Origin of the sequence: Paenibacillus sp. J22TS3, from assembly GCF_018403205.1 — a bacterium.
Lineage (GTDB): Bacteria > Bacillota > Bacilli > Paenibacillales > Paenibacillaceae > Fontibacillus > Fontibacillus tuaregi.
In genome coordinates this window covers 575061-687852 of the sequence record NZ_BOSF01000003.1, presented here as the reverse complement: position 1 = coordinate 687852, position 112792 = coordinate 575061, and the positions used below count along the sequence as shown (strand labels likewise).

Annotated in this window: 123 protein-coding genes (1 of these 123 running past the window's edge); 85 read left to right on the top strand and 38 right to left on the bottom strand. The window is 45.8% G+C overall.

Going from position 1 to position 112792, the window contains the following annotated elements; genetic code table 11:
• Window positions 1-160 precede the first annotated feature (160 nt).
• The gene (locus KJS63_RS12940) at window positions 161-469 is read right to left on the bottom strand and encodes a winged helix-turn-helix transcriptional regulator (protein ID WP_213619501.1); all 309 of its coding nucleotides are present in this window, start codon (window positions 467-469) and stop codon (window positions 161-163) included.
• 170 nt (window positions 470-639) lie between these two features.
• Here KJS63_RS12940 and KJS63_RS12935 point away from each other — a divergent pair, with 170 nt between their 5' ends.
• Both KJS63_RS12935 and KJS63_RS12930 read left to right on the top strand, forming a co-directional pair.
• Window positions 640-1566 (top strand): alpha/beta hydrolase, encoded by a 927-nt coding sequence (locus KJS63_RS12935; protein WP_213619500.1) that lies wholly within the window; start codon window positions 640-642, stop codon window positions 1564-1566.
• 42 nt (window positions 1567-1608) lie between these two features.
• Window positions 1609-1857, top strand: a complete 249-nt coding sequence (locus KJS63_RS12930) for a hypothetical protein (RefSeq protein ID WP_213619499.1) — start codon at window positions 1609-1611, stop codon at window positions 1855-1857.
• A 337-nt stretch (window positions 1858-2194) separates the two neighbouring features.
• On the opposite strand, the gene KJS63_RS12925 is transcribed toward KJS63_RS12930, so the two are convergent.
• The gene (locus KJS63_RS12925; protein WP_213619498.1) at window positions 2195-2863 is read right to left on the bottom strand and encodes a hypothetical protein; all 669 of its coding nucleotides are present in this window, start codon (window positions 2861-2863) and stop codon (window positions 2195-2197) included.
• 285 nt (window positions 2864-3148) lie between these two features.
• Window positions 3149-3562, bottom strand: coding sequence for a MerR family transcriptional regulator (locus KJS63_RS12920; protein ID WP_213619497.1), 414 nt, complete (start codon window positions 3560-3562; stop codon window positions 3149-3151).
• A 186-nt stretch (window positions 3563-3748) separates the two neighbouring features.
• On the opposite strand from KJS63_RS12920, the gene KJS63_RS12915 reads away from it, so the two are divergent.
• Window positions 3749-4693: an MBL fold metallo-hydrolase gene (locus KJS63_RS12915; RefSeq protein ID WP_213619496.1), complete on the top strand. Its 945-nt coding sequence runs from the start codon at window positions 3749-3751 to the stop codon at window positions 4691-4693.
• Window positions 4694-4792: 99 nt separating this feature from the next.
• Here the strand turns inward: KJS63_RS12915 and KJS63_RS12910 are convergent, their stop codons facing one another.
• Window positions 4793-5257, bottom strand: a complete 465-nt coding sequence (locus KJS63_RS12910) for a VOC family protein (protein WP_068621525.1) — start codon at window positions 5255-5257, stop codon at window positions 4793-4795.
• A 169-nt stretch (window positions 5258-5426) separates the two neighbouring features.
• Here KJS63_RS12910 and KJS63_RS12905 point away from each other — a divergent pair, with 169 nt between their 5' ends.
• The 5 genes from KJS63_RS12905 (at window position 5427) to KJS63_RS12885 (ending at window position 8802) form a co-directional block, all read left to right on the top strand.
• Window positions 5427-5861, top strand: a complete 435-nt coding sequence (locus KJS63_RS12905; protein ID WP_082927162.1) for an Lrp/AsnC family transcriptional regulator — start codon at window positions 5427-5429, stop codon at window positions 5859-5861.
• A 379-nt stretch (window positions 5862-6240) separates the two neighbouring features.
• On the top strand, window positions 6241-6915 hold the full coding sequence (locus KJS63_RS12900; protein WP_213619495.1) for a Crp/Fnr family transcriptional regulator: 675 nt from the start codon (window positions 6241-6243) through the stop codon (window positions 6913-6915).
• Window positions 6916-6988: 73 nt separating this feature from the next.
• Window positions 6989-7198 (top strand): YgaP family membrane protein, encoded by a 210-nt coding sequence (locus tag KJS63_RS12895; RefSeq protein ID WP_010499741.1) that lies wholly within the window; start codon window positions 6989-6991, stop codon window positions 7196-7198.
• A complete protein-coding gene (locus tag KJS63_RS12890) occupies window positions 7195-7584 on the top strand; it encodes a carboxymuconolactone decarboxylase family protein (RefSeq protein ID WP_213619494.1) in 390 nt (129 codons plus the stop codon). Before KJS63_RS12895 ends, KJS63_RS12890 begins: the two co-directional genes overlap by 4 nt.
• Before the next feature lie 225 nt (window positions 7585-7809).
• Window positions 7810-8802: a helix-turn-helix transcriptional regulator gene (locus KJS63_RS12885; protein ID WP_213619493.1), complete on the top strand. Its 993-nt coding sequence runs from the start codon at window positions 7810-7812 to the stop codon at window positions 8800-8802.
• A 413-nt stretch (window positions 8803-9215) separates the two neighbouring features.
• On the opposite strand, the gene KJS63_RS12880 is transcribed toward KJS63_RS12885, so the two are convergent.
• Window positions 9216-9809: a TetR/AcrR family transcriptional regulator gene (locus KJS63_RS12880; protein WP_213619492.1), complete on the bottom strand. Its 594-nt coding sequence runs from the start codon at window positions 9807-9809 to the stop codon at window positions 9216-9218.
• 184 nt (window positions 9810-9993) lie between these two features.
• Here KJS63_RS12880 and KJS63_RS12875 point away from each other — a divergent pair, with 184 nt between their 5' ends.
• Window positions 9994-10860: an SDR family oxidoreductase gene (locus KJS63_RS12875; RefSeq protein ID WP_213619491.1), complete on the top strand. Its 867-nt coding sequence runs from the start codon at window positions 9994-9996 to the stop codon at window positions 10858-10860.
• A gap of 158 nt (window positions 10861-11018) precedes the next feature.
• Here the strand turns inward: KJS63_RS12875 and KJS63_RS12870 are convergent, their stop codons facing one another.
• A complete protein-coding gene (locus tag KJS63_RS12870) occupies window positions 11019-12467 on the bottom strand; it encodes a serine hydrolase domain-containing protein (protein WP_213619490.1) in 1449 nt (482 codons plus the stop codon).
• A gap of 811 nt (window positions 12468-13278) precedes the next feature.
• On the opposite strand from KJS63_RS12870, the gene pyrH reads away from it, so the two are divergent.
• The gene (gene pyrH, locus KJS63_RS12865; RefSeq protein ID WP_213619489.1) at window positions 13279-14016 is read left to right on the top strand and encodes a UMP kinase; all 738 of its coding nucleotides are present in this window, start codon (window positions 13279-13281) and stop codon (window positions 14014-14016) included.
• A gap of 197 nt (window positions 14017-14213) precedes the next feature.
• Here pyrH and KJS63_RS12860 read toward each other — a convergent pair whose 3' ends face one another.
• Together KJS63_RS12860 and KJS63_RS12855 are read right to left on the bottom strand one after the other, a co-directional pair.
• Window positions 14214-15086, bottom strand: a complete 873-nt coding sequence (locus KJS63_RS12860; protein WP_213619488.1) for an SDR family oxidoreductase — start codon at window positions 15084-15086, stop codon at window positions 14214-14216.
• A gap of 96 nt (window positions 15087-15182) precedes the next feature.
• Window positions 15183-16049 carry a helix-turn-helix transcriptional regulator gene (locus tag KJS63_RS12855; protein WP_244862592.1) on the bottom strand — a complete coding sequence of 289 codons (867 nt, stop codon included), beginning with the start codon at window positions 16047-16049 and terminating at the stop codon, window positions 15183-15185.
• A gap of 348 nt (window positions 16050-16397) precedes the next feature.
• Between KJS63_RS12855 and KJS63_RS12850 the strand changes: the two genes are divergently transcribed.
• On the top strand, window positions 16398-17552 hold the full coding sequence (locus KJS63_RS12850; RefSeq protein ID WP_213619486.1) for a phosphodiester glycosidase family protein: 1155 nt from the start codon (window positions 16398-16400) through the stop codon (window positions 17550-17552).
• Between the two features lie 396 nt (window positions 17553-17948).
• Here the strand turns inward: KJS63_RS12850 and KJS63_RS12845 are convergent, their stop codons facing one another.
• The 3 genes from KJS63_RS12845 to KJS63_RS12835 all read right to left on the bottom strand — a co-directional run bounded on the left by KJS63_RS12845 (window position 17949) and on the right by KJS63_RS12835 (window position 19811).
• Window positions 17949-18491, bottom strand: a complete 543-nt coding sequence (locus KJS63_RS12845; RefSeq protein WP_213619485.1) for a hypothetical protein — start codon at window positions 18489-18491, stop codon at window positions 17949-17951.
• Between the two features lie 100 nt (window positions 18492-18591).
• On the bottom strand, window positions 18592-19014 hold the full coding sequence (locus KJS63_RS12840; RefSeq protein ID WP_213619484.1) for a DUF4259 domain-containing protein: 423 nt from the start codon (window positions 19012-19014) through the stop codon (window positions 18592-18594).
• A 113-nt stretch (window positions 19015-19127) separates the two neighbouring features.
• The gene (locus KJS63_RS12835) at window positions 19128-19811 is read right to left on the bottom strand and encodes a DUF4386 domain-containing protein (protein WP_213619483.1); all 684 of its coding nucleotides are present in this window, start codon (window positions 19809-19811) and stop codon (window positions 19128-19130) included.
• A 208-nt stretch (window positions 19812-20019) separates the two neighbouring features.
• Between KJS63_RS12835 and KJS63_RS12830 the strand changes: the two genes are divergently transcribed.
• From KJS63_RS12830 to KJS63_RS12820, 3 genes are all read left to right on the top strand, one after another.
• Window positions 20020-20370, top strand: coding sequence for a hypothetical protein (locus KJS63_RS12830; RefSeq protein ID WP_213619482.1), 351 nt, complete (start codon window positions 20020-20022; stop codon window positions 20368-20370).
• 72 nt (window positions 20371-20442) lie between these two features.
• Window positions 20443-21018: a TetR/AcrR family transcriptional regulator gene (locus tag KJS63_RS12825; protein ID WP_213619481.1), complete on the top strand. Its 576-nt coding sequence runs from the start codon at window positions 20443-20445 to the stop codon at window positions 21016-21018.
• Between the two features lie 68 nt (window positions 21019-21086).
• On the top strand, window positions 21087-22304 hold the full coding sequence (locus tag KJS63_RS12820) for an MFS transporter (protein WP_213619480.1): 1218 nt from the start codon (window positions 21087-21089) through the stop codon (window positions 22302-22304).
• Window positions 22305-22395: 91 nt separating this feature from the next.
• Here the strand turns inward: KJS63_RS12820 and KJS63_RS12815 are convergent, their stop codons facing one another.
• Window positions 22396-23289 carry a LysR family transcriptional regulator gene (locus tag KJS63_RS12815; protein ID WP_213619479.1) on the bottom strand — a complete coding sequence of 298 codons (894 nt, stop codon included), beginning with the start codon at window positions 23287-23289 and terminating at the stop codon, window positions 22396-22398.
• Window positions 23290-23433: 144 nt separating this feature from the next.
• Between KJS63_RS12815 and KJS63_RS12810 the strand changes: the two genes are divergently transcribed.
• The gene (locus tag KJS63_RS12810) at window positions 23434-24450 is read left to right on the top strand and encodes an alpha/beta fold hydrolase (RefSeq protein WP_213619478.1); all 1017 of its coding nucleotides are present in this window, start codon (window positions 23434-23436) and stop codon (window positions 24448-24450) included.
• Window positions 24451-24685: 235 nt separating this feature from the next.
• Here the strand turns inward: KJS63_RS12810 and KJS63_RS12805 are convergent, their stop codons facing one another.
• Window positions 24686-25336: an SDR family NAD(P)-dependent oxidoreductase gene (locus KJS63_RS12805; RefSeq protein WP_213619477.1), complete on the bottom strand. Its 651-nt coding sequence runs from the start codon at window positions 25334-25336 to the stop codon at window positions 24686-24688.
• 207 nt (window positions 25337-25543) lie between these two features.
• Here KJS63_RS12805 and KJS63_RS12800 point away from each other — a divergent pair, with 207 nt between their 5' ends.
• The 4 genes from KJS63_RS12800 to KJS63_RS12785 all read left to right on the top strand — a co-directional run bounded on the left by KJS63_RS12800 (window position 25544) and on the right by KJS63_RS12785 (window position 28124).
• A complete protein-coding gene (locus KJS63_RS12800) occupies window positions 25544-26443 on the top strand; it encodes an AraC family transcriptional regulator (RefSeq protein ID WP_213619476.1) in 900 nt (299 codons plus the stop codon).
• 88 nt (window positions 26444-26531) lie between these two features.
• Window positions 26532-27098 (top strand): hypothetical protein, encoded by a 567-nt coding sequence (locus KJS63_RS12795; RefSeq protein WP_213619475.1) that lies wholly within the window; start codon window positions 26532-26534, stop codon window positions 27096-27098.
• A gap of 409 nt (window positions 27099-27507) precedes the next feature.
• A complete protein-coding gene (locus KJS63_RS12790; protein ID WP_068621482.1) occupies window positions 27508-27711 on the top strand; it encodes a helix-turn-helix transcriptional regulator in 204 nt (67 codons plus the stop codon).
• Window positions 27708-28124, top strand: coding sequence for a DUF2178 domain-containing protein (locus KJS63_RS12785; RefSeq protein WP_213619474.1), 417 nt, complete (start codon window positions 27708-27710; stop codon window positions 28122-28124). Before KJS63_RS12790 ends, KJS63_RS12785 begins: the two co-directional genes overlap by 4 nt.
• A 191-nt stretch (window positions 28125-28315) precedes the next feature.
• Here the strand turns inward: KJS63_RS12785 and KJS63_RS12780 are convergent, their stop codons facing one another.
• From KJS63_RS12780 to KJS63_RS12760, 5 genes are read right to left on the bottom strand one after another with little or no spacing between them, the layout of a single operon-like run.
• Entirely contained in the window at window positions 28316-28612 is a 297-nt protein-coding gene (locus KJS63_RS12780; protein WP_213619473.1) for a spore coat protein, read from the bottom strand.
• Window positions 28613-28626: 14 nt separating this feature from the next.
• Window positions 28627-28827, bottom strand: coding sequence for a hypothetical protein (locus KJS63_RS12775; RefSeq protein WP_213619472.1), 201 nt, complete (start codon window positions 28825-28827; stop codon window positions 28627-28629).
• 25 nt (window positions 28828-28852) lie between these two features.
• Complete coding sequence (locus KJS63_RS12770) at window positions 28853-29989, bottom strand: zinc-dependent alcohol dehydrogenase (protein ID WP_213619471.1); 1137 nt, start codon at window positions 29987-29989, stop codon at window positions 28853-28855.
• Complete coding sequence (locus KJS63_RS12765) at window positions 29986-30372, bottom strand: spore coat protein (RefSeq protein ID WP_149033260.1); 387 nt, start codon at window positions 30370-30372, stop codon at window positions 29986-29988. The genes KJS63_RS12770 and KJS63_RS12765 overlap by 4 nt, the downstream gene beginning before the upstream one ends.
• Before the next feature lie 12 nt (window positions 30373-30384).
• Window positions 30385-30627 carry a spore gernimation protein GerQ gene (locus tag KJS63_RS12760; RefSeq protein ID WP_213619470.1) on the bottom strand — a complete coding sequence of 81 codons (243 nt, stop codon included), beginning with the start codon at window positions 30625-30627 and terminating at the stop codon, window positions 30385-30387.
• Between the two features lie 182 nt (window positions 30628-30809).
• Here KJS63_RS12760 and KJS63_RS12755 point away from each other — a divergent pair, with 182 nt between their 5' ends.
• Complete coding sequence (locus tag KJS63_RS12755; RefSeq protein WP_213619469.1) at window positions 30810-31091, top strand: hypothetical protein; 282 nt, start codon at window positions 30810-30812, stop codon at window positions 31089-31091.
• Between the two features lie 277 nt (window positions 31092-31368).
• Here the strand turns inward: KJS63_RS12755 and KJS63_RS12750 are convergent, their stop codons facing one another.
• The gene (locus KJS63_RS12750; RefSeq protein WP_213619468.1) at window positions 31369-32019 is read right to left on the bottom strand and encodes a nitroreductase family protein; all 651 of its coding nucleotides are present in this window, start codon (window positions 32017-32019) and stop codon (window positions 31369-31371) included.
• 115 nt (window positions 32020-32134) lie between these two features.
• On the opposite strand from KJS63_RS12750, the gene KJS63_RS12745 reads away from it, so the two are divergent.
• The 4 genes from KJS63_RS12745 to KJS63_RS12730 all read left to right on the top strand — a co-directional run bounded on the left by KJS63_RS12745 (window position 32135) and on the right by KJS63_RS12730 (window position 34821).
• Window positions 32135-32500: a helix-turn-helix domain-containing protein gene (locus tag KJS63_RS12745; protein WP_244862591.1), complete on the top strand. Its 366-nt coding sequence runs from the start codon at window positions 32135-32137 to the stop codon at window positions 32498-32500.
• Window positions 32501-32526: 26 nt separating this feature from the next.
• Window positions 32527-33426 (top strand): DUF4261 domain-containing protein, encoded by a 900-nt coding sequence (locus KJS63_RS12740; RefSeq protein WP_244862590.1) that lies wholly within the window; start codon window positions 32527-32529, stop codon window positions 33424-33426.
• Window positions 33427-33489: 63 nt separating this feature from the next.
• Window positions 33490-33942 (top strand): MarR family winged helix-turn-helix transcriptional regulator, encoded by a 453-nt coding sequence (locus KJS63_RS12735; protein ID WP_213619467.1) that lies wholly within the window; start codon window positions 33490-33492, stop codon window positions 33940-33942.
• A gap of 195 nt (window positions 33943-34137) precedes the next feature.
• Window positions 34138-34821 (top strand): DUF4241 domain-containing protein, encoded by a 684-nt coding sequence (locus tag KJS63_RS12730; RefSeq protein ID WP_244862589.1) that lies wholly within the window; start codon window positions 34138-34140, stop codon window positions 34819-34821.
• Between the two features lie 155 nt (window positions 34822-34976).
• On the opposite strand, the gene KJS63_RS12725 is transcribed toward KJS63_RS12730, so the two are convergent.
• The 3 genes from KJS63_RS12725 to KJS63_RS12715 form a co-directional block, all read right to left on the bottom strand.
• A complete protein-coding gene (locus KJS63_RS12725) occupies window positions 34977-35873 on the bottom strand; it encodes a CPBP family intramembrane glutamic endopeptidase (protein ID WP_213619466.1) in 897 nt (298 codons plus the stop codon).
• A gap of 150 nt (window positions 35874-36023) precedes the next feature.
• Complete coding sequence (locus tag KJS63_RS12720; RefSeq protein ID WP_213619465.1) at window positions 36024-36668, bottom strand: response regulator; 645 nt, start codon at window positions 36666-36668, stop codon at window positions 36024-36026.
• Entirely contained in the window at window positions 36655-37650 is a 996-nt protein-coding gene (locus KJS63_RS12715; protein WP_244862588.1) for a sensor histidine kinase, read from the bottom strand. Before KJS63_RS12715 ends, KJS63_RS12720 begins: the two co-directional genes overlap by 14 nt.
• A gap of 312 nt (window positions 37651-37962) precedes the next feature.
• On the opposite strand from KJS63_RS12715, the gene KJS63_RS12710 reads away from it, so the two are divergent.
• The 4 genes from KJS63_RS12710 to KJS63_RS12695 all read left to right on the top strand — a co-directional run bounded on the left by KJS63_RS12710 (window position 37963) and on the right by KJS63_RS12695 (window position 40304).
• Window positions 37963-38430: a DinB family protein gene (locus tag KJS63_RS12710; protein WP_213619463.1), complete on the top strand. Its 468-nt coding sequence runs from the start codon at window positions 37963-37965 to the stop codon at window positions 38428-38430.
• Window positions 38431-38458: 28 nt separating this feature from the next.
• Window positions 38459-39646, top strand: a complete 1188-nt coding sequence (locus KJS63_RS12705; RefSeq protein WP_213619462.1) for a winged helix-turn-helix domain-containing protein — start codon at window positions 38459-38461, stop codon at window positions 39644-39646.
• Window positions 39647-39735: 89 nt separating this feature from the next.
• Window positions 39736-40167 (top strand): Imm26 family immunity protein, encoded by a 432-nt coding sequence (locus KJS63_RS12700; protein ID WP_213619461.1) that lies wholly within the window; start codon window positions 39736-39738, stop codon window positions 40165-40167.
• The gene (locus KJS63_RS12695; protein ID WP_213619460.1) at window positions 40164-40304 is read left to right on the top strand and encodes a hypothetical protein; all 141 of its coding nucleotides are present in this window, start codon (window positions 40164-40166) and stop codon (window positions 40302-40304) included. The genes KJS63_RS12700 and KJS63_RS12695 overlap by 4 nt, the downstream gene beginning before the upstream one ends.
• A gap of 205 nt (window positions 40305-40509) precedes the next feature.
• On the opposite strand, the gene KJS63_RS12690 is transcribed toward KJS63_RS12695, so the two are convergent.
• On the bottom strand, window positions 40510-41361 hold the full coding sequence (locus KJS63_RS12690; protein WP_213619459.1) for an aldo/keto reductase: 852 nt from the start codon (window positions 41359-41361) through the stop codon (window positions 40510-40512).
• Between the two features lie 177 nt (window positions 41362-41538).
• On the opposite strand from KJS63_RS12690, the gene KJS63_RS12685 reads away from it, so the two are divergent.
• Window positions 41539-41994 (top strand): MerR family transcriptional regulator, encoded by a 456-nt coding sequence (locus KJS63_RS12685; protein ID WP_068621446.1) that lies wholly within the window; start codon window positions 41539-41541, stop codon window positions 41992-41994.
• 99 nt (window positions 41995-42093) lie between these two features.
• A complete protein-coding gene (locus KJS63_RS12680) occupies window positions 42094-42708 on the top strand; it encodes a TetR/AcrR family transcriptional regulator (protein WP_213619458.1) in 615 nt (204 codons plus the stop codon).
• Between the two features lie 64 nt (window positions 42709-42772).
• Here the strand turns inward: KJS63_RS12680 and KJS63_RS12675 are convergent, their stop codons facing one another.
• From KJS63_RS12675 to KJS63_RS12665, 3 genes are all read right to left on the bottom strand, one after another.
• Window positions 42773-43663 carry an NmrA family NAD(P)-binding protein gene (locus KJS63_RS12675; protein WP_213619457.1) on the bottom strand — a complete coding sequence of 297 codons (891 nt, stop codon included), beginning with the start codon at window positions 43661-43663 and terminating at the stop codon, window positions 42773-42775.
• Between the two features lie 45 nt (window positions 43664-43708).
• A complete protein-coding gene (locus KJS63_RS12670) occupies window positions 43709-44101 on the bottom strand; it encodes a nuclear transport factor 2 family protein (RefSeq protein WP_213619456.1) in 393 nt (130 codons plus the stop codon).
• Between the two features lie 298 nt (window positions 44102-44399).
• Window positions 44400-45242, bottom strand: a complete 843-nt coding sequence (locus tag KJS63_RS12665; protein WP_213619455.1) for an SDR family oxidoreductase — start codon at window positions 45240-45242, stop codon at window positions 44400-44402.
• Between the two features lie 134 nt (window positions 45243-45376).
• On the opposite strand from KJS63_RS12665, the gene KJS63_RS12660 reads away from it, so the two are divergent.
• The 3 genes from KJS63_RS12660 (at window position 45377) to KJS63_RS12650 (ending at window position 47429) form a co-directional block, all read left to right on the top strand.
• Entirely contained in the window at window positions 45377-45958 is a 582-nt protein-coding gene (locus KJS63_RS12660; protein ID WP_244862587.1) for a TetR family transcriptional regulator, read from the top strand.
• Between the two features lie 364 nt (window positions 45959-46322).
• Entirely contained in the window at window positions 46323-46853 is a 531-nt protein-coding gene (locus KJS63_RS12655) for a hypothetical protein (protein WP_213619454.1), read from the top strand.
• 66 nt (window positions 46854-46919) lie between these two features.
• Entirely contained in the window at window positions 46920-47429 is a 510-nt protein-coding gene (locus tag KJS63_RS12650) for a GNAT family N-acetyltransferase (RefSeq protein WP_213619453.1), read from the top strand.
• A gap of 154 nt (window positions 47430-47583) precedes the next feature.
• On the opposite strand, the gene KJS63_RS26575 is transcribed toward KJS63_RS12650, so the two are convergent.
• Complete coding sequence (locus KJS63_RS26575) at window positions 47584-47775, bottom strand: ATP-binding protein DrrA1-3 family domain-containing protein (RefSeq protein WP_213619598.1); 192 nt, start codon at window positions 47773-47775, stop codon at window positions 47584-47586.
• 212 nt (window positions 47776-47987) lie between these two features.
• Here KJS63_RS26575 and KJS63_RS12640 point away from each other — a divergent pair, with 212 nt between their 5' ends.
• The 9 genes from KJS63_RS12640 to KJS63_RS12600 all read left to right on the top strand — a co-directional run bounded on the left by KJS63_RS12640 (window position 47988) and on the right by KJS63_RS12600 (window position 58236).
• Entirely contained in the window at window positions 47988-48146 is a 159-nt protein-coding gene (locus tag KJS63_RS12640) for a hypothetical protein (RefSeq protein ID WP_213619452.1), read from the top strand.
• On the top strand, window positions 48139-48795 hold the full coding sequence (locus tag KJS63_RS12635; RefSeq protein WP_213619451.1) for a response regulator transcription factor: 657 nt from the start codon (window positions 48139-48141) through the stop codon (window positions 48793-48795). Before KJS63_RS12640 ends, KJS63_RS12635 begins: the two co-directional genes overlap by 8 nt.
• 4 nt (window positions 48796-48799) lie before the next feature.
• On the top strand, window positions 48800-50239 hold the full coding sequence (locus tag KJS63_RS12630; RefSeq protein WP_213619450.1) for a sensor histidine kinase: 1440 nt from the start codon (window positions 48800-48802) through the stop codon (window positions 50237-50239).
• Complete coding sequence (locus KJS63_RS12625; RefSeq protein WP_213619449.1) at window positions 50236-50994, top strand: hypothetical protein; 759 nt, start codon at window positions 50236-50238, stop codon at window positions 50992-50994. Before KJS63_RS12630 ends, KJS63_RS12625 begins: the two co-directional genes overlap by 4 nt.
• A gap of 226 nt (window positions 50995-51220) precedes the next feature.
• Window positions 51221-52591, top strand: a complete 1371-nt coding sequence (locus KJS63_RS12620; RefSeq protein WP_213619448.1) for an ABC transporter substrate-binding protein — start codon at window positions 51221-51223, stop codon at window positions 52589-52591.
• A gap of 130 nt (window positions 52592-52721) precedes the next feature.
• A complete protein-coding gene (locus KJS63_RS12615) occupies window positions 52722-53615 on the top strand; it encodes a carbohydrate ABC transporter permease (RefSeq protein WP_213619447.1) in 894 nt (297 codons plus the stop codon).
• Between the two features lie 9 nt (window positions 53616-53624).
• Window positions 53625-54503, top strand: a complete 879-nt coding sequence (locus KJS63_RS12610) for a carbohydrate ABC transporter permease (RefSeq protein WP_213619446.1) — start codon at window positions 53625-53627, stop codon at window positions 54501-54503.
• A 20-nt stretch (window positions 54504-54523) separates the two neighbouring features.
• The gene (locus tag KJS63_RS12605; RefSeq protein ID WP_213619445.1) at window positions 54524-55663 is read left to right on the top strand and encodes an efflux RND transporter periplasmic adaptor subunit; all 1140 of its coding nucleotides are present in this window, start codon (window positions 54524-54526) and stop codon (window positions 55661-55663) included.
• A 518-nt stretch (window positions 55664-56181) separates the two neighbouring features.
• Complete coding sequence (locus KJS63_RS12600) at window positions 56182-58236, top strand: serine hydrolase domain-containing protein (protein WP_213619444.1); 2055 nt, start codon at window positions 56182-56184, stop codon at window positions 58234-58236.
• 181 nt (window positions 58237-58417) lie between these two features.
• Here the strand turns inward: KJS63_RS12600 and KJS63_RS12595 are convergent, their stop codons facing one another.
• Window positions 58418-60454 carry a serine hydrolase domain-containing protein gene (locus tag KJS63_RS12595; protein ID WP_213619443.1) on the bottom strand — a complete coding sequence of 679 codons (2037 nt, stop codon included), beginning with the start codon at window positions 60452-60454 and terminating at the stop codon, window positions 58418-58420.
• A gap of 407 nt (window positions 60455-60861) precedes the next feature.
• On the opposite strand from KJS63_RS12595, the gene KJS63_RS12590 reads away from it, so the two are divergent.
• Window positions 60862-61494: a hypothetical protein gene (locus tag KJS63_RS12590; protein WP_213619442.1), complete on the top strand. Its 633-nt coding sequence runs from the start codon at window positions 60862-60864 to the stop codon at window positions 61492-61494.
• A 212-nt stretch (window positions 61495-61706) separates the two neighbouring features.
• Here the strand turns inward: KJS63_RS12590 and KJS63_RS12585 are convergent, their stop codons facing one another.
• The gene (locus tag KJS63_RS12585; protein ID WP_213619441.1) at window positions 61707-63695 is read right to left on the bottom strand and encodes a serine hydrolase domain-containing protein; all 1989 of its coding nucleotides are present in this window, start codon (window positions 63693-63695) and stop codon (window positions 61707-61709) included.
• A 257-nt stretch (window positions 63696-63952) separates the two neighbouring features.
• Here KJS63_RS12585 and KJS63_RS12580 point away from each other — a divergent pair, with 257 nt between their 5' ends.
• On the top strand, window positions 63953-64480 hold the full coding sequence (locus KJS63_RS12580) for a DedA family protein (RefSeq protein WP_213619597.1): 528 nt from the start codon (window positions 63953-63955) through the stop codon (window positions 64478-64480).
• Between the two features lie 211 nt (window positions 64481-64691).
• Here KJS63_RS12580 and KJS63_RS12575 read toward each other — a convergent pair whose 3' ends face one another.
• Window positions 64692-65453: a SagB/ThcOx family dehydrogenase gene (locus KJS63_RS12575; RefSeq protein ID WP_213619440.1), complete on the bottom strand. Its 762-nt coding sequence runs from the start codon at window positions 65451-65453 to the stop codon at window positions 64692-64694.
• Between the two features lie 173 nt (window positions 65454-65626).
• On the opposite strand from KJS63_RS12575, the gene KJS63_RS12570 reads away from it, so the two are divergent.
• The 4 genes from KJS63_RS12570 (at window position 65627) to KJS63_RS12555 (ending at window position 69745) form a co-directional block, all read left to right on the top strand.
• Window positions 65627-66304, top strand: coding sequence for a response regulator transcription factor (locus KJS63_RS12570; protein WP_213619439.1), 678 nt, complete (start codon window positions 65627-65629; stop codon window positions 66302-66304).
• Window positions 66301-67668 (top strand): HAMP domain-containing sensor histidine kinase, encoded by a 1368-nt coding sequence (locus tag KJS63_RS12565; RefSeq protein WP_213619438.1) that lies wholly within the window; start codon window positions 66301-66303, stop codon window positions 67666-67668. Before KJS63_RS12570 ends, KJS63_RS12565 begins: the two co-directional genes overlap by 4 nt.
• A 76-nt stretch (window positions 67669-67744) precedes the next feature.
• The gene (locus tag KJS63_RS12560; RefSeq protein ID WP_213619437.1) at window positions 67745-69463 is read left to right on the top strand and encodes a S41 family peptidase; all 1719 of its coding nucleotides are present in this window, start codon (window positions 67745-67747) and stop codon (window positions 69461-69463) included.
• Window positions 69464-69577: 114 nt separating this feature from the next.
• Window positions 69578-69745, top strand: coding sequence for a hypothetical protein (locus tag KJS63_RS12555; RefSeq protein WP_213619436.1), 168 nt, complete (start codon window positions 69578-69580; stop codon window positions 69743-69745).
• A 50-nt stretch (window positions 69746-69795) separates the two neighbouring features.
• On the opposite strand, the gene KJS63_RS12550 is transcribed toward KJS63_RS12555, so the two are convergent.
• Window positions 69796-70635 carry an Rpn family recombination-promoting nuclease/putative transposase gene (locus KJS63_RS12550; RefSeq protein ID WP_213619435.1) on the bottom strand — a complete coding sequence of 280 codons (840 nt, stop codon included), beginning with the start codon at window positions 70633-70635 and terminating at the stop codon, window positions 69796-69798.
• Between the two features lie 225 nt (window positions 70636-70860).
• A complete protein-coding gene (locus KJS63_RS12545) occupies window positions 70861-71430 on the bottom strand; it encodes a DUF4062 domain-containing protein (RefSeq protein WP_213619434.1) in 570 nt (189 codons plus the stop codon).
• Between the two features lie 193 nt (window positions 71431-71623).
• Between KJS63_RS12545 and KJS63_RS12540 the strand changes: the two genes are divergently transcribed.
• From KJS63_RS12540 to KJS63_RS12455, 18 genes are all read left to right on the top strand, one after another.
• Window positions 71624-72832, top strand: a complete 1209-nt coding sequence (locus KJS63_RS12540) for a hypothetical protein (RefSeq protein ID WP_213619433.1) — start codon at window positions 71624-71626, stop codon at window positions 72830-72832.
• Between the two features lie 57 nt (window positions 72833-72889).
• Window positions 72890-73969 carry an ankyrin repeat domain-containing protein gene (locus KJS63_RS12535; protein WP_213619432.1) on the top strand — a complete coding sequence of 360 codons (1080 nt, stop codon included), beginning with the start codon at window positions 72890-72892 and terminating at the stop codon, window positions 73967-73969.
• Window position 73970: 1 nt separating this feature from the next.
• The gene (locus KJS63_RS12530; RefSeq protein WP_213619431.1) at window positions 73971-74612 is read left to right on the top strand and encodes a hypothetical protein; all 642 of its coding nucleotides are present in this window, start codon (window positions 73971-73973) and stop codon (window positions 74610-74612) included.
• A 60-nt stretch (window positions 74613-74672) separates the two neighbouring features.
• Window positions 74673-75608 (top strand): LytTR family transcriptional regulator DNA-binding domain-containing protein, encoded by a 936-nt coding sequence (locus tag KJS63_RS12525; protein ID WP_213619430.1) that lies wholly within the window; start codon window positions 74673-74675, stop codon window positions 75606-75608.
• Between the two features lie 178 nt (window positions 75609-75786).
• Window positions 75787-76632, top strand: coding sequence for an ABC transporter ATP-binding protein (locus tag KJS63_RS12520; protein ID WP_213619429.1), 846 nt, complete (start codon window positions 75787-75789; stop codon window positions 76630-76632).
• Entirely contained in the window at window positions 76629-77339 is a 711-nt protein-coding gene (locus KJS63_RS12515) for an ABC transporter permease (protein ID WP_213619428.1), read from the top strand. Before KJS63_RS12520 ends, KJS63_RS12515 begins: the two co-directional genes overlap by 4 nt.
• A 451-nt stretch (window positions 77340-77790) precedes the next feature.
• Window positions 77791-79164 carry an amino acid permease gene (locus KJS63_RS12510; RefSeq protein WP_213619427.1) on the top strand — a complete coding sequence of 458 codons (1374 nt, stop codon included), beginning with the start codon at window positions 77791-77793 and terminating at the stop codon, window positions 79162-79164.
• Between the two features lie 365 nt (window positions 79165-79529).
• A complete protein-coding gene (locus tag KJS63_RS12505; RefSeq protein ID WP_213619426.1) occupies window positions 79530-80525 on the top strand; it encodes an SIS domain-containing protein in 996 nt (331 codons plus the stop codon).
• A gap of 149 nt (window positions 80526-80674) precedes the next feature.
• The gene (frlD, locus tag KJS63_RS12500; RefSeq protein WP_213619425.1) at window positions 80675-81502 is read left to right on the top strand and encodes a fructoselysine 6-kinase; all 828 of its coding nucleotides are present in this window, start codon (window positions 80675-80677) and stop codon (window positions 81500-81502) included.
• Window positions 81499-82317: a fructoselysine 3-epimerase gene (frlC, locus tag KJS63_RS12495; RefSeq protein ID WP_068621382.1), complete on the top strand. Its 819-nt coding sequence runs from the start codon at window positions 81499-81501 to the stop codon at window positions 82315-82317. Before frlD ends, frlC begins: the two co-directional genes overlap by 4 nt.
• Window positions 82318-82349: 32 nt before the next feature.
• Window positions 82350-83201, top strand: a complete 852-nt coding sequence (locus KJS63_RS12490) for an amidohydrolase family protein (RefSeq protein ID WP_213619424.1) — start codon at window positions 82350-82352, stop codon at window positions 83199-83201.
• Window positions 83202-83218: 17 nt separating this feature from the next.
• Window positions 83219-83644 (top strand): secondary thiamine-phosphate synthase enzyme YjbQ, encoded by a 426-nt coding sequence (locus KJS63_RS12485; RefSeq protein ID WP_068621378.1) that lies wholly within the window; start codon window positions 83219-83221, stop codon window positions 83642-83644.
• 96 nt (window positions 83645-83740) lie between these two features.
• Window positions 83741-84466, top strand: coding sequence for a GntR family transcriptional regulator (locus tag KJS63_RS12480; protein WP_213619423.1), 726 nt, complete (start codon window positions 83741-83743; stop codon window positions 84464-84466).
• A 106-nt stretch (window positions 84467-84572) separates the two neighbouring features.
• Complete coding sequence (locus KJS63_RS12475; RefSeq protein WP_244862586.1) at window positions 84573-85295, top strand: GntR family transcriptional regulator; 723 nt, start codon at window positions 84573-84575, stop codon at window positions 85293-85295.
• 148 nt (window positions 85296-85443) lie between these two features.
• Window positions 85444-86400 carry a quinone oxidoreductase family protein gene (locus KJS63_RS12470; RefSeq protein WP_213619422.1) on the top strand — a complete coding sequence of 319 codons (957 nt, stop codon included), beginning with the start codon at window positions 85444-85446 and terminating at the stop codon, window positions 86398-86400.
• A gap of 3 nt (window positions 86401-86403) precedes the next feature.
• Window positions 86404-86841 carry a MarR family winged helix-turn-helix transcriptional regulator gene (locus KJS63_RS12465; RefSeq protein WP_244862585.1) on the top strand — a complete coding sequence of 146 codons (438 nt, stop codon included), beginning with the start codon at window positions 86404-86406 and terminating at the stop codon, window positions 86839-86841.
• A 219-nt stretch (window positions 86842-87060) separates the two neighbouring features.
• Complete coding sequence (locus KJS63_RS12460; protein WP_213619421.1) at window positions 87061-87858, top strand: hypothetical protein; 798 nt, start codon at window positions 87061-87063, stop codon at window positions 87856-87858.
• 275 nt (window positions 87859-88133) lie between these two features.
• Window positions 88134-88556, top strand: a complete 423-nt coding sequence (locus KJS63_RS12455) for a tetratricopeptide repeat protein (protein ID WP_213619420.1) — start codon at window positions 88134-88136, stop codon at window positions 88554-88556.
• 170 nt (window positions 88557-88726) lie between these two features.
• On the opposite strand, the gene KJS63_RS12450 is transcribed toward KJS63_RS12455, so the two are convergent.
• Window positions 88727-90202 carry an MFS transporter gene (locus KJS63_RS12450; RefSeq protein ID WP_213619419.1) on the bottom strand — a complete coding sequence of 492 codons (1476 nt, stop codon included), beginning with the start codon at window positions 90200-90202 and terminating at the stop codon, window positions 88727-88729.
• Window positions 90203-90358: 156 nt separating this feature from the next.
• Between KJS63_RS12450 and KJS63_RS12445 the strand changes: the two genes are divergently transcribed.
• Window positions 90359-90943, top strand: coding sequence for a TetR/AcrR family transcriptional regulator (locus KJS63_RS12445; protein WP_213619418.1), 585 nt, complete (start codon window positions 90359-90361; stop codon window positions 90941-90943).
• Between the two features lie 174 nt (window positions 90944-91117).
• Here the strand turns inward: KJS63_RS12445 and KJS63_RS12440 are convergent, their stop codons facing one another.
• Window positions 91118-91543, bottom strand: coding sequence for an exosporium protein C (locus KJS63_RS12440; protein ID WP_213619417.1), 426 nt, complete (start codon window positions 91541-91543; stop codon window positions 91118-91120).
• Between the two features lie 159 nt (window positions 91544-91702).
• On the opposite strand from KJS63_RS12440, the gene KJS63_RS12435 reads away from it, so the two are divergent.
• On the top strand, window positions 91703-92608 hold the full coding sequence (locus KJS63_RS12435; protein ID WP_213619416.1) for a helix-turn-helix domain-containing protein: 906 nt from the start codon (window positions 91703-91705) through the stop codon (window positions 92606-92608).
• 100 nt (window positions 92609-92708) lie between these two features.
• Here the strand turns inward: KJS63_RS12435 and KJS63_RS12430 are convergent, their stop codons facing one another.
• On the bottom strand, window positions 92709-93449 hold the full coding sequence (locus KJS63_RS12430) for a class I SAM-dependent methyltransferase (protein ID WP_213619415.1): 741 nt from the start codon (window positions 93447-93449) through the stop codon (window positions 92709-92711).
• 269 nt (window positions 93450-93718) lie between these two features.
• On the opposite strand from KJS63_RS12430, the gene KJS63_RS12425 reads away from it, so the two are divergent.
• The 3 genes from KJS63_RS12425 (at window position 93719) to KJS63_RS12415 (ending at window position 96307) form a co-directional block, all read left to right on the top strand.
• On the top strand, window positions 93719-94486 hold the full coding sequence (locus KJS63_RS12425; RefSeq protein WP_213619414.1) for a GNAT family N-acetyltransferase: 768 nt from the start codon (window positions 93719-93721) through the stop codon (window positions 94484-94486).
• A gap of 48 nt (window positions 94487-94534) precedes the next feature.
• Window positions 94535-95425 (top strand): Vgb family protein, encoded by an 891-nt coding sequence (locus KJS63_RS12420; RefSeq protein ID WP_213619413.1) that lies wholly within the window; start codon window positions 94535-94537, stop codon window positions 95423-95425.
• Window positions 95426-95605: 180 nt separating this feature from the next.
• A complete protein-coding gene (locus tag KJS63_RS12415; RefSeq protein ID WP_213619412.1) occupies window positions 95606-96307 on the top strand; it encodes an aspartate/glutamate racemase family protein in 702 nt (233 codons plus the stop codon).
• A 147-nt stretch (window positions 96308-96454) separates the two neighbouring features.
• Here KJS63_RS12415 and KJS63_RS12410 read toward each other — a convergent pair whose 3' ends face one another.
• Window positions 96455-97807 (bottom strand): MATE family efflux transporter, encoded by a 1353-nt coding sequence (locus KJS63_RS12410; RefSeq protein WP_213619411.1) that lies wholly within the window; start codon window positions 97805-97807, stop codon window positions 96455-96457.
• A 135-nt stretch (window positions 97808-97942) separates the two neighbouring features.
• On the opposite strand from KJS63_RS12410, the gene KJS63_RS12405 reads away from it, so the two are divergent.
• Window positions 97943-98629 carry a TetR/AcrR family transcriptional regulator gene (locus KJS63_RS12405; RefSeq protein WP_213619594.1) on the top strand — a complete coding sequence of 229 codons (687 nt, stop codon included), beginning with the start codon at window positions 97943-97945 and terminating at the stop codon, window positions 98627-98629.
• 224 nt (window positions 98630-98853) lie between these two features.
• Here the strand turns inward: KJS63_RS12405 and KJS63_RS12400 are convergent, their stop codons facing one another.
• Entirely contained in the window at window positions 98854-100035 is a 1182-nt protein-coding gene (locus KJS63_RS12400) for an MFS transporter (protein ID WP_213619593.1), read from the bottom strand.
• A gap of 204 nt (window positions 100036-100239) precedes the next feature.
• Here KJS63_RS12400 and KJS63_RS12395 point away from each other — a divergent pair, with 204 nt between their 5' ends.
• Window positions 100240-100683, top strand: a complete 444-nt coding sequence (locus tag KJS63_RS12395) for an Rrf2 family transcriptional regulator (RefSeq protein ID WP_213619410.1) — start codon at window positions 100240-100242, stop codon at window positions 100681-100683.
• Window positions 100684-100852: 169 nt separating this feature from the next.
• Complete coding sequence (locus tag KJS63_RS12390) at window positions 100853-101485, top strand: type 1 glutamine amidotransferase family protein (RefSeq protein WP_213619409.1); 633 nt, start codon at window positions 100853-100855, stop codon at window positions 101483-101485.
• 162 nt (window positions 101486-101647) lie between these two features.
• On the opposite strand, the gene KJS63_RS12385 is transcribed toward KJS63_RS12390, so the two are convergent.
• A complete protein-coding gene (locus KJS63_RS12385; RefSeq protein WP_213619408.1) occupies window positions 101648-102517 on the bottom strand; it encodes a helix-turn-helix transcriptional regulator in 870 nt (289 codons plus the stop codon).
• A gap of 95 nt (window positions 102518-102612) precedes the next feature.
• On the opposite strand from KJS63_RS12385, the gene KJS63_RS12380 reads away from it, so the two are divergent.
• The 11 genes from KJS63_RS12380 to KJS63_RS12330 form a co-directional block, all read left to right on the top strand.
• Entirely contained in the window at window positions 102613-103320 is a 708-nt protein-coding gene (locus KJS63_RS12380) for a DUF4386 domain-containing protein (RefSeq protein ID WP_213619407.1), read from the top strand.
• A gap of 459 nt (window positions 103321-103779) precedes the next feature.
• Window positions 103780-105159 (top strand): FAD-dependent oxidoreductase, encoded by a 1380-nt coding sequence (locus KJS63_RS12375; RefSeq protein ID WP_213619406.1) that lies wholly within the window; start codon window positions 103780-103782, stop codon window positions 105157-105159.
• An 85-nt stretch (window positions 105160-105244) separates the two neighbouring features.
• Window positions 105245-105823, top strand: a complete 579-nt coding sequence (locus KJS63_RS12370) for a TetR/AcrR family transcriptional regulator (RefSeq protein WP_213619405.1) — start codon at window positions 105245-105247, stop codon at window positions 105821-105823.
• Window positions 105824-105897: 74 nt separating this feature from the next.
• Window positions 105898-106458, top strand: a complete 561-nt coding sequence (locus KJS63_RS12365) for an NAD(P)H-dependent oxidoreductase (protein WP_213619404.1) — start codon at window positions 105898-105900, stop codon at window positions 106456-106458.
• 31 nt (window positions 106459-106489) lie between these two features.
• A complete protein-coding gene (locus KJS63_RS12360; RefSeq protein WP_213619403.1) occupies window positions 106490-107203 on the top strand; it encodes an SDR family oxidoreductase in 714 nt (237 codons plus the stop codon).
• A 69-nt stretch (window positions 107204-107272) separates the two neighbouring features.
• Complete coding sequence (locus KJS63_RS12355) at window positions 107273-108304, top strand: zinc-binding alcohol dehydrogenase family protein (protein ID WP_213619402.1); 1032 nt, start codon at window positions 107273-107275, stop codon at window positions 108302-108304.
• 344 nt (window positions 108305-108648) lie between these two features.
• Window positions 108649-109056 (top strand): hypothetical protein, encoded by a 408-nt coding sequence (locus KJS63_RS12350; RefSeq protein WP_068621337.1) that lies wholly within the window; start codon window positions 108649-108651, stop codon window positions 109054-109056.
• Between the two features lie 326 nt (window positions 109057-109382).
• Complete coding sequence (locus KJS63_RS12345) at window positions 109383-109919, top strand: nucleotidyltransferase domain-containing protein (protein ID WP_213619401.1); 537 nt, start codon at window positions 109383-109385, stop codon at window positions 109917-109919.
• Window positions 109920-110358: 439 nt separating this feature from the next.
• A complete protein-coding gene (locus tag KJS63_RS12340) occupies window positions 110359-111348 on the top strand; it encodes a LacI family DNA-binding transcriptional regulator (protein WP_068621333.1) in 990 nt (329 codons plus the stop codon).
• Between the two features lie 20 nt (window positions 111349-111368).
• A complete protein-coding gene (locus KJS63_RS12335) occupies window positions 111369-112352 on the top strand; it encodes an N-acetylglucosamine kinase (protein WP_213619400.1) in 984 nt (327 codons plus the stop codon).
• A gap of 44 nt (window positions 112353-112396) precedes the next feature.
• A protein-coding gene (locus KJS63_RS12330) for a 6-phospho-beta-glucosidase (RefSeq protein WP_213619399.1) crosses the window boundary here: on the top strand, window positions 112397-112792 show its start. It continues 903 nt past the right edge of the window; the window shows 396 of its 1299 coding nt (coding positions 1-396); it begins with the start codon at window positions 112397-112399; its stop codon lies beyond the right edge, outside the window.

The window sequence follows — 112792 nt, the reverse complement described above, 5'->3', positions numbered from 1 at the left end:
TTCGGTTGCTAGAAAGCAAGAAGGGCGAGGCTTTTTCAGGTAAAGACACCGTATCTCCCCAGTCGTAAGCTCCCGTCGCTAGATGGGGGCTGATCGAATTTAAAGTACGGACACAACATCAGCTGTTACTGAATGGCATTACCAAAGCTCCACTAATTAATCAACCATTACGTTCAAGATGAGCTGACCCCCACTGTGCCATCGATTGCATAACAGGGATAAAGGTCTTGCCGTAGTCACTGAGTGAGTACTCGACTTTCGGTGGAACTACGGGATAGACCGTTCTTACGATCAAGTTATCACTTTCCAACTCTCGTAGTTGTTCCGTTAACATCTTGCGGGTAATGGGTGAAATTGCACGTAGGAGTTCGTTAAACCGCATGGTACCTCGTGCCAGACGCCAAAGAATAACAATCTTCCACTTGCCCCCGATCACGGACAGTGTTGCCTCCACAGGACATCCACTCATGTACAACACATCCTATCCTTACAGTTTCGAATTGGGTACTATGTCACGAAAAAGTGCGTACTTATGTGTTCCATACTTAGTAAGTATACTACATCAAGAAAGGTGTAGTTACTGTCACCTGTAATTCATTAAAGCCAGATTAATCATGACACAATAGGGAGGAGATTCTTATGCCGCTCGATTCTCAGGTTCAAATGGTATTAGAAAAAATGAAGCAGTTGGGTGTTCCGCCTCTGCATACTTTATCCGTGGAGGATGCGAGAAAAATCAATTTAAACGGGATGGCTGCACAGCCGGAAGAAGTTTGGAGGATTGAAAATCAAAAAATCCCGGGTCCTAGCGACTGCATTCCGGTTCGGATTTATACTCCTCGAAGGGAAGCACCTTTGCCGGTTATCGTTTATTATCATGGTGGAGGTTGGGTGGTTGGGAATCTTGATGCAGCTGACGTGTTGTGCCGAAGGCTGGCTAATGGTGTGAACAGTATTGTGGTCTCTGTAGATTACCGTTTGGCACCGGAGCATAAATTCCCCGCTGCAACTGAGGATTCCCACGCAGCAGTGGTGTGGGTTGCAGAACATGCCGCTGCTCTTGGTGCGGATCCGAATCGGATTGCGGTTGGTGGAGATAGCGCAGGTGGAAACCTTGCCGCGGTTGTGTCATTAATGGCTCGGGACAGAGGCTTCCCATCCGTCAAGTTTCAGCTGTTGGTCAATCCGGTTACCCATTACTCGTTCGATACGGATTCATATAGAGAAAATGCAGAAGGATACGGTCTAACAACGAACACCATGCGATGGTTTTGGAACCACTACTTGGCGAAAGAACAGGATGGACTGAACCCATACGCTTCACCGTTATTGTCTCCCAGTCTTAGTGGTCTGCCGCCAGCACTCGTTCTCACTGCCGAATTTGATCCTTTGCGTGATGATGGGGAAGCTTACGCTGAGAAATTGAAAGCAGCCGGGGTTCCAGTAGAAGCGAAGCGCTATGCTGGCATGGTCCATGGCTTCATCCTCCAAACAGGCGCATATGAACAAGGAAGAAATGCTGAGGAGCATGCGATAAGCGCACTGCGGAAGGTTCTACATGCTTAGTAGGAGATGAGGAATCCGAGCTGGTAAAGAAGGTTCTTACTAATGAAAGAAGCAGTTGTGGAATTGAATCATGGAGGATCAGAAAGAAGGTATTCCCTTATAGCGGCAATACTTTTCTGGTGCGGTTTAGTGGTTATATCCAGCCTATATATCACTATGTGCATAGTTAGCGAGAACTTAGGTTGGAACTATGTGTTCTATCTCCTCGGAGCGCTTTATCTAATCACCGCAATATTAGCAGTTTGGACACTTACTGGAACGATGGTTGATGAAGCGAACAGACTCTGCTAACTTAGCGTCTGTCACCGTAACGAAATCGTACCTTCTCGGTAAGGACTCTCATAGGGGCAACCATTTTTGGATGCCCTGAATAATTTCGCTTTATCAATGTTACGGTGAACCGTATCATAAGTAGGGCGAAAACTGCTGTTTCCTTGCCTCGAGATCTTTAATAAACGTCTGTTTGAGGCATTATGCGTTACGAATGACTATTGTCAAAAAACAATTGTTTCAAAGCCTGCTGAATTTGGCGAATGATCCAGTCGCTTCAGATTCTTCAGCAAGTGAGAAGTGATTGCATTCAGGATCGGCATGAGCCGTGGATTGCGCTAGCCGGTATCCTTTCATTTTATAGTGGTAGTGAAATGTTGCGCTCGGTCATAAAAGGGATTAAATTACGAAATGCTATTGTGCTTGCAGCCTGTCCATCCCGTTGATATGCATTATAATCGTTCTTGAAGGTTTTCTGCATTTCCTCCGGTAAGTGGCGGATGTATCGATGCGCGCATTCACGTATTTGTTCAGGTGAGCCGAAATCAACCACTAGGTCTAGAACGTCAAGCACATAGAATTCCAAAATTGGATTCGCCTGCGGCAAAAACCATCCAGTCTGGATGACCTCCTCAAGGATCTCCTCAAGATTAGTCTCATACTTGTCCATCAATGGAACGACCCTATTTTGAATCAACGTGATTATTTCTGCCAGTTCCCGCTCTCGGGTGGCTTCTTTGGCCAAATTCCATACCTTGCCTTTGTCCCGGAAGCTGCTCAAGCTGATCTCCCAGTATACTTTTCCGCTGTGCGTATTTATGATTCGGCAATTGGTATTAAACTCCAAATAAATGCCGGCTATATTGGAAGAGTGACTTAAAAAACGTATCTCAGCTGTAAAGGAACCGATTGGTTTAATCATCTTTCTTCTGGATTTATAGTATTTGAAACCGCATGGCGCGCAGGCCGCGGCAATCTTGGAACAACATTCCCGAAAAATATCCTTGCCAGTTGGATAGTCTGTCATATCGCTTCATCTCCATATTTCTTATTTAGTTTAATCTAAAAAGGTATAACTACACGACCATGTTCATTTGTCTCCAAGCCTTACAAGATTTTGATAAAAATACACATAAGGTAAGGTATAATCTTAAGGTCATATGTATTTAAATTACTGTATTCCAAAAAACTGGAGACAAATCATTTGAAATGCTCCATGTGTACGGCATTGGTTTTATTTTCACCACAAATGATTCGTTGTCTGATTTTCTACAATAGGCCCCTACAGTGTTCACGTCGGATCAAGACGTTATTATCTAGTATCTACTGTGACATCTTTCGTAAGTTCTCGGTATAGGGCAAGTTTCTCTTCGGTGAGAGAAATAGTATCATCAATTTCTTGCCGTCTAGATTCCAATTCCATCAGGTGCATCTCAAGGATTTCAATCCGTCTTTCTAAGGTAGGTGTATAATTGGAAAGATCCTCTCCTTGTTGAATTTTATCCACCACACAGCCCTCATGAGTAAATTCTGTAATTTGCTCAAGCGATAAGCCCAATTTTTTTAGTTTATTTAGACATTGAATGTATAGAACCTCGCTTTCCTTGTAGACACGTGCCCCTCCATTTTTACGCTGGGGTTCATGAAGCACCCCAATTTTCTCATAATAACGTATGGTATAAGGAGTTAATCCCGTTTTTTCCGACACTTGACTGATCGTAAGCATCCGATTTCTGCCCCTCCTTTTTATATTCTAGTATTGAAAACTATTATACTGCTTGCAGTTAACTCAAAGTCAATTTTTACAAGCATCCCTAATTACTCCTTATTAAACCCCTTGACTTCTAGTTAGCTCTAACTTGTAAGTTAAAGTTACTAACGGAAATACAGGAAACACTAAAGGGGTACTAAAATGGACAATGAATATTTCACAATTCAACAAGCGTCGGAAGGGATCTGGGGTGCTATTTCGGTTCCAGGCAGTGGTTCTCTGGGGAATGCGGCCATTATTGATCTGGGAGATAAAACAGTTGTAGTGGATACAACCAACCTTCCGCAATCCGGTGCTTTGTTACGTCATACTGCTGAACAATTAACAAACAAACCGGTTAAATATGTAGTCAATACACATTTTCATGGAGATCATGTCAACGGAAACCAGGAATTTATGAATAGCGAATTTATATCTACCGTTTGGACAAGAGATTTGCTGGCTGATATGGGAAAAGTGAATATTGATCTCATGCAACAAAACATTCAAAAGTTAATAATTAGCCTAAATCATGTACGTTCACAGCAAGGAGATCCCCACATGCTAATCGAAATCGACTATGATCTTTCCGTACAGCGAGCCCTGTATAATGCCATTCCTTCCCTTTGCAGGGTGATACCTACGATAACTTTTGAAGATAAGCTCGTTATTCAAGGATCAAAGCGAACAATAGAAGTTTTATCTTACGGAGGCGGTCATTCTTTAAGTGATGCTGTAGTATACGTTCCGGAAGAGCAAACTTTGATCGCCGGTGATTTAATATCGACGAAGACAATTCCAGTTATGCCATATGGTAATCCATACGCTTGGATTCGCATTCTTAAACGCATCCAAAAAGATCGTAAGGTCAATACTATCGTTCCGGGACATGGGGATGTGTCTAACTCGGATCGTATCACAGATGTCATACGCTTTTTGGAGGAAATGATCGCTTATGTTTCTAAAGCTGTGGCAAGCGGAAAATCGGAGTCTTACTGGTTGGAACAAGGAGTATTAAAAGGCTATGAGGATTGGCATCTGCCCCAGTATTTCAGATGGAACTTTCGCTGGCTCTTTAACAGTATGCTTGTTCAAAATAACAGATAAGACAACAAGTCAGGATATATCCTTATGTCCATTTCGCTCTATAAATAAAACGGTGAACCGTATCACACCACAAGTAACGGCAAGTTTTCGTTATAAAGCTTAATTTGCAGGGGTCTTGGTAGACATATCAAAATCAACCTCTTCAATAAATTCGATAACTTCTCCGTTGGGACTGTGAATGACAGCATTCTTGACTACAAGCGGGGGTTCGCCAAGTGAAAGGTAATCCGGTTCTATAAAAGCCTTTGCTCCATGAGCAAGGGCTTTTTGATACATTTCATCCACATTATTCACGTAGAAGGCTAAATGTAATAACGCTCCGTAAGTTATATCTTCTTCAGACGATGCTTTCTTCCCTTGAGCAGGGATGACAGCGTCGTTATCAAAGATCTCAATACAGGTTCTTTGGTCAGGTGAAACTAGCATGGAGGCTTCTTTGATTTGAAAGGATGGCAGAGACCAATGATGACCAACCTTGAATCCTAGAACTTCAATATAAAATGTAATAGTAGCTTTATAGTTTTTGGCTTGGATCGCCACATGTGAAAGGCCGTTTATGCTCATTCTTGATTTCTCCTTGTGTATATTTTGAATGTTGTTTATAGTATACAGCTACTAACTTGTTGAATTACATGTGTTATATGAGGATATAATGATAGGATGGTTATTAAATATAAGCTATTTTAATGGATATGGCTTAATTTTTAAAATTCAATTCAAGGGACTGATGGGTATGGATCATCTAATCGATGATATGGATAAAAAGATCTTGCAACTGCTTCAACACAATGCACGAATATCTATCTCTCAAATCAGTAAAGAAGTCAGTATGTCCCAACCTTCAGTTAAAGAGAGGATTTTGAAGCTTGAAGACAAGAAGATAATTTCCGGGTATTCCACAGAATTAAATTTAAGGAATCTGAATCGGGGCATGACTACGTTTATACTAGTCAAAACAGAACATTGCCAGATGATCGTTGATTTTTGTGAAATGGCTAGGGAAGTAACGGATTTATATCGAATAAGCGGAGAATACAATTATCTTATCAAGGTACAAACGGCATCGATTGAGGAACTTGCCGAATTTCAAGATTCCCTTTTAAAGCTGGGTCCCTCCAAGTCTCATATCAGTTTGAAAAATATATTGGAACACAGAGTTTTGCTCTAAATCTGCCAAATTTATTCTGGAATGATAGCTTATCAAACTTGCCGTAATAGTTAGCGCGCTGAACCGTATCACAAGTGACGCAAAATTCCTGGTAGGAGGGCTTAAAACGGTATTGCACCGTATTTATACTTTTGATCAATAAAGGGGGATTGATTTTAGCTTATCAAGTTGAGAGAGTTTACAGAAGTTCCGGAAATGAATTATCGGGCATTTCGATTGGGTCTTCTTAACAGGGTGGAATAATTGAAGCGTAAGCCAGAACTGAACGACCCTTCTGACAGTGTACGCCCAGCATCGGCATAATCTTTAGGGTGAGAGTTCTGAACGAGGGTAGCACTCACCTACTGTTAGTCACCTTGAAAATACGGAGGTATCTGTTATGCATCCTACCATTAAAAATAAAGCATCTATAATGTTCCCCTGCTTGGCCTCTATTCCTGACTCGTATTGGATGCAGTGCGAGATTAGAACCGTCTCGCCAAGTACGTCCCCCTCCATCCGCGAGGGTCATATGTTTCAGCATGCAGCTTTTGTTCTGTGCGGCACGGTTCGCATCTTTAAGGTTAATGAACAGGGCAGAGAAATTACCCTTTATCGCGTGCAGGATGGCCAAAACTGTGTTCTCATGATGGCCAGTATTTTAGGGGATACCCCATATGAAGCATCTGTGGAGATCGAGGCGGAAACGGTGCTTTTACTCGTACCGATCCCACTTTTCAAGAAGTGGATTGAAATCTGCCAACCGCTGAAGCAATTTATTTTTGGCCAAATGGTTGAGCGAATTACGTCCGTCATGACCCTGCTCGACAATGTTGCATTCCGGCCGATAACGCATCGAATTGCTCAGTTCCTGCTAAGATGCACCGACGAGAATCACGCGACACTCCGCATTACGCACGAACAAGTTGCGATTGAACTCGGTACCGCCAGGGAAGTCGTCAGCCGCGCTCTGAAAGTGTTAACGGATAACCGTCTAATTTCCCAGGGTAGAGGATACATAGAAGTCTTGGACCGGGACGGGCTGTCCCAAGTTCTTCAGGACGGGGTCTTGTGACTTAGTCACGGAACACGCTGCAGGATGCTGCTAAGATGGGTTCAAATCCAAACTTCTATTGAGGTGATATGAGATGAGAAATCTTGGTGGTTTAGATCGATCCTTGCGGGTCTTGCTCGGTATCGGTATGCTTGTTGTTTTCTTTCAAGTTGATTCCAACTGGCGGTATGTCGGTTTGCTGGGCGTGTTCCCCTTACTGACAGCTGCTTTAGGGACTTGCATTATCTACAGGTGGCTGGGCATCAGCACTTACCGCGGCAGCAAGGGGGCGCAGCACAAATGAACTACTATGATAGCAATAACTTGAAAAAGATTCCTGACCTTATTCGTCTTGCGCCGGAAGCCACCCAATCGTACTTAAACTTCGAGCATCAAGTGTATGAGGAGCTTAAGGCAATACCCTTACGGACGAAAGAACTTATTGCGGTGGCCGTCGCTCATATAACGGGCTGCCCTTACTGCATTGACACGCACGTCAAAAAGTTTCAGTCCCTTGGCGGAACACGTGAGGAGATATTCGAAGCGGTTCTTGTCGCAACTTGCACACGTGCGGGTGCCGTGCTGAGTCATGCGACCCATTCCTTGGTTGCCTATGAAGAAGGCATGTCTCAGGAGCAGCAAACGTCAACAGAGGTGCAGCCGAAGCACACACCGAAGTGCTTCTGCTAAGGAACAGGGCATCCCCACAAGGATGTCCTCTTTTTTTGCCGGTAACTGCGTTACGGCGAACCGTATCATAAGTGACGGCGAAAAATATGTTTGGGAATGCACGAGAACCATTGTAGTTAGACAAATTAGAGTGATTTGAATTCATTACTTAGGTTCCTTTCCCCAATACTTTATTGTGCAACCACTAAAATCAGTCTCATTTCATAAGTAAAGAGGGTGTTCCCGGTGGCAAAATGGGACAACATGCTATCCATGATTTGGATGATGCGATCCGGAAGGAAGCTCACTGCTGCGCAGATCGCAGACAATTTGGAGATTAGTGTCCGCACCGTGTACCGGTATGTCGACGCATTATGTGCTAGCGGCGTGCCGGTCGTCGCGGAATCAGGCCATGACGGCGGCATTCGCATTCTAGGAAGTTTCCAGGAAACGCCACTATTCTTCAACTCTGTAGAGCTGAAGGCGCTTGTGGACGCGTATAAGTTTGCGCAAGGCGCTGGCTATCCGTATACGGAGGAGCTGGAAAGCGCGCTTACGAAGGTGGAGAACGGGCTGCACAATGAGCAGCGCGATGATCTGTCCCGCCAGACGGGAGGCTTGGATGTGATTTCTCCGGCGCGTCCACCTTCCGTTGTTCCGTTGCTCAGGGATCTAGAGCAGGCGGTTAATGACGGGCGGACGGTGCGTATAGTTTATCGCAAAGCGAATGCGGAACAGGCCGATGAACGTGAAGTTGATCCGTACGGACTCGCTTACGACCGAAACGAAGGGTACGCTGTCGGGTTCTGTCATCGGTCGCAGGCTTTGCGGACGTTCCGCGTAGACCGCATCGCTCGGCTGGAGCCGACCGAAGCACGGTTCGAAAAGCCGGAGAGCTTCTCCACGTCGGTCTATTTCCGAGACCAATCCGAACGGGAACGGGAGGCGAAGGGGCCGCTGACAGTCATCCGCATCGAGGGAGAGCCCGATACGCTGAATGCGGTTTGCAACCACTGGCATATGCGTCACTATTTGACGGAACGAACCGATCGGGAGGCGCGGTTTCTGCTCGATGTCCCGACGATGAACAAGCACCTTCCGAAGTATCTGTTGACGTTTGGAACAGCCATTCACATTCACGAGCCGCTGGCGCTGAAGCGTCGGGTTCAGGAGATGGTCATCGGCTATCGCACAACATTACGGAACCGATTAAACTTCACTGACGATAACTGTCAGTGAAGTTTTTTATTATTAAGATATAGAACACAAATCACGAAGGAGGAAACCAAACCTATGTCAACTATTACAATGAAGCATATAACCCCGGAAGGTTTATTCAGATCAGAAGCATTTAGTCAAGCGATTACCGTAACAGGAAGGGCAAAAACAATTTAAGAAGAGCGCTAAGATTGAATTGAGCTTGGACGGGAATATAGCCTAATGCCGAACCATATCAAGTGAAAGGGGCTTCCCTAATATACACAAGCAGCTGCGATCTGCGCTGAAACGGCGACTGGTGTTGGTGGAGCAGATTTATCGGGGAGAACCGTACCATAAGTGACGACGAAATTATAGGAGGAGGCTTATGCGGAATAGGCCTTCTAGGTGTGACTACGCAGATAGCAGGAGATTGCGGCCATTCACGTTCAAGCTCATCCGGTTGCTTGTCCCCAAAAAGCGCCCAAGTTAACCGTTACAACCTCGATAATCTCTTCTACCATCGACTCCAGCGTGCGGGCCTGAACTTCCCTGCTCCACTGCAGGGCCGACCCAAATATGCCCCAACTGACCACAAGAGCCGTAGCTTCCGGCTTTTTTTGCGGGCCGCTCTGTTTAGGCCCTGATTTTAGCCATTGGAGCAGGAGACGATACAATTCCTTTTGCATGGCGTTCTCCAATAGCGGCTCAAACTGCTTGTCTCCCGGAGTGAGGTACTGTCGAAAACGTACAAGAAATTGAAAGACGGTCTGAACAAGGACATACAGATTGTCCGGACTGTAGGCAGCATCATCCGGCAGTCTTTTTTTGAGAATGAGTTGAAACTTCTCCGTCATCCAATATGCGAGAAAAGCGAATTTTTCTTCAAAATGGGCATAGAAGGTTGCGCGGTTGACGGCCGCTCGATTCGCAATGTCGTGAACGGAAATGGAATAGAGGTTTTTCTTCTCGTCGAGCAGATCATTAAAGGCTTGAATAAACAACTGGCGGGTTCTCTTTACACGAGGGTCGCTTGGATTTACTGGCATGCTAAACCACACTTTCTTCGGATTTCAAAAACAAACAAAACGGCGATTGTGTCGGGAACGCAACGAAACCGGCCTTTTGCTGATTGTTTGATCGGGCTCAACCCTTTATCTTTACTTATGCGATATATGGTTACATAAATCCGTATAGTTAGCAAACATTTTACAGAGAAAGGGTGAGAGTAGCATGCTTATCGTGACTGGAGCGAATGGGAAGTTAGGCAGGGGCGTGGTTGAGCAGTTGCTTAAGCGCATCCCGGCTGAGCAGATTGGTGTCAGTGTTCGGGATGTGAGCCAGGCGCAGGATTTAAAGGAGCGCGGCGTGCGTGTTCGTCATGGCGATTTCGCCCAGGCGGAGAGCTTGCTGAATGCTTTTGAAGGCGCGTCGCAGGTTCTTCTTGTTTCAACTGGTATTTTGGGAGATGCGGGGATCCGTCAGCACCAAACCGCGATTGACACAGCAAAGAAATCCGGCGCCACCCGGGTGCTGTACACGAGTCATATGGGTTCTTCTTCGACGTCGTATTTTCCGCCTATGGTTCACCATGCAGCGACAGAGGATTTGCTTAAAGAGTCGGGTATGCGCCACACGTCTCTTCGCAACGGTTTTTACGCCTCCTCATTGGTTGGATTAATAGGCGATGCCATCAAAACAGGCGAGTTGATTGTTCCCGAGGACGGTCCGATTGCCTGGACAACGCACTCGGATTTGGCCCAAGCTACTGCAGTGATCTTAACCGAGAAGAACTGGGATGGTCCATCTCCGAATCTAACGGCCTCTGAAGCGATTGACATGGAGCGGGTTGCGGCGATGGTATCAGATATCGTCGGCCGGCCTATCTATCGAAAGGTTGTAACGGACGAAGCATATCGGGTGTATCTGACTGCACAAGGTTTTCCGGAAGCGCGCATTGCAATCACCTTGGGTTTATTCCGTGCCAGCCGCAACGGGGACTTTGCGCCAACGAGTAACGCTTTAGCTGACCTGATCGGCCGACCTCCGTTGATGCTAAGGGACTTTTTAAAAGAGTCTTTACCTGTAGATGGGTTGTGAATGCTGTTTCCGGTTTATTCTTGCAAAGAAAGGGCCATTCTGCAAAGGATGGCCCTAAAGCTTGCCGTTATATACAGCGTGGTGAATCTTATCATATAGTAGAGCGAAAAATAGGGGTGCCTGGCTCGTTTTTTCAATAAGGAGAACGAATGAAATGCTTACTTTCGGAGCGAGGCATTATATCGGTGAGTGTATACAAACCATGTAAAGCTTGCTGTTAATAATGCCGACGAAATTAAAGCTGTAAGAACACTATATGTTTGCCAAATAAGTATCGTTGACCAATCTAATGCACAGCACATTATACACTGGACAATCGTAGCAATCAGCAAAGTAGAGGTTACGATTATTCGCTTTTTTGTCATTGGCTGCCGCTCATTCGTCTTTCTTCTGCGTAATCCTAAGAGAAAGAACAGAACAGCCAATAGGCAAAGAATAATTGTGGCAGACGACAAAATGATGTCCAAAAGCTGTGTGCCGCTTATTCCATATGACTGCGTCAGATTGCCATCTAATATATCTTTAACTTTTAGTACCATGCTTCTATTGATATTTGCGCCGTTGGTCAGCAAGCAGATGGCTGTTCGTTCATTTGGCAGTATGACCACTTCGGTTCCGAAATTGGGATTGCCCCCTGGGTGCTCTATAATCGTTTGGTTGGCGTTTACCGACCAGCCCGCAGCATAATACATCTCGTTGACAGCCGGAACAGACATATCACCCTGATGTGATTTTTCGATAACCGTATGAAATATTTCGGGTATGTCCTGCACAATACCCATCTGTATGCCCATCCAACGCGCCATATCTTTTGTACAAGAAATGATGTAGCCTGCGGGTTTATTCCCGGAATAATCCGGCGCGTTATATGGAGTTGTCATAAAAAAGGAAGAACGGTAGCCCTGTGCCAACTGTCCGGTGGCTTGAGCATCTTCTTTATAAACATACGTCTGGTGAAGACCCAACGGCTGAAATACCTGTTCCCTCATAAAGTCTTCATAGCTTTGTCCCGACACAATCTCAATAACCAGACCTAATACGTCATAATTAACAGTTCCGTAATTATACTGCTCACCAGGATAGAACGACAATTCAGAATCTACAAGCATTTCTACGGTTTTTTGCAACATATCCGGCGTATTGCCTTGTGGAATGTTTTGACTGTGACTGCCATTTGTTAAGCCGCTAGTATGGTGTAAAAAGTTATTGAGTGTCATACTTTGCATATCAACGTGTTTCCCCTGATACTTTAACGTAAACCAAGGCAAATACTTCTGGATAGGGTCTGACATTGACAGCAGTCCTTGTTCTTCCAGCAGCAGAATACCCATGCCGGTAAAAGCTTTACTTACCGAAGCCAGCTCATATAGAGTATTTTCACCTGCCGTCAGTCCCTTTTCACGATCTGCGTACCCGGAAGAGAAGTAGAGCACTTCATTGTTCTCAAGTATTGAAATTGACATTCCCGGTACGCCTGATATACGGCTTGCATCATCCAACAATGTTTGTATTGAATCAGATTGCGAATCTGATAATGCATAACTTGGTGTTGCGAATCCGGTGAACAGTATAAGTACTGCAATCATAAAGACAATAATTTTTTTCATAGTCTCTCCATTTCGAAAAAACTCCCGTACGGAAAATATAAATAATCCGCAGTACGCCTTATTCCCCTAAAATGTAATACTATGTGAAGAATCATACGATATAAAAAATTAGATTGCTATCATAATCTTCTACTTACTCATCAAAGGTTAGCACGATCTCTTTGTGATGCACTTATTTACTGCTACAGTCAGATATAAACACTGTATTTAGTCAAACTTGAATAGCTCAGAAGACTGGGAGATTATTACCTTATGGACGAGTTCTTTTGATAGGAGTTAAGTTCGCATTAAAGATAATATGGTGAACCGTATCACAAATAGGGCAGGTCGCTGAGCTTCCGGGAGAGCCGGTTCAGCCGCAGGCGTACGACTTTCTGGAAGTGCCCGTTCTTAGCGAGAGAGAGCCTTGAGAAGGAACTGATGCGAAGGCGCGAGTCTTAGGGTAGGGGGCGCAGCTTGCGTTCGAATCGACAGGCTTGACACAGGTGACAAGCCAGACAACGACATTTCCTTGACCCGTGGTAACTGCCCCCACATGGAGGCTGCGACGACCAGACACTGTCGTAGATAGCCTCGTAGATCAAGAGCTCATGGAAAAAATATATGGTTGAAATTCTGTCACTTTCGGTGTTGCATTTTACCCTCACACAGTATAGAATGAGTTGATAAAAAATTACTGGAAGGAGTGGGAATATGAGGAGGAAACGAAAGGCTTATGATAAGTCGATTGTTACAATTTCATATTCTCGTTCCATTAAGACACTAAAGCATTCGTTGCTTTAGTGTTTTTTATTTGCGCGGAGGTGTTAATTTGACAAGGTACAAAAGAGTTCTTATTAAACTAAGTGGTGGAGCAGTGGCCGGAAACACGGAATTTGGTTTTGAGCCCGAAAGGTTGGACCATATTGCTAATGAAATTATGTCAGTTGTGAATCTAGGTGTTGAGGTATCATTAGTTATAGGTGGAGGGAATATTTTTCGCGGTAATATGGCAGAAAACTGGGGAATAGAAAGAGCAGAAGCTGACAACATCGGGACGCTTGCTACTGTTGTTAATAGCTTGATGCTTCGAGGAGTTCTTAAAGCCAAAACAGACAAAGAAGTTCGTGTGATGACAGCAATACCTATTACATCAGTTGCAGAACCATACATCAGACTAAGAGCAGTTCACCATCTGGAAAAGGGCTACATAGTAATTTTTGCAGGAGGAAACGGGCAACCCTACGTTACAACGGATTACCCTTCCGTTCAAAGGGCAATCGAAGTTAATTGTGAAGCATTGTTAGTAGCAAAACAAGGCGTAGACGGTGTTCTCAATGCAGACCCTAAGTTCGACAAAGAAGCAAGGAAGTTCAGGTCACTTCACTACAACGATGTTTTAAAATATAACTTGAAGGTAATGGATCAATCAGCTTTCATCTTAGCTAGAGACTACAATCTGCCAATGCATGTATTTAATTTTGACAAGCCGGGCTCAATGAAAGAAATTTGTGAGGGGAAAGTTAATGGCACAATAATTAGTGGTGAGTCAATTTTGGAATTGGAATGAGTTGAAGATTAAGAGGGAACATAACAGCGCTCCCTCTTTTTCGTAATACTTGCCGTTACAGATAGCGCGGTGAACCGTATCATAAATAAGGGCAAGTTTTAAATATGCTCCCCTTTAAGTAGACAGGATTAATAAATAAACCGGTTACTTCAGAGGAGCATATCAGTTGCCGTGGATGTCGAATTCTATGGTATCCTTTAAAATTGTTTTACCACATCATCTGAATCAGTGGAGAAAGCCAGCTCTTTCTGTGCTTCCAGAGCGGCCAGTCTGTCCAGCAGGGCTGCCCGGATTTGCTCATAGGCGTCACTGCCCAACGCCATACGTATCGGACCCTCGCCCTGGTCGACACGACAGATAATCTGCTGCGCCATTTTATCCGGATCGCCGACAACCATTTGATTGAACATGCTCATATCTATACCAGGCAGTTCTCCCTTCATCAGGCTAACGAATTGGCCCGCCTCCGTATCCCGGTATTCGTCCATCCGCTCACCGAATACGGCGTTGCTTGTAAGGAAATTCGTTCGGATTCCGCCGGGCTCCACCATAGTGGTCTTAATATTGAACGGAGCCACTTCCTTAGCTAGCGCTTCAAAGGCTCCTTCGACCGCCCATTTCGAAGAGCAATACAGTCCCATACCCGGAATAGAATAATGACCCGCCATACTCGAAATCTGTACCATGTGACCGCCACCCTGCTTACGGAAAAAGGGCAGGACTGCACGCGCTGCACGTAGGGAGCCAAGCACATTGGTCATAAACTGATGCTCAATTTGCGTGTCGCTTGCTTCTTCTACTGCGCCATACAAGCCATAGGCTGCATTATTGACAAACACATCGATCGTGCCCAGTTCTAAAAATGCACGTTCCACCACTTCAGCAATTTGCTGAGAGTTTGTCAGATCTAAATTAGCCTGCCAAAGCCCAGAGCCATACTGTGCCTGCAGATCATCCAGCACCCCCGGCTTGCGTACCGTTGCGGCTACACGGTCCCCTCTATCAAGCAACTGGCGAGTTATACGTGATGCCAAGCCTCCTGATGCTCCTGTAATGAACCAAGTTTGCATGCTAAACACCCTCCATTCGTTGTCATGCACTGAATTATACAAACAACTAGAGGGAGCTAGCCACAGCACGTCTATTCTATTAACAGGAGTAACAGTCTACGGCAGCTGCCTGTCCTGCTCAAGTAAACGTAATAATCTCTCCTCCGTGCCTGAACCGGGCACCGGAACAAAGAAACACCAGTGCAGTCCCGGGTCATTATCGATTACAGACGCGGAATGGAGTTCGAACTCCATCTCCTGTACGCCAGGAACACGGAATAAAGCGGTGGCTACGCGTTTTTGTTTGATTTCATATAGCTCCCAGAAATGTACGAACTCCACGCTTTCCCGAGTCAAGCGTTCAAACCGTTCCATATATAACGGGTTGTTCTTGTAAAGATCGAAGCCTGCCCGCAGAACGGCTACAGAGTAACGGGCAGCGCCTTCCCAATTCACCAGTCTTTTGCGGTAATCAGGCTTTAAAAACATAATGTCCATCATATTCCGTTCGTTGTCCGGCAGACTGCCGAAATCGGCTACGATCAGTTCTGCCGCCCGATTCCAGACGATAACGTCCGTACCTTCGTCCGTGATAAAAGAAGGATAATGCAGCTGATCAACGATTTGCTGCAAAACTCTCGTATTCGGCCCTTCGCTACTATTTGGCACTGTGACAACGCTTGCCTTGTCTACATTGGCCAGATCGAACAGATGCTTCTGCTCATCATCGTCAAGCTGAAGCGCTTTGCCGATACTTAGCAGCACTTCCGGCGAAGGATTAACCTCCTTGCCTTGCTCCAGCCAGGCATAGTAAGTCACGCTTATATTGGCAAGATAAGAGACTTCTTCTCTTCGAAGTCCCGGAGTGCGTCTTCGTCCGGGCAGCGGCTGAATCCCTGCCTCTGAAGGCTGCAAGCGTTCTCTGCGCGATTTTATGAACTCACCCAATGCGGATGAGAAACGATTTGTTTTCAAGCAGCTCACCTCTAATTACTTATATGGAAGAATACGCATCGTTAACCAAATGGACTCAAGGCACTTCGTATACGGTCATTATAATCTCTGTTAAGGTTTCGTTGCCACAAAAGAGAACTATAACGAGCACCGATGTTACTCCCGTTAATAGGTTCTTTTTGAGGATCTACAGCTTGTAAACGAATTTAGCGGTAAGTGTGCTTTATCCCAAACGTTATTCGCCTGTTGTTTAAGCCGATGGTAACTTTTCGTTATGGCGAGCATAAATAGATATTCTCCAAATGTCGATATAAGTAATATTACCCATTTTATTGATTGTGGGGTATATCGAAAGCATGAGGAGCTGAAGAAACAGAGATGAGAAAGAACTATTGGCTAGTGTTGTTGGGAGTGACGCTGTTACTGGCTGGAGGACTGTGGCAGCAAGTTGCAGAAGCAGGGGGAGCACGAAATTTTGGCTATATGGATACAAAGTCCAACCGGACGTATGTGCCTATTCGCTATTTGAGTGAGCAATTGAAGTATAGTGTAACTTGGAATAAGCAAGCTCAACAGATTACTGTAAGTCAGGGGCAGAATAAGATTGTTCTCACAGTAGGAAAGAAGACGGCAATTTGGAATAATAACACGATTCAGGTAGATGCAGCACCATTCGTGCGCGAAGGAGTTACCTATATACCGATTCGCATCATGAAAGATACGATGAACCTGCCTTTGAAGTGGGATACATCTGGCTCCACGCTGCTCTTTCAAAACGGTGAACAAATTTCGAAATTGCCTGTTATATCGCTAGAACGCGTGATGTCGTCACAACCAATCACGAAGAAACAGCAAACGTTCAGTGTTGGTCAAAAACAGATTAAAGCCATGATCCTTCAAATCGATCTGTTGAGCAAGGATATTCAGTTAGGCGTTGCTGTAGCTAACAACAAGATTGGGTCAGTAGATTCTTTAAAGCATATGGCAGCGGTTAATCATGCTGTGGCAGCAATGAATGGAACGTATTTCGATGCGTATTCCAATACAGGGATACAGTATCCTTTCGGGTATATCGTACAAAATGGAGCTGTTGTAAATAAGAATTCCGATGATAATCGATCCGTATTGGTGTTCACGAAAGATAATCAGGTAGAAATAGTGTCAGGGAACGACTTTCAGACACGTTTAAAGGAAGAACAAGTATATGGGGCCCTGCAGGCGGGTCCGCGGCTGGTGACAAACGGAAAAGTTACGGTTGATCCAGCAACAGAAGGATTCAGGGATCCAAAGATTCTTACCAACAGCGGTGCTCGCAGTGCAGTGGGGGTAACAAAAGACCATAAACTCATCTTGGTCACCGTACCGGGTGCGAAAGTGACAGAACTGGCAAAAGTGATGCTGCAGGCAGGTGCGTATCAAGCGATGGGATTAGATGGCGGGGCATCGAGCGGGTTGATCTATCAAGGTTCTTATCTAATAACTCCTGGTCGTGAATTGAGCAATGCACTACTTATTTATCAAAGCAAATCATAATTTATAAGCATAACAAAACAGCGCCATCGTCATGCCACTTCTTCCGGCATTGCGATCGGCGCTGTTTTGCTCTCGGGTTCATAACCACTTGGGTTTGAGGCTTACGGCCCCATTGCCGTCTCATAATCTCAAGACTCAACTTATTCTCACGTTCAAGCTTCTGACGAAGACGGGTGGAAAGGATCACTCCGTTTCTTCACTCAAAAGAGGGGCTTGGGTTAACTGAATCAAAAGTTTATAAAAAAAGGGAATGATTTGATATTATGAAGGCAATAATCAAATGCGATAATGAGAAGAATAAGAGAAATTTTCCTTGCGCAGAGAGCTCCGGCAGCTGAACCTGACATTTTCTAAGGTCGTCGATGGTTGTAATTAGTAGCCCAACATGCCTGTCTCTTACTCGCTGACACCTTCCGGTTTGATCAGAAGCAGCAGCTCCCGAATAACCGGAGCAAGCTTATCGTTACCGTTCATTATTGCGGTGTAGATAGGAATTGCATCCTTAAGCAGCAAATAACTGAAATAATAATAGCTGAAAAATGCCTCTTTCTCATAACCCGGCGGCATCTCTTCCTCCCACAGCAGTTCATCTTCGTCCTCGTCCTCTGGCCATAGATACTTTTCATCTAGGAGCTCGTTCATCGTTCCAACCGTATCTTGCGAATCCGTATGATCCACGGTTAATGCAGAAGCTACAGCCAAGTACAACTGAACTTCCTTCGAAGAGACCTTATCCGGCTTCTGTTTGGCAAGTTCCTGAAGGAGAATAAGCAGAGCCCATGGCGTCGCCTGCCACAAGGTGCTTTGATGCTCGATCAGATTGGCGATTTCCTCATATTGTCCCGTCTCCATAAGCCGCGGAATATCCGTCCCTCTTCCATAGGCGGTAGTCAGCCGCTGCCATGGAACATGGTTTGTCGTTTGGGCCAAAAGGTTCATCTTTATCCCCTCCTTAAAAGTCATACTATACCAAAAAAGCCGCATTCAGCGGCTTCTTATAGGATGCAATCAGATGCTTTAAGCAGCGGCATCCAGCGATTTATAACCGTTCCGACAAAATACGAACAACTTGTTCCAAATGTTCAATCCAGTCCGGATCTCCATCCCGCAGTTCATAAAGCTCGCGTTCTCCGCCTTTATTATCCAGTACCTGCTGAACCAATTTCCTCAGCTCCAGCAAATCTACGGTTTCCCAGACGATCTCCTTCAGACCGCTCAACTCCTCGTACTGCGTCTTGCCGTATTGGATATAGGCACATACAATTTCAGCGAGAGCAATGGCTGTATTATCGTAAAGGAAATCTTCCTCCTCGGGGTCCTCCGAGAGAAATCCCAGCTCTCTGTAATGAGTTAGAAGATCCTTTAGCTTGACCGATTTGCGGTCCTTTACATATTCGATTAACGCATCAAGAACATCCAGCCCTTCGTCGCTTTCCAGTGATGCCTTTCCCCACGATCCCATTGTAATCCCGCCTTCCTTTTTGTATCTTATATTCGGCGTTAGGCCAACTCTACCTGCAATGAATAATAAGCTGTGTAGAAATTTCTTATCTCCCATGCATGGCATTGCATAAATCAATAATCCGCCCGGTTGAATCCCTTAAGGAGTAGCCATATAGCCAAAACCAATTGTTGAGAGGCTATTGGAACGTTCAACGTCATGTAGGTTGCATCGAGACCGATGAAGCGAATCATAAATAATAAGCTCGCCAATATGGACAATATAGATCCAATAAGACCCGAAACGGACAACCAGCGTGGGATGAATTTTGCTTGGTAAAAGATGCAGTTAAACAAGAACATCGCCAAAACAGATGTCAGTGTCGTGGCCACATGATTCACCAAATCACGTCCTTCCCGTAACAATCCACCCAAGGTCTGAAAATACGAGCCATTCAGAGTTCCAACTTTTGCAAATTCGTGGCTTAATGTCAATAGCAACAGAAGAATGATTACACCAATAATAATGAACACACCCGAAATGATGCCGAAAGCAGCAGATCCAAGAGCTAAACCTTTATTATGCTTATTTAAAATCGGATACAACGCAATAGGAATACCCACATATGCAGCAACCATTAACAACTGGGAAAATGCTCCTATCAGTACCTGATTTCCATTTGTAGAAGCCTGGACAAGGTAGTCTGCTCCATCTATAACTGGAACAACACTAAATATACCTGTAACCAATCCGGCTAATAATAACACCCCGGTAATTACTGCAGACCTTCTGCCTGAATTTGTATTCTTCCTCATCATCCTTAAGCCTCCTCATCCTTATCTGCCCTTAAAGGCTGGTAATCATGTGCCGCGGCAGATACTGTCGTATTTTTTTCTGAAAGCGACGTTAAGCTGAACCGTATCATAAGTAGAATGGCGTGGGATTATTATACATTTTTTATGCTATAATGTACCGCAGCAGCACTGCTCGTCATCACTAACCAGCACAAAAGGGGAGAAATAAAGCATGGGAGTTTCTGTTTATTACACTTGTGTGAGAGATCATAACCTTACCAACAGTGAGGAGCAGGAGATCACGGCCATCATTGATAAATACAATGCCGATTTTGAAATGAAGGATATTGGAGAAACATTTTATGTTTATGACTATGATCAGGATGAACCCACGGTGATCTTTTCAGGTTCGACAAAGCTGCCCTTTTCAGATGATTTTGAAGATACATTGGATGCGCTGTATTATTGGTTGGCCTGTTTGACGGATATTAGAAGAAGTATTTCTAGCGGGGATTGGCATGTGCATCTAGATGATACGGATGCCGTGTGGGATGAGGAATCGGGTTGGCAAATGCCAGAATAGTAGCATCTGTAAAATACTGGACTTATCGTTCCGAAAAAGGATATACTGTACCTACGAAAGCGGGGGAGAACCATGGGACGCCACAAAGAGTTTGATAAAGAAGCGGTGCTTCATAAAGCGATGCTCGTTTTTTGGGAGAAGGGTTACGAGGCGGCCAGCATTCCCGATTTGCTGGAGGCTATGGATCTGAGCAGATCAAGTCTGTACGAAACGTTCGGGGACAAACAAACGCTTTATATCGAGGCGATCAACTGGTACAAAAAGTGGAAGCAAGCCAAACGGGATATCCTCATTAATGCGACATCTGCAAAATCGGGAATTCGGCAGTACTTCGAGCTACACATCGATTCCGCTTTGGACGACGAGTCGCCGAAGGGCTGTCTCATTACGAATGCAGCAGCCAGCATGGATTCGCCAGATGAGCAGCTGAATGCGTTGATCAGGGAGCGGTTTGACGAGTTGGAGAAATCCTTCTATGAGCTGCTGCGCAAAGGTCAGGAGACGGGAGAAATCATGCCTGAGAAGGATATCACGACTTTATCCTATCTGCTCTCAAACCTGAATCATAGTATAAATATCGTTGCGAAGGTGCAGGGTGACCGCCGCAAGATGCAGCAGATGATAGACATGGTAATGGAAATGCTATAAACATATTTTTTTTTGCACATTCTGGAACGAATGTTCCGAAAAAATTTGGTGAGCAAAGGGGACTTTCTATGCATTCAGCTTCCAATTCAACGGAAAAATCGGTTTCGGCATCGCTGATTTTTATCCTGGCAGCCGCTTGCGGTATCATAGCGGCAAATCTTTATTATGCTCAACCATTGATAGGCTCGATCGGTTCGACTATCGGGCTCTCCTCCGGGGCTGCCGCACTCATCGTTACATTGACTCAAGTTGGCTACGGAATCGGCTTGTTATTTATCGTACCGCTCGGAGATATTCTGGAAAATCGTAAGTTGATCCTATCATCATTGCTCCTTACAGCGACCGTTTTGACAGCTGCCGCTGTAAGCAAAAGCGCCATCCTGTTCCTCACCGCTTCACTCGTGATCGGAGTAGGTTCCGTAGCCGCACAAATCCTTGTGCCGTATGCGGCTCATCTCTCGCCTGAAGCCGTGCGCGGCCGCAATGTCGGCAACGTCATGAGCGGGCTGCTTCTGGGGATTATGCTCGCGCGTCCCATTTCAAGCTTAGTGGCGGAGTATATGGGCTGGCGCGCCATATATTTCATCTCCGCAGCATTGATTGTCGCGCTGGCTCTGGTATTGGCAAAGGCCCTACCCTCAAGGAGGCCTTCGACCGCTACAGCGTACCCGGCGCTGCTGCACTCCATGCTGCACTTGCTGAAGGCGACACCCGCATTGCGCCGGAGGGCCATTTATCATGCCTGTGTATTCGGAACGTTCAGCTTGTTTTGGACTACCGTTCCGTTGGTATTGACAAGTCCGCCGTTCTTTTTCACTCAGAAGGAGGTCGCTCTGTTCACATTAGTCGGGGTAATGGGGGCAATTGTGGCGCCAGCGGCGGGCCGTATGGCAGACCGTGGGTGGGTTCGCCCGGCTACGGGATGGGCATTGGCCATCGTCATCTTGTCCGGGCTGCTTCCCTTGCTGGTTCCATCAAGTTCTGTACTTGCAGTCCCCATCCTCGTAGTTGCGGCGATTTTACTTGACATGGGGGTTTCCGCCAACATGGTTCTCGGGCAGCGGGTGATTTTCTCTTTAGGCGCGGAATTCCGCAGTAGGCTTAACGGTTTGTATATGGCCATTTTCTTTTTAGGGGGCGCTATCGGCTCAGCTGCAGGGGGATGGGCTTACGCAGCGGGGGGCTGGAAGGCGGCACTGCTTATCGGAATAGCCTTACCGGTCATCGCCATGGCGTATTATGCGACGGAGTTTTCAAGATTAAGGAAGGATAACTCCATAGATTGAGGAGTGAAGTTGAGTAATCCACACGTCCTAAGCTAACTTTTTATTTATTCTGAAATTCTACTCTTGTTCTCTAACAGCTGCGGTTCGAGGGTCAAATATCCCGCAGGAGAACTTCCCTTGCTGCTTCTATGAAAGATAACATAATGGGTGAAAGCCACTTGTCTTTGTGCCATGACATCTGTGTATACACGTGAAGGTCTGGAATTTGCCATGGAAGAGCAACAAGTTCACCCCGTTCAACTTCGGCTTCCACTACGATTTCGGGAAGAAAGGCAATGCCGATTCCCGAAATTGCGCATTGTTTAATGGCTTCAGCACTTTGAAACTCTAAATACGTAATACTTTCAATGCCCTCTTTCTCAAATGACCGGTCAAACATGGTTCGGTAGGGGCAGCCCTTTTCATTCGTGAGGAACACTTCTCCGTGAAAATCATCCAGCTGCAGCACCGTTCGTTTTGTTAGCGGGTGGTCAGGAGCGGCGAAAAGGCGGAAGGTTTCTTCCAGTAGAGGCTCCACTGCAAGTCCGCTTGAGCGAATGGGTTCGTCCAACATAAAGACGACATCGGCAGTTCCCTCAAAGAGTGCTTGCTTGAGCTCCTGATTGGGAACGGAGCGGAAGATCAGACGAACTCCCGGATGCTGGGAGCGAAATCGTTGAAAGACAGCCGGAAGCCGGTAGACGCAAATAACCTCGTTAGCACTGATCGTTAGAGTGCCGCTCAGCACTTCATTGTCGTGAACGGCGCTGCGAGCTTCGTCCAATTTATCCAGAACACTTTGGATCTGAGTTAAAAAGCGTTTACCCGCATGTGTGAGAACAAGCTGCTTCCCCAAGCGGTCAAAGAGACGAACACCAAGCTCATCCTCCAATGCTTTGATTTGCATCGTGACGTTGGAGGGGACATAGTTCAACGCTTCCGCAGCCCGACTGAAATTTAAAGTTGATGCAACCGTACGGAACGTAATCAGTTGGCGCAATTCCATATACGATCCCCCTTTAATTTTCAATATTATTGAATGTTACATTTAAATTCATTCACTTTTATTGAGAGTATCACAGAACTATACTAACAACAAGAAATGCATTTTTGAATGTATGGTTCTATTTTGAAGGGAGCTAACAAGACGATGGATTATGAGATTTTTGATTTAGGTGACGTAACCTTGCAATCCGGAGTGACGTTACCGGACGCTTTTCTTGCTTATAAGACCTATGGAACATTGAATGACAAGAAAGATAATGTCATCGTCTATCCGACGGCTTTTGGTGACCAGCATCTGCAGAATGAATGGTTGATTGGGAGTGGCATGGCACTGGATCCGCAAAAATATTTCATCATCGTTCCAAATCTTCTGGGCAACGGATTATCTTCGTCTCCCAGCAACACGCCTTCGCCATTCGACCGGGCGAATTTTCCGCAGGTAACCATCTATGACAACGTTGAATTCCAGCATCGGCTGGTAACTGAGAAATTTGGCATTCAAAAGATCGCTCTCGTCGTTGGATGGTCAATGGGAGGTATTCAAGCATACCAATGGGGGGCAAGTTATCCCGACATGGTGGAACGAATTGCGCCTTTCGCCGGTGTGGCCAAGACTTGGCCTCAAACGTATGTGGTTCTGGAAGGCATGAAAGCCGCGCTCATGGCTGCAGTCTGCTTTGATTCAAGCAAACTAAACCAGTTGACTTCTGCAGACATGCGTGCCGTTGGCCGGGTTTATGCGGGATGGGGCGTATCGCAGGCGTTTTACAGAGAGGAGCTTTATCGTGAGCTGGGATTTGACTTCTTGACGGATTTTATGGTCGGCGTCTGGGAAAATAGCTTTATGCAGATGGATCCGCACAATGTCCTGGCCATGTTATGGACAGGACAAAATGCAGATATTAGTGCAAACCCCTCATATAACGGAGATTTCGATAGGGCCCTGGGAAGCATTAAGGCGCTGGCCTGCGTCATGCCAGGGAGTACAGATCTCTTCTGCCCGGCAGACGATAACGAATACGAGGCTGAGCGTATACCTAATGCTACTTTTAATCCTATAGAGTCGATCTGGGGCCATTTTGCCGGTCGCGGAATCAACAGGGCCGATAATAAATTTATCGATGACAATCTAAAACGCTTGTTGGCGCTTAGTACCAACTAACATTGGACCGTAATATTTCTTTTTATCGAGCGTCATCTTACCTGGGGCTGCGGCTATTTTTACGCCGTTTTGCTTAATCTTCCTGACATTAGGCATATAATTTACAATAGGGATCATCTCATGCTTCTGAAACTGGCCGCCTAAATACCGTAAAAGAGGCAGTCCCCTCAAATGGATCTGATCTACCCTGGGGATTGCCTCTTTCGTGTAAGGTCATTTCTCTTAGGATTTGAAGCTAGCTGTACACAATTTCGTGCTCTTTGCGGTTAACATGCAGCTCCCAATATTTCTCTGCAATTCGTTCAGGTGAAAAATGTGTGCCCGGTGCTACCGCCCCTGCAATGGTAACCGTTCCGACAAATACACCTTGAGGTTTTAGTTCATCAGCCAGAGTAAAGGCTAGATTGCGCAGCGCCGCTTTGCCTATGGATACAGAAGCGTGGTCTGCCATAGGATACAGCGCAAACCCGCCACCTGTGAAGAGAATTGTTCCTGATTTTTGTTTTACTTGTTCCGGGACAACTTGTAGTGCACAATGTAATGCACCGGCTACATCCACTTGGTAATGAGACACAAGAGATTCTGCGGTTAGGGAAGTTGGTTTTCCGCCCTTTAGAACAGCAGCGTTGTACACCAGCACATCTGTAGTACCGTAGTTTCTCTTAATTTGGTCAAACGCTTCGGTTAATGACAGAGGATTCGCTGCGTCCGCTACGATGGCGTAAGCTTCTATTCCTTCCGAGTTCAACTCCTGAACATATTGATTTAGCGCTTCCTGATTTCGGGAGACCAGGACAACACGAAAATGATTATCTCCAAATTTTTTAGCAACATGATTTCCGACACCTGGACCTGCACCAACCACGACGATTAGCTTTTTATTCATTTATTATTCCTCCCTAATAAATAAACTCCATGAAGACCAATCGTACATCCCATTAGTCTCCATTTCCATTATTAGTATGTCATAGTGTTTTCGAAACCCTTAGCCTATTTATATCGGGTTTTTGCCTAATCCTATCAGGACCATACAATCTGAACAAAATATCGATTAGAATGGATTTGTTAAGACTACGGGAAGGAGGAGTAAGTGATGTCTGAGAAAAGTTATGCACATCAGCAGAAACTTACTGAGCTTATTGAGCATTATTCGGATGGAGACGGCGTACATGCTACCTCCATTCCATCCTTATTCCTTATCTATGCATCCGATATGGCAGAGCCAATCTATGTTGTTGACGAACCTTCTTTTTGCATTATTGTGCGGGGGGAGAAGGAGATATGGTTGGGGGAGGAACACTTTCGGTTTGGTGTCGGGAAGTATCTGGTAACGTCCGTTGACTCCCCTGTAGTAGGTCACATCAAAGCTTCAATAGACGCTCCTTATTTAGCTCTCAAACTTGGGTTTGCACCGAGCGAAGTTTTAGAGTTCTTAGATGATAAAGAGGTTCGAGCAGCACATAGGAAAAGTACGAGGAGGGCGATGTTTACAGGTGAAGTGGAACCGCCTTTGTTGGACGCAGTGGTAAGGTTTGCGGCTTTGTTAGACAATCCAGAGCACATTCCGAAGCTCGCCCCTTTATTCAAGAAGGAGATCCTTTATTGGATTCTACAAGGACCGTATAAAGATACTTTGGCTCAAATGGCACTAAAAGGAAGTAAGGCCTTTCGTATTAAAAAGGTGATTGAGTACATTATCGAAAACGTTAAGCATTCATTCCGAATAGAGGAACTTGCGGAAATGGCTAACATGAGTGTTGCAGCTTTCCATCGGCATTTCAAATTAGTTACCGCCATGAGCCCCATTCAGTTTCAAAAACAATTGAGATTGCAGGAAGCGAGGCGTTTGTTATTAGCTGACTCGTCAGATATAGCCAATATCGCCTTTAGAATAGGTTACGAAAGTCAATCGCAATTCAGTCGGGAATATTCCCGTATGTTTGGTTTTCCACCTAAAGTGGATATAAGCCGAATGAAAGAGAACTCAGGTTAAATTTGGAAAAACAAACGTATATGAAAAAAGTGAAACGGAAGCAGTACTGTTCTCATGGCTTGTAATTAATTCCTAAAAGGAGCTTTAAATGATCTACAAATTTACAGAAGTGTTAAATGATCTGATAGACTATTTTATTCTCGGGGATATTTTGCTGCTGGAGAGCTGGAAACAGTCCAATCATCTTTCAGACAACTTAGCCATAGAGTTTACAACAAACGAAAGCGGCGATCATGCCGTGCTTGAAGGTATCGTACTTCCAATGGCAGGGATTGAGAACTATCCCTATACAATTATATTTAATCTTTCTGGCGATACACCGGAATTGTTAAAATCAGATAGCCGTTTACAATTTAGACGTAGTGGCTATTCGCTTAAAGTTGAGAACAACATACTGATGCTGTTTACTTGGCGAATCCTAGAACAATTCACTAACGAAAGAGTCAACGCTTTACTTAATCATTATCGGCAAAACCAAAAGCCGATGATTGAACTTGAAAATGGCTGGTACAGCATAGAAATATTGGGTGGGGAAACGTTGCAGGATTCATATTATGAACCTACATTTGAGTTTGTTTTGCAAAAGACAGAGAGGAAGGGACCCGCGGATTTTGAAATCAATTTAGATTTTAAGATTGAAAGTGCTACCTACTAAGGCGATAGAAGATGCCTCCTTTTGCGGAGCGGCTTTAAACCATGTTTTTATTTTTAGCCCCCCTCTGTAGGACAGAGAGGGGCACAACTACTTGAGCAATTCTTCCAGTGAAACAGGGAATAAAAGCTGTCCAATAATACGCTGTGTATTCTTTATGTAATGATGTTAGATGGTTATACTCACCGTCAAAATACGGCTTTGCAGAGCCTAAGATGGTTTAAATCTCAAGACTGGAGACAAATTATAATCCAAAGCTGGAAAAACTAGATTATTCGGATTTCGCTTTCCGCTAGATCACAAAGGTGGTGAGCGGCAAATAAATATGGAAAGCTTGCTTGACATGAGCGGTTTATATATGATAGTTTCGATGTAAAGTTAACTTTCCATTTCGAGCAATCGAGGTGAATTTGTGAAAAACAGGCTGGAGGAAATACGCAAACGGCACGGAATCAAGCAGGAAGAACTGGCGGAGGCGCTCAAGGTATCGCGGCAGACAATCGGCTCGCTGGAGAATGGGCGGTACAACCCGTCCATCATCCTGGCCTTCAAAATTGCCCGTTACTTCGGGATGAGCATTGAGGAAATTTTCATTTACGAGGAGGAATCATCGTGAAAAGAAAGACACCAGTTTATATTGCCGCGCTCATCGGGGGCATTTGCTGCATCGCGGCCAGCTTGCTGCTCCGGAATGAGGCGGCGAAGGCCGTCTCCGGGCTGCTGATCGGAGTTGGAGCGGGATTGGTCGGCATGAGCGTGGCTCAGATCTACATGAATCGGTTTGAATCCAAACACCCCGAGTACGCGGAGCGGACGGAAATCGAACTCAAGGACGAGCGGAACACGCTGATCCGCTATCGGGCCAAGGCAAAAGCCGGCGACATCACCCATTGGCTCATTATGGGCATCGCTTACTTAACGATCATCATTTCGGCCCCCTTATGGGTCACGCTGGTGGTCGTCGCCGTTTTCCTGACTTATACAGCAATTGGTCTATATTACATGAATAAATATCAGAAGGAAATGTGATGGTGGACAAAAGAAAAGCGATGAAGAGTAACGACACCCTGATCTATTATGCAAAATTGTTGAGAAGCATCTGATTGGAAGTGGCAATTAACGTACAGCAGTAATACGGAGAAACGTATCACAAATCAGTTAAAATCAAAACGCGCCTAAACCATGATGGTTTTGCGCGTTTTGTCGGAACGAATATGGTATCAGGACGGCATGTTCTCTGCGGTCTGAATATTTTTCAGGTCGAGCTGAATTTGCTCTGAAATATGGTAGGGATGGTATAGGCCCCGCTGCATCATGTAGTTTGTTATCTTCTCATGAGTGTCTATAGCTTCGTCGAGCTGTTTCATCATAATTTGCTTAATTTCGGGGGTGGCACACTCGGTCACAGCCATGGCGTAGTTTCTGACTCCGCTCTTGGCGTTCATCAAAAAATCCATTGCAATCACGTCGTCAGTCAATGTATTAAGCCCTGTCATGTGTTCTAATATTGTGTTCATGTTGTATCTCCTTCCTATTGGGTGGCTTTAGACAGCACTCCACTGAGCTCCTGAAGCTGCTGCTGTGATAATTGGGCGTCTTGCTGCAAAATTTGCATGAGCTCCGGATCGGTTACGAGAGCTTGCATGGTTTGGGATTTAGTCTTGCAAACGGTCTTGAACGCAGCCATTTCATGAACCTCGAGCATCTCATGCAAAGCGTAACTGGAATTCATTTGGATTTTCCTCCTATTTATATAGTTAAGGCTTTAAGACAACTTTGATGCAATCGTCGGTTTTGGTATCGAACACTTCATAACCACGCTTGGCCTCGCTGAGCGGAATGACGTGCGTAACAATGTCGCCAGGATCTACTTTGCCTGAAGTAACCAGCTCGTACATATACGGCATGTAATGAATGACCGGAGCTTGTCCGGAACGAATATTCACGTTGCGCTGCATGATGTCGCCGAGCGGGAATCCGTTATAACGTCCGCCGTATACCCCAGTGACCTGAATGGTGCCGCCTTTGCGGACTGCCTGAGACGCAATGATAAATGCGCTCATGGTGCCGCCTTGAAGTTTCAAACCGCTGGCTAGAAATTCGAGATCGCTCATCTTGCCATCCATTCCTACCGCATCAATCACGACATCGGCGCCGCCTTTGGTCATTTCCTTGAGATGGTTGCCGATATTCTTATCCTGTTCAAAGTTTACGATTTCCACATGGTTCGTCCGCTTCGCATGCTGTAAGCGGTAATCGACATAGTCAACGGCGATGACCCGCTTGGCTCCCTTGAGCCAACAGAACTTCTGGGCCAGAAGTCCAACCGGACCGCAGCCGAGCACGATGACTGTATCCCCACTTTTTACGCCTGCGTTATCTACACTCCAGAATGCCGTCGTCATGGCATCGGCGATCAAGGCTAGCTTTTCGTCCGGTTGTTCACAGCTTTCGGGGATCTTGAAGTGGGTGAAATTTGCGTATGGGACTCGTAAATACTCGGCTTGCCCGCCAGGGTATCCGCCGGTCGTTCCAGAGTAACCGAAATATGCTCCCATATCCCCGTGTTCGTTTGACTTGTCACATTGGCTTTCCAGCTGATTTTTACAGAAAAAACATTCTCCGCATGCGATGGTAAACGGGATGATTACTCGGTCGCCTTTCTTTACCTTTGTCACGCCGGGACCTACTTCTTCTACGATCCCCATCGGTTCATGCCCGATGACATAATTCTCCTGAAGGTTAGGGATCATCCCGTGAATCAGGTGAAGGTCTGAACCGCAAATGGCGGTACTGGTGACCTTTATGATCATGTCGTCCGGTTTCTCAATCTTTGGATCGGGTACTTCTTTGACCACGACATTTTTAATCCCTTGATACGTTACTGCCTTCATGCCTCATGTCCTCCAATATGTTCATCTGGGGTTCGATCAAACATCCCTTTACGTGACGTATCATCCGGGAACAAATTCATCTGCCCGATCATCACCGTATTTTTCGCCGAAAGCTGGTCGAGTTGGTACTGTTCGTTCAGCTCGTAAGGATGAAACCATTTTTTGCGAATCATGAGCTCTGAGACTTCTTGGTGCATTGCAATCCCCTGCTTAAGATGATTGCGCAGCAGCGCTCTTACATCTGGAGAAGCCGTTTCCGTCAGGGCGATGGACAAATTTCGCACCCCCTCCTTGGCACGAAGAAGGAAGTCCATTGCAAAAGTCATGTCTGCCATTTCCGGCATGTTTAATGAATTAATCGGGTCTAAATAATCGGTATTCATTTGCGTTCCCCTTTAATGTGTTATAGGTGTCGGATTATTCGGAACAGGTGCTTGGAAAGGAGCCCTTGCGTAAAGTGCTTGCAGCTCCGTTATCTGTTGTGTGGATTGAATTACGTCTTTCTGCATTAACGCTTTTAGCTCTTGGTCAAAGACCAAGCCTTGCATAAGTTTTGATTTGGCGAGGCAGAGCGTTTTGAAGTTTAATGCTTCATGCAGTTCCATCGATTCGTGCGGTGCTAGCGTAGGCGTATTCATTGAGAAATTATTCCCTCCTTTTTCATCAACGTTAGATTCTCCGGCTTCATCGGAACTTATACTAAAAATGATTGTGTGGGTCCGGATATTCCCATGCAGTCGTAAGCATATAAACAAAATCTAAACCGCATACTTATTTCTGTTTAATTTATTGATCTTTGCTCAAGGAAGGGGGACTCACCTTGCCCAATGAAAACAAGATTGATCTAGCCACCGAAAATGCAAGAAAACCGGCAGAAGGTACACTTAACTCGAGCGGCAATACGCTGGAGCAGCATGCATCTAACGCGGTTTCTGAGGCGCAAACGGCTTTAAATCAGGCGGTAAGCTCGATAAGTAAATCTAATGCGGCAACAAATTCACAAGCTTTGGAAACGGCCCGGCAGCAATTGACCCGAGCAGAGGAGTTTTTAGATCAAGCGCAAACTTCAGCTAACGCATTAGGCTTGCCGGACCAGCAGTAAAGCGATAGCTTTGGTAGTATAAGAGATTCTCTTTCTTCGAATTTACGCCGATACTCTCGGCATGGGCGCATGACCTGCGTTGACCTCGGAGGGATGCAGTTACTATAGTCACGGAGAGTCACCGTCAACAATGAAGTGAATCATGACAGGCGAAAGGGAGACCCTTAACGGGCCTCCCTCTTTCTTGTACTTCTTATTTTATTACGGGCTGGCCGTTTAAATGCAGACGTTCTTTTTGCCCTACATCTACCCTCAGAATCTGTCCCCAAAAATTCGATCAAGCCCATCTAGTAATCATATCTACTGGTAAACGGTAGGATGGGTAGCCTTCTTTACTCGCTTTACCAATCGACAGCAGCATGACCGGCTGGAAGCGTTCTTTGTCCATGCCAAAGACCTCTGCGATTCGTTCCTTGTCATAACCCGCCATTGGATTGGTGTCATATCCGTGGGCACGAGCTACAAGCATCAGCTGCATCGAAACAAGACCAGAGTCCAGCATGTTGATGTCGCGCAAGGCAGATGGAGTCAGGCTTGCATAATACGACCTGGCCTGCTGCACTTGCATGTCCTTGATGTCCTGCGGCATGTAGCCAAGTTCTACCGATTTATTGAAAATCTCGTCCATATATTCAACATTGTTAGCATCATAAAATACTGCAATAACAGCCGAAGATGTCAAAACTTGTGTCTGGTTGAAGGAGGCTAGTGGGGCAAGTTTTTCTTTTCCTTCGTCACTGTCAATAACAAGGAAACGCCAGGGCTGCATGTTAATGGCAGAGGGGGCACGGGAAGCTCCTGCCAAAATTTCGCTCATTTCCTCCCGGCTGATTTTTACTTCGGGATCGTAGACTTTAACGGAACGACGTTCCAAAACAATTTTGTTAAAGTCGTTTGTTTTGTGGTAGTTGCCTGTATGGATGCTCATGAAGGTTTCGCTCCTTTATCGATTGAGTTTGGCAATGATGTTATTCATCACGGCTAACAAGATGGTAAACTATAAAGTATACTTTATAGCAAGCACTACAAACGGGGTGATGGTTATGAAGATAAGTGAAGTAGCAAGAAGTGTTGATCTTCCGATTTCAACGATCCGTTATTATGAGCAAATTGGCATTATCACGGATGAATACGTAATCAGGGATCACAATAATTACCGCGTATATACTTCAGACATCATTCATCATTTGAACGTTGTTAAACATTGCTTGGCGGTTGGCTTTACGATCCGGGATATCCAGTCCATGATCTCGAAGAACGGAATACCGAAGGGTGAGCATGTAAACCTGCTCCAAGATAAAATTGCGGAGATTGAAGCCGCTCAACAAAAATTAGAAGAATCCAAGCAACAGCTGTATGACATTCTCACGTCAGATATTATATGTGAAAAAGGGTTTGGGAAATATTAAGGTGCTTAGTAGAGAGGAACGGCATTATGAACGAAAGTGGTGAGGGAGAAATGGAGAGCGAACGCGTGCTTAAGCAAAATTTAGATGAAAAAAGTGAGTTTCAGCGGTTATTCCAAATGTATCTGCTGTTTGAGGAGAAGGCGGAACGGCCGAATACGGAAGCGATCCGAAACGTGTTGGAAACCCAATGTGGAAAAACGGATACTGTATCAGCAGATAACGTTTTGTCGTTGTTTGCTGTAGAGGCTTATAAAGTAACCTACCAGGAGGGGGAGCTGCCGGCTCAGGTGATGATGGCGGACGTTACTGATTTTCAACCGGAGACGATTACCGACTTAGAGCGAACCCAGTTCTGGACGATGCCGGATGCGGAGGACGTTCTGCAAAAATGCCGCTATAAGCTGCTGATTAGCGACTTCATGGCGGCGGGGCTGGACTATAAATCGCGCAGCGCCTTGCTGGCGGATTGGCTGGAGGCTGCCATAAGCCTGTTCCCGACCTGTAAAGCGATCTGGATTCCATCGAGCGGGAAATTGCTGCATCCGTCCGAAATTGCGGATAATCCGTACGAAGGAGCCGCGAGGTTCTTGCAGTTCGGCATGAATATCCGCTATTTTTCCATTCATGGGACCGAAGACAGCTTGGTCGATTCGCTCGGCCTTTTTGCGCTTGGACTTCCGGATGTCCAATACCACTTTCATACATTAGATCCGAACGATGTGTCACGGCATGCATTCGCTGTCGCAGCCTATTTGTTTGAAGCAGATGTGCCGGTGAAAGACGGCGAGACGATCGCCGGCTTGCTGAACGGGGAGATGGTACCGGACGTGCAATGGCCTTGCAGGTTCGAAATGGCGCTGATTCAGCCTTCCAGAGAAGTGATGGACGTTTGTCCAGGCGAGTATGCGGCAGGTGGACGAGAGTAAAATTGGCCGAGGTGATGGCCTTTAGCGTTATAGGGTTAATGTGCAGGGAAAGTTGGTGGTAGAATGCGAGAAATCCTTCGAGAAGTTGGCATGATAGCGAGGGCATTAGACTCAATAAGCAATGTGGAATTTAAGGAAATTGAGCTCACAAAAGGCCAATATCTTTACTTGGTTCGAATCTACGAAAATCAAGGGATTATTCAGGAAAAGTTAGCTGAAATGTTGAAAGTGGACCGTACGACAACGTCACGAGCGATACAAAAGCTTGAATCGCAAGGTTTTATTGAAAAAAGGGACGACACAATTAACAAACGAATCAAAAGATTATTCACCACAACAAAAGGTGATGAGGCGTACTCCTTCCTCAAAAGAGAAGCGGATCACACCGATAAGGTCGCATTAGCGGGTCTTAGTGAAGAGGAGAAGGAAACGCTGCTTCACTATCTTCAACGAGTGAGGAAAAATGTCGAAATCGACTGGGACTTTGTGAAGAAAGGCAACAGGCGTGAATATTAACATCGTTCTAAGCCATCGAGAGATGGGAGTTGAACCAAGTTCGCTCAGGCCTCGATTTCTTCGGTGGCCCTCAAGTAGTACTATGGTAGGCATGCTCATGCAGTGCGCTACTTATATAAATCTACTTTCAGGAGATGAATGCCTATGGCACCAACAAGTGAATGGCTGTCCCAGTGAGGGCAGCAGCGTGACAAATTGAAATGCCCTGTAGATTTGAATGACTATTTTGTTTTGCCTGAAATTGCAGGCAAGCAGCTGGCGGTTATAGATATCGGTCCCACCTCTATTCCTACCGGCCAAATTCTTGTCCGCGATCCGCTATGTTATTTGGAGCATATGGAGGAGCAGCCTTATTTCCAAACGGCGCCCGTTGGAACCTACTCAACTGAGGTCTGTGTGGTGAAGCCGGACGAGGATGGGGACTGTGCCCGTTATGCTGCTGTTCGTCTGCGATTTTCTGATGCTCCTGCCGTCCGGTTCGAGGAAGCTCTGATTGGACATGAAGATATATTGGGGATGGAGGATGATGAGTTTTTTGGCTTCAATGTAGATGCCGGTCTGGCATGTATTTGCGATAAGCAGGCACACCTAGCTTTTTGCGACTTTGCTAGCCGGTGGCATCAAGAACATCCGGAAGGCAATCTTTATGATGATTATTTTGCAGCCCTATTTGCCAAGAGTTTCCGCGAAAATCCGCAGTATCAGCGCGATGCCGGCGATTGGCTGAACTGGACGATTCCAGATACCGATTACCATATCCCCATGTTTCAATCCGGTTTTGGTGACGGCGCTTATCCGGTTTATTGGGGATACGACCAAGCGGGAGAGATTTGCCAAATCGTTGTTCAGTTCATTGACATTCAATTGGCATACTCGTAAGCCAGTTCAACGGGAGAACGACCGTCATGACAAAAGCCCTTTCCGCTTTATTGTCAGGGGAAGGGCTTCGCTTAAGAAAGGGCCTCTCGGACTCCTCAAAAGGTAAGCTATACGCTGGAGGCAGGCTTCCTGTTGGTCAGCCAATGGCCTGCCGTTTACTTTGATACAGGAAGGCCCCCAACTTCAACCCTTCGATTCCTTGCAGCACCAATTAGCATAGGAATGGAGATCAGAAGACTGGCTATAACCGGAACAATAGAGCCCTCAAGTCCAAAGTCGCCCCCGGTGAGAAGTGCGGCACCGTTCACCTTTACAGTAAAGAGACCGGCAGCAGAGTGCCCAGAAACAGGAAGGCCAAGCAAACCTTCAATGGCATTCCAAGCAAAGTGCAGCCCTATGGTAAACCACAAGCTTCGCCGCCACAAGAAGGCGGCTCCGAGCAGAACACCTGCTTCCAGGGCTATGGCGAACGCGCTCCATAATGTTGCCCCTGGATTTCCAAGATGGGCAGCTCCAAAGAATAGAGAGGTCACACCAAGCGCGAGCGCTCTTCCCCCCAATTGAGCTATGGCTTGAAACATAAGTCCACGAAAGATAAGTTCCTCGACAATGGCTGCTCCCAAGGAGGTTTCAATGGAGGATATTAGAACAGAACTTGTATCCGCAGAACCTGCCCACTGAAAGGAGTACCCTCCCAGAGCCATAATAATAACGGCGGACCCTGTGATAAAGAGGGTCCCGGTTAGTACACCCAGAACCGCGTGCTTCCCTGCGTGCTGTCTAGATATCTCCGGAGTGGACCGCCGGGCCAGGGATGTGAGCGTAAGCTTATAAACCAAGATGGCCAGCGATCCCATTACTAGTGTGAAAACAAGGGAAACGGCGGTCCCCTCTACTCGCTCTGTCAGCTGCCGGAATAACGTATCTACAAGAGTAATCCCAATAGCCCCCGCAATCATCCAGACGATTGGAAAGCGCCAAAATGAACTCCAAGCGCTTAATTTCCTGTTATTGTGCAGCAGCCCTTTATTTCTAGGTTTTGTTTTCTTCATGTCTTATCGCCTCTCCTGTGGTTTGATGTTATGAGTATAGGCTGAAAAAGTCATAAAGAGACAGTGCGCTTTAGTCATAGTTTAGTCTATGGCTATATTCAAAAAAGCCGGCACCTCTAATAAGTTGCCAGCCTTTGGGGGATCAGGTTTTTAATGATTTGTAATTCCCGAATCGCGGGCTTTGCGGGCGGCGTCCCGCCTTCCTTTCACATTAAGCTTCGAATAAATCGTTGAGATATAATTTTTAACCGTCCCTTCACTAAGATGCAGCACCTCGGCAATTTCTTGATTACGCAGGCCAGCAGCCAGCTTATGCAGCACTTCTATTTCACGGGCGGTGAGCCCAAATTCATTATTTTTCGCAGGGGTGACCATGTTTATGTTCTTGATCATTTTGCTCGCCATTTCCTGCGAAATTAAAGTCCCGCCCGCATGAACCACCCGTATGCCTGCAGCCAGGTCTCTGGGATGAATGGCTTTGAGCAGATAACCTTCTGCTCCATAGCTTAACGCCGATAGCACATACTCTACTTCCTTATAGGAGGTCAGCATGATGATTTTGATTGCAGGCATTCGCTCTTTAATCAGGGCTGTTGCAGCAACACCGTCCATGACCGGCATGTTCACATCCATTAACACAATATCCGGCATAAACTGCTCACAGCCTTTTACGGCTTCTTCCCCATTCTTGGCTAAACCGACAATTTCCAAATCCTCTTCCATGGACAGCACGATATGTAAGCTTTCGAGAATTAATTCTTGATCATCGGCAAGCAGCACTTTAATCTTCGCCATGCGGCATCACTCCTTTTATCGGGATTTCGCATCGGACTTCGGTTAGCGCTGGAGTTCCCTCCACAGATGATAGGTGTAGGCTTCCTCCCAACCGCTCAACCCTCTGCTTCATCGTGGTCAAGCCGAAGCCATAGTTGAGCTTGTCGATCGGTTTGCCGTTATTTCGAACCGACAATTGCAGATTGCTCTCAGAAAACTCAAGCTCCAGATGAAGCTGAGATGCATTTCCGTGCTTTAGCGCATTTGTGAAGGATTCCTGGATGACCCGCAGAATCGCCTGCCGTACTTCAAAATGTATGGGCCGTTCTGCCTCCGGCAGACTCAAGGTCAGGGCTGTACCTGTGTGCTCCCGGAAACGGGCCACAAGGGATTCAATCTGTCGGATCAGACTGGATTCCTCTTCTTCCCCCATCTCATGTACGATGTTTCTCATTTCGTCCAGATTTTTCTCAGCCAATGCTCTTAAGCGAATTAACCGATCTTTAGCCTCGGCAGGCTTGCTATCCATAAGCGCAATAGAGGCATCCAGGCTCAGGATGAGTGAGATAAAGGAATGCCCTAGCGTATCATGAAGCTCCTTGGACATGCGGTTGCGCTCTTCAAGCAAAGTCATTTTTTCGATCTCGGCCGTGTAGTGGGTTAACAGCCTATTTTGCTGCTCTACTTCCGCTGCCAGTTTATTTTTCTGGTCATACGCATTGGCGACGGAGCTGGCCCATATCCCGATGAAGCAGAACAGCAGATTGTCTGTTCCGATGCTTAGAGCTTGCTCCCAAGATAATCTTAAGTAAGACTGGAAGGAAAAGGGGATGAAAACAAGCAAGGGAATGATCCAAAGGGTTTGCTTAGTCAATAAATACCCCATGACAAGACTCGGCAGCAGATAGTCCGCTTTTGAAGTCAAATCCGGATGAATGACAGAATTCACATAATAAGAACCGCCAAGCAATAGCTCCAGTATGCAAAACCAGACTTTGTTCATCCGTCGCCCAGGAAACCAGAACAGCAAAGGGACGACAAGAGCTAAGCTCAACCAGATCACGTTTAATAACGTTCGGTTCGAAAACTCGCTGACTGCCATAACCCGGGATAACAGCAAAATATAATGGTATAAACGAAGAGCGAATATACCCCAATCCATGAAAGATAAGATTTTTTTCATAGCATCATCATACAGGAAATTTGAAAAACTTGGGTAGAAAATATAAGAGAACAAATGTTTGTATTTCCCTTTTCTTTTGAGTAAATACTTTGTATGATCAAAAGAGACATAAATGAAAGAGGAGGAGCTTCGGTGTATCGACAAGTGGATGATTTTTTAAAGGACTGGGAAGTGGCCGCGAGAAGGACATTGCAGGTATTACAAGCCGTAACAGATGACAAGTTAGAACAAAGTATTGTGGAAGGGCATAGTACACTGGGTTGGTTAGGCTGGCATTTAGTAGAAACGGAGGGTTATTTTAGTCATTTGGCAGGTTTAATGGTACCCATGATGGGTCAAGATGAGCCAGTTCCAGCGACAGCAGGAGAAATCGTAGCGGCTTACGAAACAGCAGCAGAGGCGGTCAAGGAAGAGGCAGCCAAGCTATCCGATAAGGACTTGCTAACAGAAACAGGCATTGCGACTCTTGCAACAAAAGGTGCGATACTACGTTTCTTAATTGACCACCAAACGCATCACCGCGGCCAAATGATGGTGCTGTTACGTCAAGCAGGCTTACCCGTACCGCCTGTGATGGGTCCAACCAAAGAAATGCAATAATGAATAGATGTCTAGAGGCAGGTGGAACATGATCCAATTAACAAACCGCCAAGCACGGCAATTTCTGTTGTTGAAGCATGGACTTCTTGGCGAATATAAATTTAGTGGGAAGCAGGGCGTATTGGACTTCGCTCGGCAGGTCGGCTGCATTCAATACGATCCCATCGATGTCTGCGGGAAGAACGCCGAACTGGTGCTGCAGTCGCGGATTAAGGGATTTACCAAAGGAATGCTCGCCGATCTGCTGTATGAGGATAGAAGCCTTGTCGATTATCCCGACAAGAACCTGGCTATTATATCTGCCCAGGACTGGCCATATTTTGAGCGATACAGGCAAGCCGCAAGGCAGCATGCCAAGCGCTATCCCGAAATGGATGCGTTGACAGCGCAGGTGCGGACTCATATCCAAAATCATGGTGCACTAAGTTCGGATGATTTAAAATTGGATGGGGATTTCTCTTGGCGATCGGCCATCCACTGGAGCGGTGGAAACAATTCATCCCGGTCGGTGCTGGAACAGATGTATTCGACGGGTGAGTTGATTATCCATCATAAAAAAGGAACACGCAAATACTACGATATAGCCAAGAAGTACATACAGCCAAACCTGCTGAATGCACCCGAGCCGCTGGAGGATGAGCTAGAGCATCATAAGTGGCGGGTACTGCGCCGGATCGGCGCGGTGGGTCTCTTATGGAATCGTGCGTCAGATGCCTGGCTGAATATCTGGGGGTTGAAAGCAGCACAGCGCAACGAGGCTTTCCGCCAGTTGTTGGACGAAGCTCGCATTGTTGCTGTTGCCGTGGAACAAATCAAGGATACGCTGTACTGCCGCGCGGAGGACTTGCCGCTTATTGAAGCCGTCCTGCAAAATCCGGAGCCGAAGCCTCGATGCGAGCTGATTGCCCCTCTGGATAATTTAATATGGGACAGAAAACTGATCAACGAACTGTTTGGCTTCGATTACACCTGGGAGATTTACACGCCCGCAATCAAACGGAAATTTGGCTATTATGTGCTGCCTCTATTGTATGGAGAGAATTTCATTGGACGAGCCGAAATCATCGCGGAGCGAAAGACTGGAACACTCGTTGTTAAGAACATCTGGTACGAGAACGGTGTGAAGCAAACAAAGCAATTGCAAACAGCCTTGAACAGCTGTCTGCAAAGATTTGCGTTATTCAACGGGTGTGAGACGATTTCACGTTCTATTTAACTTACATCTAGTGCGAAGCTATATTGAGCGTCAATTGGGGTAGGCAGGTTCGAATAAATGATCTATCAACCTTGGGGGGGCAAGTACGTATGAGAAAAGGATATCGTGAAGGCGATATATTTATCATTCCCATGCAGGATGGACGATTTGCTGTATGCCAGGTGGTGTGCGCGCTGAAAGGCCGTTTCAAAAGGGCGTTTTCGTTCGGTGTAATGCGCCTAGAGATGGATGATATAAATGTGGAGGATGGAGACTTTATTAGGTACCGGTTCGGAAGCCGGCAAAGCAGCGTGATTTTTACCTCTCCAGAAAATCTTCGAAACGGAACGTGGAAACTCGTAGGCAATATCCCCTTGACTCCCGATAAGGAAGAGCTAAAAGTATTCCAGTGCGCCGGACATTTGTACCGTGGGGATGAGTACATTCGGAATCTTAGTCAGGATGAGTATGGCAAGTTCAATACGCTCAGCGTGGCCGGTTATGAGTTGGTGCAGATGCGTCTGTCGGAGATGAAGCAATGACAGTTGATACATATGGAGTGATGACCTTGAGATACAACGAGTACATTCGCCTGAAAACAGGTAGATATCAATCTGTAGGAAAGTTTGGCGACCATATCTATGCGTACCGCCCTGTCATTTGCAGCGGCTACCTATGAAGAACGGAATTCAATACTTCATTGCTTCGTGATATGTAGTCGTATATTTTCAGATCCAACCAGGTTTAATCAGCTCGTCTCATGGGAGTTCTCAGAACGCTATCAATTCATGTGAAAAAAGGACAGGGGCCAGTGCATGCCAGCCTGTCCTTTCTTCTTAATAGATGGGAATGAGCGCGTAATGAGTTTGTCTGTCGACCGAGGTTTACAGGTCGATTATCCAGCTGCCCATCCTCTTGGCGACTTCCGGATCGCGGTAAGATAAGAAGAGACTTTCCCCCGTATCAAGCGTTGAAATTTGTTCCATATCGTCGGCGTGGAGCTCAAAATCGAAAATGTCGATGTTTTCGACGATCCGTTCTTTGCGCACCGATTTTGGAATGACAACGACTCCACGCTGGACCAGCCAGCGAAGCACGACTTGGGCAATGGACTTGTTATGTTTCTCTGCAATCAGGGCCAGCACTTCGTTGCCAAACAGGTTGCCCCGTCCTTCAGCGAACGGCGCCCACGACTGATGCAGAACTCCCTGCTCTTTCATAAAAGCGGCGCTCTCCGTCTGCTGGTAGAACGGGTGCGTTTCGATCTGGTTGACGGCGGGTACGATTTCGTTATGCATGATGAGGTCCATCAGACGATCAGGCAGGAAGTTGCTGACCCCGATTGCCTTGATTGTGCCTTCGCGGTACAGCTCTTCCATCGCACGCCAAGCACCGTAGTAATCGCCGAACGGCTGGTGAATAAGGTACAGATCGAGATAGTCGAGCTGCAGCTTCTTCAGCGATTTGGCAAATGCCAGCTTGGCACTCTCGTAGCCTGCGTCTTGAACCCAGAGCTTGGTCGTGATGAACAGTTCCTCACGCGGTATGCCGCTGCGCTTAATCGCGCGTCCGACGGCTTCCTCGTTCAGATAACCTGAGGCAGTGTCGATCAAGCGGTAACCGGCCATCAACGCTTCATATACGGCGTTCTCGCATTCTTCCGCATCGGGAACCTGGTAGACACCGAAGCCGATGATCGGCATTGTTATTCCGTTGTTCAATGTTACGGTTTGCATGTTAATTCCTCCTATGGCTCAAATGTATAGAGGCAAACGGCCGTGAATCCCGGGCATCGGCACAACGAAGCTGGGATTTTCGTTTATGGCCAATTTGCATTACAATCAGCTTAGAACCTTCGTGTTACACGAAGTCAAGTGGTCTTCAGAATTTTATTTTTCCAAGGAGGATTTTAAATGCATACGGTCAAAGAAGCTGCCCAGATCACGGGACTCACCGAGCACGCCGTGCGTTTTTATACGGATAAAGGTCTGGTACCGAGCGTACAGCGCAATGGGAACAATATCCGGATGTTCGATGAAGAATCGATCAACTGGCTGCATGGCGTCAAATGCCTCAAGCAATCTGGAATGCCAATTGAAGCCATTAAAATATACGTCGATTTATGTCTTGAAGGGGATTCGACCATTCCACAGCGCTACGCCCTCATGATGGAGCATAAAGAGGCGGCGCTCGTTAAGCTCGAAGAAGCCAAACGGCATATTGCCCATTTGGAGGAGAAAACTGCCCTGTATCAGGCTATTCTGGAGCACCGCTCCCCAGACACAACCAATCCCGCCCACTGGGACAAAATTCAGCACATGCATAGTGACGTATTCTACTCGTCCTCGGTTCGTAAGTCACATGCCTGAGGTTGAAATACCTAATGGTATTCCTATTGCGTAAAAATAAGGTTCTCAAAGCTATAGTATAATTGCTTATATGAAGAACTGAAGAAAGGGGTGTTAATGATGGCAAGAACGAAGGCCTTTGATACGAATGAAATTCTGTATAAAGCTATGAATGTCTTCGGGAACCGTGGGTATGAGGGCACTTCACTGCCGGATTTGATCACTGGGCTGGGTATCGCCCGCCAAAGCATATATGATACGTACGGAACGAAGTGGGAGTTGTTTTTTGCAGCGGTCAAGCATTACATGGAACAGAAGAATCAGGAGTTAAGAGAGCATTGCGAGGGTCCCGGAACAGTCATTGCCAAGGTGGAAGAGGCATTCACCACAATCATTAAAGTCCTTATAGACTCTGAGCTGCGTCTGCAGTGCTTCATTATTAGCAGCGCTATCGAGCAGGCGCCTCACCATGAAGAGTTGGCGGCTTATCTGCAGGCGAATACTGAAGTGTCGGAGCAGATCTTTTACACGATGCTGGAACGCGCGGTGCAGGAAGGGGAAGTAGGCCCAGAGGTGAATATCCGGGACCTGGCCCGGTTCCTAGTGCATGAGCGGATCGCCTTGATCACGTCAGCCAAGCTGGGGATGGATGAGCCAAGGCTGTTTGGCATTCTGCAGATGGTCCTGTTGGTTTTTCGGACGTTGCAAGGCAGCAAAGCGGCAGATTTCAATTAAATGTAAACCCCAAAAGGCTCTCCTAGGGTCATCTTAAACGGTGATGACAGGAGAGCCTTTTAGCTTAGCGTACCTCTTGATTAATTACGTCGAAACTATGTTTATGCTCCAAAATGAATTGCTCCAGGGAACGGGGCTCCCGCCCGGTAACACGAAGTACCGTGTCCGTTACTTGATCTTCCATTCCTTCGAGGCGAATACGGACATCCATTCCGGCCAGGTATTCGGCATAGCTCTCCGGCAAGCCGGCTGCCTTATGCCTCTCTGTAAGCTGCTCCGGTGTAACACGAATATGCTTGGCGTTCAGGCCGGTAACGCTGCGGATCACTCCGGCCACATCGTCATAAGTGAGGGATTCTGGACCGGTAATGATAAGCTCCCTGTTGTGGGGCTCCTTGTCGGTAAGGGCATGAAAGCCAACAGCTGCAATATCATCTGCGTCGACAAAGCCTATCCTGCCGTCTCCGGCTGCAGTATAGAGGTGCCCGCTTTGGCGCAAGGAATGCCCATGCCCGTGTCTGGCATCTGTGAAATTCTGCATGAAATAGGATGGGCGTAATACGGCCCATTCCGGGGCATGCTCACGCAGGTAACGGTGAACGGGTCCGAAGATGGGGCCACTCTCCGGAATTGAGGCACTGGATAGCAGAACGAAGCGCCTAACTGAAGCGTCAAGTGCTTTGCGGATAAAAGGAATCATGACTTCTTCAGGATGCATGCTCGCAGGGGCAACCAGATATACGGCATGGACGTCCTGCAGGAGGTCATCATAGTTGGAGTCATCGAACCAGTCGAATGGGACATGTTCACCGACTTGTTCATCCCCGGGCTTGGGTACACTACGCCCGGCTCTTTTAATCAGATAGCCCTGGCCGTGCAGCAGCTCTGCAATGCGGGAGGAGGTTTTACCTTGTCCTCCGGTTAGTAGAATATGTCTTGTTGTTTCGGTATGCATACGGTCACTCCTTTAGTTCTCATGTATGTTTGTTCTGTATCAAGTTCATGCGAGTGGATTCCAATAGTCCTGATAGCGGACAATCTTGCCATCTTGAACTTCGACTACGGATATATAGCTTTGTTCATAAGACCTGCCTGTGGCCATGTTCTTGCCACTTGCTTCGAACTGAGCAAAGAATACAGGCGCATCAGCTGCTACATGAATAACTGGTGTGGTGAATGACTTTATTTCTAGCACTTTTCCCAACTTCTCCAGATACTGCTGCAGCGCCGCCTTCCCGTCAAGACGTTTAGGGTTGGGTTCCTGGGCATAAGGAAACTCGAAGACGATATCGTCAGCAAACAAATCGAGAAATGCAGCATAATCCTTATGAATATAATGGTCTGCGAAAAGTTGAATGAGCTGCTTAGCTTGCTCGTAAGACAAGGTACTCATTTCAGTTGCCTCGCTTTCTTCAGAGAATGGGTGTCTTATCCAAGTGGTGGAAGGACTAAACTCACTATATCACTTTCCGGACTGAACGGTCAAATATATTCGGACTAATCAGTCAAAAAAATTTGGTAATATTGAAGCCATCTGACAAGTAAAGGACTGCCCGGATAAGAGCAGTCCTTTACTTGTTTTCCGACTTCTTTAGCTGTCGAATTACGCAGCTTTAATTTTAGCTGATTCGCTTTAGCAAGTAAGATGGGGCCTTACACCTGTTCCATTAAAGCCCAACTTGATGACTTTCTTAAGTATTCGCAGGGGAGTCGGTTGAGAAGGCTAGATCTTTTTGAGCTTCCAGTGCTGCCAGCCGCTCGGTAAGCGCTTTGTGGATCGTTGAATAGGCGTCGCTGCCCAGAACGATTCTTTTAGGTGCCGGATTTTGATCTACACTTTCGATGATGATGGCAGCCATTTTTGCGGGATCGCCCAGCGAGGGTGCCTTGGCTTCTTCGAGAATACGGCGTGCATGGAAGGCAGGGGAGGCTTCATAAGCATCAATTTTTGGAGCAAGCGTGGAGCTTCGGTACCGGAAGTTCGTGCTTGCGCTACCCGGCTCTACAATGGTGACGCTGATATTAAAAGGGGCAACCTCATACATGACGGATTCGGCAAAGCCTTCAATTCCCCATTTGCTCGCATGATACAAAGAACCGCCAGGGAACGCGACTTGACCACCTACAGTGGACAACTGAATGATTCGCCCATGACCTTGCAACCTCAGATGAGGAAGGGCCGCGCGGGTCACTTGGATCGAACCAATCAAGTTTGTTTCGAGTTGATGGCTTATTTGCTCATCCGTCAATTCCTCTGCTGCTCCAAAAAGGCCATATCCTGCGTTGTTAACTACGACATCAATGTGTCCAAGAGTGTTAAAAGCGTTGTCTACCACCTGACGAATAGCGGGAGTATCGGTAAGATCGAGTTTTGCAATCCATAATAAGTCGCCAAATTTGGCTTTGAGATCATTCATAACCTCCATATTACGGACTGTGCCAGCTACACGGTCCCCGCGTTCTAACAGCTGCTCCGTCATATGACGTCCAAAACCGCTACTTATTCCTGTAATGAACCAAGTACGTTGGGTCATCCCCAAAACCTTCTTTCGGATAAATTATAGCCAATAAAGTAACTGACTAGTTAGTTATAACCTACATCTATCTAACTGGTTTGTCAAATGATATATTAATGGAGCAAGTGCTTTTCCACGAAAGGATGATCTCATTGACTACAAGGAATGCTGAAGCAACTCGAGAACGAATCTTGGAAGCAGCTATGGCGGAGTTCTCTGCTTATGGCATTGCAGGTGCCCGGGTTGATCGCATAGCCAAAAATGCTGGATGCAATAAGAACATGATTTACATTTACTTTGAAAATAAAGAGACGCTCTTCACTACAATTCTGCAGAAGCACCTTACCCGCGTCTATGAAGAAATAGCCTTTACTCCCGACGATCTTCCGGGTTACGCAGTGCGTGTGTTTGACTTCGCCATCTCACATCCTGATTTGATGCGTCTCATGGCATGGTTCAATCTGGAACAAAAGGCGGATAGTCCAGCGGAACGCGGACAAGTTCACGACCAGAAGGTTAAATCATTGACTGAGGCACAAAACACGGGGCGGGTTGGTTCGGTCTTTCCTCCCGAATTTATTCTGACAACCATTATGACGATCGCTACGGCTTGGACAGCGGCTAACCCCTTTGGGCCATCGCTTGATCCAAAGAGCACAGAAAATGTTGAAAGGATAAGGGATGCTATTTTCAGAGCTGTTAGGGTGATTTCCCTCGAGGGACTGCAGAGTTGATTGCTGGAATCTTGCCGTTACAGACAGCCTATAAATCAATCAAATCGTGAAAGATACCCCTTTGTAGGTATGTATGTGTAGACGGGAACGTAATAAAATGTCGAAGTAAGCAATGAATATCTGAATATGAAGAGGAGAGGGTGACATATATGTATCCACCAAGAACCGGACTGTATGACAGAGGCGGCAGAAAGCCGTTTCAAATTGTAGTGAACCTACTTGTGAGAAGCGAGCAAGTGAGAACAGCACCTGCGAAATAAGCATTCGGTATGGGAAGAGCTGCACCTAAGTCTCTGGACTTTCGGGGCAGCTTTTTCTTGTGGGAGAGCAGATCTACATAATACAAGGAGTTGGAATTCATCAGATGAGCTATTACTTTCAAGTCTGCAGTTCAGAGAGCTATCAGGATAAATACATGATATTTCTATTGGAACATTACAATGAACTAAATCTGCCTTATCCCTTCTCCACCTCACTGAGTTTCCTGGCAAGCTCCGTTCTATTGCAAAAAGAAGCTATCTTGTGTTTTAACGATGAGGATGAGGTTGTCGGAGCGATTGGTTACATTTGCGGAACAGCGGAGAACCACTACAAGGATACGCATGTGGCGCAAATCCAGATTGTGTTCCTTGTTGAAACGTATCGCCGAAGCAGGCTGTTCCTAGAAAGCTTGCAATTCCTGGTGCAATATATATCACAACTACCTGAGCCTATTGTCGAGCTTCGTTTTTGGGTCCCGGCCCATCTCCGGCTGCAAGGACTTCTAGCCAAGCTTGCAGAGAAAACAGCGACTTGGGATACAGCGCATGGTGAGATTGATGAATATCATGCCAAATTCAAGGAATGGCAAGCCTACGCAATGAAGTTTAGACATGAAATCTATTTCACTTCGTAGTGCTTGCTGTGTTGTGATCCCCGGGATCACTAAGCTTATATGAACGATTAGGAGGTGGGGCGGTTTATGCTTGCCCATTACCGGAATTGCCAAAATGATGAGGATTATGCGCAGTTTACTTTATATTTTATCCGCAACCGACAAGATTTTAACCGCCAATTCTCACTTGCGGATGCACTTGTACATGTGTTGGAGTCTATCCCGAACTCCTGCATTATATTAATAACGGACAAGACGGGGGCCATGATAGGTTGGGGGCATTATCGTTATCTCAACACTGAGAATGAGTGTGATCCCGAAGGTGAAATCGTTTTTGTTAACTCTGTCATTGTCCACCCCTCCTATCGCAGCAGCCGCGTCTTTATTCAGGGATTCCGCTATATGGTACAACAAATCGTCGCAGAGAATGCCAACATTAAATATTTACAATTTTGCGCTCAGATCGACAACACTTATCTAAATCGGCTGTACGCGAAGTTTTCCCGCGTTATTGGACAAAGAGAAGGCTATCATGGAACTGAAAATGTCTATTCCGCGGATTTCGGACAGCTGCTTCAATATCTGAAGCTCTCTTGAAAAGGGCGGAGATTGGCTGCATTTTTTTAGAGTAGCCGTGTATCCTCCGAAACAGGTTATCCCAGCAGTTAAAGTTTTAGTTTACGGGTGGTCGCGAGAACTAGGAAAAGGATTGTAAGAATGACGGAAGTGAGAAAAAGAACGAACCACCCTCTCATTCTCCCACCACCTCCATGAACAGGTCCTCAAGACTGGTTTGTGCCACTGTGAAGCTCGTAATGGGCAGCTGCCTTTCGGCAATTTCAACTAAAAGCTGTTTTCTTGCCTCTGCGGCATTCTTTACATAAATTTCAATCGTATTCTTATGATTCGAGTTGACTTTGGAGACTACATTCCATTGTTCAATGCTTCAGGCCCATGCACTCAGATTTTCAGCAATTTTGGTTCATGAAGCAGTGTCTGGGCGATGCCAAGACGCTGTTTCGTCCCCCCTGAGTACCCCCGATCTTGCGTTTTTTAGCATCAGCAATTCCTAAGAGTTCAAGTAACTCATCAGCACGCGTCGATGCCTTGGTCTTAGACAGTCCAGAAAGCTGACCCGTAAACACGAGGTATTCAATGGCATTCATCCAAGGGAAAAAACCGGGTACTGTGGCAAATAGCCGATATATTGTCGTATATAAAGGGATAGATTATTTCCCACAAGGTGCTATTATAGATGGAGCATCTAACCATTTATACCCATTATTCGTGTTAGGAGATTCAGGGGATGAATAAAAAGATTTTGATAGTTGAAGATGATGTTCATATTTCCAAAATCATTAAAATGAATCTCAATGTTGTGAACTACGAGACGACCGAGGTCTATGACGGCTTGGCGGCGCTGGAGTTGATAGAGCGGGAGAAGTTCGACCTTATTCTACTGGATGTTATGATTCCGAAACTGGACGGTTTTGCGCTAATGGAACGAATCAGACCTTATCGTATCCCAGTTATTTTTTTGACGGCGAAAAACTCGGTTTATGATAAAGTGGACGGGTTGAGGCTGGGGGCTGATGATTACATGGTCAAGCCTTTCGAAGCGATTGAGCTGCTGGCTCGTATAGAGACGGTACTGAGGAGATATGGCAAAGAAGAACGGGTAATGGCATTTCAAACCCTCCTTGTTGATCTGGACAAACGTGAAGTAACCAAACAGGGGGAAGTTGTAGAGCTAACGCCGAAGGAATATGATTTGCTTGTCGTTCTGCTGAAAAACAAGAACATTGCCTTATCAAGAGAACAGTTCATCGATAAAGTATGGAGTGGCGACTATTATGGAGAAACAAGAACAGTCGATATGCATATTAAATCACTGCGTAAAAAACTAGAGCTGCAGGATCATATCAAGACCATTTATAAACTCGGCTATCGTCTAGAGGATTAAGGGGATGAAATTTTGGCAAAAAATTTATGTCTTCTCGGTTCTGGTCTTTGTCATTGTCTTTAACGCAGCTTCTATTATAGTTATCGAGCGCAGCCACAATAGAATGCTTGAACAGGAGATCAATAGCGCGATAAGCCAGAATATGAGCATTCATTCCAGTGTCAACGCGATTGTGCCAATCCTTCGCATCTACGATTCAATCGATTACGAGAAAACGGTATTAACGAGAATCGCCAATGGATTTGTTGGCACGAACACCGAACAGCGTGCTTATTTGGATATCAGGGATGAGACGAATCGGGCGGTTTTCAGTAATGCCGATTTCCAGATGCCGGCACAGCGTAAGGAACTGGATAACCTGGGTGCGGATGAAATCAATTATATTTTGCGGGATATCGATGAGCGAACGATCCTGTTCACCTCGAACATTGTGAATATTAATCATACAAGCTATCTATTTACCTATATGGTAGATGTCACCTCTTTGTATCAGGAGCGTGTGGATCAATATCAGTTCTTTGTACAAGTGGATGTGGCTGCCTGTTTCCTCTATATGCTGATCATGTTTTTTGTAAGCCGGGGACTGACGAGATCGATTGATCGGCTGGGTCGAACAGCTAAGGTCATTGCACAGGGGAATTTCTCTGAACGAGTCCAGTTAAAATCAAAGGACGAAATCGGCGTGCTGGCCCACAATTTTAACAATATGGCCGCTGTTGTGGAGGACACAATCACTGAACTTGAGCGGAACAATCAAGAAAAACAGCGGTTTATCAATAATTTTACGCATGAGTTAAAAACACCGCTGACTTCGATTATCGCCTATGCAAATTTTATGAGGACAACCAAATACGATGAGGAAACGTTCCTGGATGGTCTGAATGTGATTTATTCAGAAGGCAAGCGATTAGAGATGTTGTCATTGAAGCTGATGAACTTGATTGTGTTGCAAGAGGATAATTTCGAGATGGAGCTGCACGATTTGGGAGCGGTTATAGCTGAAATTAAGCCTGCGCTGGACATGCTGGCCAAAGAAAAGCAGGTGACTATTGTTACGGAGTGCGAACCGGGCGAGCTGAGATTGGAGAAGGATTTGATCAAAGTTCTGATCTTCAATCTGGTGGACAATGCGCTCAAAGCTTCGGAAGAACAGATGACCATTACGCTGCGGATCACATGGCACGGCGGGCATTGCATTCTTGAAGTGATAGATCAGGGCATCGGGATCGCGAAGGAACATCAGGATAAAATTTTTGAACCTTTTTACATGGTGGATAAATCCAGGACAAGCAGCGGTAAAGGGGCAGGTCTCGGCCTGGCAATATGTCAAAATGTAGCGAGCGTCCACAATGCCATCATCCGGGTAACCAGTGGTGAAAGCCAAGGCACGAAGGTAGAAGTCGTATTCGCGCCTACCCATCCGAAAGGCGGGATAAAGGAATGAACAAGCTTATTTTAATTATCATATGGGTTTCGTTCATGATTCTGGGGACGGGCTGCCAAGGTGTTTTCGATACGATACCGAAGGAGACAGTCATGGTAAAACAAATAACTAGAGTGAACGAGACCAATGAGGTGGAATATGAGGGCATTCTGTCCCGGGATGTAGTGAAGACACTCAGTCTAAATGCGGTAAATAAGTACTTCAATAAGAATTCGACGATGGACGAGTTTCAATTCGAGTTAGTGGTTATTGATCAGACCAAGTTTAAAGATTTACTAAGTGAGGCGGAATATGCTCCGAAAGTGAAACCAGAACTAAGACTAAACGATCAAACCGAGTTTGCTCCATACTCTGGGGGCTTGTATTACACGACTCTGACCAAATTGACCGATCCTGATGAAGTCTATGATATCGTGCTGAATGCGAGGGACGGCGACGTCATTAAAGTTGCTAGGGCAGGAAAGTTGCAGAATTTCGCCAGCACTAGAGAGGAAGATGATCTATTGTTGAAATATGGAAAGGACAAAATCACCTCTCTTGCAATAAAGTTTATTCAGGATAAAGGGAGCTATCCGTTGTCCGATCTATCGCTGAACGAGAGCATAACCCGCTCGGGCGGTATTGCGGAATTGTATTACATGAGCAAGGATAGCGATAAGTTAAAATACGCTGTTGCGGTCAATTTGAGACAAAATGAAGTTGTCGGGTTCAGTAAGGACGTCATGGCGCTGCTTAGTTATTATTCCAGGCTCTAAGAAGATCTACCCGCCTAACCCAGTGCTGCAAGAGCACACCTGCGGTTTTGTAGCCGCGCAAACAAGGATCGTCAGGGAACAAGTCATCCCTGAGGGTTCTTTTTTTTAAATTATTTACAACTTCAATACAAGTCGATCTAACTCCTTATATATCTCCGCACTATACTGATGGAGTAACGCTGTGGGATGCCCGCGAAAAGATAGATTATGGGAAGGAAGAGAAACAATGAGAAAAGCTATGTCAATTCTGTTCATGTTTATCATAGTCATAGTTTCTGCTTGCAGCGCCCCTACCGGTGGCCAGACGAGCAGCAACAATTCCAACAACGCAACTGCGCTAAGTGAAGAAGGAATGCCGCTTGACGAAACGAAGGGCGGCAAGAAAACCGTTGTTGTATCTATGCTTGCAGCAGACGATTTCTACCTGCAAGCGAAGCAGAAATACGAAGCCCAGCATCCGAACACGACGATTCAGTTCAAGGAGTTTCCTGCCGAGGGGGCAACACTGAACCCTGCTGAAGTGGAAAGATATATCAAACAGATCACTACGGAGGTTTTATCAGGTAAGGGAGCAGATTTATATGCTGTTTCGACGATTCCCCTGCCCATTGATAAATATGTTAACAAAAAAGCTTTCGTTAATTTAGAGGAGCTAATCAAGAGGGATAAAACCTTTGATCCTAACCTGTACCAAATGAATATTATTGAAAATTCCCGAATGAATAACGGGATTTATACCCTTCCTTTACAGTTTTACATGGAAGCTCTGTTTGGGGATGCTGCAAATATCGGGAATGCTGGTGTCACCATCGATGATAAGAACTGGACGTGGAGTGAGTTTGCAGAAATAAGCAAGAAGCTGGCTGATAAGGGAGGGCATTCCGTCTCCCTGGCCAATTGGGCCCCGGAGCTGCTGTTAAATAACCTTGTATCGGACAATTATCCCAAATTGGTCAATGGGCAAACCGCATCTTTTGACTCCGCGTTTTTTACAGATTTGCTTAAGCAAGTAAAGTCATTGTATGACAACAATATTATAAAGTCGGAAAACGTTGATTCGAAAAAGACCAACTTCACGTATTCTATAATCACTTCTCCTTCGGATTATCTTCTCCGTCTCGGATTATATTATAGTAACGGAAAGATCTATCAAAAGCCGCATTCGGCTGACCAACAATCAGGTGTATCCTTTAGCGTGACCAGAGAGCTAGCGATGAATGCAAATTCTAAGGTCAAAGGGGAAGCATGGAATTTCATGAAGTTTTTAATGTCGGAAGAGATACAGTCCCTCACGAAGGAAAACGGTATTTCTATAAATAAGGCAGTTAATGATAAAGCTGTGCAAGATTTAGTGAAGCAAGGGAGCGTTAACAATCCTAAGGCTGGCAAAGCCCTGAAAGCATCCGAAGAGAATCTTCAACCCTTTAAGGAAATGGTATCTGAGGCGCGTTTAAGAGATTATGGATACAATGACGAACACAACAAGCTTTCAGCCATCATCACAGAAGAAGCGAAAGCATTCTTCACTGGACAGAAAACTGCAGAAGCCACCGCCAAGCTTATGCAGAACCGGATAATGAGCTATTTGAATGAATAAGGAGTAGCTATAAGATTCTATTGAAAGAATCCGGGGCCTATTTCACTGGACAGAAATCACCCGAAGAAGTAGCAAAGCTGATTCAGAATAGAGTGGTGACTGTTCTAAATGAATAGGGAGTGGTATGAACATGACAAACAAGCGTTATTGGCATAAGCTGATCAGGCTGCTGCGGAAGGATTGGGCTGTGGCAGCCTTCTTTCTGGCACCAAGCCTGATTGGCTTTGCCTTGTTTTATCTGATTCCGTTTGCCATAGGATTCCTTTATTCATTTGAGGATCGTACGGTCGACGGCTCATTTGTCGGCCTGGACAATTACATGGCACTGCAGGCGAGTGCTTCCTTTCGCAAAGCGGCATCAAACACCTTTCTGTTTACCAGCATAAGCGTGCCGATCATTATAGCTTTGTCTTTGCTGTTTGCACATTTGCTGAATCAAAAGCTGTTTATTCGGAATTGGCTGCAGACTGCTTTTGTATTGCCGCTTGTAGTTCCTGTTGCATCAATTGTGATGATATGGCAAATCTTGTTCGATTGGAATGGCACATTAAATGTATTGCTGCAGAGCCTTCATGTGGAGCGGATCGATTGGATGAAATCGGATTGGTCCATGGGTGTGTTAATAATCGTATACATATGGAAAAATATAGGATACAGCATTATTTTGTTTTTGGCTGGTCTACAAAATATTCCGAAGGACTACTATGAGACGGCGGATATTGAAGGGGCGGGCAAACTTCATAAATGGATTCATATTACGCTTGTTTACTTAACTCCAACGATGTTCTTTGTCATTCTGATATCCATTATTAACTCGTTCAAAGTGTTCCGTGAAACGTATCTGATCGCTGGCGGATATCCGCATGATCGTATTTATATGCTGCAGCATTACATGAACAATATGTTTTTGTCGCTCGATGTTCAGAAGCTGACAGCAGCTGCAGTCTTAATGGTAGGCTGTATTCTTGTTTTTGTGACGGGTATGCTTGCTATCGAACGTCGCTTTCGGAATTTCATGGAATAGGGTGAGGCGATGAGAAGATTGACTGTATTCCGCAAGCTAGTGCTGACGCTGATTATGGGGGGGCTAGCCCTGGCGATGTTATTCCCCGTGGTAGTCACATTTACCAATTCCTTCATGACAGAAGCTGAGATTAACTATAACTATCATCTCATTGGCCAAATGGTCGATGTTGCGGCAGGGGAGAAGGACCAATTTATCAATTTGAAGCTGATTCCCGACTGGGTGTCATTCAGTCAATATATGGAGGTACTGTTTGATAAGCCTGTATTCCTCCAAATGTTCTGGAATTCAGTGTTTATGGTCGTGCCGATTATTGTGGGGCAAGTACTGGTCGCGTCTTTGGCTGCGTATGCGTTTGCCAAGCTTCGATTTTGGGGGCGGGACAAACTGTTTGTCATCTATCTGATGACCATGCTTATGCCGTTTCAAGTTACTTTGGTGCCAAATTATATTATCGCAGATAAGCTGGGGCTTATGAACACAACTTCCTCCATCATATTACCTGGGATATTCAGCGCCTTTGGCGTCTTTATGCTTAGACAGTTCATGTTGCATATTCCGAATTCGTATATCGAAGCGGCCAAAATAGATGGGGCCGGACATTTGAGAGTTTTTTATCAAATTATAGTTCCGTTAATTCATCCGGGGATTGCAGCGCTTGTCGTATTGCTGTTTGTTGACTATTGGAATATGGTCGAGCAGCCACTCATATTTCTGGAGGATGCATTCAAACAGCCATTATCCCTGTATTTGTCGCAAATTAATGAAGGGGCAAGGGGCGTCGCTTTTGCTGCGTCCGTTCTGTATATGACACCGATGGTGCTGTTGTTTTTATATGCGGAATCCTATTTTGTCGAAGGTATTCAATTATCGGGAATTAAAGGATAGTTAATTACGGGGGGCTTTTAATGGAAATTCAACCTGCCGATCAAGCGTTAATCGGACGTAAACGGAAAATTCGCATCCTTTTCGGCTTGTTGATCGGAATGTTGATCGGATTTACCCTATTCAGCAATACGCTGATGTCATTAACCTCACCCAAAGTGGCGTTAATAACGGTGGGCCAGGGTGAACTTGTTCATACATTTCAAGCCAGCGGGACTGTGAAATGGCGTATGGAATCGGTCTTAACGGGTGTTGCGGAAGGGAAAGTCAAGCAGGTCAATGTCAAGGCGGGGGATCTTGTCAAGAAAGGACAGGCGCTGCTCGTATATGATACGAAGGCTGTTGAAAATCAGATACTGGATGAGAAGGCCGCTCTTGATAGGTTAAACATTTCTATTAAAGAGCTGCAGGATAGTTATAAAGAGATTTATCATAATGGGGATGAGAAGAGCATTGAAAGCGCTAGAAACGCTTTAAAGACTAGCTCAATCGATAAGGATGTTTTACAGCGTAGAATTCAAAAACTGCAGGAGGATCTCTCGGCAAATAGCCTGCTAGCTGCACCTTTTGACGGTATCGTAACGAAAGTGGGTAAGGTGGAGGGGTTGGGTTCAACTGGAGGAGCACCTGATATCGTTATTGCCAACACGAGCCTTGGCTTTGATTTCGAGTTTCTTGCCCCTGTTGATGCGATTGGCCAACTAGCAAAAGGAGATAAGCTGGATGTTCAATTGGGTGGCAGAAATGCCAGACAAGTCGAGGGCCGTATTGAAGAAATTCAGGATGCAGAGCAGCTTACTCAAACAGGCGAAGATGAAAAACATACGACGTATACTGCAATGAAGCGACTGATCGTTGCGATTCAGGACGATGCTTTGAAGGGAGGGGAGCGGGCTGATGTCGTGTTAACCAAAACAACGCAAAATGTAATTTTGGTAGACAATAAAGCCATTCGTAATGAGGGAGACAAAAGGTACGTGTTTGGCGTTGAGGAGAGAAAGGGGCCTCTTGGCAACGATTTTTACGTGCGTAAAGTATACCTTACAATCATAGATTCGAATGAAACTCAATCAGCTGTGACCCAGGGTTTATTTGATCAGGAACAAATCATACTCGAGAGCAGCGATCCATTGCAGGAGGGAGACAAGATTCGAGTCCATTAGTGCTGCTAAATATAAAGCGTATATAGCTGGCCTAATAGATTCCATGAGTTGGGGCCAGATCGACAAGTAACAACTTTACCCAAACAACCACTGTCGTCGGTGGTTGTTTTTTGTTCCAGCATGTTATTTTTTCGCTGACAGACCTGTTCGATTAATCGAAGCTTTTAGCACTGTCGACGCGCTCAACAGGTGTAGAATCTGGCCCCCTCCCCCTCTCCCAATGATAGGTGAATCGGAATGTGGCTGGAGGAGTTAAACGAAGATTTGGCCACTAATGTACTGGGCACAGCTGGATTTGGTACAAGGTCAATATGAGGAGACTGTTCATAAGCTGCAGCAGATAGAAGAAGGGATAGAAGAGGCCAAATCTATAAGGAATTTAAATAAACCATCCTTAGACAATGTCGTTTAGGGATTGTTTTTTTCGTTTCAGGGCATTTTTTAATACAGCTGCCTTCTCTTAAGTATGATGAATTCAGTAAGTACAATCTAGAAAAAAGTTACAGGAGGTATTAATAGTGAAGAGATTGTTTTCTGTAGTAATGACCACTATGCTTATTGCCATACCAGTCACCCCTGCTTTTGCTGAAACGAATCCGGCTACTGTAAAAGAAAGGGCACAGGTGCTAGCTTCGAAGCTCCTTTCCGTCTCCGGTGCAAGTGGTGTACAGTATGCCATTATGGATAAGGGATCCATTGTTTTATCAGATAACGCTGGTGTAAATGATAAAGCTTCCAAAACTCCGATCACCAAAGACACTATGTTTGGTATAGGTTCGATAAGTAAAATGCATGTGTCTGCTGCAGCGATGATACTAGCTGATGCTAAAAAAATTGATATTGATAAGCCACTTACAACATATATCAAAGACTTCAAAATGGCAGATGAAAGATATAAAAAAATTACACCTCGTATGTTAATGAATCATTCGTCAGGGCTTTACGGTACTCACCTTCCGAATAGTTCTTTATTCGATGACAATGATACAATAGTCCACGATGAATTATTGAACAAGTTACAGTCGGAACATTTAAAATCAAAGCCCGGTGAATTTTCCGTTTATTGTAACGACGGGTTTGATTTGCTTGAAATCATGATTGAACGAGTGAGCGGTATAAGCTATACCGAATTCCTTGCGAAATATGTGAGCACGCCTCTGAATTTAAGCTCAACTAAAACACCACTTGATCAATTTGATAGAGAAAGGGTAGCCAAAGCTTACTTTCCTGGGATTGATCAGGCTTTACCCATTGAGAATGCTAACACCCTTGGGTCAGGCGGGCTCTACTCAACTGCAGAAGACTTAACTAGGTTTGCAGGTATGTTAATGGGTAATCGAACGGATGTTCTATCTAAACAATCAGCCAAAGCCATGCAAAGTCCTGAATATAAAAGAGGAATATGGGTTTCTGAAAAAGCGAACGCCTTTAACTATGGTCTTGGTTGGGACACGGTTCGCCTGCCAGAGTTTGATGATTACGGAATAACGGCATTATCCAAAGGTGGAGACGTCGTTACTTATCACGGTTCCTTGATTACAATACCAGAACATAATATTTCTATGGCTGTGCTTTCATCAGGAGGAGCTTCAGTATTCAATCTTCCATTTGCAACTAAAGTTTTATTAGAATACTTAAAAGACAAGGGGCATATTAAGGAAATTCTACCCGAGAAAACATTTAAACCTTCCTTGAAGGTGAACATGCCGTCTAAAATGCTTTCTTATGCTGGATTGTATGGTACAAGGGATTCAACCATAAATATAGAGATTAAGAATGGAGAGATTGATTTACCTGCACAAAACGGAGGGTTGATACCCGCACAAACATATGTGTATACGGGCGATGGACAATTCAAAAGCAAAGATGGCAGTGTAACAGTAAGTTTTGACAAACAAAAAAATGGAAAAACATATGTTAAGCTTAACGCCTATACGAATAACCAAGGATTAGGTCAGTCCATGATGGTGTTCTATGCCTATCAAAAGCTGGATTCCAATCCACTCCAACAAACAACTAAAAAGGTATGGGAAAATAGAAACGGAAAAAGTTATTATATGGTGGATGAAAAGATAACTTCTTTATTTTATCTGGCCACGCCGATGTTAACAAAGAAAATATCCGTTGATATGGATCATGGATACGCAAATGGGACTAAAATTGTTAATGAGAATCAAGCAGTAAATGTTATCCAAATTCCGATTATGGCCGGAAGAGATGTATTTGATCTCAACTTTTATAAAGAAGGACATACGGAGTATTTAAAGATTGATGGATTCTCTTATATCAATGAAGATGCTATTCAACCCATTTATGAAGGGAAGGATTCAACCAGCATCATACTTTCCAATGGTCAGGCTAAATGGTATAAAATTGATGAAAAATCAGCCAATCGAGTCATGAACGTTAAGACTCCGGTAAGTGGGGGATTTGCCGTTTACGATAAGAATGGAATGTCTGTAAACCTCTCAAAGGTAACTAACAATCATTCGGTAGTACTGCCTGAAGATGGGATGATCGTTTTTGGCGGGAAAGCGGGCGATGTATTTAAAATTGAATTGAAGAATAAATAGATTTGTAGTATAAAAGTCCGCATAACGTGCGGACTTTTTGATCTAAGGATATAAGTTCTTAACGAATTGAGTGCCTGTTCGTACTAAGCTAGCGCGCAGCTCCTGCTGCAAATGCAGGCGAGGAGCCAACGCGATGCGTCCAACTCCTCAAGTACGGATTTGGACTGTGAGCACGCCAGCCTTATGATCCCGACGGTACGGCAAGCTTGGCTAACAATGCAGCGGCTTCTTGGCGAAGCATTGGGCGCGTAGGTTCATAATTTATCGCTCCATTCGCTCCAATCTTTACTTCAGGGCCAAACAGCTTTGCGGCAGCAACAAATTGTACGGCATCCCGGGCCCAAGGTGAGGGCTGTTTGCCGCTTAACTTTGCTTTTTGCGGTGGGTCTGTTCTAAACGTCTGCGCAAATTTCCATGCAAATGAAGCAGCTTCCTGTCTCGTTATTGCTCGATTCGGTTCAAAACGTCCGTCCTGTAATCCTGCGACATCTAAATGCTCTACGGCTGTCTGAATTTCCCGTGCAAGCGGATGACGCGCCGAATCGGAGAATCGGACAGGCTGCTTGCTTAATTGAAATCCGCCAATCTGCACCAGCATTTGAAGGAATTCCGCGCGGGTTATAGCTTTTTTAGGTCTGAAGGTGTTTGGGCCGCCATCGCTTACATTCTGAAGCTTTCTTAACATATAAATAGAAGAGGCATACGGATGATTTTTAGGTACGTCACGGTATAACTTAGGGTTTGGCAGTTTCTCAGAAAAACTGTCTGGGGCGTTGTAATAGAAGTAGTTGATCTCCCCGTTACGATCCTCCTTAAAGCCCGCAGTCATGCCTTGCTCGTCTTGAAACAATAAAGCTTCCAGCTGTTTCAGCTTATGAGTGCCCATCTGATCTTTTACCGTAATTGTGCCGTCCTTAGCTGCCGTAATACTCGAGACCGCCATCGGATTTCGCAGGTTTCGGTATGTGCCCTCAAATCGGGTCAACGATTTCTGTGCCGGCTTAAGCTTATCCGCTTGGGTAGAACGTTGATCCGGATAAAACTGCTGCATGAAGGCGGCGAACAGTTCGATTCTCGGATCGATCGACTCGCCGTTCACAATAACCATCGCGCCTACTTTATGCTCGGGCAGCATCCACATCCAGGAATGAGCTCCAGCAAGATCCCCGCCTTTCCCGATGACCACTTCTCCATTGTGAAGGTGCTTAAGGAAGGATTCGAACCCATAGGACATTACAGGCAGCTTCGAATGAATGCCGTATTGAAAGGACTCCATGGTCTTGGTCGTTTGTTCCTTCAATATTCGATTGTCCCCGAGCTTGCCTCCATTTAACATCGCGGTTATGTACTTGGCCATATCGCTTCCGGTTGAGAATAATCCTCCGGTTGGGTCAATATAGGGGGTATTATCGTATAGAGCAATCTCTTTGCCTTCAGGATCATAGCCTTTAGCGAGATTTGCTTTGACATCGGCACTCATTGCAAAGTCGGAGCTATTCATGCCGAGCGGTTTAAATATATGCTCTTTCATGTAGCTCTCAAACGGGAGCTTGGATACATTTTGTACGATATATCCTTGCTGCACGAAGGCTATATTGTCATAACGGTAGGCCTCTCCAGGCTTGCGTATGACCGTTGGTATATTGTCTTTGACATAGCGATCCAGAGATATGCGGCCTGCTGCTGCGGAACCATCGGTATAGTTATACCCGGTTGTATGGGTCATCAGATGTTTCACCTTAAGCGGGAAGCCCGTTTTATTAGGGATGGTGATGCCTGGCATATATTTAGATATGTCACGTTCCAGATCGATTTTGCCTTGCTCCACGAGCTGCATAACTGCCGTTGCTGTGAACACTTTGGATATTGATGCCATTCTGAATACCGTCTTATCCGGGTCAACAGGCTTCTTGGCAGCCACATCGGCATATCCGTATCCTTTATTGAGCAGCACCTTATCATCCTTGACGACAAGAAAGAGTGCGCCTTTGAGCCGCTCCTTGACATCGGGACGCGAGAAATAAGAATCGGCAAACCTCTCTACCGATTCGGTTGTGATTGGATTGGCCTCTCTCGAAGCGGTGGCTGTTTTCTGCACCGATGTGCTGTGATCTTGTGCGGCATATACCGGTATGCCGGGTGTCATTGCCGTCAATCCAATGAGGATTGCCATGGCAAGGACAGCGGGTTTGAACCCTTTGCGAATGATGGTTGTCATCGATTTCTCCCCCTTGAAATGTATAAGCGTTAGCTATTTCGCAGCCCGCTTCTACTTTGTGCAACATTAATATATCAAATAGAAAGCTGCGGCAAATCCGTATCTGCCGCATGATATTTGCGTGATCGCGCAAACGTCAATCCCAATTCAAAAAGGGGTCTGATAATACTGATTTTTCTAAAAATGGACGTAACTCTGCCATTCTGGTATTTATAGAATAGGCTCTCGGGGCTTCGGGCTTCTAAAGCTCCATTCAACCCATTGCGTCGAAGGCCGGCTTTAGAACAGCTGCCGACCACTGGCGGAAGCTGTGGTGTGGTGTTTTCCCCTAAATTCCATTTCCCTTTGGGGACATCACACCTGCAGACAAGTTTGCTGGCTAAATTAAAAAAGACGAGGTGCAAATTATGAATGCATTAGAACAATTACCAGAACCGGAAAGCTTAAAAAAGCTAATGATTGCCCAAGCAGCTCTGAATACAATTCTTTGTGAGACGGAGTGGCTTCGTTATCATAGCTTTGTTCAGGAATGGGATGAAGGAGTTTGCATGGCAAAAATACATAATGGGGCGGGGGATCATCTTATCATGTTGTTTTCCGCTATAGGCTCCATCATGAAGGGGTTCGATCATGAATCTCAATTAAGTCCGCATGCACAAGACGAATATGAAGTATGGCCAGGCATCTATGATGACGTTCCAAGCGGATTATTATCGCTGCTGGAGCATGAAGACATTGAAAAAGAAGATGTGACTTTTTGTATATGGCGTAAAAATAGTGATTCGAGCTGGCAGAAGGGTGAGGTTGAAATGCCAGAAGGAGCAGATGATGGGTCTGCCTTTCTAATAGGTGCAATTTATCAGACACCCGAAGAGTTCGTGCAATTTGCGAAGGATTACTATGAGTTAGCCCTGCCAGTAGAAGTTGTTGAACAAGTTTACGAAGGTGTTCCTATTACTATGGAGATGATTCAAATGCTAAACCCTGACTGTGCTGCAGAGGAAGTTTATCGGGAGTTGGAGTCAATGAAGTTAATTTAACGTTGCGATTAGCCGTTCCGCAGCTTATTGAAATCTGGGCTTCCGAAGCGGGTGCAAAAAGCACTAGAGCCCGGGCTGGAGTAATCTTTATCGCCCGGTATAGAATGCCCTTGGACACGGCAATAACTAAAACAACAAGCGACTGCCTATACAGCCGCTTGTTTCTTACTATATAGGCCTTAAATTTGCCTAGAGCTCATGAATCGAATTCATTAGTGACGGATGGGTAAAATATGATTAAATGCTTGATCCAATAAAGCACTAGCTTCTTGGCGTTTCAAAAGTTCTTTAGAACGAAAGTTCACGGAGCCATCAGATTTGACCTTAGTATCCGGGTCCATGATCCCTTGGGATACAAGCGCTTTGATGGCTTCAACTGCCCAAGCATCCGTTGTGCCACTCAGTTTAACCTTCGTTCTAGGCTCTACCTGTTTCAGGTTTTGGATCATGACCGCCGCCATTTGTCTAGTGATCGGAGAATTAGGATGAAAATTAGGCAGTCCGGCTTTCATCTGCTTCGTATTGGCTGCAAGCAAGAAAGGCATTTTATGCCACCCCTGGGCGCGAAGCAGCACTTCTGAGAATTCAGCTTGAGTCATCGTTCCTTTTGGATCAAAGATATGGGAAGACTTCCCGTTCATGACTTTCAAAGCCTTGAGATTGTTAATATATGATTTATACTTACTATTCGCAGGTACATCCGAGAATGGTGAATCAACGTTAACTTTTTCTGCAAATGAAGCTAAGTCTGGTAGACCCGTAGAATACATATATGCAATCTGGCCAGCTGCGTTTTTCTTAAACGCCACTTTAGTACCTGATTCATCTTCGAACAATAAAGGGTGGATCATTTTCAGCGTATGCTTGCCAGAAGGTGTTTCCGAAACTAAGTTCCCGTTCGAATAAGAAATCTTATTCCTCAAAGCATCCATACGAATGTTTTTATATAATCCGACATACGCTTTGGCTTGCTGCTCACTGATTGCTGAATAGGTTGGCTTTGAAGCTTCTGTCTTTCTTGGATAATAGTGATTCATAAACGCTTCATACACGTCGATGCTAAACTGGGCGTTGTCGTCATTGTTGGACAGATAAAAGGCTACATTCTTCTCAGGCAGAATAACAATCAGGGATGAATGCCCTGTAACATTCCCTCCTTTTATAATCACATGTTGACCATTCATTTTCTCAGGGAAATAGCCTTCGAACCCTATTGTTGTAATAGGAATCGTTTTATCAGCAAAATACTGGTATGTGTGCATTTGCTCTATGCTTTTTTGGCTCACAATTTCTTTGCCATCATACTTTCCTTTGTTCAGATGCATTAAGAGATACTTCGCCATGTCATCTGCTGTTGAGATGATACCACCTTCAGGTTTCTCTGTAGGCATAGTTCCATCCATGGGGATCAGCTCACCCTTCGGCCCATAGTGAGCAGCCATTCTGCCTAGTAGTTCAGGCGTAAACCGTACATTCGTTGAGGTCATGCCTAACGGGCCAAAAATGTTTTTCTCCATATACTTCGAATAAGGCATTCCCGAGGCATTCTCTACCGCATACCCCGCTAGCAAAAACCCAAGATTGTCATAAACGTAGGCTTCTCCCGGAGGCCTCACAACTGCTGACATATGTGATTTGAGAAAATCCTTTATTGGATAGTTTTTGTTAACATATTCCGGTGAGTAATACGAAGAGGTATCGGGAAATTCAAATCCGCTTGTATAGGTAAGCAGATTATACATGGTCAGCTTTTTCCCCGTTTTATTCGGAATCTTCAATCCTCCTAAGTACTTTTGAATGTCGCCTCGCAAATCGATTTTCCCCTTATCGACCATCTGCATAGCAGCCAAGGCCGTGAATTGCTTGGTAACAGAGCCGATCTGGAAAACAGTGTCTTTATCAACGGGAATTTTCTTTTCCTTGTCGGCATAACCGTAACCTTTGCTTAGTAACACTTTCCCATTGCCCACGACTGCAAAATTAGAACCGACTGTATTATACTTCTTCATCACGTCCGCAAAAACGCTATCTGCAAATGCTTCTAGCTCCTTGGTATCGCGAGGCCCCTCCAAGCTAGCATTTATAGGTGCATTAGTTGTGGACATTGTTGCGGCAGCCGCCTGGCTGCTAGGTGGGATAATTGCGGTCGTTGCCATAGCGGATAATAACAGAACCGCAAGGGTGCGAGTCTTTTTGTTCATACATGGTCTCTCCTCAAAATGAATTTGCCTGATTAGAACTGGCTGAACCGAGTATGGCAAAAGGCTCGTCATATCAACAAGTATCATTTCGTCACATATCGACAAATTTCATTTTGTCACCCAGGATGCCAAGACAATTTAAAATGTAATGTGACAATTAGGCACTAGGATTTATGACTATATAAGGATTAAGATTCTCTAAAACGGCCGAATAACATTTCTTTACCTAGAGCCATTAGAGACGGAGCGTGATCATCATCGCCTTATTACAGAACATCATTATAGAACACGGATACATCTCTATTTTCTGCTTTTTGGCGCTTGGTATTATTGGTTTGCCTGTGCCTGATGAAATCTTAATGACGACGGTCGGTTATTTTTCTTCACTTGGGCTGCTTTATTTCCCGTTATCGCTTTCAGTTAGCGTCTTCGGGGCCATGACTGGAATGCTGTGCAGTTACGCCCTTGGGCGGAAATTCGGCAAGCCGCTGCTGTGGAAGTATGGGAAATGGATCAGGCTCACGACAATAAGATTGGAGAAAACAGAAAGTTGGTTCGAGCGTTATGGCCCTTGGGCAATATGTATAGGTTACTATATTCCAGGGTTTCGGCATCTAACTTGTTACCTGGCGGGGATGAGCGCTATGAGCCTCAGGAAATACTTACTCTACTCGGTCTTAGGGGCCTTGTTATGGTGTGCCTTGTTTATATCCATCGGCTATTTCCTTGGAGCATCGGTCAATTTCTCCGATGTGTATGCTTCTGTTCTCCGGTTGTTCCACTGATGTGATTGTCCTGAAGAAGGGTTGTGGAACCTGTGATGAGGGGGATATTCGTCCTGTGCTTAAGAGGGCTACATATTTGTAACCTGCCGTTACGGACAGCATGGCGAACCGTATCACAAGTAGGTAAAGCTGACCCCCGTGCTATAGGCGGGGGTTGTTTTGCGCAGAGGAGGATTATACAGCTGCACAAACAGTGCTGCTGAAATCGTGACTATGTTCTTTTTTTCCCAACAGCGCCTAGGAAAAGAATAAATTCTTCATCACCATCTAGACCTAAGACCTCGTCGATCAGGTTTTGGTCATAAATGCCGATCGCACAAGCTCCAGCATCGATTGATTCGCTTGCCAGATAAAGGTTCTGAGAGACATGTCCAATATCAATCAGGATTTTTTTATGTGCGGAGATATCATATTTCCATTCGGAACGGTATGGAATTGTACTCCATGCGAACATGACGGCAGCCTTTTTCGTAAAATTTGGGACAAATGGCTGGTCTAAGGTAATGGCATCGATTTTTTGGTCAATTTCATCCAATTCGGACATAAATAAGAGCTTGTGCTCCACTGGTAAATACCTGTAGATTCCTTGGCGTATTCCCTCCACCCGCATAATGAAAAGGTAGGTTTCAAAAGTATGGGTTGCGCCACTGCATGGCACAGTTCGAAGGGTAAGCCCGGTCTTCGTTGTACTTGTTATTCCTTGGGTGGCCCATAATAGATAGGATAACTCCTCCAGACGCAAACTTTCCTCAGAATAAAATCGGGTACTCCTTCTATCCTTGATACAGTCATAGATATTATGTTTCTTTACAACGTCCTCGTTACATTCCGGGAAGTCAATCATGATGGAGGAAGAGGAATAAGGTTTAACCGTCAGTGGTTTTGACAGGCCCTTTATCTTGTCTGTTTTCACATGCTTAAATTCAAGAAAATTTGACTTCAAGAAGCTTCTTTGCTGTTCATATCGCCCCATGTTAGAACCCCCCAGGATATCTTTACTCTATAAAAAGTATACACGTCCAGGTATTCGCGGTTGTGATATGAATCACGTACTCCGGCTTACATTTTTTGCATGTTATAATCCCTTCAAAAGCCCATCTTCTCTTCTGGAGTGAGATGAAGGTTCGAAAGGGGGCCAACAGCAAAATGACTCAAATTCTTATCGCAGACGATGATGCGCATATTCGCAAGCTCATCACCTTATATTTGCGGAACGAAGGGTTTGACACGGTCGAGGCGGCAAATGGGATCGAGGCGCTCTCCATCATGGAGAATTCGGCCGTTGATACTGTAATTCTTGATATTATGATGCCACATATGGACGGATGGGAATTGTGCAGGGAGATCCGCCGCCTATATCCGGAAGTTCCGCTGCTTATGGTAACGGCCAAAGGAGAGTCTGGGCAAAAGGTAAAGGGCTTCCAGCTCGGTACGGATGATTACGTGACCAAGCCTTTCGATCCCGTGGAGCTTGTAATGAGAGTAAAGGCGCTGTTAAAGCGTTATCGGATCGCCTCTTCCCAGATCGTTCAATTAGGCGGAATTGTGTTGGACCGGCGGGCCTTCAAAGTGATCCGGGAAGGCGAAGAGCTCATTTTGCCGCTAAAGGAATTTGAGCTTCTGTTCAGACTGGCTTGTCACCCGGGGCAAATATTGACCAGAGAACAGCTCATTGTTCAAATTTGGGGAAGGGATTACGAAGGCGACGACCGAACCGTCGATGTCCATATTAAGAGAATTAGGGAACGTTTCGCCGGGGATGCTGAGCATTTCCGCATTGAGACGGTCCGCAGTCTCGGATACCGGCTAGAGGTGAAGAAATGACAAGGTCTTTATACGTCCGCGTTGTGCTAACTTTTTTAGCGGCTATGGGCATAGGCCTGCTTGTCTCTGTTCTGGCTGGGCTCGCCTTATTCGAGGAGAGAATCGACCGGATCGGGCAGAATGACTTGACAGCCGCGGGAGAGGAGATCATTCATGTCTACGAACAGACGAAGCCGGCAGATTTGGATCGGTTCATGGAAAGCATGGTGAAGCTAACCTCCTACTCCATTCAACTATACTCTGGCTCTGGGGCCATGAAATCCTTCAAGTACGACTCCGGCATGGACGATCTTGCGATTTCGCAGGAATCCATTCGGAAAGTAAGGGAAGGCGGGGTATATCGATCTTCCTCCCAGGATGAGATGACGTTCATTGGGCTGCCGTTCCAGGTCGGCGGTGAGCGTCAGGCTTTATTTTTGCTGCCCTCATCCAAAAACGAATCGACCCTCACTCACTTGCTGCTAACCATTCTGTTACTGGTTCTCGTTACAGGAAGCATCTGCATTCTTATAGCTGCAATTTATGTTGTAAGACCGATCAAGACGCTTACGGCCGCGACGAAACGACTTGCGAAGGGCGATTTCGACGTGGAATTGGGAGTGAAGCGCAGGGATGAGCTGGGGGATTTAGCTCGGAGCTTTAACGAAATGGCGCTTGATCTTAAGCAGTTGGAGCAGATGCGCCAGGACTTTGTCTCGAACGTGTCGCACGAAATTCAGTCTCCATTAACGTCCATATCCGGTTTTGCGAAAGCGCTGAAGGATATAAACGTCATTGCCGAAGACGAGCGCATTCAGTATCTGGATATCATTTTGGCAGAAAGCGGCCGATTATCCAGGCTCAGCGATAATTTACTCAAGCTCGCGTCCCTCGATTCCAATCACCATCCTTTGGAGTACACCACTTTTCATCTTGACGAACATATCAGGCAGGTTGTTGTGAACTGTGAACCTCTATGGTCAGCGAAAAACCTGGATATTACTCTGGATCTGCCTCAGTCTGCCGTAATAACAGCCGATATGGATCAGCTCAATCAAGTATGGACGAACCTGCTTAGCAACAGCATCAAGTTTACGCCGGATGGCGGACTCATCCATGTTCAATTAAGGACCCGCAAGGACGGATATGCTGTGACTTTATCCGATTCCGGGATCGGTATTGCACCTGAACAACTGGGCCGTGTTTTTGAGCGTTTCTACAAGACGGACCGGTCCCGGAGCCGCAGCGGCGGCAGCGGTCTTGGACTCGCGATTGTCAAAAAAATTGTCGCTCTTCACCATGGCGATATTATTATGGAAAGCCAGGTTGGCCAAGGCACGAAAGTCGTTGTTCATCTGCCCGCCAACCCGCCTAATCAAGCGTAAACCGGTTCACGCTCCGTTCATATTTCTCTCATACTCTTTTGAGTATGCCGCAACGGCGGCTGGCAGGAGAACATGAATGGAGGAAACGGAAATGAGTGTTATCGGTACGATCGATTCGGTAAAATGGCTGACAGTTTGGGAGCTCATGATGTGCATCATTAATTTATTCGTATTGGCGGTGTACGCAGTACCTATCAAGAAGTATTACAGGTGGTTTGATTTCTTACCCAGCGTAGGTGTGCTCGCAGCTATTGCAAGTGCCCTGTCCGGGGACATGACCCTTCTGGCTCTCATCATCGAGTCGCTGACGCTGCTCGTGTTTTTGTGCACAATTAGAAGACTGTTAAAGCCTAAAGTCTGGACGGCTCCGAAAAGGACAGCATTCAGGATCGTTCGGAGTGTAATCTGTGTATGCGGAGCTGCTCCCATGGTGTTCGCGTTAGCCAACGCGGGGGTAATGCGGTACAACCCGGTCAGCGATTTTAGCGGCATGAGCTATTCCAAGGCGTTCGTTGCCATGAATGAGAGATTGTCGCGCGAATATCCGTTTGGGGAATGGAAGAGCATCGATTGGAATGAGCGTCGAAGCAGGTACGAGCCTATCTTCAAACAGGCCGAGAACAACAAAGACTTCGACTTGTATTATAAAACGTTAAGAGAATATCTGTTTTCGCTGCGGGACGGCCATATCAAAATCGTTAACGATAATGTGTACGATGGAAATAAAGTATTCAAAAAGGAAGTTGGCGGCGGCTTTGGATTGAGCACCGTCCAATTGGATAACGGCAAAGTTCTCATAAGTCTGGTTTTGGAGAATAGCCCTGCGGCCAAGAGTGGAATGAAGCCAGGTGCGGAAATCATCGCTTGGGATGGGAAAACAGGAAAGGAAGCGTTCGACCAGACAATTTGGAGCGAGAGCGGCATGGCAACAGATGAGGTGAAGAGGCTCAATCAGGGGCGATTTATTGTGCGTGCGCCCATCGGCAAGGAAGTACAGGTTGAGTTTCGCAATTGGGGAGAGTCTGAGCTGACCCGAACGAAGCTGACGGCTTATGACGATCAATTCGAGACGTTGAAGAAGACGAAAATCAAACTCACCCAAGCTGATCTGGAGGCTTCCCCCATTGAAGGGAGAATCCTTGACAGCGGTTATGGATATGTGAAAATCAAACATTTTCTGCCCAATTCAAACGGCACCTCACCTGAAGAAAGCCTGGCGGACCTATTGAACATGTTCCAGGACAGGCACGTTAAGGGCTTGATCATTGATCTGCGGAACAATCCCGGCGGGGACGATCAGCTTGCCGCCAATCTGGCCGGGTTCTTCGTCAAGGAGACGAAACACTACGAATATGTCAGTTATTACAACAGATATACGGGGAAGTTTGAACTGAATCGAAATGAAGTTCTTAAGGTTAAGCCTGCAAAATTTCATTTTGACGGGAAAGTGGCCATCTTGATCAACAGCAGAACCGGAAGCTCGGGGGAAGGAATACCTCTTGTTTTAAAAGGCGCACCCCATGTCAAAATCGTAGGGTTCACCTCAACGGCCGGCTCGTTCGGACTCGTGAGCAGCCCAATCGAGATCAAGATGCCGAAAGATTACGTCATCCAGTTCCCCGATGGAAGGTCGCTCAATCAGGACATGAAGGTGCAGGGGGATGCCGACAATACCGGAGTCGGAGGCGTGGTTCCCGATATCAAAATCCCCCTAAATGAAGAGACGTTCAAAGCAAGCGTGATGAAGGGGCAGGACGTTGAGTTGAAGTACGCGATCGAAGCGATGGGGAAATAATTAGACAGTCGGTTTGGTTGATCTTGCTCGTTAGAGAGACTGCTCAACCTCTGTTCCAACAAAGATATTACGGTGAACAGTATCGACTTTAAGGGTAAAATAGAAGGGACCTCCATGATGCCCCCCGATCCTGATTTTATTGTTTGGGTTGATGATGCAATTGTAGCCATTGACACAAAAGGTGAACATCTCATCGTAGGTGGCCTCAAGATAGAACTTTTCCATCTTGTCGCTGACAGCATACACACTGAAATTTATGTAAAGCTTACCCCGCGTTCATAAAATAGTAAGAAGAGTCAGCCATCATTTGGCTGACTCTTCACCCCGTCATTTTAGCATTGCTTTTTTAAAGTATTAATTTCAGCTTCAGACAGCCCGGATGCTTTGATTATAATAGATGTATCCACTCCAAGCCTGAGAAGCTCTAAAGCCATCTGAGCTGCTTTTCTTCTCTCGCCTTCAGCCAATGCTCCTTCAATCATGGAAGCTTCATCATGCAGATATTTCTGTCTGTCTTCGTACAATCGGCGTGCCTCAGCATCCTGACTAAGAAATTCCAGCGTGTCCATTGCTTTCTTCAAAACAGGCTCGTTCATCGTCAGCACCTCCCAATTGGATTTATCGGCACCTTTCAAAAAAAGTAACCAGTTAACTAGCCCTCCGCTCTCTACAGGAGCCGCTTGATCGCCAAGCTTAGGTAATTCGAGAAAATGCAGTTCCATGTCATCTACAAGCGAAATGCCGCTTCGATCTTCACGGAGATGGAAAACGTTATGATATTGGTCGTTGGGCAGAAATGAGTAGTTCAGGATATTGATGGTTACACATTTCTTCAACATTTTATAGGACTGGCCCTCTTGAAGCTGTCCATTGTATAGCTTACTCCAATAGAAAAGAGTGCGCTTCTCGGTATCATATTTGTTGAATAGTTGCATTTCAACATTGATAAGCTCCCCATCGGCTGTTTTACCGCGAATGTCCAGTATCGACTGTTTATCGCGGGGAGCGTCCTTTTCGGTATAAGGATTCAGCAGGATAATCTCTGTCAAAGGTGGTCTGTCAGCTTCTATAAAGGTCTTGTTCAAGAAGGTAAGCAGAACATCCCGATTTTCCTCACTGCCAAATATTCGTTTGAATAAAAAGTCATTACGGGGATCAAGCAGCTCGTTCATCTGCAATCAGCTCCATTCATTAATAGTATATCACGCTCATTGGTTCTTAGACACACACTAAGCAGACACGTAAAAGTGACTTCGCGTGCCTGCATGAACCGTTGTATGTTAATGTAAAGGAGCATCTGATTCATCCGAATATACTCTAAAAACCGATATGGTGAACCGTATTTCAAGTAACGGTGAGTTTATGGCTGAATTCCTTGAAGTACATAGCAGGGGTACTCATTTCCTCCTCTCCAACTCCGCCTTTAATCTTGCATTCTCTTCCATCAGCTTCTGAACGTCTGGAATATCCTTGCCGGAAATCCAGCCATACAAATCGTCTCTTGCTGCATACCCTGGCAATTGATCACGAAGTACCATTTTAATGTGCCGCATATCTTCAACATAATAAATAGGGACTTGCTCCATGACCGTTTGCTTAAACGCTTGAAACTCCTGGGAGTGTTCAATGGCTGTGAAATCGTATGGCAGTTGTCTCAATCTTTCATCTGTGACAACAAAAGCAAATCTAGGTTTGCCCGTTTCTCCGGCATACTCATATTCCCATTGCGTATAGCTTTTGGATTCATCCTCAGGGAGCGTTAAACCATAGAATCCACCGAGAATCAGGATATATACATCGGACTCATCGATCCATCTCTTCCTGATTTTCATTGGACTTTCCTTGAAAAATTGCTCGACTCCAGCCGGGATATGACCGGCTTGAAGGATGGCTTCAACAGCGGTATGTCTTTCCTCAATAAGATCATAGTAAGTAGACGATATGTAAATTTGAAGTTTTTTTCTCATAGGATCACCCAAATTTTAGTAATAGTATACATAGAACCTATCACTCTCCCACTTTGCTTGTCAAAATTTACTGGGCTTTTCTTACAACATTCGAAACCTAAACCGTTTATATGAGTACTATCTTCAAGAGGGCCATGCATGGCACGTAGTACTTTAAATGGCTTTATAGGATTTAGAAGAAAGGGTGATAGAAATGCCGAGTGATCACGAAGATCGTCCTCCCGTTGGTTCTATTAGAGAAGCGGGTCGTTATGTTATCGACCTGACAGGTCCAGGCAGTCACACGCTGGTGATTCAGCCCGGGGTGGGCAGCCTTTCCATTGGCCCATCGTACTTGGGAAAAAAGGCAGACCTTCACGTCGCGCCCGACATGCGTATGGATTGGAGTGTATTCGATGCCTTTGCCACACCGGCAGGCTCGCCCTGGCCGCGTTTTCTGAATTATACCGGAGGGGACACCGGCTTCTTGGATTGGGCACAGAAACGTCCCATTGAAGAGATGACGTGGGCCCCAATCCTGTCTGAAGATACGGAAGTGGACGCCAGCCAGTCCCTTTTGCATGGCTTGCATATCGAGTTGGGCCCGTCCGGAGAATATTTGAACTTGAAGCTTCCGAGGAAGCTTTACCGTCTGGGCGTGTCTGGTAATCTATCACGTTTCTCGGCCAATGGCGAGATGCCAGCTTCTCTGATACTAGCGCCGCGCACCAGCAGACGCAAGGGTGATACCCCTTTCTTGATGCCCGACCTGGGTGAATTGCATCAGGTGACAAGCCTGTCGCTGCAGAATGCGCCGCTGGGGCAGCCCATCTCACTAGAGTGTCTAGACCGGTTCCCGAACCTAGACTCACTGAGTTTGTGGGGGAACTTCTGCGACCTCGACTTGTTGGCCCGGCATACCCGGTTAACGAATCTGGAGCTGCGCTTCATGCCTGATCTGGAGGGCCTTCCAGCCTTGAACGTATGGCCGCTGCTTGACCGTTTCATCGCATACAATGTGGAAGAGGCCACAGGCAAGTGGTTAAGGCAGCAAATGAAAGCACGCGCCAAAACCCGCCCATGGACCGACCATGCCTCAGTGAGCCAATTGCGTAAGCCTGAGTGGTGGTTGACCGAGTTCGGGCGCCCGTTCTCGTCCTGGCCTAAACGTCTGGCCAAGCTGGCTAACGAGGCCTACAACGTGGCCCAGGCAGATTTGGCCCAGGCTCGCAGCTTTGCTGATGCCGAGGCGGTTATTACTGCGTTCACCGTGCGCTTTAACACGCTTAAAGGCATCGAAACCACCGAACGGGAAGACCTTGGGGAAGCCGTTTGGCAGCTCAGCCAGTCTGAGCACCTGATTGGCCAGCCTATAACAGATGAAATGGCTCAACGCTGGTTCGATGCAGCGCGTAATTACTAATGCTCAGATTTAACAATTTTCAGCAGGGCTTAAAATTAAGTAATAGGAGTGATATGAGTGATCGTTCTGAAAGATATAGGGAGGTTCAAGGAGCTTCCGGAAATCGCAATGCATATTTACCAAGGTAATATTCCGGCTTTGCATGATGCACTTGCAGCAGGCTGGGATATAGAGGAGGGCATCGCACTTAGCAAGCATATCACATTAAGTCCGCTTGATCTGGCGCTTGTATCACAGAGAATGGAGGTGGTAAAGCTGCTGGTAGAGCACGGTGCCAACTTGAATGTCCATCATAATCCGGCCTTTTTGCGAGCTGTCCGCTATGGCAAGGAAGACATGGTCAGGTACATTGCAGCGCAAGGAGCCAAGCTGGACATGATCAATCAAACGGGATCAGGTGCATATTCACAAGCCTACTATGGCAACAAAAACAATATCCCGCTTATTCAAGAGCTGGGGTTAGATATCAAGCTGCATGGCGGTGCCGTATTGCGTCAAGCCGTATCTGACCATGACCTGAAGACACTCAAGTATTTGCTCGATCAGGGGGTGGACATCAATTATAATCAACCGGACATGGTCTATCCTTATCAAGCGACTCCGTTAACTGTAGCCGCCCGTATGGGGAATTTGGCCATGGTCAAGTTTCTGGTTGAACATGGCGCTGACGTTACTTTGGCGGAAAAAGACGGCGATCGGCCGTATACGATTGCGGTCAGCAATAAGCATACAGCCATGGCAGAGTATTTGAAATCGCTGGAGCCGGATGATCTTCACAATGTGGAGAACAAGAGATATGAGCTGAAGAAATATAAATTAACCGATGAACTGGTCAGCTTTCTTACAGGAGATAAGCTGCGCCTTGAGCTGGCCCCAAATGAGTATGGGATCGGGCATATCGACTTTTTTACACTGACCGATACGATTGAGACGAAGGTCGGCCGGCTCAAGCTGCTGCGTCTTTCAGCTGATATTGACAATTACTCTGATCTGCAGCTGGTTTGGAATCCAAAGAAAAAAGGCATAATCGGCTGTTATGACGTGGAGCACCAGACTTATGCGGACTTATGCAGCCTTACAGAGTTCCTTGCGCAGCCTGAAAGGTACCTCATTAACTTTCTTGAGGGAGAGTTGTAGTATGCCTTTGGACCATCAAACGAAAATTTTAATGGACAGAACTGACAGCATACTTTATTATGCGGCATCTGGCCTGCCGCAAGACCAGGGTGCAGGCTGGATCGGCGGAAATGCACCCGGCTTCTTTGATGATCAAGAGGACCTCATCCACGAAGGCGGCCAAAGATATATTTTTTACTTGAGCCTCGTTCATCCCTTTAAACCGGGGAGCATGATTTCGATCTTCATCCCTGAAGATTATGAGGAGTATTTGGAGAACAACATTTATCCTAATTGCTCAATCAAGGTGATGGAGCATCCTATTTCAACCGAAAGCGTCAAAGATACGTTTACTAACCCAGGCCTTATAAAGCACACCATCTCGGATGGGGAAGTAAGCCATGAAGAACAATCGCTGGATCAGTCTTTTCTGATCAAAGTAGGTGGAAACCCGAGACTTATTCAAAATGAAGACTATTACTTTACGAAGCTGAGGGAAGAGTCATTTTCTTTCTTATTTCAAGTAGATGAAGAGGGTTATCCCGAAACGCTGCTTCAACACGATTACAGCTACCCATTTGGTTTTGGGTCACTATATATTTTCGCCAAAATAGGTACGTCCGAGATACAGCATCCAGTAGCAGGCTTTTGGCAATTCTCTTGATTTAGCGTGGGGCAGCCCTTTTTTGATATATCTTATAGGGGCAATGACCGGGAGGGCAGCATGCAATTTGAACCAATTTATGATAATGGAGAATTACTTCTACCGAAGATTGAATTAAATATGACCTTGAACGAATCGGTTGGCATTATAACGGACTTGAAGCGAAAGCAGCTCTTAATGAATCAATTCGTGAATCATTCCCAATATTATTTATTCCGGGCTGGACAAGCCGAATATATGCATTTAACGGTGGAAGAGCTAATCACCTTTCTAATCAGAGTAACGGAGAGGAGTGACCGTGTTGCACCGTTGATGGATTATTTTTCTTTAAAAGAAGAACGGAAGATAAGGATCAAGAACTTAACCTCATCGAAACGGATGTATGTGACATTGCTGCGTGTCTTTTTTGCGCATCAGCCTATAATCGTTCTGGAGGAACCCTATTTTTACTTGGAAGAGGGAGATCGTCGTCATTTTAAGCGGATTTTGGATGACCTTTCGAAAGAAAAGCAAATTTTAATTTTGACATCAAATTTAGAAGATGCCCTTATTTCTTGTGATTTGGTTTACCGATTGAACGAAAGCGGATTTCATCCATTGGATATTCGGGACTCCGAAGAGGATAAGCAGGAGGTTCAGGAGCAAGATCAGGCCAATATCATCCTGCAGAAGATTTCTACGAAAAGAAATGGCAAATTGATCTTATTTAATCCGCCTGAAGTCGATTACATAGAAAGTGTAGATGGTTCCATCCTTGTTCACGTAAGTGGAGAAAATTATGATTGTGCTTTGACGCTAACCGAGCTTGAGGCAAGGTTGTTAAACTTTGGATTTTTTAGGTGTCATCGATCCTATATCGTTAATTTGCAAAAGGTAAGAGAGATTATTACATGGACGAAGAATAGCTACAGCTTGCGATTAAATACAGCTAAAGATGCTGTAGTACCGTTATCTCGTTCAAAATTGCATGAATTAAAAGTGCTTCTTAACATTTAAAATGCTTGCATAGCAAACATAACTTCGTAAGCATCTGACATTTCCGGGGAAATACCGAACCAATCCAGCAACCAAGGGTACCATTCAGGGGATAATAGCTACATTTCGGCGGATTTTGATAGCTGGGAGCATACAATCTTTATATGCTTGAGGCATCAACTCTAAGGAAGTGGTGTTTATGGATGTTATCCAAGTAGAACATGTTCGAAAGAGATTCAGAGATAAGGATGCATTAGATGATGTGAGCTTTTCAATTCCGAAAGGTGAAATTTTTGGTTTCTTAGGTCCAAGTGGTTCAGGAAAAACGACACTAATAAAGATTCTAACTGCGCAATTAAGTCCGACAAGCGGGCAGGCAAGTGTATTTAACCAACCGGCAGAGATGATGCATCAGTCCTCACAGAAGATGCGGTTTGGCATTTTGACCGATAACAGTGGTCTATATGAGAGATTAACGATTGAGGAAAATCTGGAGCTGTATCGTAAGTTATATGATCTTCCTAAATCTTCGGTCGATAGGGTGCTGCAGTTTGTTAACTTAAGCGGAGAGCGCAAAAAGAAAGTCAACCTCTTATCCAAAGGGATGCGCCAGCGTGTCCTATTGGCCTGCGCAGTTATCCATGAGCCGGAATTATTGTTCTTAGATGAACCTACTTCGGCTTTAGATCCAGTAAATTCAGCACATATTTATAAAGGCCTACGCTACTTGAATGAGAACGGGACAACGATTTTTTTAACTACGCATAATATGACTGAGGCAGAATTGATGTGTAACCGTGTAGCGATCTTGTATCAAGGACAAGTCCAAACCATTGGCTCACCGAAGGAACTTAAGAAACAGCATCGGGATAACGTAGTTTGCGTGGACTTGATCAATGGGGAAACCTACGAGCTTCCCATCGGTGAGATAGCGGCTGATCAAATAGCGGATTGGATGAAGCGGGGGGTCATTGATCGATTAGAAACGAAAGAGCCCAGTCTAGGTGACATCTTTATTAAAATGACAGGAAGTGAGTTACTATGAGTATCTCATTAAAACGTGTCTGGGCAATATTCGTGAAGGATTATAAAGAGTTTTCACGCAATTATGCGGTCTCCTTTAGTGTGATTGTTCCAATTCTCTTCGCATTTCTTTTTCGAAGTGCAGGCCCGTCTCTGCCTGGAGCTATCGGTTTTCTCCTAAATACTTCGTTTGTGTTACTAACGTGTTTAGTACAAGCCTGCTTGATTGCGGAAGAAAAGGAGCGTAATACTTTACGATCCTTAATGATGACTCCGGCCACGACCATGGATGTTTTAATCGGGAAAAGTACTTTAGTCTTTGTAGTGTCAGCTGCTGCTCTGACCCTTGCAATATATATATTGGGTTATAAGCCAACTAGTATGTGGGCGTTTGTGGCAGCAATCATTCTTTCGATTATTCTATATACAGCCGCCGGCACAATATGTGGTTTATTCTCCAAGACGTTGCTTGAAGCCTCATTATCTATAATGCCTGTGGCGCTCGTGTTCACTGGGGCACCATGGGGAGTGTTATTAGCAGATAATTTTCCGCTCTTTAAAGTGTTGGAGTATGCACCAAGTGTTCAACTTGTACATTTGCTAACTCTACATAATGCAGGCTTTACGACGGGAGATTTATTAAAACCCCTGCTTATTATGTTGGCATGGGCGGCCTTATTAACTATTGCGTCTGTCATGTTGTATCAACGACGGTTAAAGGATGAGTAGGGAATCGAAACCGCGTAATCTTGTTCACTGCAGTCGGCACTTCGGTGCGATTGACAAATACAACCTCCATGAGAAGCTAAAAGGCACCGAAACCAGGTGCCTTTTAATTTTGCTCTATAGATGCTCCATGCCTTGGCGGGCTGTACGGTGAACTATACATACTTTGATATCTAGTTCAAGGATTTCGGAATACAACAGGGGTCGTAGTTAAAAAACCATGAGAATAAAGCGCATACATTTTTTCGTAGAATCTATTGAATTAAGTCGAAGCATGTGCTATTTTGAATTAAAGTGGTATTAAAAAGTATTAAATTTGATTAATTGTTATAAAATCGTCGGGCTGCCGCACCCAGCATTTTATTATTTAATTAAAATGATACCGCTTACTTTTGGTTTAATACCTTTTTATTTCCTTTTGTTGATAGATTCTTAAAAAAGGAGATTAGGTCATATGGCGAGTGAACTTGGGAACGTTGCACAAAGTGTCGAAGAGAAAAGTTCTAGCGGCCTCCAGCGTAAATTAGGTTTAAGTGCTGCCATTGCCATTAGTGTTGGTACTACGATTGGATCAGGCATTTTTTCTTCATTGGGAGAAGTTGCAGCAGCAAGTGGAACAGCTTTATTTGCTGTTCTGGCCTTCTTGATTGGTGGTTTAGTGAATATTCCGGCGAATCTGTGTTATGCGGAATTAGCGACGGCCTATCCGGAGAATGGCGGTCAATATATTTATTTCAGGGAAGCGGGCTCGCGTCCACTGGCCTTTTTATGCGGGTGGATTAGTTTCTGGGCTACGGATACACCATCTATTTCCATTATGGCGATTGCAACTACAAGCTATTTAGGCTATTTTGTTGGTTTCTCAGATTTAACGATGAAGTTTATTGCGGTTGCACTTATCCTTATCTTTATGTTCGTGCATCTGAGAAGTGTTGAAGGGGGAGGGAAATTCCAGACCTTTATCACAGCATTTAAAATCATCATGTTTGCCATATTAATTGGCGTTGGCTTCTACTATTTCAGCCCTGACCTAATCAGTTCCCCAGTAAAGGCGGGAGCACCGGTTGGGATCATGGCTTTAGTGGCGGGGATTTCAGCAACGACCTGGTCATTTGATGGCATGGCTTCCGTGTGTTATATGACAGGGGAAATTAAGAACCCTAAGAAGACAATGCCTAGAGCGCTGATTATCAGCGGCATTCTAATCACTCTTTTGTACGTCCTATTAAGTGTGGTTATTACAGGCTTATTGCCGATGGATACGTTGGCAACAAGTGGTGCACCAGTGTCTGAGGCAATGAAGCAATTGCCTGGAATTGGGTCCGCTGCCGGTTCCCTAACCGCTATTATGGCGATTATTGTTATCATTGGCTCTCTGTCCAGCTGCATCATGTTCCAGCCTCGTATGGAATATGCAATGGCTAAAAACGGTTTATTCTTTAAATCCTTTGAAAAAGTCCATCCTAAATGGGGGACTCCCCATGTCTCCATTATCATCCAGTGTGCCTTCGCGATTATTCTCGTATTTGCATCCTCACTCAGCAGCTTATTGGGGTATTTCACCATCGTAGCGTTATTGAAGAACTTCCTTACATTTGGCACGGTGTTTGTGCTTCGCCGGAAGAAATCGGGATACAATCCCATGTGGAGAATGCCCATGGGCTACTTAATGGCGGCAATCGCAATGGTTGTCACGGGAACATTGATTGTCTCCACCTTTTTGTGGGCGCCAATTCCGGGGATCATTTCCGCCATTGTCGCAGTGGCAACAGGTCTTCCAGCATACTTTTATTGGGAAAGAAAAAATAACAAACAAGAGATCGTTTAGTGTTGATGGTCGATCAATAGACATGGGATTGTTTATCTCATGTCTATTTTTGCGTTATAAAGAAGAGATATGATAACCATAAATAAAAATCGTGTTTTTAGATACCAATTATCGCAAACCGTAACAACAATCAAATAACACGTTTACATACTTGATAATTCGAATGAATAGTAGTCTTTTTTAAAGAATAAAATTGACGGTAAATTAGGCTGGTGCTATAATGCGATTATCAACAAAATAAATTGGTATTAAATAAGTTAAATGATATCTAGTTTGAATGAGATTTTGATGCGGCACATCTGAATAAATCTCATAGCTGAAAGAGAGTAATAACAACAGTATTCAGGAAAGGTTGACGATTAGAAATGCTAAAATTTAACGAAGAGAAACAAGTGGAAAGTGTAAACGGAGCCCTTCAATTACGGGGAAGCATTGAGAAGATAGTAGATGAGATTTATGCGGCAGGTTTTGATAATATTTTCTATTTGGGAATTGGAGGAACCTACGCATCAAGCATGCAAGCGGTGACTTACATTACCGGCAAGAGCGCACTGCCAGTATATGTTGAGAATGCGGCGGAATACTTAACTACCGGAAACCGCAAGTTAACGAGTAAATCGGTAGTGATTATATCATCGGTTACCGGAAGTACGGAGGAAATGGTGAGAGCCGTTTCACAGGTGAAAGAAATAGGGGCTCGTATTCTGGGATTCATTGATGTAAAAGATACACCGCTCGCACAAAGCGTCGATTACTTAATTTCATATCCGGCCAACGAACAAATCAAATTTTTTATGGTTGCCGACCGCTTCATGTTTAACAACGGTGATTTCCCGCAATATGAACAATTCTATAAAGAACTTGATGAACATTTGGCAATAGCGTTAGTCGAAGCGGAGAAGGCGGCTGATTCCTTTGGAATGAAGTTTGCGCAGGATCATAAGGATGATTCCATGCATTATTTCATCGGAGCAGGCAATCAATGGGGAGCGGTTTACTCCTATGCGATGTGTTATTGGGAAGAACAGCACTGGCTTCGTTCGAAATCAATTCATTCCTCAGAATTTTTCCATGGAACATTGGAAGTTGTTGACCGTGATACAGCAGTCACATTATTTATTGGAGAAGACGAACAGCGTGCGCTATCGGAAAGAGTAGCCGAGTTCTTACCAAGAGTATGTTCCAGATATACCATTATCGATACCAAGGATTATGAATTAAAAGGAATAAGCCCGGAATTTAGAGGCCGGATCTCTCATTTGGTTCTACGCGCGATCACTTCACGGATTGATGCTTATGTTGAGAAACTCAACTGCCATCCAATGGAAATCAGACGTTATTACCGCCAATTGAAATACTAAGATACAGAATGAACACACATGAAATCAAAATGACTTCCTGCCAAGCTTTGATTTCATGTGTTCTGTTTTTTAAATCGTATGTAAGCGTTTTATCGGGGAGCTGCGATTAAGGTGATCGCTGCTGGAACTGGAGAACGAGGAGGTCCAATATGAAATTTGCTGCTATCGGTGACAATTGTATTGATGTGTATGAGCGCCTTAATCAAAGATATCCAACAGGAAACGTAGTGGACACAGGAGTGAACATGCAATTGCTGGGCATCCCGACATCCATTATTTCTACAACTGGAAATGATACAAATGGGGAGTGGATGATTCATACCTTGCAAGAGGAAGGAATCGATATTAGTCACTTAAAGGTGGGAGATGGGCCAACAGCTGTGACCTTTATGGATATGGATGGCCTTGACCGTGTACACGGCGACTATGTTGAAGGTGTCCTTGAGACGATGGTTTTCGATGAGGAAGATATCCGGTTTGCCGCTGAACACGATTTAGTCCATACCGCGTTATGGGGGAAGGCCGAGGACACGCTTCCCGAATTGAAAGCCAAGGGGGCAGTCATTAGCTTTGATTATGCCGATCGGTTGGATCATCCCCTTGTCGAACAGACGCTCCCCTATGTAGACTATGGATTTTACTCTTATAAGAACAAGAGGGATGCTTACATTGAGAATTTCTTGAAGGACAAGACAGACCGCGGCATGAAATTGGCTGTTGCCACCTTCGGGGAACAAGGCAGTCTGGCATATGATGGCCAACGTTTTTATGAAGGAGCCGTGTATCCGGCGAGAGTCGTCAATACAGTGGGAGCCGGAGACAGCTTTATTGCGGGTTTCTTATTTGCTATTTTAAAGGGTAAATCTATCCCGGAGGCCTTGGACAAAGGAGCGGAAATTGCCGCAGAAGTGGTGTCCGTTTTTGAGCCTTGGGTGAAGCGGAATTCAATTCATAATGAAATGGGGATTAGATCATGAAGATTGGGTTATTTACTTCAGGTTACCAACGCAATCCGCTTGAACATGCTTTTATAGATGCCAAGAGATTTGGTTACGATTATATTGAATTATGGGGAGGCCGCCCGCATGCATTTGCGCCTGACTTGAAGAATGGCGATATTGAAATGGTAAAGAAACTGATTGATCAATATGAGATTCCGGTCAGGGTTTATACTCCCGAGCATAATGCATACCCTTATAATTTTATGATTGGCACAGAACAAATGAGACAAGACGCTATTGATTATTTGAAGTTATCGATGGAAATGGGCAAGGAAATGGGGGCTGAGTATACGTTAATGTCTCCCGCCCATGCCGGTTATTTAACTTCCGAAGCCGAAATTTGGCAAAGATTGATTCAATCCATGAGGGAATTAACAGATTATGCAGAGAAAATCGATCATAAAATTATTCTCGAGGCCCTCACGCCGATGGAATCTAACGTTTGTACAACTGCTAATGATTTGGCTAGGGTTTTTGGACAAGTAGAGTCCAATCATTTAGTGGGCATGTGTGATATTGTGCCGCCATTCGTCCAGCATGAAAGCATGATGGCTTATTTCGATAAATTGCAGGATAAGATGCAGCACCTTCACATCATTGATAGTGATGGAACGAGTGATACTCATATGATTCCTGGTGAAGGCGTGCTGCCAATGAAGGAATTATTAATGGAGCTCAAAGAGAGGGGCTACGATGGCACAGCAACTATTGAATTAGTAACCGCCTATATCAATGAGCCAAGATTATTTGCCCGCCGGGCCATTAATAATTTAAGATCACTAATGGACTAACTGCATTTAAATAGGAAGAAAGAGTGATTGCCATGTTTATCGATATGCACGTTCATCCGGACTTCTATGGTTTGATCAATGGGGATGAGCAGCGATTGGAATTCAGACATAGGGTAATGAATATTCACAAGAATGGGACCCCGCCATTACAGCATATTTTTAATCAAATGAAGTGTGCCGGTTTGGATAAGCTATGCCTGCTGCCCCAAGACTATACAACTGTGGAAGGGGCGGCAACGGTCACCAACGAGGAGATTAGAGCCATTGTTGACCAGGCTCCAGATCGATTTTTTGGTTTTGCCAGTGTCGACCCGTTCGACCCGAGCGCTGCCCAGAGACTGGAGAAGGCCTTCACCGAGCTGGGACTCCTTGGACTGAAATTAAATCCAAGCAAGCAGAGATATTATCCTGCTGATCCTAGGCTAAAAGATATTTATGATATTTGTGAGAAGTACGATAAGCCGATTATCTTTCACAGTGGTTTGTCATGGGAACCAGGAACCTTATCGAAATATTCAAGGCCGGTTGAGTTTGAAGAACTGGCTGACAGCAGGCCGAAATTAAGGATTTGTCTCGCGCATTTTGGCTGGCCGTGGGTGCAGGAGACAGCTATGTTAATGTTGAAATATCCAAATGTGTATGCAGATACAGCAATTTTATATTTTGATAATGCCAAAGAATTCTATACTCAAGTTTTTACGAAAGATATTCCTTCGACATGGATCGACCGGAGCTTAAGGCATCAAGTCATGTTTGGCAGCGACAATCCGCGTTTTGAGCAAATCAGAATGGCTGAGGCGTTAAATCATTTAGGGTTCCGGGAATCGACCGTGGAATTGATTCGTGGAAAGAATGCCTTGGAATTTCTGGGATGCTCTTTGTGAAAGGAGGAATATGAGCCATGCATGTAGACAGTATCACGATCCTCACAGATAAATACAATCAGTATTTTGTAATCACAGACGAGATTGAGCGGATTGTTGCCGAAAGCGGGATTAAGAGTGGTGTGGTCACAGTCCAAACGAAGCATACGACAACAGGGATTACCGTCAATGAAGCATTAGAATGTCTTGAGAGTGATATAGATGAATTTTTAAAAAGAATGGTGCCGGAAGATCACCCCTATGCCCATGCCCGCATGTTAAAAGACTATGGTTCTACAGCCGGCAATCCAACCGGACATATTAAAGCGTTGCTGACAGGTAATCACTGCCACTTTCCGATTGTTGATGGAAGGATGGTTCGGGGTGGGGCGCAGGAGGTATATTTCTGTGAATTTGATGGGCCGTCGGAGCGAACGATATTGATTTATATACAAGAGGGATAAGGGCCCGGATAGGATTAACTGTTTTATTCGCCTCCACTCTTTATGATATATTTTAAGTAGTGATGCAGGTCAAAAGTGTGGAGGAACGCACCGGTTATGGACAACAGTTATTTAAAACCACGTGAAGAAGTGGTGGAGAAAATAGAGTATTTTATCGATCAAAATGAATTGCGCCCCAATGATAAGCTTCCATCCGAAAGGCAGCTTTGTGAGGTTCTGGGGACCAGCAGAACGACCTTGCGCAGCGCGATCAAGAGGCTCATTATCGAAGGGGTTCTCTACAGCAAACGCGGGGCCGGGACATTTGTCTCCCCTGGAAAGCTAGTACAGAACCTGCAAAATATACAGTCCTTGTCGAAAAGCGCAATGGAAGCCAATAAAACATTAACAGCAAAAGTGTTATATGCGGACATGATGGAATGTAATAAAGAGTTATCCAAAAGGATGAAGTTAACACTTGGCAGCAAGATTTTCTGTCTACAGCGATTAAGATTGATTGATGGGGTCCCGGTTACGATTGAACTGTCTTATATCGACTATTCATTGTGCAAAGGCATTGAGCAATATGATTTTTCCCAGGATTCCCTTTATAAAGTTTTAGAAGAAGTCTATAACGTGGATATTGACCACGGTACAGAATCACTAAGTGTTACATTCGTGAGCGAGCAGGAAAGCGATCTCCTGGAGGTTGAGAACGGGACCCCTGTTTTCTATGTTACCGGTCATGTATATACTAAAAACGAAAAGCCGATTGAATATTATAAATCCATCAAAAGAGCAGACCTGATCCGTTTCTCTTCCGTACTTAAACATAAACATTAAGCTGCCAGCAATAACTGTACCGATTTGTATAAGCAATTAAGGGAAGCATAAGCAATGCAGGGGCGCGTGGTCATGAAATTTATTCGAAAGTGAGTGGAAAACGTCTTTGTCTAATATAGATTATCAATCTCCGATGTACTTGCAGCTGAGAGAAATCATCCGAACGAAAATTGAAGACGGTGAATTTCCTCCGGGTACGGCGATCCCCACCGAGCATGAACTGGCGAAAACCTATGGCATTAACCGATTGACTGTTCGAAATGGCATTTCCTCTCTTGTTAATGAAGGCTTGCTGAAAAGAATACAAGGGAAAGGCGTATTTGTCCTAGGAGAGAAAAGAGAGCACGATTTGGAAACCCTGGAAGGCTTCTCGCAAATGGTCAGAAAGAAAAATGCGAATCCTTCCTTCCAAATTCTGACGAAGTCCTTGCGAAATGCAGAACATAAATACAGCAAGATTTTTAATATTCAGCCAGGGGAGCAGATCTTTTACATTAAACGGGTTGACTATATTGATAATGAACCCTATTCGCTGGAGGAAATCTATATACCACACCATGTTTTTCCTCAATTGGGAGACATTGATCTAACCATTTTCTCTGTATATGAGATTTATGATTTTTATAACATTGAGATTTCATATTCGCAGCAGACGCTTGACCTCACTCAATTGGATCAATCAGATGCCCGCTTCTTGGACATTGATTCCTCTGCTCCGTTATTGTTATTTACTAACACAAGCTATAATGATGCAGACACTGTAATTGAATATTCAAGAAGTTATACACGCCCGGATAAAGCAAATTATAAGGTGCATTTCAAACGATAAAATGAAGATGGATAGTATGGTAATTTATTTACTGTACTATCCATTTTTGATTTTCCACTAATAAATGTGCATTTTGCACACATTTAGTGGTATACTGTATTACGTGCAATATGCACATAATATGGAATGAAAGAAGGGTGCAATAACAATGAAGGCAGCAATCGTAAAGGAAAAAGGGGCCGTACCTGTAATCGGTCATATGGATTCCCCAGTTGCGACAGATGGGCTAGTTGTCATTAATGTTTCGGCGGCAGGCCTAAGCCGGGTCAGCAAGTTCCGTTCCATGGGTATGCACTACTTATCTGAATTCAACTTTCCAATTGTAGCCGGTATGGACGGTGTTGGAACGATGGAAGATGGTTCGCGTGTTTACTTTGCGCTGTCTGCTGCACCTTATGGCAGCTTGGCTGAGCATACCCTAGTTAACAGAAAGCTGACTGTCCGTTTACCAGATGACCTTGATGATGTCACTGCTGCCGCTATCGCCAACCCCGGTATGTCCTCATGGGCTGCATTGGTGTATCGGGCTGGCTTTAAATCCGGTCAAACGGTATTGATCAATGGCGCTACGGGTGTATCCGGCAGTTTAGCCGTTCAGATTGCTAAGGGCCTAGGGGCCAAGAAGGTCATTGTAACGGGACGCAATGAATCGAAGCTGCAGGCACTTGAAGTCGATGAAGCCATTGCATTTGATATGACAGCCGACAGCGGACAAAAAAGGTTTGAAGATGCCCTAATGCCAGTTATTGCTGAAGGTGTTGATGTGATCTTGGATTACCTTTGGGGCGACAGCGCACTTGCCATCATGTCAGCTCTTGCTAAGACCCATACGGATCGTGTTGCCCGCTTTGTAAGCATTGGAACTTCATCTGGCCAAGAAAATATTCATTTGCCTTCATCTATATTACGCTCATCCACAATTGAGCTTATAGGCAGCGGGGGAGATAGTGTCTCTAAAGCTGACATGCTAACTGCGGTTAGAGGTGTTTTTGAAATGGCTGCCGAGGGGAAGTTAACCATTAATACAGCTGAGTTTGTTCTTGAAGAGATTGAAGAGGCTTGGAATGCCCCACTGTCGCCCCGTCCAGTTGTAAAGGTGAAATAAAGAATGATGGAAAATGAGATTTTTAGAGCACTCATTGATATATACTCCCTTATCAACCGGCCCGATCGCGATAAGAAAATGGTTGCACATGCTGGCGTAAATTTGGAGGCTGCAGCTTTTCGCGTCTTCGTTGGCATCGGGCATCTAGGATCGACAAGTGTCGGTGATTTGGCTGACATGATGGGGAAGAACTATTCGAGCGTCAGTCGGCAGATTGATAAGTTAGAGACCGCGGGGTTGGTTCATACTTATCCATCAAGTTCAGACTCCCGCATTCGTGTGTCAGAATTGACGAAATACGGGCAGGAAATCAATGCTACGATTAACCTCACCCGTGAGCGTATTATGCGTGAAGCTATGGCTGATTGGTCTGTGGAGGAACAAAGCGACTTATTGAATCATTTAAGACGATTATTCGAATCCATGAAAACGTTCGATTAGATTTGTTTGTTGTTTCCTATGTAATTTCAGCTCGGTTATTTCAATTGACAGCATTTCCCTTCGTGTGTTAGGGTTGCTTCAAAAAGATCATGTCCAGGCCTTCGGGCGAAGTGAAATCCGCCTGGGCATGGTCAGAAGCTCCACGTGGTGGTCGCTGCTTCGTGCATGCTGCCCGACCGAAGGCACGTGGTTCTTATCTATGTCATAGAGGTGAGAGATATGGGTACGGGCTTGGCCATGTATGACACAAATGAAGTTACTCCAATGGAGGCTTGCATTGCTGGCGAGTCCTTCTTCGAGGCTATTGGTGCAAAGGTTACAGCTGCCTGTTATTATACATACAACAAGGATGAAGACGAACGTTATGTTGATTTGATAGAGACCTCGCTTTCAGAACTCAAGCGTAAAATAATCTCTAAAGAGGTTACGGCGTTTCGATTATATAATGAACAGATTGGCCATTCCCCATGGTTTGCATCCTTTGGGTATATGAACGATGAGTTTGGCAGCTTTCATCATATCGATGCCCAGTGTGATGTGCCTATGGATGACATATATACAAATTTCATCGGTTTTGTGGAGGATGTATCGAAGAAAATCAGCTGTCCGTATGGAATTGTTTATGCTGCCCCAAAAGTGTCCGATGCCTTTTATTATGCTCAGGGTGAGAATCTGGTCAAATTATTTCCCTACGAGAATCCTAGGATTTTCAAAGAAGAAACTCCTGGGAGATTTAAAGGGAAGGCTCGTTACAGGGGAGACATGCTGAGAATGGTCTATCCCTGCAATGTGATCAACGGGAACCATCTTCATATGAAAATTCAAGGCATGACGCTTGGAGAGTGGATTGTTAAAGAGGGGGGCCGCGGCTCTCTAAGGAAAATCAGCCATGACCTGTGGCTGTGGGAGATTGGAAGGGATGATCTTGAGGGCGTAAGCCAATGGTGCGGAGAAGCCGGAATCCTGCTAGCCTGGAAGCCGCCTGTTCCAACAAAGCCACCCAGAATGTTGCCTTAGAGTAACGGTAATTCGCAGCTATATAAAATGAACTTTAGAATTAACCGATCTCAGCGGAGAGGCTGAGTGATTCTGAAGAACGGAGCGTCCGCCTTTGTCTCCGAAATGCCCCTACTTGGAGATCTAGTTCAAGCATTTCGGAGACAACAGGGGCCTTAAAGAACACTCGGCATCGCAGCGCCCCAAAAGGGTAACCTTCATAAGTTCATTTTATATAGTAAAGAGGAATATATGCGGCGCTTGAAATCCAATAGAATAGGATAGGAGAGATGACGGTGCAACTTTCAGATTCCACCCATGCCGAAATTACCGCGCTGTGTAAACAAGGTGATGATTTGGTGAGGGCAGGCGATCTTGAGGCGGGGAAGCAGAAGTACATCGCGGCCCTCCGATTATTGCCGGCAGATCACCGTGAATGGGAGGCTGCAACGTGGATATATGTTGCAATTGGGGATGTCCATTTTAAAACGAAGAGTTACGATAAGGCATTCAAGTGTTTTATTAATGCTGTTCAGTGTCCAAAGGGGCTTGGGAATCCCTACATCCATCTTCGGCTAGGACAAATGTATTATGAACAGGAGAACCTTGAAAAGGCCGCAGATGAGCTGACCCGGGCGTACATGGGTGCCGGGATTGCGATTTTTATGGAAGACGACCCCAAGTATCTTGAGTTTTTGGAGACAAAAATAGAGATTTGAAGCTCCAGAATAAGAAGTCGACTTAGAGAAGGGCCATCCGCAGGGGATGGCCCTTAAACTTGTTGTTTCAGACAGCGCGGAGGGCCTCCGAAATAGACAATAAATAGCAACTGATGGCAGGATAAAACAAGTTCTTCATTGGCCTCGTTGCGTGGTGGGCTTCTTTTCTATCACGACTGGCGAACTTGGTTTCTCCCCGCCAGCATCAATGCCAGTGGCAGGATGAGTGCAGTAACGGCAGCCAGCACATATAGGCAAATGCTAAACGCGTCGGGATAAGCCAAGACTGAGCCGGTATGGGCTTCAAGAGCGCTAAGCCAAACGATGCCGATCAGGGCGATGCCGATCGTAGAGGCGATCTGTATGCTGGTTGTCATGACACCGGATGCGGAGCCGATGTCTGTTGTGCGGATTTTCGCCAAAACAATATTCGTCAGTGGTGCGGCGACGAAGCCTTGACCGATGCCAAGCACAGCTAGAGCCGGAATCCATACGCCGACACCCGATGACACCCCGGTCGTTTGGACCGCCCAGCTAAGCAGCAGGTAGCCTGCTGTCGTCAAGATGGAACCGATGGTCAGCACATGAGCTCCAAGCTTCGCAGCGACTCGGGAGGAGAACAGCGAGGCGAGGAAATAGCCCATGCCCATCGCCCCGATTACAAGACCTGCTTGCAGAGCTGAGAAATGAAGTCCAAGCTGAAGCATGTAGGCGGCAACAAGGAAGAAGGCCCCTTGTGTCGACATTAACAGCAGCACAACGAGAATGCCGAGCGTGAACACCTTCTGTCTAAAGAGGTCGACATTCATAAATGGGAGCCGGCCGCGGCGCAGCAGTCGCCGTTCGTACCAGGCGAACAAAGCCAACACTGGGGCCGACAAGAGCAAACTGACAACGAGACCGGCAGGCCATCCTTCACGCTGTCCCCTCACGAGCGGATAGACGAGCATCAGCAAGCCGGCCGCAGCAAGTGCGGCTCCAGTCCAATCCAGTTTGGCGTGATCCGGCGAGCCTGATTCCGGAATGAATGGAATCAGGGCTAATGTCAGAGCCCCGAGTAGGACGCTGATCAGGAAGACCGCTCTCCAGTCCAAATTCCATAAATTCATGCGGAGAAGCAGCCCGCCGATGATCTGCCCGGCTGTTGCCGCGATCCCCTGGGTTGCGCCATACATACCAAAGATCGCACCTCGGCGTTCCGGAGTATAATTGGCCTGTATAAGGGATAAAATCTGCGGCATGAACAGGGCAGCGCCCACGCCCTGCAAAACGCGCGACGCAATGAGCACAGTGACTTGGTCAGAGAAGCCGCATAACAGAGAAGCGATCGTGAATAAGGACACTCCGATGAACAGCATTCTCCGGCGGCCGAACCGATCGCCCAGCCGGGCGCCGATAATCAGCAGAACGGCGAACGTAAGAGTATACCCGGTAAGCATGAGCTGCACATCGGCGAAGCTGGCCCCGAGCCCTTTCTGGATCGAGGGCGTGGCTACGTTCACGATGAACACGTTCGATACTGCCATAAATACAGACAAAAGCAGAGCAGGCAGCATCAGACGCGATTTGCGCCTATCTTTTTTGGAAACGGCATCTCGAGTCCGTCCCATCTGGGCGGAAGCGTCTGAAAGTGTATTATTGGGCATAGAAAGTTCCCCTTTCTCACTACTCGCTCGATTGACAGAAGGCGAGAGGATTTAATATACTGGAGTAGACAGGTCTGTCTCATCACGAAATGATACAGACAGATCTGTCTTGTGTCAATACACTTTTTTCCAAGCCTACAGAGATGGGGATTGAAGATGAATAAAGAATCGGCTAGAGATCGTATACTGCGGGTTGCTTCGGAATTGTTTTACATGGAGGGAATCCGGGCGGTTGGGATCGATCGGATTATCAAGGAATCCGGCGTTGCCAAGGCAAGTTTCTATCGGAGTTTCGCAACGAAAGATGATCTGATGGTTGCTTATCTCGAATCCAGGGATGAACTAAAAGTAGAGAAACTGGAAAAACTGAGGCAGCTGTATCCAAACTCCCCTAAGGAACAGCTCGACGCTCTCATTCACGATGTGACCGAACAGATGGGGACGCCGGATTACCGGGGGTGTCCGTTCTTGAACGCGGCGGTTGAATTCCCGGATCCGGAACACCCCGCCCACGTCAAATTGCTGGGCATTCAGAGGAGCTTCTGGTCTCGGGTTCAAGAGCTTGCAAGGGAAGGCGGGGCACGACAGCCTGAGGAGCTGACTGTGCAGCTGCGGATGTTGTATGAGGGATTCGTCATGAAGAGATACGTGGATAAGTCCGAGCTTGATCCGGAGTATTTCCGGAGGGCGGCGGAGCTGCTCTTGGAGAATCAGCTCGCTCCGGACAATCAACACAGGTAATGGACGATATTCATTTCGCGGGGATGGATTGATATAATCAAAGGGTACAAAGGGTAAACCGCAGCTTCTCAATACAAAAAAACAACCATTGCTGACCTTCGTCGTCGATGGTTGTTTTTGTTAGCGTAGATCCACTCGTGGTAAGCGACACCCTGAGCTCGTTATGAAGAGCTGTTAGTTTCTGGTTTTAACAGCTAATCCACCAAAGGATATAGGTCCTACAACATCTACTCTTGTATTTGCAGTACGGTTTTCTGCGGTGACTGTGTAAGAATGAGTACCTGCTTTTACATTTCTATCTTCAGCTTGGAAGGTAATTGTATAATTTTGCTCGGAACCTTTAGATTCGATCCCTTGCTGGGTGTTGAAAATTTCTGTATTCCCGCGGAAGACCCTAAAGCGGATTTGCCCAATCCCTGTGATGCCTCTGACACCAACGGTTGCCACCAAATCTACCCGGTTCGGTTGAGAATTTGCTGGAATCTGTATCGGGATCGATGCTATGCCAGATTTTTGTGGGGAACGCCGGATCGTAAACGATTTGGCCGGGTTGAAGCGACTAAGCGACTGGACGGCCGCTTTATCAAGGATACGTACCACAAGATCAACTCCTTTTTTTAATGCTCCAATTTATGTAGGAGATAAAGGGAATGATTGGGCACATTTAAGATGATTACATCTAGCCTTTGATATGCAACTGGAATCAAATATGCCGCATTCGCTGGTGATATGATTTAGTGGAAAGGAGGGAGCACTTCCATGTACGAATGGAACGAAATGGTGCAGCTTATGGTGGATTGGGTGGAGGCTAACATAACAGAGAGCAAGTCTCTATTAAAAATGTCGGAGCAATTAGGGTATTCCCCCTATTATTGTTCCAGACAGTTCAATCAATTAACTGGAATGACATTACGCGATTATGTCTGGACCCGGAGAATCAGCCGTGCCGCTCTGGAGCTCCGTGACACGGACCAGCGGGTTCTGGATATTGCCGTAAAGTACGGATTTTCATCGCAAGAGGCGTTTACACGAGCATTCAGCAAAGCTTTTCAGCTTACTCCAACAGCCTACCGGAAAGCGCCCCGACCTATTAAGCTGGCTATTCGTCAGGAAGTATTCTCGCCTTATCATTATGGGATCAAGGAGCGCGAAAAGATGAGCAATGTACACTTGAAGCCGGTTGAGACCAAGGTCGAGTTCATTCCGGCCCACAAATTCATCGGGATCTGGGACATTTCTGTGCAAAACTATGGGGACTTCTGGAACCATGGCCACAATTGTGATGAAGTTAGTGGTACGTTGGAGAGTATGTCGAACCACGTGCTGCCCGGCCAGCTCGGTCAGACGGCGGGGTGGTTTTATCAGAATGGTCAGAAGGGGTACTTGTATGGAATCCTCGTTCCATCGGAGTACGATGGAACCATTCCAGCGGGAATGGAATGCAGGGATATCCCTGAGTCGGAGTATTTGGTCTTTTTCCATCCGCCATTCGATTATCTGAAGGATAATGGGGCTGTGATGGGCGCCGTGGAAGAAGCTGCAGCGAAATTCGACCCCAAAGAAATGGGGTATGAATGGAATGAGGAGATCGGACAAGATTACCAGAGGCATTTCCCGGAAGGGTATGGTTATGCCGTGTTACGGCCGGTTAGAAAGAAAATCTAGTTGTGAATGAGATATTTTAGGGCACAGGGCCTTCCGAAGGAAGGCCTTTAAACTTGCCTCTGCAGATATTTTGGTGAACCGGAGGACCTTCTGGATAACTCTATAGTTTTCTTGCTTTGATTACAAAAGTTACAGGAATCATCTGTGCTCTTTTTGCTAAATCGCTGTTATCGTTCCGCAATTGTATAATTTCATCATCAGATTGCTCAATCATTTGCTCAATTACAAATCCCGCTTTGGCCAGCGCATTTACATAGGTTGATAGTTTACGATCCGATAAGGTTAGTTCACCTTCATCAAGGGATAGAGAACACCAGGATTCATCGAAATAACTTTTCTGAAAAACAAACTTATTGTTTTCCGAGGCAACACATCTGTGTATAGGGTGAGACCAACTGAAGATAAACACACCGTCTTTTTTTAGGTAAGAAGCGATTCGGCCAAAAGTACCCTCAAGGTCGGTGGTCCAGCCTATAGCATAAATCGAATATACAAAGTCAAAATAATCTACGGGTATGCCGCATTCTTCTTCCATGGGAGAGCAGATCAATTTTGCTGAAAGGCCGCATGCCTTCAAATGCTGTGCTGCTTTTTCCAGTTGCTTTTCTGATATATCCACAGCCCATAGCTCAGATGCTTTGCGTTCCCCTTGATATTGCAAGGAATGACCGTTTCCACAGCCGATCTCCAGCAGTTTTTTCCCGGAGACATCACCAAAAAGTTGGCACTTTTCTTCTGAGATATATGCTCCATAGAGAGGAAGCACGATTGCTCTTAAAAAGTCATTTCCTTGCGTATCCCAATAAAAGCTGTTTGTTTTATGAATAGTACTTTTGTTCATACCGACGCCCTCCACAAAATGTATAATATGAGCCTGAAAGTATAGTCCGACTTAGGCTTTACCGCAATACTCCGCCTAGCAACCTTCCCCCAATATATCGTTACTCCAAGAATAAATCCACCAGAATTATCCACGTGGTGTCACTAGTCACGCGATAGACATGCCGCCCCCTCTACAGTTTGGTTATAGTAGAAATTTCGTTTGCCTTTCCTACCAGCAGCTAATAAGCTGGACCTGTTATGATATTGCGAAAGGTAGGGGTATGCCATTTGAGAAAAGCCGATTTGATTAAGCTCTTCAACAAAGAGCAGCGGATAGAGGCTGATTATCCGGGAGTACGCAAGGAGTTTGCGGGTCCTATTATCCGATCCTTGTCTATAGATGGCATTGATAATTGTATCATCTATTCAGAGCTAGACGATCGGAACGCGGATGAGGCGATTGAGGATCAACTTCGTTATTTTCGGCAGCAAGGAATGAAATTCGAGTGGAAAGTTTACGATTTCGATCGTCCGCACGACTTGAAGGACCGCCTTATCGCCAGAGGATTTAATCCCGGGGAAGCGGAGGCTCTCTTGATCCTGGAGCTGCAGCCTGACCATGAACTGCTTCGGCTTCCTATTCCGTCATCGATCCGCCGAGTTACGGACAGTAGTAAGATTGATGGAATTATAGCTCTAGAAGATTCCGTCTGGGAAGAATCTCATCAGGAATTGGGTAAACGGTTAAAAGAGGAGCTCTCCTCCACTCCTGAACAGCTTGCAATATTCGTTGCTGAACATGAGGGGCAGACGGTATCGGCGGCTTGGATGTATTTTCATGAGGGAACCTCGTTTTGCAGCTTATGGGGAGGCGCCACTTTAGAACTTCTCCGAGGTCAGGGACACTATAAGGCCCTCCTCGCCGCACGGGCTCAGCATGCTTGGAATCACGGCTACCGGATGCTGATGGTAGAGGCAAGTCCGATGTCGCGTCCGATCTTGGAACAGAAGGGCTTTGTCTTCTTGGGTTATTCTTACCCGTGTATGTCCCCGTGATCATTAAATAACAAATGGTAGTGATTTTTCTCCTGGGAGGTAACATATATGACAGTGATGATCCATGAATATATAGTCAAAACGCAAGACTCAGGGCCATACGGAATAACGAGGGGAAAAGACGGTGCCATGTGGTTTACGGCACAACGGGGCAATCGAATCGGGCGGATAAACGCTGCAGGCGAGATAACTTCTTACTCTCCACCGACAGAGAATGCAGGAGTTATGACGATTATATCGGGCCGGGCCGGCGACTTGTGGTTCACGGAGTATCAGGCCAATAAAATCGGGAGAATGTCGCTGGATGGCTATTTTACAGAATATGAACTTCCTATCACAAATTCAGCTCCTTTCGGCATAACGGAAGATAAGGAAGGTGCAATTTGGTTTACAGAAATGAATAGCGGCAGAATCGGAAGGTTAACCGTATCTGGGGAGATGACCGAGTTTGAGCTGCCTAGCTCAAATACATTCCCTTCATTCATTGTTCCCGGCTCAGATGGGGCGTTATGGTTTACACAGAATCAGGGGAATTCGATTGGGAGAATCACCCCCGAAGGGGATATAACGGAATTTCCGATTCCAACACAGAATTCCGGCCCTGTAGGTATTACGAGCGGCCCTGACGGGGCATTATGGTTTGTGCAGATTATGGGCAATAAAATCGGAAAAATGACAACTTCAGGCGAAGTAACCGAATTTATGATACCGACACCGAATGCCAAGCCTCACGCTATCATTTGCGGGGAAAATGAGGATCTTTGGTTCACAGAATGGGGTGGCAACAAGATCGGGCGAATTACGGTTCAAGGAATGATTACAGAGTATTCAATCCCCACGGAACACGCAGAGCCTCATGGTATAGCGATTGCTGCAGACGGCGAAATTTGGTTCGCTGAAGAGTGCAACCAAATTGGGCGCCTCATTATCTCTTCATAACAGTATGAGCCGATGCCCCAGGCTGCTTCGCTTGCATATTTTCCTGAAAAAAGAAGATTCTAGAAAAGCAGTTCAGCGAAGACACCCGATTGGGTGTCTTTCTAAGGAGAAGTCCGTCTTTTTACAAACACGATATACTTATGCCAAAATAAGATAAAAAGGACGGGGTGTGAGCAGGTAGTGAAAACAATTGGACTTATAGGCGGTATGAGTTGGGAGTCATCCATGCTCTATTACCAAATCATCAATGAGAGGGTTAAAGAAAGGAGAGGTGGACACCACTCGGCAAAGAGCCTGCTGTATTCCGTAGACTTCCAGGAAATCAAGGATCTCCAGGATCAAGGGAACTGGGCAGAGGCGACGAAGGTCATGATTGAATCTGCACAGAAGCTTGAAGCAGGCGGAGCTGATGTCATAGTCATATGTACCAATACGATGCACAAGATGGCGCCGGAAGTGGGGAACTCCGTATCCATTCCTTTACTTCATATTGCAGATGCAACAGCAGCCAAAATTGTTAGCGACCAAATCAAGAAGGTCGCCTTGCTTGGGACTGCTTTTACTATGGAGCAGGAATTCTACAAGGGTAGACTTAAGAGTCAGTTTGGACTTGAGGTTGTTGTTCCGGATGAAGCCGACCGGGCAGTCATTCACGAAATCATTTATCAGGAGCTCTGTCTCGGCATTGTAGATGAACATTCCAAGAAAAAATATCTGGATATCATTGACCGTCTTATCCAAAAGGGAGCGGAAGCTGTTATTCTCGGATGTACGGAAATCACCATGCTCATCTCACAAGAAGACTGCAGTATCCCGGTTTATGATACAACACGGCTACACGCTGAGGCAGCGGTTGATTTTGCGTTAGGAGACGAGGTCTAAGAAAGAAAGCGTTCCGTTTATTTTAAAGAAAAATGCCCTCGTAATTTTGGTTTGGATTAATTACGGGAGCACTCTAATCCAAGTGTGCTGAGGAAGCCAAGCAGGATAAGAAGAGCTCTTATCCTGCTTTTTGCATGGATATATTATCTAATGTACTAAACTTTCCAAATCCGGCTGCAATTTGGTCCGCAGAGCATACAGCATGATCGCACCAACAAGGAACGCGACAGCATCCGCAATAACGAGTGACCAGACTACCCCGTGAAAGCCGTTCATACGATTGGCAATATAAAGTACAGGAATCAGAGTAATCCCTTGGATAACTGACATAATAAAAGCGGCTGTCCCTTGCGCTGTGGCCTGGAAGATTCCTGTAAACAGCGTGGTCATTCCTGTAATGAACAAGGATAAGAACGTCACATGCAGAATATAGCTGCCCATTTCAATTAATTTCGGGTCATTCGTAAACAAACCAATTAAGTGGTCAGAAATCAGGTAGACGATGACGCCGAACAAGACAGCTAGCGCCACTATCACTTTTATCGTAAATCCAATGGTGCTCTTCATGCGTAATTTATTTGCTGTAAAAGAGAAGGCAATGAGCGGCACGACCCCCTCGCATAACCCCATCAGAATAAACTCAGGAAATTGCAATAAACGTGTTGAAATTCCGTAGGCCGCCACGGCCTGATCCCCATAATCAACAAGATAATGGTTAAAGATAAGCGACATTGCACCCAAGAAGATACTCATAATAAAGACGGGGACTCCAATTTTGATTACATTGCCCAGAATGTCCTTGGTAGCCTTGAACCATTTTGCGGAGACCGTTAAGAATTGGCTCTTATATCCCATATGGAAGGCGTAGAATGCACTCGCAGCCAGGTTTGAAATGACCGTAGCAGAGGCAACGCCGATTACGCCCCAATGGAACACGAAGATGACTATCGCATCGAGAATAATATTCACGACAACACTGAGAATCATGCCGGTCATCGAGGTCATTGCTGCACCCTCCGAACGTACGATATTCTCCAGCGTAAAGAATAATACAACAAATGGCGAGCCTATAATCATGATCATGACATAGTCCTTCGTAAATCCGAAGGAGTCAGGCGTTGCCCCCAGTCCATGAACGATAGGATCGATCAATGGGAGGCCGATCGCTATTACGATAAGACCGAGAACTAAGCTGCTGTAAAAGGCGAATGAAGATACGTGCTTTACATCATCATATTTCTGCTCTCCTAACAACCGGGAGATGAAAGTACCGCCGCCGATACCAATCAGGTTGCCCAGCGCCATAATGACCGCGAATAACGGCAGGGTTAGCGCGAGTGCGGTTAACATGGCTGTATTATGGAGGGTGCCTAGGAAATAGGCATTCAGGATGGAATAAATGACACTCATTGACGTGCCTAACATCATAGGTACGGCAAAGTGAGCTACAGCTTTGGCGATGGGTGCTTTCTCAAAGTAATGAAGGTTTTCTGCATCCATAGGGATCACCACTTTCTGTTTTAATTTCGGCCCGTCTAACGGTGTTAGTTTGAACCTTACAGTGTTAGATGATATCATGGACTTATAAACTTGTAAAGCACAAACTTACACTATTAGATAAAAGGACGGATCATGATGAAAAAACAGCAGCCTCAGATTTCAGAGGATAAGATTCTGGAGGCGTCGTGGGAGCTTCTTGGAGAGGAGGGGATTGAAAAGTTCAGCATGAGGCGGCTGGCTGATCGGCTGGGGATTCAGGCTCCCTCTTTGTATTGGTACTTTAAGAGCAAGCAGGACCTCTATCAGCGTCTTGCCAACCACGTATCGGAGATCATCCTGGAGGAGTTCGATTCTGATGGGGACTGGAAGGAGCAGCTGACAGAGCTGGCTGTTACGGTGCGAAATGTCCTCCGCCGGTATCCCTGCTCTACGCAGCTTATGATGATGACGCTGCCCCATGAGCCGGATATCATCCGGTTCACCAACCGTATGCTGCTCTGCGTAGAATCAACCCCCCTTGACCATGAACAGAAAATGCAAGTAGTTGTCACCCTTGTGAACTATGTCTATTACTTCGTTCTGGACGATTATCAGCATCAGCGCAACGTCTCCGTTATTCTTAAGGAGCAGATAGAGCTTCCGAGTGAGGGGATGATCCGCCTGCTGGACTCCATGAGCGATGCGGAAGCGGGTTTGTTCAGGAGGATGTTCAAGAGTGGCCTGTTTGAGTTGATGGGGACCGACAGAGCGTTTGAGTTCGGCTTGAAGCTGATTCTGTTAGGGACCGAGCAGGTGATCATGGAGCAGGAGAAGGAGTTGTAGAAAATATAAACAAAGTTGCACGACTGTGGCGATCTGCCGGGAGGGATAAATGGGCAGAACCCGTTGGTCCACGGTATAGCCGAAGCTGCTTAAGAGATGAACGCTTGCTGAGATGGGAACAGGTAATCGTCCTCGGAGCCTTTCGAACAAAAGTCGGACTCTTAAATCGAATAGGGGACCGTCTTTTCGGACGATCCCCTTTAAGCTAGTCGTTGAATTGCATTTTATGATGCAAGCTCCTTCTTTGTCTTCGTGTGACTGGTCAGAATACCACTGATTATAAAAGATAACAACGAACCGGCAAAACATATAGCCGCAAATATACCTACGGCAGAAAAGCCGTTAAACGTCGCGTAAATCAGGCCTGCGATCCAAGAACCGAGCGTTGTCGCAGCGTACATGATTGAATTGGCCAAGCTGGAGATCGTGCCGCGGATGGTCGGATTTAACGAATTCAACATTCCTAATATCAGCGGAAATGCGATTCCCATGTTAACGAATATGAAAAAGTAGACCCCTTCGAAGGCCGCAACCGATTTCAAGTGAGGCAAAACAATAAAACATGCGATAGAGACAAGAAAGCCCACAACCAGCGTATTGAAACGGTTTAATGTTTTGATCACATAGGCACCGCCGAAGCTCCCGACTATATTCCCGAGACCAAGAAAAAACATCACGTACCCCGCTTGATCAATTGAAAGATGAAAGCGATCCGTCACCCATTTTCCAATAAAAGAAAAGGCAGCAAAGAATCCGCATTGAAATAAAAAATGAGCGAGGAAAGCCCTTCTCGCCATTTGGCTATTCAATAGTGGGATGTATCTACTGAAAATCGGAGATTTGGTATTTTGGCCTTGATTCGGTTTCATTTCAGGCAAAGCATAGAAGATGAATACCGCTACCAATAATGCACATGCACCGATTGTAAAAAAAGGATAATACCAATGGGTTGAGGCTAGCAGACTTCCAAGAGGGATGCCGAACGCTTGGGATGCAGCCAAGCCTGCCATGACGATTCCTGATACTTTAGCGATTTTTGGTGTTGGAAACAGAGCAGGGATTGAGGCCCAGACTTGAGGCGCCGTAAATGCTGCGCTGACTCCAGCCAAAAAACGGAATAAGAACATCGACCAAAAACCTGTAGCAAAACCGCATAACATGGTTGAAACCGAGAAGCAGACCATGCCGGCTAGCATTACTTTTTTTCGATCCCATCCATCGGAAAGCGGTCCAGCAATCAGTGCAAAAATGGCATAACCTAAAGCATAAGCCCCCACCATCCAACCGGAATATTCGGTCGGGATATGAAACAAGTTCTGAAGAGTGGGGATTAGCGGAGAAATCAAAAATGTATCCGTACCGATAACAAACATGATGAGGAAAAATAAAGCAGTTAATTTGAACATTCTATTTTCAACCCCATTAACACGATAGTGCATGTAATTCACTCCTCATAATAGTAATAGTATCAGCAACTGTTACTGTTTAAAGTAATACGTTCTAATAAGAAAGTCAAGTCGATTTCGCAACTACTTATTTTCAATTTGATTTGCTTAGCGAAAATCAATACACTACAAATAAGCTCTATAAAGAAAGAAGGACCTTGCAAAATGGCAAACCGAAGCCAACAGTTCTCTGTAGCCGTTCATATATTATGCTTTCTTGAATTTAATAAAGCGGGCCGTACCACGTCCGAATTACTTGCTTTGAGTGTGAACGCTAATTCTGCGGTTATTAGAAGAATCATGAGAAAACTTACTAAAGCGGGTCTCATTATCTCTACGCTTGGAGCAAATGCAGCGATAAGCCTTGCCAGAGAGGCAAAGCAAATTACGCTACTGGATGTGTATCGTGCTACCGAGGAAGATAGTCAGCAAATTTTTATGATTCATCAAGATACAAACCCGGCTTGTCCGGTAGGAAGTAAAATGCCGTATCTACTGGATAAGGTACACACGAAAGTCCAAACAACGATGGAGAACGAGTTATCGGGTATTACAATTGATCAGCTGCTTAAGAGTGGAATAGTAGAGTCGCAGGATTATAAGCAATGAATAGTATAGGCTTCGTTTACTTGGTCGGCACGGATCACTTGAGGCTCAAATGAACAATGCACCGATAAAAATATAAAAAGATCACCCAGCCTTTACTGACTGAAGATGTCAGTAAAGGTTTTTTACAATAGAGGAGATCAATTAGTCAATTAAACAAGGAGTGTGTGTGATGGATACAAAAAAAGTATATCTTTATGTATTTGATACTATGGCAGACTGGGAGACAGGATATTTAACCGCAGAACTCAACTCGGGAAGGTATTTTAGAAAAGGGTTAGCGCCTTTAGAGGTAGTTACCGTAGGCGTTGATAAAAATCCGGTGACTACAATGGGCGGGTTGAAAATATTACCCTGCATTTCTATTGATGAGTGTGTATTGAGAGGTACTGATGTTCTAATTCTTCCGGGCGGAGAGACCTGGCTGGAAGGCATTCACGAGCCTATATTAAATAAAGCCTCCCAAGCTTTAGAAGAAGGCACTGTTGTTGCGGCGATTTGCGGGGCAACCATGGGACTTGCAAAGATGGGTTTACTGGACTTAAGAAGGCATACAAGCAACGATCTGGAATATTTGAAGATGGTGTGCCCTAATTATATTGGAGAAAAGCATTATGAGATGGAGCCTGCGGTAACGGATGGGAATTTAATTACCGCATCAGGCATAGCTCCGTTGGAATTTGCGATGCATGTGTTGAAGGTGCTGGATGTATTTGCACCAGAAACTTTGCAGGCATGGTTCTATCTTTATCAGACTCATGAACCCAAGTACTTCTTCGAGTTAATGAGCTCCATCCATAGCTGATTACCAGGATGCACCTCAAGAGAGGGGTGCATTTTTTGTTTCCTAAATTACAGCAAGATGTGGAAAGTCGGGTGAAACCGGTTATGTTATTTTATTTACAGAAAAGAAATGATCAAATTCAGAAAAGAAAGGGGCAGATAGAATGATAGGCAATCCGCGATCTTACAAGTCAGAATCGGCAGGGAGCTTTTTGATCGGTGCATAGATATGATAGGTCGAATCCAGATGGTGGACGTCATCAAAAGCTTGTATGAGTTCAATATCAGTTTCCGCCGTTTCCTGTCTGGAGATCTTTAAAAATCGGGCATAGTCGCTTTTCAACACATCACCAATGTCTAGCAGTTCACCATAATAGTTGAACCTGGCACAAAAAGTCTGCGGCACATCAACCGTGAAATAATAAGGTTGATCAATTTCAAGGCTGCTTGGGATTCCGAACAGAACCTTGAACCGGGTTGAACCGGGCTGACAGTTGGAATAAATGACATAACCCGGCCCGCTTATGGTTTCATCAATTTGACTCAACAGCATTTGTGAATGTGCGCGAATCTGCTCTTTGTAATCATCATCGGCAATATTCACCTCAAAGGCGATCCCGCTGATTCGGGTCTCTTTGAATTCAGTCAGGGTGAAATCCGTAACGATATCCCCATTAATATTTTTAATGGGTCTTTTCACTACTCCAGGTATGGGGGTAGGAGAAATAGATGTAATTCCTGTTACTAAAGAACTTGGAGTCACGCCGTATTGTCGTTTGAAGGCTCTGGTGAATGAGGCTTGGGTACCGAAGTTGAGCTGATAAGCAATATCGGTTAGGGACCTGTTTTTGTTTTGGATGAAGGTTAAGGATGCATTCAATCTTCTGGAAAGGATGTATTGGTTTAACGAACAGCCCATCATAGCAGAAAACAGCCGGTGAAAATAGTATTTAGACATGTTGAAGGAAGCGGCGACGGATTCTACCGTTAAGGGCTGGTGTAAATGGTCCTCGATATGGATCAAGGCACTTTCGATGATTTGGTTATGGTCCATGATTACTCCTTGTATCAAGTGTTTACCGGTCATTTTGTTCCAAGTATACCATACGTCATCAGCAAAAAACTTAATGTCTTGGGAGGAATAAAAAGATGATGCAAGACCGAAGGAATGCAAGAATACTGGGGATTTTTTATATCCTTGCTGCAGTGACGTCAATTATAGCGGTAGTTTTGTATGGGCCCGTTTTGTCAGAACATTGGCAGGGAGCTGTGGCAAATGGATCGGAAACAAAGGTCTTAATCGGTGTACTAAATGACCTCTTGCTTGTGGTGACGGCTGTTGGTACAGCAGTCATGCTGTTTCCTTACGTAAGGCATTGGAATGAGCATATTGCGTTAGGGTATCTTTGTTTTCGATTTATGGAAGCTGTTTTTATTGCGATTGGGGTCGTAAGTATATTGGGTTTATTACAACTTAGTTCGTATAATGAAGCGGCTAACCTAACGGGAAAAACTAATCTCGAGCCTATAGGGCTGTTGCTGCAAACGATTTACCGCTGGACAGCTATGTTGGGGCCAAATTTCATGTTGGGCATAAATACTAGTCTGTATAGTTATTTGCTTTATCGAACAGGCTATGTGCCTAAACCGTTAGCGATATTCGGAATGGCTACAGCTGTTATGGTATTTATAGCTGGATTGCTGCAAATGTTCGGGGTCATCGGAACCTATTCGACGGTAAAAGGATTGATGGCGCTGCCCGTGGGCGTTTATGAGATGAGCCTGGCAGTCTGGTTAATTGCGAAGGGGTTTAATAAGGAGAACCTTGCAAAGTCGAGAGTAGAGACAGCCTCTTAGTATATAGCTCTTCGTCAATCTAGCCAACTCTAAGTTGGCTACAGATTTGTGGTCAACGGGGCACGGATTGCCCATGGGGCGAAGACTCCACTCCTGATCGACAACAAGGTGGACCCTTTGCACGCTCCAGAACCGCAGAACAAAGTAATCGTTCACGGTGCAGGGGCTGGATTACGACTGATGGTATCACAAATAAAGGAAATGTAACCAATGGGTTCAACCTCACTAAGAAGGGGGTTGGACCTTTTTTTACATCTTCAAGCCGATCTCACCAGTGCCTTCTACTTCTACATGAGGACGATCAAAAAAAAATAATTCTTTACCGATCGTTCTCAATATGTTAGGATGATCTCACAGGAAAAACAAACCTCTTTACCCAATTTAGAATGATCGTTCTCAAAAGAGTGGCCAAGGTTTAAAAATGACAATGAATAGGTATAACAGCCGGAGGTGATCAAGATGAAACATAAAGTGAATGCGCTCATTATCGGATTTGGCAAGGCTGGTAAGACGCTGGCTCCCTACTTGGCTAAGCAGGGACTTCGCGTTGCTGTCGTAGAACAATCCGCTGAGATGTACGGAGGTACTTGTATCAATGTAGGCTGCATCCCAACGAAGGCATTGGCTCATCAATCCCATCTGGTCTCACAGATGAGAATCGGTGATGTTACAGCACTTGGGGAGAGATATGCCCAGGCGATCCGGGACAAGGATGAATTGGTCGCTCTGCTGCGTGCGAAGAACTTCGACCAGGTGAACGATCAACCGGGAGTTACGGTTATTACAGGGAAGGCGTCCTTCCAGTCCGCACATGTGGTAGAGGTGAGCACGCAAGAGGGAAGCGTTCTGGTGGAAGCGGACCGGATCTTTATTAATACGGGTGCCAAGCCGGTCATTCCTGCGGTACCAGGCATCCAGAGCAGCAAGGTATATACAAGCGCGGAAATGCTGGACCTTTCGAGGCTCCCTGAGCGGCTGGCCATTATTGGTGGCGGTTATATCGGCCTCGAGTTTGCTTCCATTTATGCCGGTTTTGGTACCGAGGTAACGATCCTTGAACAAGGCGAACGGTTTCTGCCTAGAGACGATCGGGATATTGCCGACGAGGTTCAGAAGGTGCTTGAGCAAAAAGGAATCCGAATCCGGCTCACAACCCGTGTGGATCGGATCGTTGACGAAGGCAAAGATGAGGTCACGCTCCACCTATCCTCACCTGACGGAACGGAGGAGCTGAAAGCCGATGCGGTCCTGGTTGCAACCGGCAGAATGGCCAATACGGATGGCCTGAATCTCGAAGCAGCAGGTATCCGGCTTACGGAGCGTGGATTCATTCAGGTTGATGAAAAGCTGCAGACGAACATCCCCCACATCTGGGCACTTGGCGACGTGAATGGAGGACCGCAGTTTACGTATATCTCTCTTGATGATTTCCGCATCATAAAGGATCAATGGTTTGGAAGCGGGGAGCGGACCACGCTGGACCGCAAGCAGATTCCTTACTCGGTCTTTATCGATCCGCCCTTGTCCCATGTCGGGCTGACAGAGGCTGAGGCTCAGAAACAAGGCTATAACATCAAGGTTGCTAAACTGCCCGTTACGGCTTCAACCCGGGCTCGTCAACTGAAACAGACCGAGGGGCTTGTGAAAGCGGTAGTTGATACAGATACCGGGCAATTGCTAGGCTTCACCATGTTCGGAGTTGAATCCAGTGAAGTGGTGAACATCGTATCCGTGTTCATGAACTCAGGGCAGCCATATACCGCTTTGCGGGATATGATCTTTACCCATCCATCCATGTCGGAGATCCTGAATGATCTATTAGGTCTAATACCGAGCTAACCGCTGGACTTTCAACGCTATTCTTTACCGGTCATTCCCGGAAGTGGTATGATGTCTTGGATACGATAGACTGGAGGGTTGCCTAATGGCTAGAAGCAAAGAATTTGAAGAAAGTGCTGTCTTGGATAAGGCCATGAAGCTCTTCTGGGAGCAAGGCTATGAGAGCACCTCGATGAACGATCTGGTGGAGCATATGGGGATTCACCGCAGAAGCCTTTATGATACGTTTACAGACAAACGGACCTTGTATCTCAAGGCGATGGACCGGTTCGAGGACCGTACGGATGCCAAACTTGCGGCGGGTGTCAAGCAGTCGAAGACGGCTAAGGAAGCTCTGCAGTTCGTTTTCGATTATATGAGCCTTGGTGAGGAAGGCGTGCCATCCGGTTGCATGTTTGTAAATTCGGCAGTTGAATTGGCATGCCGGGATAAAGACATAGATGCCAAAGCCGTGAGTGCCTTCGAGAAGGTAGAGCAGCTGCTGGTGAAGATTGTATCCTGGGGGCAGCAAAGTGGTGAATTTAACGAACGGTACGAAGCCCAGGAGCTGGCCGAGTATCTGCATAATGCCTTAACGGGGCTGAGAGTGATGGCCCGGACGTCGGTGCCGAAGGAAAAGCTTGAGCGGATTTCTGCCCTGACCATGCGAATATTAGAGAAGTAAAGTAAACAGACAAATTTTTTTGAGTTATTTAGAACGATCGTTCTCATTAATTAAAAATTGAAGGAGCGAAAGACATGAAAACACTGATTATTGTTGCTCACCCGGATTTACAGAGTTCCCGGGTGAACCGGGCGTTGGCCCAGGTCGTGAAAGAGCAGCCGGATACGACGGTGCACGCGCTGTATGAATTTTACGGAGATCGCCCACTGGACGTTCCTCATGAGCAAGCGCTGCTGGATAGCCATGACCGGATTATTTTCCAATATCCGCTTTACTGGTACAGCACGCCTCCGCTTCTTAAGAAGTGGTTCGATGAGGTGCTGACCTATGGTTATGCTTTTGGTCCGGGTGGGGAGCACCTGAAGGGCAAGGAGGTTGGCATTGCGATCTCAACGGCGGGTACAGCCGCTTCGTATCAGCCCGGGGGATACAATCTCTTCACAGTCCGGGAGATCGCTAAACCGATGGAGGCGCTCGCCAACTACGTAAGTGGGCATTATTTGCCTCCTTTTGCCGTCCATAACGCGAACCAGATCACGGATGAACAGATAACCGAAGCCCAGGCTGCGTATGTTCAGCATCTGAGAACTATAAGCCATGTACAGACGGCCGGCCTGATAACAATTAACAAATAACAAACCTATAACTCTTGAGGAGGAAATGAACATGACAAACAAAAAAGTGGCCTTGGTTACGGGAGCGAACAAAGGAATCGGGTATGAAATCGCCAAACAACTGGGGGAACAGGGCATCACGGTATTGGTTGCGGCACGTACCCAGGCGACAGCTGATGAAGTGGCGGCCGAGCTGCGGGGCAAAGGCCTTGATGCGGTTGGCGTCGAACTGGAGGTAACGAACTCGAAGCATATTGCTGCATTGACTGGATGGATTGGTGACACCTATGGACGGCTGGATATTCTGGTTAACAATGCAGGGATATGGGCTGAAGCGAGTGGATACGAAGGGGACGCATTCCGGGATACATTTGAGGTCAACACGTTCGCCCCTTACTACATCACAGAAGCGCTGCTGCCTCATCTCTTGAAGAGCGAAGCTGGGCGGATCGTGAACCAGAGCAGTGCCTTGGGATCGATCCAATATATGCTATCCGATGGGCTGGCACAGCGTATTGCCACCCCTGCGTATTCCGCATCCAAGGCAGCCCTTAATATGCTTACAGCTTATTGGGCACAGCAGACGAAAGGAACGAACCTGAAGGTAAACTCGGTGCACCCTGGCCTGGTTAAAACGCAAATGGGCGGAGAAAAGGCCGAGTTGTCACCGGAGGATGGAGCGAAGACGGCAGTCCGTCTGGCTACGCTGCCTGAAGATGGCCCGACGGGCGGCTTCTACTATATGGATAGCCAGCTTCCTTGGTAAGACGGAATCCAGACAAATCACATTACATGAAGAATCTATGAAAATTACAATTTTAAGGAGAGATTAACGATGACCCAAGAAAAGATGAAAGCTGTAGGCCTGTTCCAATACCTGCCCATTGAGGATCCCAATAGTCTAATAGATGCGGAAATCGAGAAGCCGGTGCCAACAGGCAGGGATCTGCTGGTTAAAGTGAAGGCTGTCTCGGTCAACCCGGTGGATACCAAAGTGAGAGCCCCCAAAGCCCGTACCGAAAGTGAACTGAAAGTGCTGGGCTGGGACGTAGCTGGAGTGGTGGAGCAGGTCGGACCGGACTCCACACTGTTTCAGCCAGGGGATGAGGTCTTCTATGCTGGCAGCATTGTACGCCAGGGAGGCAACAGCGAATTTCACCTTGTCGATGAGCGTATCGTTGGCATGAAGCCGGCCAGCGTGGATTTTGCTGAGGCGGCGGCGCTGCCCTTGACCGCAATCACGGCATGGGAAGGGCTGTATGATCGGCTTGGCGTATCACCCGACAAGTCTGTGAATAGCGGCAAAACCATTCTGATTATCGGAGCCGCCGGCGGGGTGGGATCGATCGCAGTGCAGCTGGCCCGGCATGCTGGGTTAACGGTAATTGGCACGGCTTCCCGTCCGGATTCTACAGCTTGGGTCAAGGAGCAGGGGGCAGATTACGTGATTAACCATTACGACCCGTTCATGCCGCAGCTCCAGGCGAATGGATTAGGTCAGGTCGATTACATATTATGCCTGAACCATACCGAGCAGCACTGGAAGGGCATGGCTGAGGCCATCGCGCCGCAGGGCAAAATCTGCTCCATTGTAGAGACAAAGGAATCACTGGATTTGACGCTGCTCATGAACAAGAGCGCAACCTTTGTCTGGGAATTCATGTTCACCCGCTCGAGTTATCAGACGGCGGATATGATAGAGCAGCATAACCTGCTGAATGAGATCGCCCGGCTTGTGGATCAAGGGATCATCCAGACGACTGTGGCACAGAAGCTTGCGCCTATTAACGCCGAGAACCTCCGCAAGGCGCATGCTCTTCTGGAGACCGGCCGGACTGTGGGCAAGATCGTGCTTGAACAGTTTTGAAAAGGGGTGAAGTCCCGAAGGGAGAACCAATTTGAGGTTAGGTAAAAGCGTATTACTGGATAGGCAGAGCGCATAACAATCAGGAAAAGAAATTGATAGACTTAAAGCGGCTCCGAAGCATGAAAAATGCTCTGGAGCCGTTTTTGCATATTGACTTTGACACTAGTGCAATCTTTTATGAGCAAACCAAATCATGGGGCAGGACATTTCGAAGGCAGTCGGGAAACCCAAATCGGTGAGAGTCATAGGGTTAGGTTCCAATGATTTCACAGTTATGGTGCCCAAACATTATCTCGGGATCAGAATAAAATAGGAGTCAACATTACCTTACAGGGGGAGTTTCTTTGAGCGATATTGATATTCAAGGTTGTCCTGCTCCTCAGAACATCACTTTGGTTCAGCGCCTGCAGCCCGTTGTAGGCCGGATCGTAACGGTGTTCCAACCCGGCTTTCCGAAGCTAACGAGAACGACGGGGAAGCTCTCCAAAGTGACCTCGACCTCTTTTACAGTAGGATCAACTGTAGTTGATTTTCAAACCTCCTTCTTTATTGTCCTTAATGAGCGTGTTAAAAAGACACTGCCATTTGATTTGGTGGCCACTGCAGAAGACATAGGTGAGCTTCATGGGAGGCTAATCCGTGTTGGAAGAAATTTTGTCGAGTTTATTAAGATTCCGGGCCGGAGGGTTCCTACTCTGTTTCCGTTAAATCTGTTTACTGAAGTTGTATGCGAAGGCGAAGATGAGGAATAGGTACCGCTAAGGATTGGTTGATAACAGCAGCCGTTAATCTAAGTGCTATTCTCATGCTATGGGTACAGTAGGCTTTTCGTAATGCTAGGTCAACCGGAATTATACGGGCTGGCCTATTTTTATGACTCTAACTAAAGTAGAGCCTCGCATGGCTGGTAAGATTTAATTATGTACAAAAAAATGCAGAGGAAAATACTGATTTTTCTTCATCCAATAGACGAACAATAGACGGAGATTTTGACCCGAGACAATATAGCAGAGGTATTCCAGTATAGGGTACTATTAATGGAAACAGGTAGGAACTTCATTTGTAAAAGGGGTTTGACATGAAAGAGCCAATATTCGGAGATCAAACAGAGTCACAATTAAAGGTACTAAATGAAATCAGTACAATTTGCACAACAATTGATTGCAAGTTCTGGTTGCGTGGTGGATGGGCTATCGATTTTTTACTTGGGAAGGTCACCCGTCTACATGACGATATAGACTTGGTAACATGGATACAGAACAGAGAGCAGTTAGAATGCGCTCTTGCCGAAGCTGGTTATGAACAGGTTCCTGTAAAAGAGCAGTTTCGCGGGAGACAGTCCGATTTTCGTAAGGATGACGTAGACATTACATTGGGCTACATAACCAATACCAATGATGGAAGCATTATTATGAATGGCTTACCAGAGTGGGTATGGCGAGACGATTCGTTGTTACCACAAAGCTATATGTTAAACGGTTTATCGGCTCATGTGTTACATCCGAGACAGCTTTTGGAGGAAAAGGAGGTTTACAAACAAATCGGCAGGCAACCTCGAGCCAAGGACGAAGATAGCAAAAATATATTGCATCGTATAATAGGAGAGTTCAATTGACCGTTGGGGCAAGATATACAGGATATAGAAAGCCGCTCCATTTTGTGGGGCGGCTTTTTCTTTATATACTGATGTATATTTTGTAGGCTCATTGTAATCTAGGCCTCCGCTATATGATAATCGGTTTTGGGTTGGTCATTGGAGTGGGCGATGATTTTACCCGGTACCAGGCAAAGGATTCGATTAGAATATCGAGCAATGCAAATATAACTTGGTGGAAACTTTTGGATTGACGGATAACAGGAACAGTAGTAATATTATACCAAAGTATAAACCTTTAAACTTTCATGAATGTTATAATGTCATGAATAGGAGAAACATGGCATATACTGTCTAATTTTTAGTCAAATCGTAGATATAATATAACAGGTAAGGTTTTTTATTTTATCCTAAAAGTTTAAAGGTTTAAACTTTTAGATGATGGAGGCATAGAAATTTAATGAACATTCATGATGTAGCCAAAAAGTCGGGGCTCTCGGTAGTGACCGTATCCAGAGTGCTAAACAATTCACAGTCTGTGCGTGAGTCCAATAGACAGAAAGTGCTGAAAGCGATGGAGGAATTGAATTATCAGCCCAATTCTGCGGCTCGGAGTCTAGTGCGCGGCAAGACAGGAGTCATCGGGATGTCAATTAACAACTTTAATGACTCTTTCTATGACCGCGTGATTCGCGTGGTGAACCGGAAGCTGACGGAGCAAGGTTATTTTTTGGCCTTATCCATTGCTGAGAATGAGGACGAAGGCGATAATTTTCTGTTCCAGAAGGACCGTGTGGACGGGATTATCCTGTTGTCCCCGCTTGAAGAGATGGAAGATGTAGAGGAGCTGAAAAGAAAAAACATACCTTTTGTGCTGCTGGATAACCAGTTCCAGCATGAGGATGTTCCCAGTGTCGTGGTTGATAATTATCAGGGTGGATATGAAGCGACAAAACACTTGATTGATCTTGGACACACCCAGATTGCCTATATCGGCGGCCCTTCGGTATTCCTCAGTGTTGCGGAGCGCAAGCGGGGCTATGGCCATGCGTTGGAGGAAGCAGGGTTAACGCCTTTCGGCACAGATTCCTGCGGGTTTACGGTAAGCGGCGGCTATGAAGTTGCCAAGAGATGGATTCGGGAAGATAGGCTTCCGACAGCCTTTTTTTGCGGAGATGACTTTATTGCCCTTGGTCTTGTCCAGGCGCTGCGCGAAGAAGGAATTCGGGTACCCCATGATATCTCGGTCGTAGGATTTGATGATCAGCAGTTCGCAGGTGAATTCTACCCGCGGTTGACGACGGTCAGGCAGCCTGAGGCGCAAATGGGCAGCATCGGCGTTGATCTGCTGATGAAATTGATCCATGGGGAGGTGATGCCGCCCGTTGTAACGAAGCTCGCTCCTCAGCTTCTCGTGCGTGAGTCATCAGCTGCTGTAAGATTAACTTGAATATTAGGAGTGAAACGATCTTGAAGTATTACTTGGGAGTGGATGCAGGGGGCAGTAAAACCTATGCCATAATTGCCAATGAACAGGGCCAGGTCATCGGCGCAGGCCGGGGAGGGAACGGGAACCACCAGAAGAATCGTCAGCAGGCGGAGGACAGCTTGCGGCTGGCAGTATCGGAAGCGCTTACGGCTTCAGGACTGACCAAGGATCAACTGGAGTACTCCTGGTTTGGCATGGCAGGAGCAGACAGGGAGCCCGATTTCCGGATTTTGCGGCCTATCATCAGCCGTCTCGGTCTTCCCCGGACGGAGATTTCCTGCGATACCTGGAATGCGTTGCGGTCAGGTACTGAGGAGAACTATGGAGTCGTGCTGATTTGCGGCTCGGGTGTGAACTGTGCAGGCAAGAATTCGAAGGGAGCTACGTACCAATGCGGGGGGTTCGGCTATCTGTTCGGTGATTTTGGCGGCGGCTATGATTTAAGTGTAGAGGTATTCCGCAGCGTTATCCGGGCGGACGAGGGGAGAGAGCGCAAGACGGTGCTGACAGAGCGCTTAACTCAACTGCTGGGTTATTCCAACGTTTCAGAGCTGCGGGAGGATTACCTGGATCATTTCAGAGACTTGCCGGCCCATATTGCCGAGCTGCTGTTTCAGGCGGCAGAGGAAGGGGACCAGGTTGCCACCGGATTGCTGATCAAGCAAGGGGATGAGCTGGGATTGGCCGCGGCGGCGACTATACGCCAATTGGCTATGGAGGAGGATTCTTTTGACATAGTACTGGCAGGCAGCCTGCTGACCAAGGGAGACCGCTCAGGTATTATCCGGCACGCTATTGAGCAGAGGGTGAAGCAGTCGGCTCCCAATGGCACCTTAAGGATATTAAGCCGTGAGCCGGTTGTAGGTTCGGTTGTTCTGGCGATGGAAAGCAGCGGGATGCATGTTAATCGCGAGATACTTGATCGTCTGTCGTCCCTGGAGAAAGTACCGAATAAAACAAGCTAGTTATCATCCAACCAAAATGAAAAAGGCGAAGGAAGGGTCTGGTTATGAAGGAAACATTAAAGCTAGTTGTCGTCGGAGCTGGGTCATCGTATACACCTGAGCTTATTGAGGGCATCCTTATGCACCACAAAGAGCTTCCCATCGGGGAAGTATGGCTGGTGGATATTGAGGAGGGGAAGGAAAAGCTGCATACGATTGCGGAACTGAGCAGGCGTATGATTGCTAAGTCCGGATTGCCGATCACAGTTGTGGAAGCGCTTAACCGGAGGGAGGCTATCGCCGGAGCGGACTTTGTCTGCACGCAAATCCGGGTAGGCATGCTGGAAGCGCGGAAATGGGACGAATTGATTCCTCTAAAGTACAATGTCATCGGTCAGGAGACGACTGGCCCCGGAGGAATGATGAAAGGCTTGCGGACCATCCCGGTCATTCTGGATATC

Excerpts from the sequence above, each read along its gene's own strand:
- KJS63_RS12825 (WP_213619481.1), top strand. The coding sequence starts at position 20,443 with ATGGGACGCCACAAAGAGTTTGATAAAGAAGCGGTGCTTCATAAAGCG.
- KJS63_RS12810 (WP_213619478.1), top strand. The coding sequence starts at position 23,434 with ATGGATTATGAGATTTTTGATTTAGGTGACGTAACCTTGCAATCCGGA.
- KJS63_RS12925 (WP_213619498.1), bottom strand. The coding sequence starts at position 2,863 with ATGACAGACTATCCAACTGGCAAGGATATTTTTCGGGAATGTTGTTCC.
- KJS63_RS12910 (WP_068621525.1), bottom strand. The coding sequence starts at position 5,257 with ATGAGCATAAACGGCCTTTCACATGTGGCGATCCAAGCCAAAAACTAT.
- KJS63_RS12805 (WP_213619477.1), bottom strand. The coding sequence starts at position 25,336 with ATGAATAAAAAGCTAATCGTCGTGGTTGGTGCAGGTCCAGGTGTCGGA.
- KJS63_RS12740 (WP_244862590.1), top strand. The coding sequence starts at position 32,527 with ATGAACGAAAGTGGTGAGGGAGAAATGGAGAGCGAACGCGTGCTTAAG.
- KJS63_RS12360 (WP_213619403.1), top strand. The coding sequence starts at position 106,490 with ATGACAAACAAAAAAGTGGCCTTGGTTACGGGAGCGAACAAAGGAATC.
- KJS63_RS12940 (WP_213619501.1), bottom strand. The coding sequence starts at position 469 with ATGAGTGGATGTCCTGTGGAGGCAACACTGTCCGTGATCGGGGGCAAG.
- KJS63_RS12345 (WP_213619401.1), top strand. The coding sequence starts at position 109,383 with ATGAAAGAGCCAATATTCGGAGATCAAACAGAGTCACAATTAAAGGTA.
- KJS63_RS12725 (WP_213619466.1), bottom strand. The coding sequence starts at position 35,873 with ATGAAGAAAACAAAACCTAGAAATAAAGGGCTGCTGCACAATAACAGG.
- KJS63_RS12815 (WP_213619479.1), bottom strand. The coding sequence starts at position 23,289 with ATGGAATTGCGCCAACTGATTACGTTCCGTACGGTTGCATCAACTTTA.
- KJS63_RS12735 (WP_213619467.1), top strand. The coding sequence starts at position 33,490 with ATGCGAGAAATCCTTCGAGAAGTTGGCATGATAGCGAGGGCATTAGAC.
- KJS63_RS12860 (WP_213619488.1), bottom strand. The coding sequence starts at position 15,086 with ATGCAAACTTGGTTCATTACAGGAGCATCAGGAGGCTTGGCATCACGT.
- KJS63_RS12690 (WP_213619459.1), bottom strand. The coding sequence starts at position 41,361 with ATGCAAACCGTAACATTGAACAACGGAATAACAATGCCGATCATCGGC.
- KJS63_RS12720 (WP_213619465.1), bottom strand. The coding sequence starts at position 36,668 with ATGGCGAAGATTAAAGTGCTGCTTGCCGATGATCAAGAATTAATTCTC.
- KJS63_RS12870 (WP_213619490.1), bottom strand. The coding sequence starts at position 12,467 with ATGAAAAAAATTATTGTCTTTATGATTGCAGTACTTATACTGTTCACC.
- KJS63_RS12470 (WP_213619422.1), top strand. The coding sequence starts at position 85,444 with ATGAAGGCAGCAATCGTAAAGGAAAAAGGGGCCGTACCTGTAATCGGT.
- KJS63_RS12590 (WP_213619442.1), top strand. The coding sequence starts at position 60,862 with ATGAATGCATTAGAACAATTACCAGAACCGGAAAGCTTAAAAAAGCTA.
- KJS63_RS12765 (WP_149033260.1), bottom strand. The coding sequence starts at position 30,372 with ATGAATACCGATTATTTAGACCCGATTAATTCATTAAACATGCCGGAA.
- KJS63_RS12715 (WP_244862588.1), bottom strand. The coding sequence starts at position 37,650 with ATGAACAAAGTCTGGTTTTGCATACTGGAGCTATTGCTTGGCGGTTCT.
- KJS63_RS12610 (WP_213619446.1), top strand. The coding sequence starts at position 53,625 with ATGAGAAGATTGACTGTATTCCGCAAGCTAGTGCTGACGCTGATTATG.
- frlD (WP_213619425.1), top strand. The coding sequence starts at position 80,675 with ATGAAATTTGCTGCTATCGGTGACAATTGTATTGATGTGTATGAGCGC.
- KJS63_RS12800 (WP_213619476.1), top strand. The coding sequence starts at position 25,544 with ATGTCTGAGAAAAGTTATGCACATCAGCAGAAACTTACTGAGCTTATT.
- KJS63_RS12685 (WP_068621446.1), top strand. The coding sequence starts at position 41,539 with ATGCATACGGTCAAAGAAGCTGCCCAGATCACGGGACTCACCGAGCAC.
- KJS63_RS12480 (WP_213619423.1), top strand. The coding sequence starts at position 83,741 with ATGGACAACAGTTATTTAAAACCACGTGAAGAAGTGGTGGAGAAAATA.
- KJS63_RS12445 (WP_213619418.1), top strand. The coding sequence starts at position 90,359 with ATGAATAAAGAATCGGCTAGAGATCGTATACTGCGGGTTGCTTCGGAA.
- KJS63_RS12595 (WP_213619443.1), bottom strand. The coding sequence starts at position 60,454 with ATGACAACCATCATTCGCAAAGGGTTCAAACCCGCTGTCCTTGCCATG.
- KJS63_RS12465 (WP_244862585.1), top strand. The coding sequence starts at position 86,404 with ATGATGGAAAATGAGATTTTTAGAGCACTCATTGATATATACTCCCTT.
- KJS63_RS12845 (WP_213619485.1), bottom strand. The coding sequence starts at position 18,491 with ATGAACCTTTTGGCCCAAACGACAAACCATGTTCCATGGCAGCGGCTG.
- KJS63_RS12680 (WP_213619458.1), top strand. The coding sequence starts at position 42,094 with ATGGCAAGAACGAAGGCCTTTGATACGAATGAAATTCTGTATAAAGCT.
- KJS63_RS12750 (WP_213619468.1), bottom strand. The coding sequence starts at position 32,019 with ATGAGCATCCATACAGGCAACTACCACAAAACAAACGACTTTAACAAA.
- KJS63_RS12760 (WP_213619470.1), bottom strand. The coding sequence starts at position 30,627 with ATGAATACGCCTACGCTAGCACCGCACGAATCGATGGAACTGCATGAA.
- KJS63_RS12650 (WP_213619453.1), top strand. The coding sequence starts at position 46,920 with ATGCTTGCCCATTACCGGAATTGCCAAAATGATGAGGATTATGCGCAG.
- KJS63_RS12485 (WP_068621378.1), top strand. The coding sequence starts at position 83,219 with ATGCATGTAGACAGTATCACGATCCTCACAGATAAATACAATCAGTAT.
- KJS63_RS12400 (WP_213619593.1), bottom strand. The coding sequence starts at position 100,035 with ATGTTCAAATTAACTGCTTTATTTTTCCTCATCATGTTTGTTATCGGT.
- KJS63_RS12665 (WP_213619455.1), bottom strand. The coding sequence starts at position 45,242 with ATGACCCAACGTACTTGGTTCATTACAGGAATAAGTAGCGGTTTTGGA.
- KJS63_RS12550 (WP_213619435.1), bottom strand. The coding sequence starts at position 70,635 with ATGAACGAGCTGCTTGATCCCCGTAATGACTTTTTATTCAAACGAATA.
- KJS63_RS12560 (WP_213619437.1), top strand. The coding sequence starts at position 67,745 with ATGGAGGAAACGGAAATGAGTGTTATCGGTACGATCGATTCGGTAAAA.
- KJS63_RS12670 (WP_213619456.1), bottom strand. The coding sequence starts at position 44,101 with ATGAGTACCTTGTCTTACGAGCAAGCTAAGCAGCTCATTCAACTTTTC.
- KJS63_RS12675 (WP_213619457.1), bottom strand. The coding sequence starts at position 43,663 with ATGCATACCGAAACAACAAGACATATTCTACTAACCGGAGGACAAGGT.
- KJS63_RS12435 (WP_213619416.1), top strand. The coding sequence starts at position 91,703 with ATGTACGAATGGAACGAAATGGTGCAGCTTATGGTGGATTGGGTGGAG.
- KJS63_RS12605 (WP_213619445.1), top strand. The coding sequence starts at position 54,524 with ATGGAAATTCAACCTGCCGATCAAGCGTTAATCGGACGTAAACGGAAA.
- KJS63_RS12700 (WP_213619461.1), top strand. The coding sequence starts at position 39,736 with ATGAGAAAAGGATATCGTGAAGGCGATATATTTATCATTCCCATGCAG.
- KJS63_RS12930 (WP_213619499.1), top strand. The coding sequence starts at position 1,609 with ATGAAAGAAGCAGTTGTGGAATTGAATCATGGAGGATCAGAAAGAAGG.
- KJS63_RS12640 (WP_213619452.1), top strand. The coding sequence starts at position 47,988 with ATGGCATTCATCCAAGGGAAAAAACCGGGTACTGTGGCAAATAGCCGA.
- KJS63_RS12390 (WP_213619409.1), top strand. The coding sequence starts at position 100,853 with ATGGATACAAAAAAAGTATATCTTTATGTATTTGATACTATGGCAGAC.
- KJS63_RS12545 (WP_213619434.1), bottom strand. The coding sequence starts at position 71,430 with ATGAGAAAAAAACTTCAAATTTACATATCGTCTACTTACTATGATCTT.
- KJS63_RS12395 (WP_213619410.1), top strand. The coding sequence starts at position 100,240 with ATGGCAAACCGAAGCCAACAGTTCTCTGTAGCCGTTCATATATTATGC.
- KJS63_RS12770 (WP_213619471.1), bottom strand. The coding sequence starts at position 29,989 with ATGAAGGCAGTAACGTATCAAGGGATTAAAAATGTCGTGGTCAAAGAA.
- KJS63_RS12575 (WP_213619440.1), bottom strand. The coding sequence starts at position 65,453 with ATGGGGCGATATGAACAGCAAAGAAGCTTCTTGAAGTCAAATTTTCTT.
- KJS63_RS12525 (WP_213619430.1), top strand. The coding sequence starts at position 74,673 with ATGCAATTTGAACCAATTTATGATAATGGAGAATTACTTCTACCGAAG.
- KJS63_RS12850 (WP_213619486.1), top strand. The coding sequence starts at position 16,398 with ATGAGAAAGAACTATTGGCTAGTGTTGTTGGGAGTGACGCTGTTACTG.
- KJS63_RS12890 (WP_213619494.1), top strand. The coding sequence starts at position 7,195 with ATGAACTACTATGATAGCAATAACTTGAAAAAGATTCCTGACCTTATT.
- KJS63_RS12505 (WP_213619426.1), top strand. The coding sequence starts at position 79,530 with ATGCTAAAATTTAACGAAGAGAAACAAGTGGAAAGTGTAAACGGAGCC.
- KJS63_RS12420 (WP_213619413.1), top strand. The coding sequence starts at position 94,535 with ATGACAGTGATGATCCATGAATATATAGTCAAAACGCAAGACTCAGGG.
- KJS63_RS12630 (WP_213619450.1), top strand. The coding sequence starts at position 48,800 with ATGAAATTTTGGCAAAAAATTTATGTCTTCTCGGTTCTGGTCTTTGTC.
- KJS63_RS12935 (WP_213619500.1), top strand. The coding sequence starts at position 640 with ATGCCGCTCGATTCTCAGGTTCAAATGGTATTAGAAAAAATGAAGCAG.
- KJS63_RS12405 (WP_213619594.1), top strand. The coding sequence starts at position 97,943 with ATGAAAAAACAGCAGCCTCAGATTTCAGAGGATAAGATTCTGGAGGCG.
- KJS63_RS12410 (WP_213619411.1), bottom strand. The coding sequence starts at position 97,807 with ATGGATGCAGAAAACCTTCATTACTTTGAGAAAGCACCCATCGCCAAA.
- KJS63_RS12920 (WP_213619497.1), bottom strand. The coding sequence starts at position 3,562 with ATGCTTACGATCAGTCAAGTGTCGGAAAAAACGGGATTAACTCCTTAT.
- KJS63_RS12880 (WP_213619492.1), bottom strand. The coding sequence starts at position 9,809 with ATGCCAGTAAATCCAAGCGACCCTCGTGTAAAGAGAACCCGCCAGTTG.
- KJS63_RS12695 (WP_213619460.1), top strand. The coding sequence starts at position 40,164 with ATGACAGTTGATACATATGGAGTGATGACCTTGAGATACAACGAGTAC.
- KJS63_RS12450 (WP_213619419.1), bottom strand. The coding sequence starts at position 90,202 with ATGCCCAATAATACACTTTCAGACGCTTCCGCCCAGATGGGACGGACT.
- KJS63_RS12520 (WP_213619429.1), top strand. The coding sequence starts at position 75,787 with ATGGATGTTATCCAAGTAGAACATGTTCGAAAGAGATTCAGAGATAAG.
- KJS63_RS12375 (WP_213619406.1), top strand. The coding sequence starts at position 103,780 with ATGAAACATAAAGTGAATGCGCTCATTATCGGATTTGGCAAGGCTGGT.
- KJS63_RS12615 (WP_213619447.1), top strand. The coding sequence starts at position 52,722 with ATGACAAACAAGCGTTATTGGCATAAGCTGATCAGGCTGCTGCGGAAG.
- KJS63_RS12620 (WP_213619448.1), top strand. The coding sequence starts at position 51,221 with ATGAGAAAAGCTATGTCAATTCTGTTCATGTTTATCATAGTCATAGTT.
- KJS63_RS12565 (WP_213619438.1), top strand. The coding sequence starts at position 66,301 with ATGACAAGGTCTTTATACGTCCGCGTTGTGCTAACTTTTTTAGCGGCT.
- KJS63_RS12840 (WP_213619484.1), bottom strand. The coding sequence starts at position 19,014 with ATGGGATCGTGGGGAAAGGCATCACTGGAAAGCGACGAAGGGCTGGAT.
- KJS63_RS12490 (WP_213619424.1), top strand. The coding sequence starts at position 82,350 with ATGTTTATCGATATGCACGTTCATCCGGACTTCTATGGTTTGATCAAT.
- KJS63_RS12530 (WP_213619431.1), top strand. The coding sequence starts at position 73,971 with ATGCCTTTGGACCATCAAACGAAAATTTTAATGGACAGAACTGACAGC.
- KJS63_RS12365 (WP_213619404.1), top strand. The coding sequence starts at position 105,898 with ATGAAAACACTGATTATTGTTGCTCACCCGGATTTACAGAGTTCCCGG.
- KJS63_RS12540 (WP_213619433.1), top strand. The coding sequence starts at position 71,624 with ATGCCGAGTGATCACGAAGATCGTCCTCCCGTTGGTTCTATTAGAGAA.
- KJS63_RS12430 (WP_213619415.1), bottom strand. The coding sequence starts at position 93,449 with ATGAACAAAAGTACTATTCATAAAACAAACAGCTTTTATTGGGATACG.
- frlC (WP_068621382.1), top strand. The coding sequence starts at position 81,499 with ATGAAGATTGGGTTATTTACTTCAGGTTACCAACGCAATCCGCTTGAA.
- KJS63_RS12905 (WP_082927162.1), top strand. The coding sequence starts at position 5,427 with ATGGATCATCTAATCGATGATATGGATAAAAAGATCTTGCAACTGCTT.
- KJS63_RS12370 (WP_213619405.1), top strand. The coding sequence starts at position 105,245 with ATGGCTAGAAGCAAAGAATTTGAAGAAAGTGCTGTCTTGGATAAGGCC.
- KJS63_RS12820 (WP_213619480.1), top strand. The coding sequence starts at position 21,087 with ATGCATTCAGCTTCCAATTCAACGGAAAAATCGGTTTCGGCATCGCTG.
- KJS63_RS12915 (WP_213619496.1), top strand. The coding sequence starts at position 3,749 with ATGGACAATGAATATTTCACAATTCAACAAGCGTCGGAAGGGATCTGG.
- KJS63_RS12515 (WP_213619428.1), top strand. The coding sequence starts at position 76,629 with ATGAGTATCTCATTAAAACGTGTCTGGGCAATATTCGTGAAGGATTAT.
- KJS63_RS12795 (WP_213619475.1), top strand. The coding sequence starts at position 26,532 with ATGATCTACAAATTTACAGAAGTGTTAAATGATCTGATAGACTATTTT.
- KJS63_RS12830 (WP_213619482.1), top strand. The coding sequence starts at position 20,020 with ATGGGAGTTTCTGTTTATTACACTTGTGTGAGAGATCATAACCTTACC.
- KJS63_RS12635 (WP_213619451.1), top strand. The coding sequence starts at position 48,139 with ATGAATAAAAAGATTTTGATAGTTGAAGATGATGTTCATATTTCCAAA.
- KJS63_RS12895 (WP_010499741.1), top strand. The coding sequence starts at position 6,989 with ATGAGAAATCTTGGTGGTTTAGATCGATCCTTGCGGGTCTTGCTCGGT.
- KJS63_RS12340 (WP_068621333.1), top strand. The coding sequence starts at position 110,359 with ATGAACATTCATGATGTAGCCAAAAAGTCGGGGCTCTCGGTAGTGACC.
- KJS63_RS12355 (WP_213619402.1), top strand. The coding sequence starts at position 107,273 with ATGACCCAAGAAAAGATGAAAGCTGTAGGCCTGTTCCAATACCTGCCC.
- KJS63_RS12385 (WP_213619408.1), bottom strand. The coding sequence starts at position 102,517 with ATGGACCATAACCAAATCATCGAAAGTGCCTTGATCCATATCGAGGAC.
- KJS63_RS12745 (WP_244862591.1), top strand. The coding sequence starts at position 32,135 with ATGAAGATAAGTGAAGTAGCAAGAAGTGTTGATCTTCCGATTTCAACG.
- KJS63_RS12625 (WP_213619449.1), top strand. The coding sequence starts at position 50,236 with ATGAACAAGCTTATTTTAATTATCATATGGGTTTCGTTCATGATTCTG.
- KJS63_RS12835 (WP_213619483.1), bottom strand. The coding sequence starts at position 19,811 with ATGATGAGGAAGAATACAAATTCAGGCAGAAGGTCTGCAGTAATTACC.
- KJS63_RS12570 (WP_213619439.1), top strand. The coding sequence starts at position 65,627 with ATGACTCAAATTCTTATCGCAGACGATGATGCGCATATTCGCAAGCTC.
- KJS63_RS12775 (WP_213619472.1), bottom strand. The coding sequence starts at position 28,827 with ATGAATTCCAGTTACGCTTTGCATGAGATGCTCGAGGTTCATGAAATG.
- KJS63_RS12875 (WP_213619491.1), top strand. The coding sequence starts at position 9,994 with ATGCTTATCGTGACTGGAGCGAATGGGAAGTTAGGCAGGGGCGTGGTT.
- KJS63_RS12585 (WP_213619441.1), bottom strand. The coding sequence starts at position 63,695 with ATGAACAAAAAGACTCGCACCCTTGCGGTTCTGTTATTATCCGCTATG.
- KJS63_RS12380 (WP_213619407.1), top strand. The coding sequence starts at position 102,613 with ATGATGCAAGACCGAAGGAATGCAAGAATACTGGGGATTTTTTATATC.
- KJS63_RS12555 (WP_213619436.1), top strand. The coding sequence starts at position 69,578 with ATGATGCCCCCCGATCCTGATTTTATTGTTTGGGTTGATGATGCAATT.
- KJS63_RS12780 (WP_213619473.1), bottom strand. The coding sequence starts at position 28,612 with ATGAACACAATATTAGAACACATGACAGGGCTTAATACATTGACTGAC.
- KJS63_RS12705 (WP_213619462.1), top strand. The coding sequence starts at position 38,459 with ATGATCCAATTAACAAACCGCCAAGCACGGCAATTTCTGTTGTTGAAG.
- KJS63_RS12900 (WP_213619495.1), top strand. The coding sequence starts at position 6,241 with ATGCATCCTACCATTAAAAATAAAGCATCTATAATGTTCCCCTGCTTG.
- KJS63_RS12655 (WP_213619454.1), top strand. The coding sequence starts at position 46,323 with ATGAGCTATTACTTTCAAGTCTGCAGTTCAGAGAGCTATCAGGATAAA.
- KJS63_RS12510 (WP_213619427.1), top strand. The coding sequence starts at position 77,791 with ATGGCGAGTGAACTTGGGAACGTTGCACAAAGTGTCGAAGAGAAAAGT.
- KJS63_RS12460 (WP_213619421.1), top strand. The coding sequence starts at position 87,061 with ATGGGTACGGGCTTGGCCATGTATGACACAAATGAAGTTACTCCAATG.